General features: G+C 64.7%; 115 protein-coding genes (1 of these 115 cut by a window edge). 49 read left to right on the top strand and 66 right to left on the bottom strand.

Annotation, left to right across the window (positions count from 1 at the left end; genetic code table 11):
- The 9 genes from CH302_RS10410 to CH302_RS10370 form a co-directional block, all read right to left on the bottom strand.
- The coding region (locus tag CH302_RS10410; RefSeq protein ID WP_255137893.1) for a TerD family protein at positions 1–569 on the bottom strand (569 nt) is incomplete at its 3' end.
- 90 nt (positions 570–659) lie between these two features.
- Positions 660–887 (bottom strand): helix-turn-helix domain-containing protein, encoded by a 228-nt coding sequence (locus CH302_RS10405; protein ID WP_037195221.1) that lies wholly within the window; start codon positions 885–887, stop codon positions 660–662.
- Positions 887–1486 (bottom strand): hypothetical protein, encoded by a 600-nt coding sequence (locus CH302_RS10400; protein WP_230596482.1) that lies wholly within the window; start codon positions 1484–1486, stop codon positions 887–889. The genes CH302_RS10405 and CH302_RS10400 overlap by 1 nt, the downstream gene beginning before the upstream one ends.
- 84 nt (positions 1487–1570) lie before the next feature.
- The gene (locus CH302_RS10395; protein WP_176460682.1) at positions 1571–2302 is read right to left on the bottom strand and encodes an ESX secretion-associated protein EspG; all 732 of its coding nucleotides are present in this window, start codon (positions 2300–2302) and stop codon (positions 1571–1573) included.
- 17 nt (positions 2303–2319) lie between these two features.
- The gene (locus CH302_RS10390) at positions 2320–3696 is read right to left on the bottom strand and encodes a PPE domain-containing protein (protein ID WP_037195217.1); all 1377 of its coding nucleotides are present in this window, start codon (positions 3694–3696) and stop codon (positions 2320–2322) included.
- A 39-nt stretch (positions 3697–3735) separates the two neighbouring features.
- Positions 3736–4539 carry a hypothetical protein gene (locus CH302_RS10385; RefSeq protein WP_037195214.1) on the bottom strand — a complete coding sequence of 268 codons (804 nt, stop codon included), beginning with the start codon at positions 4537–4539 and terminating at the stop codon, positions 3736–3738.
- Positions 4536–6869, bottom strand: a complete 2334-nt coding sequence (locus CH302_RS10380) for a phosphoribosyltransferase (RefSeq protein WP_082323846.1) — start codon at positions 6867–6869, stop codon at positions 4536–4538. Before CH302_RS10380 ends, CH302_RS10385 begins: the two co-directional genes overlap by 4 nt.
- Positions 6866–8014, bottom strand: a complete 1149-nt coding sequence (locus CH302_RS10375; RefSeq protein ID WP_037195640.1) for an HpcH/HpaI aldolase/citrate lyase family protein — start codon at positions 8012–8014, stop codon at positions 6866–6868. The genes CH302_RS10380 and CH302_RS10375 overlap by 4 nt, the downstream gene beginning before the upstream one ends.
- 23 nt (positions 8015–8037) lie before the next feature.
- A complete protein-coding gene (locus tag CH302_RS10370; RefSeq protein WP_037195637.1) occupies positions 8038–9123 on the bottom strand; it encodes a hypothetical protein in 1086 nt (361 codons plus the stop codon).
- A gap of 220 nt (positions 9124–9343) precedes the next feature.
- Between CH302_RS10370 and CH302_RS10365 the strand changes: the two genes are divergently transcribed.
- Complete coding sequence (locus CH302_RS10365) at positions 9344–9919, top strand: TerD family protein (RefSeq protein ID WP_027495074.1); 576 nt, start codon at positions 9344–9346, stop codon at positions 9917–9919.
- A 92-nt stretch (positions 9920–10011) separates the two neighbouring features.
- Positions 10012–11109 (top strand): DUF475 domain-containing protein, encoded by a 1098-nt coding sequence (locus tag CH302_RS10360; RefSeq protein ID WP_037195213.1) that lies wholly within the window; start codon positions 10012–10014, stop codon positions 11107–11109.
- Between the two features lie 9 nt (positions 11110–11118).
- On the opposite strand, the gene CH302_RS10355 is transcribed toward CH302_RS10360, so the two are convergent.
- The 3 genes from CH302_RS10355 to CH302_RS10345 form a co-directional block, all read right to left on the bottom strand.
- Positions 11119–11484 carry a helix-turn-helix transcriptional regulator gene (locus tag CH302_RS10355; protein ID WP_037195211.1) on the bottom strand — a complete coding sequence of 122 codons (366 nt, stop codon included), beginning with the start codon at positions 11482–11484 and terminating at the stop codon, positions 11119–11121.
- A gap of 172 nt (positions 11485–11656) precedes the next feature.
- The gene (locus tag CH302_RS10350) at positions 11657–12355 is read right to left on the bottom strand and encodes a response regulator transcription factor (protein ID WP_037195209.1); all 699 of its coding nucleotides are present in this window, start codon (positions 12353–12355) and stop codon (positions 11657–11659) included.
- 21 nt (positions 12356–12376) lie between these two features.
- A complete protein-coding gene (locus CH302_RS10345; protein ID WP_037195634.1) occupies positions 12377–13753 on the bottom strand; it encodes a glycosyltransferase family 87 protein in 1377 nt (458 codons plus the stop codon).
- Positions 13754–13941: 188 nt separating this feature from the next.
- On the opposite strand from CH302_RS10345, the gene rpsF reads away from it, so the two are divergent.
- From rpsF to CH302_RS10310, 7 genes are all read left to right on the top strand, one after another.
- Positions 13942–14229 (top strand): 30S ribosomal protein S6, encoded by a 288-nt coding sequence (rpsF, locus tag CH302_RS10340; RefSeq protein WP_008711385.1) that lies wholly within the window; start codon positions 13942–13944, stop codon positions 14227–14229.
- Between the two features lie 60 nt (positions 14230–14289).
- A complete protein-coding gene (locus CH302_RS10335; protein ID WP_037195207.1) occupies positions 14290–14841 on the top strand; it encodes a single-stranded DNA-binding protein in 552 nt (183 codons plus the stop codon).
- Positions 14842–14883: 42 nt separating this feature from the next.
- The gene (gene rpsR / locus CH302_RS10330; RefSeq protein WP_032396926.1) at positions 14884–15126 is read left to right on the top strand and encodes a 30S ribosomal protein S18; all 243 of its coding nucleotides are present in this window, start codon (positions 14884–14886) and stop codon (positions 15124–15126) included.
- A gap of 15 nt (positions 15127–15141) precedes the next feature.
- Positions 15142–15597, top strand: a complete 456-nt coding sequence (gene rplI, locus CH302_RS10325) for a 50S ribosomal protein L9 (protein WP_032378698.1) — start codon at positions 15142–15144, stop codon at positions 15595–15597.
- Positions 15598–15828: 231 nt separating this feature from the next.
- A complete protein-coding gene (locus tag CH302_RS10320; protein WP_037195205.1) occupies positions 15829–18108 on the top strand; it encodes a SulP family inorganic anion transporter in 2280 nt (759 codons plus the stop codon).
- A gap of 616 nt (positions 18109–18724) precedes the next feature.
- Positions 18725–21271 carry a replicative DNA helicase gene (gene dnaB / locus CH302_RS10315; protein WP_371828463.1) on the top strand — a complete coding sequence of 849 codons (2547 nt, stop codon included), beginning with the start codon at positions 18725–18727 and terminating at the stop codon, positions 21269–21271.
- Positions 21272–21347: 76 nt separating this feature from the next.
- The gene (locus tag CH302_RS10310; protein WP_037195199.1) at positions 21348–21605 is read left to right on the top strand and encodes a DUF3297 family protein; all 258 of its coding nucleotides are present in this window, start codon (positions 21348–21350) and stop codon (positions 21603–21605) included.
- Here CH302_RS10310 and CH302_RS10305 read toward each other — a convergent pair.
- From CH302_RS10305 to CH302_RS10290, 4 genes are all read right to left on the bottom strand, one after another.
- Positions 21565–22104: a cysteine hydrolase family protein gene (locus tag CH302_RS10305; RefSeq protein ID WP_037195195.1), complete on the bottom strand. Its 540-nt coding sequence runs from the start codon at positions 22102–22104 to the stop codon at positions 21565–21567. The genes CH302_RS10310 and CH302_RS10305 overlap by 41 nt on opposite strands.
- Position 22105: 1 nt before the next feature.
- A complete protein-coding gene (locus tag CH302_RS10300; protein WP_037195193.1) occupies positions 22106–23098 on the bottom strand; it encodes an aldo/keto reductase in 993 nt (330 codons plus the stop codon).
- Positions 23079–23564: a MerR family transcriptional regulator gene (locus CH302_RS10295; protein WP_052048063.1), complete on the bottom strand. Its 486-nt coding sequence runs from the start codon at positions 23562–23564 to the stop codon at positions 23079–23081. Before CH302_RS10295 ends, CH302_RS10300 begins: the two co-directional genes overlap by 20 nt.
- A 117-nt stretch (positions 23565–23681) precedes the next feature.
- Positions 23682–24239 (bottom strand): TetR/AcrR family transcriptional regulator, encoded by a 558-nt coding sequence (locus tag CH302_RS10290; RefSeq protein WP_037195191.1) that lies wholly within the window; start codon positions 24237–24239, stop codon positions 23682–23684.
- Positions 24240–24270: 31 nt separating this feature from the next.
- Between CH302_RS10290 and CH302_RS10285 the strand changes: the two genes are divergently transcribed.
- Positions 24271–25521, top strand: coding sequence for a KasA/KasB family beta-ketoacyl-ACP synthase (locus CH302_RS10285; RefSeq protein WP_371828460.1), 1251 nt, complete (start codon positions 24271–24273; stop codon positions 25519–25521).
- Here CH302_RS10285 and CH302_RS10280 read toward each other — a convergent pair whose 3' ends face one another.
- The 9 genes from CH302_RS10280 to CH302_RS10240 form a co-directional block, all read right to left on the bottom strand.
- Complete coding sequence (locus tag CH302_RS10280) at positions 25522–27702, bottom strand: heavy metal translocating P-type ATPase (protein WP_052048062.1); 2181 nt, start codon at positions 27700–27702, stop codon at positions 25522–25524.
- A 19-nt stretch (positions 27703–27721) separates the two neighbouring features.
- Positions 27722–28006, bottom strand: a complete 285-nt coding sequence (locus CH302_RS10275; RefSeq protein ID WP_037195626.1) for a DUF1490 family protein — start codon at positions 28004–28006, stop codon at positions 27722–27724.
- A 90-nt stretch (positions 28007–28096) separates the two neighbouring features.
- The gene (locus tag CH302_RS10270) at positions 28097–28852 is read right to left on the bottom strand and encodes a class I SAM-dependent methyltransferase (protein ID WP_037195189.1); all 756 of its coding nucleotides are present in this window, start codon (positions 28850–28852) and stop codon (positions 28097–28099) included.
- A gap of 23 nt (positions 28853–28875) precedes the next feature.
- Positions 28876–29349, bottom strand: a complete 474-nt coding sequence (locus CH302_RS10265) for a GNAT family N-acetyltransferase (protein WP_037195188.1) — start codon at positions 29347–29349, stop codon at positions 28876–28878.
- A gap of 14 nt (positions 29350–29363) precedes the next feature.
- Positions 29364–29699: a hypothetical protein gene (locus tag CH302_RS10260; protein WP_037195187.1), complete on the bottom strand. Its 336-nt coding sequence runs from the start codon at positions 29697–29699 to the stop codon at positions 29364–29366.
- A 40-nt stretch (positions 29700–29739) separates the two neighbouring features.
- Positions 29740–30249 carry a putative immunity protein gene (locus CH302_RS10255; protein WP_037195185.1) on the bottom strand — a complete coding sequence of 170 codons (510 nt, stop codon included), beginning with the start codon at positions 30247–30249 and terminating at the stop codon, positions 29740–29742.
- A 1-nt stretch (position 30250) separates the two neighbouring features.
- Positions 30251–30571: a hypothetical protein gene (locus CH302_RS10250; protein WP_141216619.1), complete on the bottom strand. Its 321-nt coding sequence runs from the start codon at positions 30569–30571 to the stop codon at positions 30251–30253.
- A 21-nt stretch (positions 30572–30592) separates the two neighbouring features.
- The gene (locus CH302_RS10245) at positions 30593–30964 is read right to left on the bottom strand and encodes a VOC family protein (protein ID WP_037195181.1); all 372 of its coding nucleotides are present in this window, start codon (positions 30962–30964) and stop codon (positions 30593–30595) included.
- 124 nt (positions 30965–31088) lie between these two features.
- Positions 31089–32021, bottom strand: coding sequence for a helix-turn-helix transcriptional regulator (locus CH302_RS10240; protein ID WP_037195180.1), 933 nt, complete (start codon positions 32019–32021; stop codon positions 31089–31091).
- Between the two features lie 102 nt (positions 32022–32123).
- Here CH302_RS10240 and CH302_RS10235 point away from each other — a divergent pair, with 102 nt between their 5' ends.
- The 3 genes from CH302_RS10235 to CH302_RS10225 are packed head-to-tail and all read left to right on the top strand — an operon-like array spanning position 32124 to position 34342.
- Positions 32124–32717 (top strand): TIGR03086 family metal-binding protein, encoded by a 594-nt coding sequence (locus CH302_RS10235; RefSeq protein ID WP_037195178.1) that lies wholly within the window; start codon positions 32124–32126, stop codon positions 32715–32717.
- Positions 32718–32762: 45 nt separating this feature from the next.
- Positions 32763–33443: a thiamine pyrophosphate-dependent enzyme gene (locus CH302_RS10230; RefSeq protein ID WP_037195176.1), complete on the top strand. Its 681-nt coding sequence runs from the start codon at positions 32763–32765 to the stop codon at positions 33441–33443.
- On the top strand, positions 33443–34342 hold the full coding sequence (locus CH302_RS10225; protein WP_037195174.1) for a transketolase family protein: 900 nt from the start codon (positions 33443–33445) through the stop codon (positions 34340–34342). The genes CH302_RS10230 and CH302_RS10225 overlap by 1 nt, the downstream gene beginning before the upstream one ends.
- On the opposite strand, the gene CH302_RS10220 is transcribed toward CH302_RS10225, so the two are convergent.
- Entirely contained in the window at positions 34343–34801 is a 459-nt protein-coding gene (locus CH302_RS10220; RefSeq protein ID WP_037195172.1) for a DUF6194 family protein, read from the bottom strand.
- 39 nt (positions 34802–34840) lie between these two features.
- Positions 34841–35275: a PaaI family thioesterase gene (locus CH302_RS10215; protein ID WP_037195170.1), complete on the bottom strand. Its 435-nt coding sequence runs from the start codon at positions 35273–35275 to the stop codon at positions 34841–34843.
- Positions 35276–35331: 56 nt separating this feature from the next.
- Here CH302_RS10215 and CH302_RS10210 point away from each other — a divergent pair, with 56 nt between their 5' ends.
- Positions 35332–35952 carry a TetR/AcrR family transcriptional regulator gene (locus tag CH302_RS10210; RefSeq protein WP_037195168.1) on the top strand — a complete coding sequence of 207 codons (621 nt, stop codon included), beginning with the start codon at positions 35332–35334 and terminating at the stop codon, positions 35950–35952.
- 20 nt (positions 35953–35972) lie between these two features.
- Here the strand turns inward: CH302_RS10210 and CH302_RS10205 are convergent, their stop codons facing one another.
- On the bottom strand, positions 35973–36596 hold the full coding sequence (locus CH302_RS10205) for a luciferase domain-containing protein (protein WP_037195166.1): 624 nt from the start codon (positions 36594–36596) through the stop codon (positions 35973–35975).
- Positions 36597–36776: 180 nt separating this feature from the next.
- Between CH302_RS10205 and CH302_RS10200 the strand changes: the two genes are divergently transcribed.
- Positions 36777–37052, top strand: coding sequence for a PLD nuclease N-terminal domain-containing protein (locus CH302_RS10200; protein ID WP_037195164.1), 276 nt, complete (start codon positions 36777–36779; stop codon positions 37050–37052).
- Here the strand turns inward: CH302_RS10200 and CH302_RS10195 are convergent.
- Complete coding sequence (locus CH302_RS10195) at positions 37045–38439, bottom strand: aminotransferase-like domain-containing protein (protein ID WP_037195162.1); 1395 nt, start codon at positions 38437–38439, stop codon at positions 37045–37047. The genes CH302_RS10200 and CH302_RS10195 overlap by 8 nt on opposite strands.
- Here CH302_RS10195 and CH302_RS10190 point away from each other — a divergent pair.
- The 6 genes from CH302_RS10190 to CH302_RS10165 all read left to right on the top strand — a co-directional run bounded on the left by CH302_RS10190 (position 38438) and on the right by CH302_RS10165 (position 44334).
- Positions 38438–39379 (top strand): DMT family transporter, encoded by a 942-nt coding sequence (locus CH302_RS10190; RefSeq protein ID WP_037195160.1) that lies wholly within the window; start codon positions 38438–38440, stop codon positions 39377–39379. The two genes, CH302_RS10195 and CH302_RS10190, sit on opposite strands and share 2 nt — an antisense overlap.
- Positions 39376–40596, top strand: a complete 1221-nt coding sequence (locus tag CH302_RS10185) for a pyridoxal phosphate-dependent aminotransferase (RefSeq protein ID WP_037195158.1) — start codon at positions 39376–39378, stop codon at positions 40594–40596. Before CH302_RS10190 ends, CH302_RS10185 begins: the two co-directional genes overlap by 4 nt.
- A gap of 183 nt (positions 40597–40779) precedes the next feature.
- Positions 40780–41424 (top strand): ABC transporter permease, encoded by a 645-nt coding sequence (locus CH302_RS10180; RefSeq protein WP_037195156.1) that lies wholly within the window; start codon positions 40780–40782, stop codon positions 41422–41424.
- Positions 41421–42629 (top strand): ABC transporter ATP-binding protein, encoded by a 1209-nt coding sequence (locus CH302_RS10175; protein WP_037195155.1) that lies wholly within the window; start codon positions 41421–41423, stop codon positions 42627–42629. The genes CH302_RS10180 and CH302_RS10175 overlap by 4 nt, the downstream gene beginning before the upstream one ends.
- A complete protein-coding gene (locus CH302_RS10170; RefSeq protein WP_176460681.1) occupies positions 42626–43363 on the top strand; it encodes an ABC transporter permease in 738 nt (245 codons plus the stop codon). Before CH302_RS10175 ends, CH302_RS10170 begins: the two co-directional genes overlap by 4 nt.
- Positions 43360–44334, top strand: coding sequence for a glycine betaine ABC transporter substrate-binding protein (locus CH302_RS10165; RefSeq protein ID WP_037195153.1), 975 nt, complete (start codon positions 43360–43362; stop codon positions 44332–44334). Before CH302_RS10170 ends, CH302_RS10165 begins: the two co-directional genes overlap by 4 nt.
- A gap of 2 nt (positions 44335–44336) precedes the next feature.
- On the opposite strand, the gene CH302_RS10160 is transcribed toward CH302_RS10165, so the two are convergent.
- Both CH302_RS10160 and CH302_RS10155 read right to left on the bottom strand, forming a co-directional pair.
- A complete protein-coding gene (locus CH302_RS10160; protein WP_037195151.1) occupies positions 44337–44534 on the bottom strand; it encodes a helix-turn-helix transcriptional regulator in 198 nt (65 codons plus the stop codon).
- Entirely contained in the window at positions 44531–44938 is a 408-nt protein-coding gene (locus CH302_RS10155; RefSeq protein WP_037195150.1) for a hypothetical protein, read from the bottom strand. The genes CH302_RS10160 and CH302_RS10155 overlap by 4 nt, the downstream gene beginning before the upstream one ends.
- A 174-nt stretch (positions 44939–45112) precedes the next feature.
- Between CH302_RS10155 and CH302_RS10150 the strand changes: the two genes are divergently transcribed.
- Positions 45113–46276, top strand: a complete 1164-nt coding sequence (locus tag CH302_RS10150; RefSeq protein ID WP_037195622.1) for an NADH:flavin oxidoreductase/NADH oxidase — start codon at positions 45113–45115, stop codon at positions 46274–46276.
- A 111-nt stretch (positions 46277–46387) separates the two neighbouring features.
- Positions 46388–47329, top strand: coding sequence for a DUF808 domain-containing protein (locus CH302_RS10145; RefSeq protein ID WP_037195149.1), 942 nt, complete (start codon positions 46388–46390; stop codon positions 47327–47329).
- A gap of 12 nt (positions 47330–47341) precedes the next feature.
- Here the strand turns inward: CH302_RS10145 and CH302_RS10140 are convergent, their stop codons facing one another.
- Genes CH302_RS10140 through CH302_RS10130 form a run of 3 tightly spaced genes read right to left on the bottom strand, consistent with a single transcriptional unit; the run spans position 47342 to position 48570 of the window.
- Positions 47342–47554, bottom strand: a complete 213-nt coding sequence (locus CH302_RS10140) for a hypothetical protein (RefSeq protein WP_037195148.1) — start codon at positions 47552–47554, stop codon at positions 47342–47344.
- 8 nt (positions 47555–47562) lie between these two features.
- A complete protein-coding gene (locus CH302_RS10135; RefSeq protein ID WP_037195147.1) occupies positions 47563–48150 on the bottom strand; it encodes a winged helix-turn-helix domain-containing protein in 588 nt (195 codons plus the stop codon).
- A gap of 48 nt (positions 48151–48198) precedes the next feature.
- The gene (locus tag CH302_RS10130; protein WP_037195146.1) at positions 48199–48570 is read right to left on the bottom strand and encodes a VOC family protein; all 372 of its coding nucleotides are present in this window, start codon (positions 48568–48570) and stop codon (positions 48199–48201) included.
- 62 nt (positions 48571–48632) lie between these two features.
- On the opposite strand from CH302_RS10130, the gene CH302_RS10125 reads away from it, so the two are divergent.
- A complete protein-coding gene (locus CH302_RS10125; protein WP_037195145.1) occupies positions 48633–49067 on the top strand; it encodes a MarR family winged helix-turn-helix transcriptional regulator in 435 nt (144 codons plus the stop codon).
- A 2-nt stretch (positions 49068–49069) separates the two neighbouring features.
- Here the strand turns inward: CH302_RS10125 and CH302_RS10120 are convergent, their stop codons facing one another.
- The 3 genes from CH302_RS10120 to CH302_RS10110 are packed head-to-tail and all read right to left on the bottom strand — an operon-like array spanning position 49070 to position 51064.
- Positions 49070–49879 carry an alpha/beta fold hydrolase gene (locus CH302_RS10120; protein ID WP_037195144.1) on the bottom strand — a complete coding sequence of 270 codons (810 nt, stop codon included), beginning with the start codon at positions 49877–49879 and terminating at the stop codon, positions 49070–49072.
- A gap of 13 nt (positions 49880–49892) precedes the next feature.
- The gene (locus CH302_RS10115) at positions 49893–50615 is read right to left on the bottom strand and encodes a pirin family protein (protein ID WP_037195143.1); all 723 of its coding nucleotides are present in this window, start codon (positions 50613–50615) and stop codon (positions 49893–49895) included.
- A complete protein-coding gene (locus CH302_RS10110) occupies positions 50612–51064 on the bottom strand; it encodes a MarR family winged helix-turn-helix transcriptional regulator (protein ID WP_037195142.1) in 453 nt (150 codons plus the stop codon). The genes CH302_RS10115 and CH302_RS10110 overlap by 4 nt, the downstream gene beginning before the upstream one ends.
- An 85-nt stretch (positions 51065–51149) precedes the next feature.
- Here CH302_RS10110 and CH302_RS10105 point away from each other — a divergent pair, with 85 nt between their 5' ends.
- Positions 51150–51641 (top strand): VOC family protein, encoded by a 492-nt coding sequence (locus CH302_RS10105; RefSeq protein WP_037195141.1) that lies wholly within the window; start codon positions 51150–51152, stop codon positions 51639–51641.
- A 35-nt stretch (positions 51642–51676) separates the two neighbouring features.
- Positions 51677–52459 carry a pirin family protein gene (locus CH302_RS10100; protein ID WP_037195140.1) on the top strand — a complete coding sequence of 261 codons (783 nt, stop codon included), beginning with the start codon at positions 51677–51679 and terminating at the stop codon, positions 52457–52459.
- A gap of 6 nt (positions 52460–52465) precedes the next feature.
- Here the strand turns inward: CH302_RS10100 and CH302_RS10095 are convergent, their stop codons facing one another.
- Positions 52466–53269 (bottom strand): SDR family oxidoreductase, encoded by an 804-nt coding sequence (locus CH302_RS10095; protein ID WP_037195137.1) that lies wholly within the window; start codon positions 53267–53269, stop codon positions 52466–52468.
- A 35-nt stretch (positions 53270–53304) separates the two neighbouring features.
- Between CH302_RS10095 and CH302_RS10090 the strand changes: the two genes are divergently transcribed.
- Together CH302_RS10090 and CH302_RS10085 are read left to right on the top strand one after the other, a co-directional pair.
- Complete coding sequence (locus CH302_RS10090; RefSeq protein ID WP_052048061.1) at positions 53305–54105, top strand: ABC transporter ATP-binding protein; 801 nt, start codon at positions 53305–53307, stop codon at positions 54103–54105.
- On the top strand, positions 54102–55685 hold the full coding sequence (locus CH302_RS10085; RefSeq protein WP_037195128.1) for a hypothetical protein: 1584 nt from the start codon (positions 54102–54104) through the stop codon (positions 55683–55685). The genes CH302_RS10090 and CH302_RS10085 overlap by 4 nt, the downstream gene beginning before the upstream one ends.
- On the opposite strand, the gene CH302_RS10080 is transcribed toward CH302_RS10085, so the two are convergent.
- On the bottom strand, positions 55677–56237 hold the full coding sequence (locus CH302_RS10080; protein WP_037195126.1) for a sugar O-acetyltransferase: 561 nt from the start codon (positions 56235–56237) through the stop codon (positions 55677–55679). The genes CH302_RS10085 and CH302_RS10080 overlap by 9 nt on opposite strands.
- A 10-nt stretch (positions 56238–56247) precedes the next feature.
- Positions 56248–56754, bottom strand: coding sequence for a GNAT family N-acetyltransferase (locus tag CH302_RS10075; RefSeq protein ID WP_037195124.1), 507 nt, complete (start codon positions 56752–56754; stop codon positions 56248–56250).
- A gap of 32 nt (positions 56755–56786) precedes the next feature.
- Here CH302_RS10075 and CH302_RS10070 point away from each other — a divergent pair, with 32 nt between their 5' ends.
- Entirely contained in the window at positions 56787–57737 is a 951-nt protein-coding gene (locus CH302_RS10070; protein WP_141216618.1) for a D-2-hydroxyacid dehydrogenase, read from the top strand.
- A gap of 53 nt (positions 57738–57790) precedes the next feature.
- Positions 57791–58234 carry an SRPBCC family protein gene (locus CH302_RS10065; protein ID WP_037195120.1) on the top strand — a complete coding sequence of 148 codons (444 nt, stop codon included), beginning with the start codon at positions 57791–57793 and terminating at the stop codon, positions 58232–58234.
- On the opposite strand, the gene CH302_RS10060 is transcribed toward CH302_RS10065, so the two are convergent.
- The 5 genes from CH302_RS10060 to CH302_RS29570 form a co-directional block, all read right to left on the bottom strand.
- Entirely contained in the window at positions 58231–59481 is a 1251-nt protein-coding gene (locus tag CH302_RS10060) for an Nramp family divalent metal transporter (protein WP_037195119.1), read from the bottom strand. The two genes, CH302_RS10065 and CH302_RS10060, sit on opposite strands and share 4 nt — an antisense overlap.
- A gap of 87 nt (positions 59482–59568) precedes the next feature.
- Positions 59569–60195 (bottom strand): LppU family putative lipoprotein, encoded by a 627-nt coding sequence (lppU, locus tag CH302_RS10055; RefSeq protein ID WP_094649931.1) that lies wholly within the window; start codon positions 60193–60195, stop codon positions 59569–59571.
- 94 nt (positions 60196–60289) lie between these two features.
- On the bottom strand, positions 60290–61534 hold the full coding sequence (locus CH302_RS10050; protein WP_037195619.1) for a molybdopterin-dependent oxidoreductase: 1245 nt from the start codon (positions 61532–61534) through the stop codon (positions 60290–60292).
- A 311-nt stretch (positions 61535–61845) separates the two neighbouring features.
- Positions 61846–62685 (bottom strand): DUF692 domain-containing protein, encoded by an 840-nt coding sequence (locus CH302_RS10045; protein WP_052048095.1) that lies wholly within the window; start codon positions 62683–62685, stop codon positions 61846–61848.
- On the bottom strand, positions 62682–63578 hold the full coding sequence (locus tag CH302_RS29570) for a TIGR04222 domain-containing membrane protein (protein WP_037195116.1): 897 nt from the start codon (positions 63576–63578) through the stop codon (positions 62682–62684). Before CH302_RS29570 ends, CH302_RS10045 begins: the two co-directional genes overlap by 4 nt.
- A gap of 159 nt (positions 63579–63737) precedes the next feature.
- On the opposite strand from CH302_RS29570, the gene CH302_RS10035 reads away from it, so the two are divergent.
- From CH302_RS10035 to CH302_RS10025, 3 genes are read left to right on the top strand one after another with little or no spacing between them, the layout of a single operon-like run.
- A complete protein-coding gene (locus tag CH302_RS10035; RefSeq protein ID WP_037195114.1) occupies positions 63738–65033 on the top strand; it encodes an HNH endonuclease in 1296 nt (431 codons plus the stop codon).
- Positions 65034–65093: 60 nt separating this feature from the next.
- A complete protein-coding gene (locus CH302_RS10030; RefSeq protein ID WP_037195112.1) occupies positions 65094–66392 on the top strand; it encodes a lipase family protein in 1299 nt (432 codons plus the stop codon).
- A 14-nt stretch (positions 66393–66406) separates the two neighbouring features.
- Entirely contained in the window at positions 66407–67390 is a 984-nt protein-coding gene (locus CH302_RS10025) for an endonuclease/exonuclease/phosphatase family protein (protein ID WP_037195110.1), read from the top strand.
- On the opposite strand, the gene CH302_RS10020 is transcribed toward CH302_RS10025, so the two are convergent.
- From CH302_RS10020 to CH302_RS09990, 7 genes are read right to left on the bottom strand one after another with little or no spacing between them, the layout of a single operon-like run.
- Positions 67383–67961 carry a hypothetical protein gene (locus CH302_RS10020; RefSeq protein ID WP_052048059.1) on the bottom strand — a complete coding sequence of 193 codons (579 nt, stop codon included), beginning with the start codon at positions 67959–67961 and terminating at the stop codon, positions 67383–67385. The genes CH302_RS10025 and CH302_RS10020 overlap by 8 nt on opposite strands.
- On the bottom strand, positions 67958–68500 hold the full coding sequence (locus CH302_RS10015) for a DUF6286 domain-containing protein (protein ID WP_052048058.1): 543 nt from the start codon (positions 68498–68500) through the stop codon (positions 67958–67960). The genes CH302_RS10020 and CH302_RS10015 overlap by 4 nt, the downstream gene beginning before the upstream one ends.
- Positions 68497–68877, bottom strand: coding sequence for an Asp23/Gls24 family envelope stress response protein (locus CH302_RS10010; protein ID WP_037195612.1), 381 nt, complete (start codon positions 68875–68877; stop codon positions 68497–68499). Before CH302_RS10010 ends, CH302_RS10015 begins: the two co-directional genes overlap by 4 nt.
- Positions 68870–69049 (bottom strand): hypothetical protein, encoded by a 180-nt coding sequence (locus CH302_RS10005; protein ID WP_027495126.1) that lies wholly within the window; start codon positions 69047–69049, stop codon positions 68870–68872. The genes CH302_RS10010 and CH302_RS10005 overlap by 8 nt, the downstream gene beginning before the upstream one ends.
- Before the next feature lie 15 nt (positions 69050–69064).
- The gene (locus tag CH302_RS10000; protein ID WP_037195109.1) at positions 69065–69349 is read right to left on the bottom strand and encodes a hypothetical protein; all 285 of its coding nucleotides are present in this window, start codon (positions 69347–69349) and stop codon (positions 69065–69067) included.
- Positions 69350–69353: 4 nt separating this feature from the next.
- Positions 69354–69629, bottom strand: coding sequence for an Asp23/Gls24 family envelope stress response protein (locus CH302_RS09995; RefSeq protein ID WP_037195611.1), 276 nt, complete (start codon positions 69627–69629; stop codon positions 69354–69356).
- 11 nt (positions 69630–69640) lie between these two features.
- Positions 69641–70132 carry an Asp23/Gls24 family envelope stress response protein gene (locus CH302_RS09990; RefSeq protein WP_037195609.1) on the bottom strand — a complete coding sequence of 164 codons (492 nt, stop codon included), beginning with the start codon at positions 70130–70132 and terminating at the stop codon, positions 69641–69643.
- A gap of 119 nt (positions 70133–70251) precedes the next feature.
- On the opposite strand from CH302_RS09990, the gene CH302_RS09985 reads away from it, so the two are divergent.
- Genes CH302_RS09985 through CH302_RS09970 form a run of 4 tightly spaced genes read left to right on the top strand, consistent with a single transcriptional unit; the run spans position 70252 to position 74408 of the window.
- On the top strand, positions 70252–70809 hold the full coding sequence (locus CH302_RS09985; protein ID WP_052048056.1) for an RNA polymerase sigma factor: 558 nt from the start codon (positions 70252–70254) through the stop codon (positions 70807–70809).
- Positions 70794–71252, top strand: a complete 459-nt coding sequence (locus CH302_RS09980; protein ID WP_037195107.1) for a hypothetical protein — start codon at positions 70794–70796, stop codon at positions 71250–71252. Before CH302_RS09985 ends, CH302_RS09980 begins: the two co-directional genes overlap by 16 nt.
- A gap of 28 nt (positions 71253–71280) precedes the next feature.
- Positions 71281–73734 carry a sensor histidine kinase gene (locus tag CH302_RS09975; protein WP_082323843.1) on the top strand — a complete coding sequence of 818 codons (2454 nt, stop codon included), beginning with the start codon at positions 71281–71283 and terminating at the stop codon, positions 73732–73734.
- Complete coding sequence (locus tag CH302_RS09970; protein WP_082323842.1) at positions 73731–74408, top strand: response regulator; 678 nt, start codon at positions 73731–73733, stop codon at positions 74406–74408. Before CH302_RS09975 ends, CH302_RS09970 begins: the two co-directional genes overlap by 4 nt.
- A gap of 3 nt (positions 74409–74411) precedes the next feature.
- Here CH302_RS09970 and ggt read toward each other — a convergent pair whose 3' ends face one another.
- Together ggt and CH302_RS09960 are read right to left on the bottom strand one after the other, a co-directional pair.
- Positions 74412–76343, bottom strand: coding sequence for a gamma-glutamyltransferase (ggt, locus tag CH302_RS09965; RefSeq protein WP_037195105.1), 1932 nt, complete (start codon positions 76341–76343; stop codon positions 74412–74414).
- Between the two features lie 21 nt (positions 76344–76364).
- On the bottom strand, positions 76365–78596 hold the full coding sequence (locus CH302_RS09960; protein WP_037195101.1) for a putative bifunctional diguanylate cyclase/phosphodiesterase: 2232 nt from the start codon (positions 78594–78596) through the stop codon (positions 76365–76367).
- A gap of 198 nt (positions 78597–78794) precedes the next feature.
- Here CH302_RS09960 and CH302_RS09955 point away from each other — a divergent pair, with 198 nt between their 5' ends.
- On the top strand, positions 78795–79505 hold the full coding sequence (locus tag CH302_RS09955; RefSeq protein ID WP_176460680.1) for a Clp protease N-terminal domain-containing protein: 711 nt from the start codon (positions 78795–78797) through the stop codon (positions 79503–79505).
- Here the strand turns inward: CH302_RS09955 and CH302_RS09950 are convergent.
- Positions 79502–80476: an NAD(P)/FAD-dependent oxidoreductase gene (locus CH302_RS09950; protein ID WP_037195100.1), complete on the bottom strand. Its 975-nt coding sequence runs from the start codon at positions 80474–80476 to the stop codon at positions 79502–79504. The two genes, CH302_RS09955 and CH302_RS09950, sit on opposite strands and share 4 nt — an antisense overlap.
- A gap of 237 nt (positions 80477–80713) precedes the next feature.
- Between CH302_RS09950 and CH302_RS09945 the strand changes: the two genes are divergently transcribed.
- Positions 80714–80956 (top strand): hypothetical protein, encoded by a 243-nt coding sequence (locus CH302_RS09945; protein ID WP_230596480.1) that lies wholly within the window; start codon positions 80714–80716, stop codon positions 80954–80956.
- Here the strand turns inward: CH302_RS09945 and CH302_RS30000 are convergent.
- On the bottom strand, positions 80953–81120 hold the full coding sequence (locus CH302_RS30000; protein ID WP_176460679.1) for a hypothetical protein: 168 nt from the start codon (positions 81118–81120) through the stop codon (positions 80953–80955). The two genes, CH302_RS09945 and CH302_RS30000, sit on opposite strands and share 4 nt — an antisense overlap.
- Before the next feature lie 251 nt (positions 81121–81371).
- Between CH302_RS30000 and CH302_RS09940 the strand changes: the two genes are divergently transcribed.
- Both CH302_RS09940 and CH302_RS09935 read left to right on the top strand, forming a co-directional pair.
- A complete protein-coding gene (locus tag CH302_RS09940; RefSeq protein WP_230596479.1) occupies positions 81372–82262 on the top strand; it encodes an SGNH/GDSL hydrolase family protein in 891 nt (296 codons plus the stop codon).
- Between the two features lie 61 nt (positions 82263–82323).
- The gene (locus CH302_RS09935; protein WP_037195099.1) at positions 82324–82965 is read left to right on the top strand and encodes a LysE family translocator; all 642 of its coding nucleotides are present in this window, start codon (positions 82324–82326) and stop codon (positions 82963–82965) included.
- On the opposite strand, the gene atzF is transcribed toward CH302_RS09935, so the two are convergent.
- The 5 genes from atzF to CH302_RS09910 are packed head-to-tail and all read right to left on the bottom strand — an operon-like array spanning position 82915 to position 89621.
- Positions 82915–84648: an allophanate hydrolase gene (gene atzF / locus CH302_RS09930; RefSeq protein ID WP_052048055.1), complete on the bottom strand. Its 1734-nt coding sequence runs from the start codon at positions 84646–84648 to the stop codon at positions 82915–82917. The two genes, CH302_RS09935 and atzF, sit on opposite strands and share 51 nt — an antisense overlap.
- The gene (locus CH302_RS09925; RefSeq protein ID WP_037195098.1) at positions 84638–86665 is read right to left on the bottom strand and encodes a 5-oxoprolinase/urea amidolyase family protein; all 2028 of its coding nucleotides are present in this window, start codon (positions 86663–86665) and stop codon (positions 84638–84640) included. The genes atzF and CH302_RS09925 overlap by 11 nt, the downstream gene beginning before the upstream one ends.
- Entirely contained in the window at positions 86662–87306 is a 645-nt protein-coding gene (locus CH302_RS09920; RefSeq protein ID WP_037195096.1) for an urea amidolyase associated protein UAAP2, read from the bottom strand. The genes CH302_RS09925 and CH302_RS09920 overlap by 4 nt, the downstream gene beginning before the upstream one ends.
- A complete protein-coding gene (locus tag CH302_RS09915) occupies positions 87288–88070 on the bottom strand; it encodes an urea amidolyase associated protein UAAP1 (protein WP_037195094.1) in 783 nt (260 codons plus the stop codon). The genes CH302_RS09920 and CH302_RS09915 overlap by 19 nt, the downstream gene beginning before the upstream one ends.
- A gap of 3 nt (positions 88071–88073) precedes the next feature.
- Positions 88074–89621 (bottom strand): amino acid permease, encoded by a 1548-nt coding sequence (locus CH302_RS09910; RefSeq protein WP_037195092.1) that lies wholly within the window; start codon positions 89619–89621, stop codon positions 88074–88076.
- 187 nt (positions 89622–89808) lie between these two features.
- Between CH302_RS09910 and CH302_RS09905 the strand changes: the two genes are divergently transcribed.
- From CH302_RS09905 to CH302_RS09890, 4 genes are read left to right on the top strand one after another with little or no spacing between them, the layout of a single operon-like run.
- Positions 89809–90510 carry a TetR/AcrR family transcriptional regulator gene (locus CH302_RS09905; RefSeq protein ID WP_037195090.1) on the top strand — a complete coding sequence of 234 codons (702 nt, stop codon included), beginning with the start codon at positions 89809–89811 and terminating at the stop codon, positions 90508–90510.
- Positions 90507–91172, top strand: a complete 666-nt coding sequence (locus CH302_RS09900; protein WP_037195088.1) for an SDR family NAD(P)-dependent oxidoreductase — start codon at positions 90507–90509, stop codon at positions 91170–91172. Before CH302_RS09905 ends, CH302_RS09900 begins: the two co-directional genes overlap by 4 nt.
- A 14-nt stretch (positions 91173–91186) precedes the next feature.
- Entirely contained in the window at positions 91187–91627 is a 441-nt protein-coding gene (locus CH302_RS09895) for a cupin domain-containing protein (RefSeq protein WP_037195086.1), read from the top strand.
- On the top strand, positions 91620–92438 hold the full coding sequence (locus tag CH302_RS09890) for a spermidine synthase (protein WP_037195085.1): 819 nt from the start codon (positions 91620–91622) through the stop codon (positions 92436–92438). Before CH302_RS09895 ends, CH302_RS09890 begins: the two co-directional genes overlap by 8 nt.
- On the opposite strand, the gene CH302_RS09885 is transcribed toward CH302_RS09890, so the two are convergent.
- The 5 genes from CH302_RS09885 to uraD are packed head-to-tail and all read right to left on the bottom strand — an operon-like array spanning position 92435 to position 96378.
- On the bottom strand, positions 92435–93211 hold the full coding sequence (locus tag CH302_RS09885) for an IclR family transcriptional regulator (RefSeq protein WP_052048054.1): 777 nt from the start codon (positions 93209–93211) through the stop codon (positions 92435–92437). The genes CH302_RS09890 and CH302_RS09885 overlap by 4 nt on opposite strands.
- A gap of 31 nt (positions 93212–93242) precedes the next feature.
- Positions 93243–94646: a nucleobase:cation symporter-2 family protein gene (locus CH302_RS09880; RefSeq protein WP_230596477.1), complete on the bottom strand. Its 1404-nt coding sequence runs from the start codon at positions 94644–94646 to the stop codon at positions 93243–93245.
- Between the two features lie 10 nt (positions 94647–94656).
- Positions 94657–95547, bottom strand: a complete 891-nt coding sequence (pucL, locus tag CH302_RS09875; protein WP_037195082.1) for a factor-independent urate hydroxylase — start codon at positions 95545–95547, stop codon at positions 94657–94659.
- 5 nt (positions 95548–95552) lie between these two features.
- Positions 95553–95891 carry a hydroxyisourate hydrolase gene (gene uraH / locus CH302_RS09870; RefSeq protein ID WP_037195080.1) on the bottom strand — a complete coding sequence of 113 codons (339 nt, stop codon included), beginning with the start codon at positions 95889–95891 and terminating at the stop codon, positions 95553–95555.
- Entirely contained in the window at positions 95884–96378 is a 495-nt protein-coding gene (uraD, locus tag CH302_RS09865; protein ID WP_037195078.1) for a 2-oxo-4-hydroxy-4-carboxy-5-ureidoimidazoline decarboxylase, read from the bottom strand. The genes uraH and uraD overlap by 8 nt, the downstream gene beginning before the upstream one ends.
- A gap of 278 nt (positions 96379–96656) precedes the next feature.
- On the opposite strand from uraD, the gene CH302_RS09860 reads away from it, so the two are divergent.
- The 4 genes in view from CH302_RS09860 to gcl are tightly spaced (at most 12 nt apart) and all read left to right on the top strand, a layout consistent with a single transcriptional unit that may run on beyond the window.
- Positions 96657–97052: an allophanate hydrolase-related protein gene (locus CH302_RS09860; RefSeq protein ID WP_032385160.1), complete on the top strand. Its 396-nt coding sequence runs from the start codon at positions 96657–96659 to the stop codon at positions 97050–97052.
- Between the two features lie 12 nt (positions 97053–97064).
- Positions 97065–97889 (top strand): hydroxypyruvate isomerase family protein, encoded by an 825-nt coding sequence (locus tag CH302_RS09855; protein ID WP_037195077.1) that lies wholly within the window; start codon positions 97065–97067, stop codon positions 97887–97889.
- 9 nt (positions 97890–97898) lie between these two features.
- Positions 97899–98795, top strand: coding sequence for a 2-hydroxy-3-oxopropionate reductase (locus tag CH302_RS09850; protein ID WP_037195075.1), 897 nt, complete (start codon positions 97899–97901; stop codon positions 98793–98795).
- A 1-nt stretch (position 98796) separates the two neighbouring features.
- Positions 98797–99256: the 5' portion of a glyoxylate carboligase gene (gene gcl, locus CH302_RS09845; RefSeq protein ID WP_037195073.1), read on the top strand. It continues 1340 nt past the right edge of the window; 460 of the gene's 1800 nt are visible here — the first part of the coding sequence; it begins with the start codon at positions 98797–98799; its stop codon lies beyond the right edge, outside the window.

The following is a 99256-nucleotide window of genomic DNA, read 5'->3' as shown; positions in this document are numbered from 1 at the left end:
GCAGGTGGCGGTGGACTGGCGGGGGCGGGAGGAGGTGTCGGGGCAGGAGCAGGAGCGTCGTCCACGGACACACCGTGGTCGGTCACCAGCGCGGCGAACCCGCCCGCGTAACCCTGCCCGACGGCTCGCACCTTCCAGCTTCCCTGTCGGCGGTAGATCTCCAGCGCGATCACGATCGACTCCGAGCTCAAACCGTCGATCGTGTACTCGTACAGCACATTTCCGCCTGCGTCGCTCACTCGCGCGACGGGAGCGGCGGATCGACCGAAGTTGCTCGACGCGTCGTCGAGGGTGATGACGGCGCGGATCTGCTCGATGTCGGCGGGAACTGCAGCGAGCGATACGGCGAGCCGGGCCGGGCCGCCCTGGCCGGGCTCGAGGCGCACGCCGGGGCCGGTGGGCTGGTTGAAGAACACGAAATCGGCGTCGGTGCGTACTTTTCCGGCGTCGGTGACCAGCAGCGCAGACAGGTCCGCAGGTACGGCCAATGCGATGGAGACGACGACGTCACCGACGGTGAGGGGGCCGTTCTGACCCTTGGACAACGGTTGACCGGCCGGAGCAGACAATGTGGTGGACTCTCTCTCGAAGTGCTGGTTACCGTCATCCAATGTACTTGTTCGATTTGTCCGACTGGTGTGGCTGCGATTCGGTGGCGGTCAGATCCGGCGGAGCGTGAACAGGTCGCCCGGTGTGCAGCCGAGGACGCGACAGACGGCGGTGAGTGTCGAGAATCGGATGGCCTTGGCGCGGTCGTTCTTGAGCACCGACAGATTGACGACGCTGACCCCGGCGAGACGCGAGAGCTCGGCGAGCGTCATGCCGCGGGCGTCGAGAATCTCGCCCAGATGGCAGACGACGAGGTGGTCGACGAATTCCTCCGCCATCAGACCAAACCATCGGCATCGCGCGCGAGCTTGGTGCCTTGGGTGATGGCGGCGTAGACGAACTGCAGGAAGGTCGACACGGCGATTGCGATCCAGAGACCGGTGACAGGCCGCGCAGTGTCGATGGTCGTGCTCAGCTCGAGCGCACCGACGACGCTGTTGGTGCCGAGCATGTTCATGAACCCAGTGATGATGGGGTACGCGAGAATGCACACACCGATCAGCACGACGTCGGTGCGCGCGGCGTTGGTGAAGGGATTCCCCGCGATCACGCGGTTGCAGAAGCGGTAGAAGAACAGCAGACCCACCAGGATGATGACCAGACCGACGACGGTTGCGCCGTAGCGCATCACGTCGATGAAGCTCAGCAGCCGCGTGATCTCGGCCTTCGGAACACTGAGCTCGACCGAGTTTCCCGGTTGCAACTGGCCCCCGAACAACTCGACGGGCGGTGTGTTCGATTCGGGTTCGACCGTGGCGACGACGTAGTCCGAGGAGTGGTATTTCCACATTTTCCAGCCGGACCAGCCCACGGCCAGTGCCGCATAGAACACCATCGACCATTTGTTCGTCCGCATCGAGCTCAGTCCGTATGCCATCCCGCCGCCTCCATATCGATAATCGATAACAACGAATATCGATAACCTATCGCTTATCGATAGGGTGTCAAGGGCCGGCCGTGTTCACCGCCTCAGAGCAGCCGCCACATGTCGCTCGATTTCCGACGCCAGGCCGGCGGTATCGGCAGGCGCAATGTCGATCGTCTGTGCGGAGTGCACGATGTACCGGCCGTCCTGCTCGAAGTCCATCCAGAAGAACGAGACGGCATCGGTGTCGCGGCGGTTGTCGTAGGTCTTGCCACGCGCGACGATGATCTCGCCGACTGCAGACCGTGGGCGGTCGAAGAACGACCGGAACTGCTCGTCCGCCGTCGCACCCCGGGTCGCGGTGGACAGATGCGACCCGCCCGAAGTCGCTGCAGCAGTAGCGCGTTCGAGTCGCTCGGCCGGTCGGTGGCCGGCAGCAACAGTGGGTACGGATCCGAGAGCTACGGCGGGGGCATGGGCCGGGTCGGTCAGTTCGATGGTGACGGCACCGCCGGAGGAGGCGTCGGGCCCCGGCTCCTGGATGAGTACCGCGGCCGTGTCGTGACGAATCGCTGCGTGGCTGCGGACGATTCCGTAGTGGGAATCGGTTGTCTCGCCTCGACATTCGATACGAACGATCGGGTCGACGATGGTCCGAACAGCTGCGCCGAGCTTCTCGTCCATCATCGCGTCGATCCTCGCCGACGCCTCCCGCCGCAGTTGTCGGAGTTCGTCCACGGTCTCGACGTCGATGGTGACCACCAGGGGATACGGCAGTCGGTCGCGTCCGAATCGACTGCACAGCAGCATGAAGTCGATACCGGGCATGGTCCAGCTCGTCATCGTCAGCCGCCGAGTACCGGAGGTGCAACCAGAGGCAGATCGCCGATCAATTCGCTGCCGTTGCTCACGTCGACGAGGTAACCGGGAGTTGCGTGTTCGCCGTCGTTGTCGCCGGCACCGCGCGCACCGCCCATGGCACCCATTCCCGGCATGCCGTGCGCTCCCGCGCGCCCGGCCGCCGCAGCTGCGCTGCCGGGACCACCGGTACCGCCTGCCCCGCCGCCCGCCCCGCCACCGATCGGAGGGCCGAGAACCGATCCGCCGTAACCCGATCCGGCACCGGAACTGCCTCCGGATCCGACTCCGTATCCCGCACCGCCGCCGTAGCCCGAACCATTGGATCCGGCGAAGCCGCTGCCGCCCGTTCCTGTTCCGCCGTAGCCGCCGCCGGGACCCGCGCCGACCCCGGAACCCGTACCACCGCCGGAAGCACCCGGCCCGGTAGCCGCTGCGGCACGTGTTTCACCGGAGTTGTCGGCCGGAGGCAGGGAACCCGAACCGCTCGACCCGGGCTGCTCCGACGCAGCAGTACCGCTCCGACCCGCTTCGGCAGCCTCGGCGGAGCCGGCCTGCGCCTGTGTTGCAGCCGTCCGGGCCGCCGAATCTCCTCCGTCCGCGCCGGTGGTGCCGGAGGTCGAGCCGATACCTCCGCCCCCGGCGGAGGTGCCGAGTCCCCAGCCTCCACTGGAACCGCCACCGTCAGCGACCGGGTCGTGCGCTGCCGGTAGCACGGGGACCTGGGAATCGGACTGCAATACCCCTGGTACGTAGACCGAGCGCATGATTCGGCGTGCTTCTTCCTGCTGCTCCTCTCGGGCCGACACTGCGTCCTTCGCGGCGAAGGGAATGGGCAGAAGGGCATCGATCATGCTGCTTCCGGGCGCAACCACCGGTGGCATCCGCGACTGTGTCTGCGTGAAGCCGGAGTGAGCCTCGAGCAATTTGTTGCTGATCAAGCTCATCGAGGTGGACAGCGCGGTCGCGGACGAGACGTAGTTGCCCACACCGCCGCGGACGGCGTCGGCTGTCGGTCCCGACCAGCCCGACGTCATGGCCGCCTCGATGCCGGAACGGAAGCCGTCGGATCCGGTGGTTGCGGCAGCGGACAAGTCGTTCCAGTTCTTGGACGAGTTCACGATGGTGGCGGTTCCCAGCGATTCGACCATGGTCACGATCTGCTCGTGCGGCATCACCTCGAACGCCTCGGTGATGACCACTTCGGTCGGCTCGAACTCGCCGCGGTAGTCGAGGGCCACGTTCGCCTTCTCGAATGCCGCGTCCAGAACGGAGTCGAGAAATTCGGGACCCACCGGCGTCACGAACGTACTGGTGACGATCTTGTCGATCGTCGCTGCGAGTTCCTCGTACGGATCCGTCATACCCACCCCTTGCCCCGCGTCTGTCTCCCCGACGAACAGTTAGACGCGGCGCACGGCGGTTCGGTTCCGCAGCCACTCGAGGATTTCCTCGGTGGCCCGGACGCCGGAGGAGTCGGTGACGGTCAACCCGGGCCGGGTGAAGCCGAGCAGCTCCAGTTCACCGTGCCGCGGACGGATCGCGGCGTCGGCCGCGATGAGCATCTCGGCGTCGAGCGCCCCGTCACCGGCGGCGAAGACTCGGGCATCGGCGTCGAGGGTGCCGTCCTGAATCAGCCTGGCCCGAACCTCGGCCACCGCAGAGCTCTTGCACACCGCGTTGGGCATCGTGTAGATCTTGCGCCCCTGTTGCGAGACGTTCCAGTCCCGAGCGGCGCACCACTGCGACCACTCCGCGACGAAGCCCTCGGACACAGCGGCCGTGTTCACCACCAGGTAGCAGAACAGGCCGTCGGCCTCGCGGTACTTGAGGACCCAGTCCTCGGAGACCCGCGATCTCAACTCTGCACCGATGCCCGCCAGATCCAACGCGAACCCGTTGCGCCAATGCATGTCCGGCTCACCGTCGACGAGGATGTTGCCGCCGTTGCTGGTGATGGCGTATCGCCAGGGTGCGCCGGGCAGCGCGATCCGTCGAAACTGTTCGATGGTTCGCGTGGTGGTCGGCACCACGATCACGGTCTCGCTCAACTCTCGAAGGAGTGCAACCGAGCGAGAGCTCATGTAGGACAGTGGCTTTCCCTCGTACATCTCCACGCACTCGCACGAATCGTCCAGGGGGACACCGAGTGCGCCCTCGGAGAAGATCATCGTACGGTCGAGATCCACCGCGACGAGAGAGCTCACGACGCGTCCGCGTTCGAGACGTTCTTGATCAGCCCCATGCAGGAGTAGGCGAGGTCGGGAACCACGTCCACCGGTACTCCCCTGGCCGCGGCGAGCATCCGAATGTGTTCGTGCTCGGGCGCATCGGCGTCCCGCACCAGCACCCGCCACGGGACACGGCGCAGCAGCACCCGAGTGGTCTCACCGACGCCGGGTTTGACGAAATTGACGTGCGAGATGCCGTACTCCTCGCGGACCTTCTCCACCGATGCCCATCCCGTCCAGGTGGGGGTTCGGTCGGAGGCGAGCACGGCGGTCACCGAGGCGGCGACCTCCTCCCGGACGTCATCGAAACGTGCAGCGACGGTGTCGAGCAGGTGACGCGAGACGTCGTCGGGCGCGAGATCGGCGTAGTACTTCGCGCCGTGGAAGTCACCGGGGCGAATCAGTTCGTCGTTGAGCACGGTACGTGAAACCAGACCCGACACAGTCGAATTGAGGCAGGCCGACGCGATCAGGAAGTCGTCACGGGTGCCGTACGTGCGCGCACAGTTGCCCGGATCGGCGAGCACGGCGAGGTCGTCGTCGAACTCGGCTCCGGGGAAGTCGCGGAGTGCGGCGGTGAGTTCGCGGGCGATCGCACCCTTGCCGGTCCAGCCGTCGACGAACACCACCGAGCGTGAGTCGTGGTGCTCGGCAAGGTAGCGCAGTGCGACGGCGTCGATACCTCGATCGCGCACGATCGAGACGGCGTAGTGCGGAATTTCGATGCCGTGGGCTGCGAAGGCCCAGCGGCGCATCAGGATTCCGACGGGGGTGCCCGCGCGGGCCAGCGAGGCGAGTGCGATGTCGTGGCCGCGCTCGGCCAGCACGACCTCGGTGACGGTTCCGACCGCGACCGCCAGCCGCGATGCACTGTCCTGCAGCACTTTCTCGAACAGTTCGCGGTAGGCGAGATCCGGTTGGTACTCGACCGGGAGCGATTCGGCGTAGTGGGCGTCGCCGGCCTGAATGCGCTTCTCCCGCTCTTCGATTGCTGCTTCGAGCGAGACCGACGAGAGGTCCTTGAGCAGCCAGGTGACTTCGTCCGCTGCGTAGGAGCCGAACTCGGGTCCGCGGAGTGGTTGTGCCCGCCGCGAGACTTCGAGTGCCACCGGGTCGGCTCCGGTCACGACCACGAGGAGTACGTCTGTGCCCGACGCGGCGAGAGTCTCGGCGGCTGCCGCGAGGGCGTCGGTGTCGGCGGGGGCGTCGGCGACGAGCACCAGTGTCGCCTCGTGCGGCCCGGACGCGTTGTAGAGGTAGCGCAGTCCCGATTCGTCCTCGGGCGCGGCGAATTCGAAGCCGCGGCGCAGGGGGTAGTCGGGCACGTCGAGAACGTATGCCGGTGACCGGGTGGTGGTCTGGAACAGGGCACGGTGTCCCCGCTTCTGCAGTGCCGCCGCGAGTCGAAGCGGCAGATACATCAGCTCCTCGTGGCCGATGACGACCACCGGTGCCGATTCGGGGAGCGCTGCAGCGACCGTGGCCGACAGATCGTCGATCGCGGAGTCGAAACCTGCCGCGTCGGATCGGAGGAATCCGTGGCGGCCGCCGTCGGGCAGGGTCGCCGGCCAGTGGGCGTCGACTCGACGAACCGAACCGGGCTGTGCAGCAGTGGGATTGAACACCGGATCGGGTAGGTCCAGCACCGTCTCCACCAGACCCTGCTCCAGCTCGACCGATCCCTGCGCCAGGCTCACGTTGTCGATTCGAACGCCGAGTTCCGTTGCCACCGCAGCGGCAGCAGCGAGATGCTCGGCGGTGCGCATGTCCACCAGGGATGCGATGACGTAGTGCGCGCGCTCGGCCGACGCGTGAATCTGTCGCAACGCATCCAACGCGGTCGCTCCGGTCGAGATCTCGTCGTCGACGAGTATCAACGGCAGGTCGCCGGCGAGAAGGTCGGCCGAGGTGGGCATCAGCAGGTGGTCGGTGGCGTGCGAGTGACCCTCCTCGAACTCGCCGTGCACGGTCATGCCGGGAACGGGGCGACGCGTCGAGTGCAGGTAGCAGTGTGCACCCAGAGCCGTCGCAACCGTATGGCCCAATCCCGTTGCCGTTTCTGCGAATCCGAGAACGTCGACATCGGAACCGTTCACCGCGGTGCGCACCAGAGCGGCCAGTTCGTTGCCGGCGGCGATCACGACGTCCGGGTCGACGGGTATGTGTTTGCCGAGCACTGTCGAGACCAGCAGGTGGGCGCGGCGGGGGTTGCGACGCAGACCGGGACGCACCAATTGTGTTGCCGTCCAGGACGACGACGAGCCGGTGTCGGTGAGCACGATGCCGTCGGCCGGATTCGCGTTCATCGCTGTGCCAGTGCGGTCAGTAGATCCACGAACGTGATCCCCTCGTTGGTGACGCCGAACGCCTTGGCGCGCACCATCGTCTGCTTCGCCCAATTGCGGTGCGGGCCCAGTTCGTTCATCTTGTTGCGGTAGCCGGATGCCTGGACGCCGCCCTGGTCGGACGAGAGAATGTCGAGTGCGTCGTGGTACTCCTCGTGCGTCACTGCGGACAGTGCGTGCACCGCAGGCACGTGCGAGGGGTGGATGACGGTCTTGCCCTGAATGCCGTTCGCACGGTCGAGTGCCACCTCGCGCAGGAGGGCGTCGAGGTCGCTGCTGACCAATTGCTGGCGGAAGCGTACGGCCTCTTGATCGACGAACGGCGTCTGACGCAGCAGGGGACGGAACATGCGTTCGTGGTCTGCGAAGTACTCCCACACCGGTCCGGTGATGACGAATCCCGATCCGTCGTACCGGCCCAGGTGATTGACGATCGCGCTGATGACGTCGGCGACGACGCGGACGTCGTAGATCGTCAGGTCGCGGTCGCGGCGGATGCCGAAGGTGCCGCACATGTCGGTCGCGCCGATGCGCACCGCCAGCACGATGTCGCGGTAGCGGCCGAGTAGTTCGCGAATGGCAACGAGTTCCGCGTCGCGCGTCTCCCGGTGCACCACTTCCGTGGATTCGAGGACGGGCATGGCGAACAGACGGGTGCCGTGTGCCTTCGAGGCGGCGACGATCTCGTCGAGGGACTCGGCTCCGCGTGCTGCCGTGAACTTCGGTACGACGAATCCCGCGAGCCCGGCGGCACCGTGGTCGAGGCCGGCGCAGATGCTGCGGATGTGCGCGGCGGTACGAGCCCGAACGAACACGAGCGATCTCGAACCCGAGAGTTCGTTGAGAGTTCGCACGGTGTTGGCCAGCGCTTCTTCCAGATTATGGTCCGCCACAGCGTCTTCGAGATCGATGACGATGGACCGCACCCCCTCGTCGGTGCGTTTGTTCACCGTCGCGGTCAGGTCGGGACGCGTCGCCGGGATGTACAGCGTTGCGCCGAGAGCCGTTGCCACGAGGTCGTTTCCGTCGCTCGTCTCGATGTCTTCCGGCTGCAGGAAGAACACTCGGTCACGGGTGTCTGCGTCGAGATGGCGAAAGTGTTGCACCACTGTCCTTCGTGTGAATGTGATCAGTGCGAGGTACGCATGCGGTCGATCACGCCTGCGATGAAGTCCGAAATGGTATCCAGATCCTGCAGATATGACCAGTAGTCGGGATGGGTACCCGTCAGCGCCGTGCTCGCCCTGTCGATCCGGGCGAGCTGAGCATCCAACACCGAGCCCCATTCGGCAACCAGACCGCGATTGATCGCGAGTTGTTGAGCGTCACGAAGTTTGAACCGCACTTTGTTCTCGGTCTCTTTCGGATCGGCCTTGACCGCGCGCAGTAGCCGAACTCGGTCGGTGACCGCGTCGACCAGTTGTTCGGCATCGCTCAGGTGTTGGCGCGCCTGGGTCACCAGATCCAGTGCGTGTTCGGGATTGCCCGCACCGAGTGCCGAACGCGCCGCGCTCAGATCCTCGTCGGCCTGCTCGATGTGACGCGCACTCGACCGTTCGTTTCGAGACAGGTCTGCCGAGCTCTTGGCGTTGAACTCCCGAAGCAGACTCGAGAATGCCGGGGCAATGCCCTCGGATCTCGTTCGCACGGCTTCGATTCGGGTGCGCACCGAGGCCAGTGCCGTCTTGGCCTCCTGAAGGCGTCCCGGGGCCGAGTCCACGGCAGCCCGCAGCGCGGCGGCCCGGTCACGGACCAGGGCGGCATGCTCTCGGGCACGCAGGGGGTCACGCTGGTCGGCCTGCAATTGCGTTGTTGCCGAATCGAGTTCGCGCCACGCCTGCCGGAGTGATGGGTAGCCGGCAAACTGTTCGTCGACGGTGGATCGGGCTGCGTCGGCCTCGGCCAAGGCGTCCTGGACCAGGCGCGGGGTGGCGGCGAACTGAGCGGAGGCCTGCTCGAGGGTGCCTCGATGAGCGTCGTAGAACCGGTCCACGGCAGTGCTGGCATCGTGCAGAAGCGCGGTCGCTCGGTCGAAGGCCGATCTGGCGGCCGGGGTGGTGATTCCGTCGAACTGCTCGACGGCAGCGAGGTAGGCGGCTCCGGCGTCGAAACACTGCTTCTCGGTGTCGGTCCATCGGCCGGCGAGTCGATCCTGGGGGCGCAGTGCGGTGGAGGCCTCGACGCCCGCCGAGGCGATGGACTGACGCTTGTCCATGTCGAGAAACGCGGCGACAGCGTTGTCCTGGGAACGACGCGCGGCGGCGTCCGCTTCGGCACCCCGGCGGAACACCCCAGGCCAGCGACTTGTCACCTGTTCGATAGTACTGACGGGAACCCTGGCGATGTCGTACTCGTTGGCGGAGTACGTCCAAGAACCGGACATTCCCACTACGGTTGAACCCGTAACGGGAAACCAATTGCGAAAGGACCTCTCCATGGGCGTCAGCCTCAGCAAGGGTGGCAATGTCTCGCTCACCAAGGCAGCTCCGAACCTGACCGCGGTTGTGGTCGGTCTCGGATGGGACATCCGCACGACGACCGGCACCGACTTCGATCTCGACGCCAGCGCCATCGCTCTGAACTCGACGAAGAAGGCCCTGAGCGACGGGCACTTCGTGTTCTTCAACAACCTGAAGTCTCCCGACGGCTCCATCGAGCACACCGGCGACAACACCACGGGTGAGGGCGACGGAGACGACGAGCAGATCAAGGTCGATCTCGCCGCTGTGCCGCCGGAGATCGAGACCATCACTTTCCCCGTATCGATCTACGATGCGGACGCACGCTCGCAGTCGTTCGGTCAGGTGCGCAACGCGTTCATCCGCGTCATCAACCAGGCCGACAACTCCGAGCTCGCTCGCTACGACCTCAGCGAGGATGCCTCCACCGAGACCGCGATGGTCTTCGGTGAGCTGTACCGCAACGGCGCGGAGTGGAAGTTCCGCGCAGTCGGTCAGGGCTACGCGTCCGGACTCGCAGGAATCGCACGCGATTTCGGAGTAAACGTGTAGTAAAGACCCTCTCAAGATTGGGAGTACCCCCGCCTCGTCATTCATGATGGGCGGGGGTTTTTCCGTCTTTAGTCTCGAGAAGGGCCACGACTGTGGTTGTGAAGATCTTCGGATGGTCGATCGCGGTCACCATCGTGTCCGTCATCGTGGCATTCCTGTACGGCGGGATCGAGGCGATGATCCTCGTTCTCATCCTCGGTGTGCTCGAGGTGTCGCTGTCCTTCGACAATGCCGTCATCAATGCCACCGTGCTGCGACGCATGAGCGAGTTCTGGCAGAAGATCTTCCTCACCATCGGCATCATCATCGCTGTGTTCGGTATGCGGCTGCTGTTCCCGCTGGTCATCGTCTGGGCTGCGTCGGGCCTCGGTCCGGTCGCCGCCATCGATCTGGCGCTGAACCCGCCGGCAGACGGCGCCGCGACCTTCCCGGACGGTTCTCCCAGCTACGAAACACTCCTCACCGACGCGCATCCGCAGATCGCTGCATTCGGCGGCATGTTCCTGCTCATGCTCTTCCTCGGCTTCATCTTCGAGGACCGCGACATCACCTGGCTGAGCTGGCTCGAGAAGCCCCTCGCTCGCATCGGCCGCCTCGATCAGCTGTCCGTGGTCGTCGCAGGCCTGCTGCTGGTACTGAGCGCCGAATTCCTCGCCGACGACGACAAGATCTCCACCGTCATGGTCTCCGGTGTGCTCGGCATGATCACGTACATCGCGGTCAACGGACTCGGTGAGCTCTTCCACGTCGAAGAAGAGGGCGAGGAGTCCTCGAACGGTCCGAGCGAATTGGCGAAGGCGACCGGTAAGGCCGGGTTCTTCCTGTTCCTCTACCTCGAGGTTCTCGACGCGTCCTTCTCGTTCGACGGTGTCATCGGTGCCTTCGCCATCACCGCGGACCCCATCATCATCGCGCTCGGCCTCGGCTTCATCGGCGCGATGTTCGTCCGCTCGATCACGGTCTTCCTGGTTCGCAAGGGAACGTTGTCCGACTACGTGTACCTCGAGCACGGTGCGCACTGGGCGATCGGTGCGTTGTCCATCATCCTGCTGGTCTCGATCGGTGTGCACATCAACGAGCTGATCACCGGTTTCGTGGGAATCCTGTTCATCGGAGCCGCTCTGCTGAGCAGCATCCGACGGAACAAGCGTCTCGAGAAGGAAGGCGTGGAGACCGCCGTCAGCGTCTGACCGGCGGTCTCACAGCTCCGAGATATCCACCAGTCCGTCTTGGAGGGCCCGTGCCACCAGGCCTGCCTTGGTCGGTGCCGGGCGCCCGACAGAGGTGTACTTGGCCCGAATGCGGGTGAGGTGGGTGTTGACGGTGCCGAGTGAGAGAAACAGTGCTTTCGCCACTTCGGTCTTCGAATCGTGTCGAATCCAGCAGAGCAGGACCTCGATCTCGCGGTCGGTCAGATCCGGTCGGGGCGGGAACGGGCTCGCGGCGGCGGGAACGGGGTGTATCTGCATGGGGGGCGGAACCAGGCTGATGGGGCCACGTGAGCGAAGCGGTGCCGGGAGCGATGAGCCGCTCTCGGAGGGCATGGGGTCGAGCAGAGCGGACATCAGATCTCCCGGGCGCCGAAGTGGGTTGAGACCAACTAAACCAATGAGAACGATTCTCACAGGTAATGCGCAGGTTTTCTGCCCTGACTATTAGGGGCATTGAACCGTCAACCATGCGTTTCCCTCGTGCCGAGACTGTGGGATGAACCACAGCAGGGCCGCCGTCGTCGAGTCAATCCTGCGGAGGTAGCTCGGGCATCGGGAGCCAGCCGTCCTCGACCGCTCGCTTGTACAGATCGGTTTTCGTCGGTGCCGGACGCCCCGCCTCGGCGTATTTGTTGCGGATCCGAACCAGATAGTCGTTGACGGTCTGCTCGGACAGTCCGGCCAGGCGGGCGACGCGTCCGGCCTTCTCGCCCGACGCGTAGAGGGCGAGTACCTCGCGCTGACGTGGACTGAGTCCGACGTCGGGGAGCTGCGGATCGCCGTCGATCGCGGCAGCCCAGTCCGTCGTCACGACCTGCCCGCCGCTCGCTGCGCGTCGGATCGCGGAGACGATCGCCGCTGCGGGTGCGGACTTTCGGACCACGCCCAGCACGCCTGCACGGGCTGCCGAGCGAACCAGGAAGGCGTTCTCGGCACCGGTGTAGACGAGGACGCGCGCGCCTGCGGCGTGCAACTGCTCCACGTTCGAGCGGGGTGACGAACCGTCACCGAGACGAAGGTCGAGCACGACCAGATCGAATGTCTGCTGCTGGGCGAGCAACTCAGCGACCGTGGCGGCGGTGGACACCAGTTCCAGATCGGGTTCGTCCGCGAGCATTGCCTTGAGTCCGAGCGCTACCGATTCGTGGTCCTCGACGAGGCCGACGCGTCGTACTTCGGTGATCTGCTCCCCGGTGTTCCCCTGCGATCGTGACGCCTGCGTCATGTCCCCGCCCCACTGTGCGCCTTACTGCCCCGATGATGTCGTCAACGATGTCGATGCCGGCGGGCGAGACGTTACCGACTCGGAGTCGGTTTCGTCGTTCGACGGAATCCGCGCGTGCGCTCGGATGAACAAGACGAACAGCACGATCAGCAGCAGCGCTCGTCCCCACACCCCGACGAGAACGAAGAACTCCTCGTCGTTGGCATCGGCACCCGAGGCCAACGCGGCGAAGTACTTGAAGACGCCGATTCCCATCGACAGATCGACGAGCAGATACGCGGCGACGAGTCCCCACGGGACGCGAAGCAGCACCAGGAAGGGCAGCAGCCACAGCGTGTACTGCGGCGAGTGCACCTTGTGCAGCAGCATGAACCCGCACAGCATCGATCCGCTCACCGCGACCCACGGGTACGTCCCGTCGACCTTTGCGCGACGCCAGCCGAGCCACAGCGCAAGAGCGAACGCGGCGAACACCAGCAGCGGCGACGCGACGTCGACCACGTCCTGGAAGGATGCGTCGGCCTCGGCATAGGCATCGGGAGTCATCTGGTCGCTGATGTAGAAGTGGCGCAGACCCCAGTACCAGATGGAGTTGGTCGTCAGGTCTGCCTGCCGCAGCGACTGGAACGTGAAGGATGCGCGCCACCCCTCGTACCCGAGCACTGCGAACGGCAGATTCACTGCGACGACGGTGCCGATCGCAGCGCCGGCAACCATCAGGCCGCCGCGGATGTCCCAGCGACCTTCGGCGGTGCCGGCGGACTCGCGCCCGTCGATGCCGCCGGTGACCACGTACGCGATCAGGGGCAACACGAATGCTCCCGGATAGAGCTTGAGGCAGAAGCCGACGGCCAGCAGCACCGACGCGAGAATCGCTCTGCGCCGCAGTGGCATCGGCAGCGTCATGACGAAGATCGCGCCGACGGCGGTGGCCACGACGGGAAGCTCCCAGTTGTGGAAGGCGTACATCACCAGCGGCGGTCCGATCGACCACAGCAGGGCGGACCAGCCCGCCATTCGGCCGAGCATCCAGGCGGTGAGCAGACCGAACGGCGCAAGAATCAACGCCGAGGTCAACAGGAACTGTGCATCGGTGTGGGCGGGAATGGCTCCGAGCCACATCAGCAACCCGCTGAGGACGGGGTACTCCACCGTCCCGCCCGTGAGGATCCCGTCGCTGGTGATGGCCCCGTGGATGTAGGGAAAGATGTGATTGTCGATGTCTCGGCCGAGCCACAGGAACTGGATGTCGGAGTAGCAGACCGAGGAATCCTTGATGGCGTCGAACGCCGTGCTGCGACCGGAGGCGTCGAACGGCGCGACCGCGCATCGGGCCTTGTTCAGATACCCCAGAATCAATCCCACCGCAGCCATCGCGACGACCACGACGACCGTCATCGGATTGGCGCGGACCCCGGATCGCATGGTGCAAGACTATGACGCGCGAACGCCGGACCGTGCGCCCGACGCGAATTAGCAGGTCAGGGCCCTGTCGTGTATCTTCGAGGGGTTGCTGACGCAACGACCCTCCTGCCACGGATAGTCCGTGGCCGTTTTCACTAGTCCACAGGAGGTGATGAGGTCTTATGCGTCATTACGAATTGATGGTCATTCTCGACCCCAATCTGGACGAGCGCACTGTCGCTCCGTCGCTCGATACGTTCCTCAACGTCGTTCGCAAGGATGGCGGCACCGTCGACAAGGTCGATGTGTGGGGCAAGCGTCGTCTGGCCTACGAAATCCTCAAGCATGCCGAGGGCATCTACGCCGTTGTGAACCTCAACGCCGAGCCTGCCACCGTCAGCGAGCTGGATCGTCAGCTCGGACTCAACGAGTCCGTTCTGCGTACGAAGGTCCTGCGACAGGGCAAGTAATTGTCGTTGCCCGCCTCTAGGCTGGCATCTACAACGACGCTTACTACTGAAAGAGGAACCATGGCAGGCGAGACCGTCATCACCGTCATCGGAAACTTGACGGCTGATCCAGAACTTCGATTCACCCCCGCCGGTGCGGCGGTTGCCAACTTCACGGTTGCATCGACCCCGCGCACATTCGATCGTCAGACGAACGAGTGGAAAGACGGCGACGCGCTCTTCATGCGCTGCAACATCTGGCGCGAGGCAGCGGAGAACGTTGCCGAGAGCTTGACCCGAGGCTCGCGAGTGATCGTGAGCGGACGGCTGCGGCAGCGCTCGTACGAGACGCGTGAAGGTGAGAAGCGGACAGTCGTCGAGCTCGAAGTCGACGAGATCGGACCTTCACTTCGCTACGCCACCGCAAAGGTCAACAAGGCCAATCGCGGTGGAGGTGGCGGCGGAGGCGGCTTCAACTCCGGCTCCGGCTCCGGTTCCTCCGGCGGATCGGGCGGCGGCCGCTCGAACTCCTCGTCCAACTCCGGTTCCGGTGGAGACGATCCCTGGGGCAGTGCCCCGGCGGCGTCGGGCTCCTTCGGCGGACGTGGCGGAGACGAAGAGCCACCGTTCTAGATCCTTCGATCGAGAACAACCAGATGTAACGGAGAAAGACCCATGCCCAAACCGCCATTGCGCGACAAGGTGCTCAAGAAGAAAGCGTGTTCCTTCTGCAAGGAAAAGAACACGTCGATCGATTACAAGGACACGACGTTGCTGCGTAAGTACGTCAGCGATCGCGGAAAGATCCGCGCTCGCCGTGTCACCGGCAACTGCGTCCAGCATCAGCGTGACGTGGCCGTTGCCGTGAAGAACTCGCGTGAGGTAGCACTGCTGCCTTACGCCGCGACGGCTCGATAGAAAGGGGCGATTGGTATGAAACTGATCCTCACCGCTGATGTGGACAACCTCGGTGCGCCTGGCGACACCGTAGAGGTCAAGGACGGCTACGGCCGTAACTTCCTGCTGCCCCGCGGACTGGCCATCCAGGCCACCCGTGGAGCTCAGAAGCAGGTCGACGGCATCCGCCGCGCTCAGGAAGCTCGTGCCGTCCGCGGCCTCGAGCACGCCAACGAGCTCAAGCAGGCCATCGAAGGCCTCGAGGCCGTCACGCTCTCCGTGAAGACCGCGGGCGACTCGGGCAAGCTGTTCGGCTCGGTCACCGCGTCGGACGTCGCTTCTGCTCTGAAGGCTGCCGGTGGCCCGGTCGTCGACAAGCGCAGCATCGATCTGCCGAAGGCTCACGTCAAGAGCACGGGCAAGCACGACATCGTCGTGAACCTGCACCCCGACGTGACCGCCAAGTTCAAGCTGGAGGTCGTCGGAAGCTGATTTCAGCTTTCGGCCCGTTACGGCACCGGAAAGCCCCACGAACCAAGGGTTCGTGGGGCTTTTTCGTGTCTTCTCACAAAATTCAACTGCCGCAACGGTTTCCGAATTGTGAAGGATCTCTCTCTAGGAGCCTATGGGCAGAGCTTTGCGTAACCTTTGCTGAGGGGCGACACAACAGCAGGACCATCTCGACGAATCACCTGACGCCTAGACGCCCGGAGGAACGCTGCCGTGACCACGACCGTGGAACCCGATTCCGACCCCAGTCCCGAGACCCGATCCGAGCCGCAGTCTCGCTTCGGGTCGATCCTGAAATACGACGTACCGGCCTCGCTGGTCGTTTTCCTTGTTGCAGTGCCACTTTCGATCGGTATCGCCGTCGCATCGGGAGCGCCGATCATGGCCGGTCTCATTGCCGCGGTGGTCGGCGGTATCCTCGCCGGGATCCTCGGCGGATCACCGCTGCAGGTCAGCGGCCCGGCAGCAGGCCTGACCGTCGTGGTTGCCGAGCTGGTCAACCAATTCGGTTGGGGCGTAACGTGCGGCATCACGGTCCTGGCCGGTGCTGTGCAGATTCTTCTGGGAATGAGCCGGATTGCGCGCAGTGCGCTGGCCATCTCGCCAGTCGTGGTGCATGCGATGCTCGCCGGAATCGGTATAACCATTGCACTGCAACAGATTCACGTACTCCTCGGAGGAGAATCCGAAAGTTCGGCAGTCCAGAACATCCTGGCCATCCCCACGTCCGTCGCGAACGGTCAGTGGCCGTCGATCATCGTCGGCGGAATCGTCGTCGTGCTGATGTTCGCCTGGCCACGGTTGGGCGGGTTGTCCGGCGTGCTGGCCAAGGTCACCAAGGTGCCGGCCGCACTGGTCGCAGTGGTCACCGCCACCGCGGTCTCGATCTTCTTCTCCCTCGATGTCGAACGAATCGAGTTGCCCGGCAACCTGATCGAATCGCTGAGCTTCCCGATCATGCCCGACGGGCAGTGGAGTGCCTTCGCGACCGGCGTCATCACCATCGCGTTGATCGCCAGTGTCGAGAGTTTGCTCTCCGCGGTGGCCGTCGACAAGATGCACAGCGGTGAGCGCACCAACTTCGACCGGGAACTGATGGCTCAGGGCGCAGGCAACATGGCCTCCGGTGCCATCGGCGGTCTGCCGATCACCGGCGTGATCGTGCGCAGTGCCACCAACGTCAAGGTCGGTGCCAAGTCTCGTGCATCGGCGATTCTGCACGGCGTGTGGATTCTGATCTTCTCGGTACTGTTCATCTCGATCGTCGAACTGGTTCCGTTCGCCGCTCTGGCCGGACTGCTGGTGATGATCGGTGTGCAGCTGATCAAGCTGGCGGACATCAAGATTGCCAACAAGACCGGAGACATCGCGGTCTACGCGGTCACGGTCGTCGGAGTGGTGGCGCTCAACCTGCTCGAGGGTGTGTTGATCGGTTTGGCACTGTCGATCATCCTCGTGCTGCGCCGTGTCGTGTGGGCCAAGGTCAGGGCCGAGGAAACGGTCGACGGCACCTGGCGTGTCACCACCGAGGGTTCGTTGAGCTTCCTTGCGCTCCCTCGATTGACGCACGTGCTCTCCACAGTGCCCGCAGGCACCGCCGTCACCGTGCATCTGGGCGTCGACTTCCTCGATCACGCCGTGCACGACGCCCTGAACGAGTGGATGCGTCAGCACGAACTCGGCGGCGGCACCGTGAAGGTCGAAGAGGTGGGCACCGCCTCGATGGCGGCTGCTGCGGAGGGTCCGCCCAAGCGCGGATCCGCGACGGTACGCAGCTCGTTGGCGCCGTGGCGCGCATGGCAGCTCAAGAGCGATGTTGCGCAGGAAGATTCGCCTGCTGCTCTGCGGCCGGTGTTGAGTGGGGTGGCGGAGTACCACCGCACGCACGCCCCCAACATACGTCCGCACCTCGAGGGTCTGACCGACAACCAGGATCCCGACACTCTGTTTCTGTGCTGTGTGGATTCGCGCGTCATGCCGAACACGATCACCAGCAGCGGCCCAGGAGATCTGTTCACCGTCCGAAACATGGGCAACCTCGTGCCCACTCAGGGGCAGGACTGCTCGGTGGAGGCGGCGCTGGCCTTCGGTGTCGATCAGCTGGGCACCTCGTCGGTTGTGGTGTGCGGGCACTCGGGCTGCGGTGCCATGAAGGCGGTGCTGAGTGGGCCGGAGAACGCTGCGGACGCGTCCGTCGCGGAGTGGTTGGGGTACGGGGTGGCAAGCCTCGACGCGTACCGCAGCGGGCATGTGGTGGGTCGTCAGGCGGCGGAGCTCGGCTTCGGTGAGGCGGATCAACTCGCGATGGTGAACGTGGCGGTGCAGTTGCAGACGCTCACTCGTCATCGCGTCGTAGGCCGAGCCAACGCCGAGGGGCGGTTGCGAATCACCGGACTGTTCTTCGACATTCCCTCGGCACGAGTGCTTCAGATCGGTACCAAGGAGGTCACCGTGCTGGACCCGGCGAAGTGCCAACAGGAGACGGTCGGCTGAGTTTCGTCGGCAGTATCGAGGGGCCCGATTCCAAGCCCGGAATCGGGCCCCTCGGGCTTGAACGGGACGTTGGTCTGTTTCTGTGAGGCTTCCCAGTCGCTGTGACCCAGTTCACCCTCGGGTTCACCTGGTATTTACTCAACACGCCCGAGCTGTCAATTCGGCCGACACGCCGATCCAGAATCGATGCACAGGAAGAAAACTTTATGTACACGCTCTGACCTGCCGAAAAGGGAGAAACTCGGAAAGTTATACCCAGGTTATCCCCAGACGGTCAACACGGTTGTTCAACACCATCCACATTTCATGCACAGTTTCATCCACAAGCCATGTTGTGACTCCTGCCGATAGCGCTTAACGTCCGTGCAGCGTCTCTCTCGATGCCGTGCAGCGGCGACGGGACAGTGCGAATCCGGTGCCGAGAAAGCTTGTCGGTGCCCGGGGGTAGAACTTGCTACACCGCACCGCCGGGTGATATCCGACGATGCCGACGACAATGGGGAGAGGACGGCCGGTTCGCGTGGCAGTTGTGGACGATCGAGGACAGTCCGACTACTCCGGCCCCTCGTCCAGCGAGGGACCCGGCGAGGATTTCGGTCGCCAGCCCCCACAGGACATGGCCGCGGAGCAGTCCGTGCTGGGCGGCATGCTGTTGAGCAAGGACGCCATCGCCGACGTGCTCGAGGTGCTTCGTCCGGGCGATTTCTATCGGCCGGCTCACCAGAACGTGTACGACGCGATCCTCGACCTCTACAGCCGCGGTGAGCCTGCCGATCCGGTGACCGTATCGGCCGAGCTGGATCGTCGCGGTGAGCTCAAGCGCATCGGCGGCCCTCCGTACTTGATCACCCTCACGCAGACGACGCCGACGGCAGCCAATGCCGGGTACTACGCCGAGATCGTCGCAGAGAAGTCGATTCTGCGCCGCCTCGTTCAGGCCGGGACTCGCATCGTGCAGTTCGGTTACGCCGGAGCAGACGGACAGGACGTCGCCGAGGTCGTGGACCGCGCGCAGGCCGAGGTGTACGAGGTCACCGAACGCCGGACCTCCGAGGACTTCCTCCCCCTCGAGGAACTGCTGCAGCCCACGATGGACGAAATCGACTCCATCGCCAGCCGTGGCGGCATATCCCTCGGTGTACCAACAGGATTCGCCGAACTCGACGAAATCACCAACGGCCTGCACCCGGGTCAGATGATCATCGTGGCGGCTAGACCTGGCGTGGGTAAGGCGCTCGCCCTCGACACGCCGCTTCCGACGCCCGACGGCTGGACCACGATGGGCGAGGTGGCGGTGGGTGACCACCTCATCGATGCCCACGGCATGCCGACCAGAGTCGTGGCGGCCACGGACGTCATGCTCGATCGACCGTGCTACGAAGTCGAATTCTCCGACGGCACAGTCATCGTCGCCGACGCTGAGCATCAGTGGTTGACCGAGACCAGGGCGTCACGCAAGTCGGCACAAGCTGCGGCGGTCAACTACAACCGGACTCGTAATCAGAAAACCTTCGCTGCTGTGCGCACCACCGAAGAAATCGCGAACTCGGTGCGCTGTCCGACGAAAGATGCACGCATCAATCACTCGGTCACCAATACCGAGGCCGTTCAGCTGCCCGAGCGTGAGCTTCTGGTGCCGCCGTACACCATGGGTGCATGGCTGGGAGATGGAACGTCGGCCTGCGCGCAGATCACCAGCGCTGACCCTGAAATCATCGCCCGAATAGAGGGCGAAGGTCTGCACGTGGTGGCGTCGGAGAAAGCCGCACTCCGATACTCGATCAAACTTCCTGCCGAGGTCGTAGAGGCAAAGGACTGTGTCGTCTGCGGCAAGCAGTTCGTGCCGTTTCCGCTCAATGTGCGTACCTGCGGCCAATCGTGCGGAGGCAAAGCGCGCTTCATGTCCGCTCCGGTCGCTGCACCGACATGCATCGACTGCGGCAAGGTGACGACCGGTTTGCACCGCTGCCAGGCATGCCGCAGCTCGATCGGGACCGTGCAGGCGCGACTACGGACGATCGGCGTACTGGGCGACAAGCATGTACCCATCGACTACCTCCGTGGTTCCGAGGCCCAACGACGTGCGTTGTTGGCGGGACTCCTCGACACCGACGGCACGGTGACCGCGGGCGGCTCGGTTCAGTTCTCGGTGACCAGTGAGCGGCTCGTTCTCGGGGCGCGCGAGCTGATCGTCAGTTTGGGCTATCGCGTGCAATTGTCGACCAAGAGGGTCCGAGGTCGGAGCGAAGCGTCGTCGACGGCGTTCACTCTGACGTTCGCGACGGACGATGTGGTGTTCGGTCTGCACCGGAAGCAGATACTGCACAAGGAACGCCGCGCTGCCGGATCTACCGTGAGGTCGGGATCCCGATTCATCGTCGACGTTCGCCGAGTCGATTCGGTTCCGGTTCGCTGTGTCGAGGTCGACAACGCAGAGCATCTGTATCTCGCCAGCGAGTCGATGATTCCGACTCACAACTCAACGCTGTCTATGGACTTCATGCGTTCGTGCTCCATCAAGCACGGCATGCCCAGTGTCATCTTCTCTCTGGAGATGAGTCGTACCGAGATCGTTATGCGACTGTTGTCCGCCGAGGCGAAGATCAAGCTCGGCGACATGCGTTCGGGAAAGATGACCGACGACGACTGGACCAAGCTGGCCCGCCGAATGAGCGAGATCAGCGAAGCGCCGTTGTTCGTCGACGACTCTCCGAACCTGACGATGATGGAAATCCGCGCCAAGGCCCGTCGCCTCAAGCAGCGCAACGGCCTGAAACTCATTGTGGTGGACTACCTTCAGCTGATGTCGTCGGGCAAGAAGGTCGAGTCGCGTCAGCAGGAGGTCTCCGACTTCTCGCGTCAGCTCAAGCTGTTGGCGAAGGAACTCGAATGCCCGGTGGTCGCGGTCTGCCAGCTCAACCGTGGTCCGGAGCAGAGAACCGACAAGAAGCCGATGGTCTCGGATCTTCGTGAGTCCGGCTCACTGGAGCAGGACGCCGACATGGTCATTCTGCTGCACCGCCCCGACGCAATCGAGCGCGACGACCCCCGCGGCGGTGAGGCCGACTTGATTCTCGGCAAGCACCGTAACGGTCCGACCGCGACAATCACTGTGGCACACCAGCTTCACCTGTCGAGATTCGTGGACATGGCGCGGGGCTAGGGCCGACAGCGCTGGGTCGCGTATTCTCTCTGTGGATCCAACCAAGCACCCAACGCAGCAATCGACGAAAGTAATCATGCCCGAGGACCAGAACGCAGACGTTCCACCGAATCACCTCGCGATCGATCCGCGGAGCCCCTTCTACAACGAAGAGGTTCTTCGCCGGGACGTGGGTATTCGCTTCAATGGCGTCGAGAAGACCAGTGTTCGCGAGTACAACGTGACCGAGGGTTGGGTGCGAGTCGAAGTCCCCACCGCGAAGGATCGCTACGGCAATCCCATGCTCGTCAAGCTCAAGGGCACTGTCGAACCGTACTTCCGCGACGCGAAGTAGCGGGCTTCGCCGGGGTCCAGTCGAGGGTGGCCCCGGCTGCCGCTATGGATTCGAGGGCCCGCTGATGCTCGTCTTCGGTCGATCCCGCGCAGGCAGCGGAGTGCACCGTGACGCGGTAGCCCAGTGAACACGCGCGTTCTGCGGCAATGCGAACCCCAAAGTCTGTGAGGTACCCGGTGATCATCAGGTGCTGCACTCCGACCAGTCTCAGCTGAGCGTCCAGATCCGGGTTGGACCAGATGTCGCGGTCGAACTTCGTTGCGATGTGGTCTCCCGGCAGAGGCGTCATCGACGGGTGAAAGCGGGCACCGTCGCTCGCCGGGTCGGAACGCAGCGGATCGGCAGCATCGCGGCTCAGATATCGAGTACACACCACCAGTGCGCCCGCCGCTCGCTGAGCGTCACGGACCGATCCGGCGCGAGCCAAGGCGCCGGGGTCGTGTCCGAGCTCTATGATCCAGGGCTGAAAGTCGATCTCCAACAGCGCCGTTCGCGTCATGTCAGTATCGAGATCCGACTGCGGTGGGTGCATCGTCGAGCGCGATGAGATCCTGCGCGGTGAGCTGAAGCTCGAGTGCCGCGAGGTTGGCGTCGAAGTGTCCGATATCGGTGGTTCCGGGAATAGGAATCACATGGGGACCTTGGGCGAGTACCCAGGCCAATGCCACAGCGGCAGGGGTGGAGTTGTGTCTCGATGCAACCGCGGAAACCACCTGGACGATCGATAGGTTCTGTTCGGCCGCAGCTCCGGAGAATCGGGGAAGCGCCAACCGCATGTCGGTCGCCGGAAGTGCGGCGGTGTCGAGTGAACCGGTGAGGAACCCTCGCCCCAGAGGCGAGAACGGCACGAACACCGCGTCGTTCTCACCCGTCCACTCCACCATGTTTCCCGCGGGGTCACCGTCGTGTGTAGTGCCCTGCCCCAATGCGTTTCGAGTCCACAAAGATAGTTCGGACTGCACCGCAGCGACCGGATGAATACTGTGGGCCACCCGTGCTTGCTCGACGGTGACCTCGCTGAGACCGAGGGTGCGCACCTTGCCCGCCGCCACCAATTCGGACAGGGCTCCCCAGGAGTCCTCGATCGGCACCTGGTCGTCGACGCGGTGGAGGTAGTACAGATCGATGGTGTCCACACCGAGGTTCCGCAGGCTCGAGTCGCAGGCCTGCGTGAGGTGTTCCGGCGTCCCGTTTCGGGTCAGGACAGGCGCACCGCCGTCGGTGTTCCCGACCAATCCGGCTTTCGTGGCGATCACTGCATTCGTCCCGGCCAGAGCGCGGCCGACGACCCTCTCGTTGTGTCCGGCGGCGTAGGCGTCGCTGGTGTCGAAGAAGTCGATACCCGACGCGAGGGCGTGCGCCAGGATCGGTGCACCGGCAGTGTCCGAGGAGGTATCGGCACCGGTATAGGCCCAGCTGATACCCATGCAACCGAGGCCGATGGCACCGACATTGCGTCCGAGTGCCGGGACGTTACGAGTGGGAATCGACATGAATGCTCCTGTGCTCGTTGACTGATGGGGGTATGACCGCAAGACCATCACAGTCGCGACCCTGTGCGATCAGGTCCTCGTAGTGCGAGATCTTCGTTTCCAGCGCGGACCGCGCTTCGGCGAGCCGACGTTGCTTCTCGTCGACCCGTACCCGGTGCGCGCTCAGAATGTCGATCCTTTCCTGATCCGTGGACGCGCCAAGGTTCACCAGAATCACGAATCGGCGCATATCGGCCGTGGGCATCCCAGTCGACCGAAGACGAACCAGAAGTTGCACAAGTGCGACCAGTCGCGGGCTGAACGCGCGTCTACCCATCGCCGTGCGAGGAATCTCGGGTATCAGGCCCTCCCGCTCGTACCAACGCAGCGTGTCCTGCGTCAGCCCCGAGGACTCGGCCATCTCGGCGATTCCGATACTCACGTCCTCGGTATCGGTCGCGGCCGGTGAATGCGGTGCTGCGGTCATGGACCAGACGCTACGTCTTCGAGTGCACTCCAACGCAAGCCGAAATCGGCAACGATCACACACTTGTCCGGTGGATCGAGTCGTACTGCTCCCGCGCGAGAGCTGCCTCGTCCACGCTCAGGTGTGCCCGCGAAAGAGCATGGCGGCGGCCGCATCGGTGCGTTCGGAATCCCCCGTGGTGAAACGGTCGAGCAGCAGCCCTCGGAATCCGGCCCCCACGGTTGTCGCCTGCACTGAGGCCGTGGACGATTCCATCCCACAACGGGCCATCGCTGCGGCCAAAGCGTCGGTCAGTGCCCGAACGCTGTCGCGCGCGAAGTCCGCGAGTACGCCGGACTTGATGGACGCAATGCCGATGACCTGCATCAGGATTCGTGAGCTGACCTCGTCGCCACCGTCGGACATGGACTTCCACAACTCGAGCAATCGTTTCTCGAGCTGGTCGGCAGTGTCGACGTCGCCGAACATTTCGGCGAACGCCGGTCGCTGGCTGGTCAATGCCTGCACGATCAAGTTCTCACGAGAATCGAAGTAGTAGATCAGCATTCGAGAGCTGGTACCGAGTTCGGCGGCGAGCGGGCGAAGTGTCAAGTCGTCGAGACCATGGGTGCCGATGTAGTCGACGACGCGGCCGAGCAGCTCGGCACGCTTGTCATGATCGAGGGGACGGGCCATGAGTTGACTGTACCGGTCGCTACATGTATTCATGAACACCATGAGTGAACCGATCGCTACACAAACGCGGCGCAACGTAGTCATCACCGGGTACGTTGCGACGACGGCGCTGGCGGACGACGCCGACACCACCTGGGAGTGCTTGCTCGACGGTCGCAGCGGGATCGGCCCCCTCGAGAGTGCGTTCGTCTCGGATTACGACCTTCCTGTTCGCATCGGCGGGGTGTTGCAGATGGCACTGGCCGATCATCTGACCCGCGTGGAGCAGCGGAGACTGTCCTTCGTCGAGCAGCTGGCGGTAGTGCTCGGACGACGACTCTGGCGTGATGCAGGGCTGAAGGATATGGATCCGGATCGACTCGCCGTGGCAGTGGGCACCGGGTTGGGCGGCGGTGACGCGTTGATCGGGGCCGTCGATGCGATGCGGGCAGGTGGATACCGAAAGGTGTCGCCGATGTCGGTGCCGATGGTGATGCCGAATGGGCCTGCAGCTCACATCGGACTCGAGGTCGGAGCCCGTGCGGGGGTGTTCACGCCGGTATCGGCGTGTTCGTCGGGTTCGGAAGCTCTGGCTCACGCGTGGCGGTTGGTTGCAACAGGCGAAGCGGACGTCGTGATCGCGGGCGGCGTCGAGGGGAATATCGATGCCGTACCGATCGCGAGCTTTTCGATGATGCGTGCCATGAGCACTCGCAACGACGAACCGACTCGCGCGTCGAGGCCCTTCGATCGTGATCGAGACGGGTTTGTGTTCGGGGAGGCCGGAGCGCTGTTGATCGTCGAGTCGGAACAGCATGCCGTGGCTCGTGGTGCACAGATTCATGGCCGGCTGCTGGGTGCCGGCATCACCTCGGACGGGTTTCATATCGTGGCACCCGATCCGGAGGGTCGGGGAATTCGCAAGGCAATGGAAAAAGCAATCAGCGCAGCGGGTTTGAGTGCTCGGGACATCGGTCACGTGAATGCACATGCAACCGCGACTCCGATAGGTGATCTGTCGGAGGCCAAGGCCATTGCCGCCACTGTCGGCCATGCGTGTGTCTACGCACCGAAGTCCGCACTCGGTCATTCCATCGGTGCAGTCGGCGCACTGGAGGCGATTCTCACGATGCTGTCGATCCGTGATTCGGTGGCACCGCCCACGCTGAACCTCGACAATCAGGACCCTGCAATCGATCTCGATGTCGTTCGTTCGAGGCGCAGCAAGAAGATCGACTACGCGTTGAGCACGTCGATCGGGTTCGGCGGGCACAACGTCGCCCTTGCCTTCGGACGTTACTGATCAGATTCGGTATCGGATAAGTCGCGAGCTGTTGCCGACCACCGCGACCGAGGATGCGTTGTGCAGAATCGCGGCGAGTACCGGAGACAGTGCTCCACCGGCGCTGACCACGAGGCCCAGCGCGTTCACTGCGATCGACATTCCGTAGTTCTGTCGGATGACGGACACCGAGTGTCGGCCGAGATCGCGAACGTCGAGCAACCGTGTCAGATCATCGCTGGCCAAAGCTACATCGGCCGTTTCGACGGCAACATCGGTGCCCGCCAATCCCATTGCGATTCCGATGTCGGCGACGGCCAGGGCGGGAGCGTCGTTGGTGCCGTCTCCGACCATGGCGACGACGTATCCCTCTTCTTGGAGCTTGCGGACGGCGTCGAGTTTGTCATCGGGCATCACCTCGGCTCGCCACTCGGCGATGCCCAGTTCGGCGGCTACGGCCGCAGCGGTCTCGGGGTGATCTCCGGTGAGCATGACGATGCGTTCCACACCGTCGGCACGGAGCGCATTCAACACTTCCAGAGCATTCGACCGGACCTCGTCGCGCAGGCTGATCAACCCGACCAACACCCCGTCGACTGCGAGCAGCAATGGGGTCTCGGCCTGCCGCTGAAGTCGCGAGACCCAGTCGGCCGCATACTCGGACACGTCCACACTTTCGCCGCGCAGTAGAGAAGGACTGCCCAGCAGCAAGGTCCGGCCATCTGCGACCGTGCGCATCCCGAGCCCCACGAGCACCTCACACTCCTCGTGCGGAGGGATGACGATGTGGCGTTCCTCGGTACTGCGAATCACGGCCTCGGCCAGCGGATGCCGTGAGTGGATCTCGGAACTGGCGGCGTACGCCAGCACCTGTTCCGGCTCCCAGTCGTCCTGGAACGAGACGACATTGGTGACGACGGGGCGTCCGACAGTGAGGGTTCCGGTCTTGTCGAACACGAAGGCGTCGACCCTGCCTGCTTGTTCCAGATGCGATCCACCCTTGATGAGAATCCCTCGGCGAGCACCGTTTCCGATGGCGGCGCTGATGGCCGTCGGAGTCGACAGGCCTACCGCGCACGGGCATGCGACGAGCAGCATGGTCATCGCTCGTCGGACATCGCGGGTGACAAGAAGGGTGAGGGCCGACAGGATGAACGACGCGGGCACGAAGCGACGCGAGAAGTTCTCTCCTACAGTCTGAATCGGAGCGCGGTCTTCCTGTGCCTCCTCGACGCGGGAGATGATGCGGCCGATCGTCGTATCTCGGCCTACCGCAGACGCGCGGATGACTATGCGGCCCCTGACGACAACGGATCCGGCATGGATGCGGTCGCCTGCGACGATCGCCACCGGCAATGTCTCGCCGGTGATCGCCGACTGGTCGACCACCGCGTCCCCGTCGACGACGGTCCCGTCCACCGGAACGCCGACGTGATCGTGCACGACGACCTCGTCGCCGATCTCCAACCGATCGACATCGACGGAGATCTCGGAACCGTCGGGAAGCCGAATCCACGCGGTGTCCTGCGTGCCGGTCAGAAGATCCGAGATGGCGCGGCGAGTGCGCTTGAGCGTCAGCTCCTGCAGGTACTCGCCGATGTTGAGCAGCCACAGCACAGTCAAGGCAACGACATTCTCGCGGAGTACGAGACTGGCCACGGTCGCCGCACTGACGAGCGCGTCGGTGCCGGCCGATCGGTTTCCGGCCAGCGAGCGGAGTGCTCCTCTCAGGAACGGATAACCGGTGAAGATGGTGGCTCCGGTGGCCACGACACGGCTGGTGGGGCCGAGGATGGGTGGTCGCCGGAAGGCGTAGCGACGGAAGCCGAGAAGGATCAGAGCCGCGCCGCCTATGGTCATCCGTAGGACGTCGCCGCTGGTGACGTCCGCAGACCGTGGGCTACGTACGGGTACCAATCCCCAGTCGGTCGTGCGACCCGCGTTCACCGCGTCGAACAGCTCGGCCCGGTCGATGCGGGAGCGGGAGTACCAGACGACAACCGACGCGGTGCGGGGGTACGCGTGGACGGCCCGCACGCCGCGAATCTTGTCCACATGGTCTTCGACGGCGACCGCGCGGCCTGGACTCGACCTCAGCCAGTCGACGCGAATCCGCATCCGGCCGGCAGCGTCGGACAAGACTTCGATGCCGTCTGCGCGGTCGGGAGCCACACCGAGCGGGTGTTCGACGAGCGTCGTCATAGTCGGTCGACTGCCGTGGTCAGTGCGAGTGACCGTGGCCGACTTCGGTGGCCGAGGGCGGCGGTACTTCTTCGCCGAGCCGGTCGCGTGCCTCGGCGACGACATCCGACACGGCCAAACGTGCGGACTCGGCGTGGATCTCGGCCTTCCGTGCGGCGCGAAGTCCGAGTTCGGTTGCCGATACCGCAGCCTTGCGGACGGGAGTCTTCTCGTACAGCTTCTTGGCGCCGTTGTACGCGGCGACGCCGACTGCGCCTGTCACGACCGTCGATACTGCCTTCGCGACGATGATCGGAAACGCCATGTTGTAGCTCCTCGAACTCGAACCGATACCCACTTATTGGGAATCATATTCGTTTTGCTCGGCTGTGGCGACTCCGGAGTGGGGGAAGAATTATCGGATCGGCCGTGTGGCGCGGAACGCCTTTGTTGCATAGGGCAGTTCGATCGTCGTCGATCCCGTCAGTCCCACATCGTCGAACAGTGCGGTGAGATTCCGATCGATGCCGTTGCGCTCATCGGTGGTCGCGGTGATGTAGAAACTGCGCGACTTGACCAGGTCGGTCAACTGGGACCGAGTCACCGTGCGAGACCACGTCCACCGCTTTTCGTCGAGCTGATGGAACGGTTCTGCGACCGGTGGCGGACCGTCGTCGAACATGGCCAGCGCTCCACCGCGCGAGACCACCGAGTTCAGTCGCCGAACCCACGGCACCGATTCGTCTCGAATATTCCAGATCAGTCCCAGGGTGCCTCCCGGGCGGAGGACCCGGCCGATCTCGGCTGACGCGGCCACTGGCTCGACCCAGTGCCAGGCCTGTCCGAGCAGAACGGCATCGACGCTCCCGTCGTCCAGCGGGAGGGATTCGGCATTGCCGACGTGGGCGGGAACGCCGGGCACCGCGTCGCGCAAGGCGTCGAGCATGGCGGGATCAGGGTCGACGGCGACGGCATCGCACCCGGCGGCGGTGATGATGCGGGTGAGCTTGCCGGTCCCGGCTCCGACATCGGCGACAAGAGGACGCTCGCCGGCCTCGAGAACGGATTCCAGCAGCCATTCGACCGCGGCCGACGGGTAGTCGGGGCGAGCAGATTCGTACACGTCGGCGACGGTCCCGAACGACGTCGAGCTGTTATCTCGGCTAACCATATGACCAGGCTACATCTCTTGCGTCAGTCCAGTTCGAGTTCGTAGTACAGAGCCTTGGGTCCGTTGCCCTGGCCTTCGTGACAGTCGAAGCCACGCTTTTCGTACACGTGTCGCGCCGCCTCGTCGTCCTCGGAGGTGTTGAGGTCCATGTAGGTGGCACCCCTGCCGCGCGCGTGCTCGATGACGGCGTCGAGAAAGATTGTGCCGTAACCCTTCCCGCGCAGACCGGGCTGGACGTAGAACTCGGCGAGATAGGCCTCCAGGTCTGCGCTCAGCGTACCGATCCGAAATCGCAGCACGGCCACCCCGATGGCGGGAGCCCCGAATGTCAGCACGCTGGTGTCGCCGGACTTCACCAGAGTGTCGAGATGTGAGGCAAGCCAATCAGTTTCGGGCACCGGGTAGTCGTATTCACGATTGAAATCGATCAACAGACTTGCGGCCTCGATGAATTCGGCGGGATCCTGCACTGCACGTGTACCGCTGGCCGATGTCATCGCCTTGTCCTCCGTCAGTGGTCCGGTTGAACGAGATTCTTCGCATCGAGCAGACCGAGACCGGGATGCATCTCTCGCAGCGCTTTGATGGCGTGGACAGTTCTGCCGGATTCTGCGACCACTGCCTCGACATCCCCGGCGGGTACGGCCTCGGGTCCGATCTTCTCAGGAGACGTCCGGGTCCGGCTCTCTCCGTACCAGATGTACAGACCGGCGACAACCAGCACTAGCAACTTCGACCAGTTCCAGGCAGAAGGATCGGACACAAGGTCGGTGATCGTCAGGAACGCGAGCGCGGCCAGCAACGCGGCAAGCCCGTAACGCTTCCAGGGGCGTTCTTTGGCCTTCATGCCTTTCATGCTGTCACCGCACCCCGATATGGGCAACGGCTCAGCGTCGCAATTCGGTATCGAGTCGGGCCATGAGCACGCCGAACCTCGAGCGCCCGGCAAGGGGTGGCGGAAATCGTCCCAGAACCGCTCGAACGGCGTGGTCGGCGTGGTTGCGAACCCATTCGATCTGCTCCGCAGCCGCTTTCGGGTCGGCGAGCATCAGATGCACGGCAGCTCCGAGAATGTGTTTGACCTGATGGGGGCTGTAGAGCGGATGGAGAAAGGCAGCACCGGCGGCGTGCATTGCGGACAGTGCGGCGTCCGTGGCCGCAGATGCCGGCACCTCGCGGGCAGCTTTGTGCGCTGCCCAAGCGAGTTGGCGTAGTGCTGCCGTGCGCTGGCCGGTCTCGGCAAACGCCTCGGCACCGTCGATTGCCGCGCGTGGACGCACATCGTCGGGGTGGACAATCTCGTAGATCGGCAATGCCCGTCGGGCGCAGGTAGCTGCGAAGGCCGTCACGCGTCGAATGTCGTCGAGGCTCAGTTCGACTTCTGCAGTCCCGGCCACCTCATGCCTCTCGAGTTCGCCTGCGCGTGAGCACGAATCCGAACTTGCCGAGGACGAATCCGGCCAGTGCACCGAGAGCTGCGGTAGCAATGGGGACTACATACAGCCACGTGGAAGACACTCCTTGCGACCGGCAGGGGAACTGTCTATTCAACTTGTCCATGGCTTGATCGCTCATCGTGGCTCCGTACAGCGGCTCGTAGCTTCCGTAGTAAACGACGTCGCTCGGGTCCGTCGTCATTTCGCCGATCAGGTACCAGCCCAACGGCACCAATCCGACAATGAATCCGAACAGGAGCAGAACGACGACGAGATTGCGCACCATCTCAGGCTATTGCCCCCGTCAACCGTCGTACACCTCCGTGGTGATGCAGAAGGGGTGGCCGGCGGGGTCGAGGAGAACTCGCCATCGGGGGTCCGGCTGCTCTGCTGCTTCCCTGGCACCGCATTCGACCGCGTAGGCGACGGATCCGGCAAGGTCCCCTCCCGCATCCACGTCGAAATGCACGATGGAAGTCGAGGGCCATACGGGCGGGATGTAGTTCTCAACCGTCTGCGCAACGATGCACAGGCCGGATTGTGTGCGAAGCCCAACGCTCTCGGAGTTCTCCCACAACAACTCACCGCCGAGTAGCGCGAGATAGAAGTGCGCGAGTTGCACCGGATCGGCGCAGTCGATGGACGTCCCCGCTACAGCGAGGTGTGTTCGCGGCATGTCATGAGAATACGGTCGGCGGTGACCTCAGTGTCCACAACTCGGCTCAGAATCGGAAAAGCGTATCGGCGTAGAAATAGTGGACACTGATCGCACATACCGAGAAGAGCCCGGCCGCGAAATGTCAGCAGTACAACTGCGCAGTAGCCCTCGCGCGTTGGGCCAGTTCGTCTCGAAGTGAATTCGGCTGCAACACAGTGACGCCGGGCCCGCAGTGCCACAGCGCTCCCGTGGCGTGATCGTGTCCGGAGAACTCGATGACTGCGAGGTGCCGTCCGTCGTCCTGCATGTCGTCGCTGATCACTCGAACTACGTTCTTCGTCAACGATATCCACTCCGAATCGTCCACGAGGCAGGTGATTTCGATGTGGGCCAAACTCGCGCGAAAGGATTTCCAGTGTGCCGTGAACGCCGCTTCCAGATCCACGACATCACTGCGGTCAGCGGACTCGTCGAGCATGTCCAGACTGTCCATTCGTGATACTCGATAGACACGTTCGGTGCCGTCGCGCGCGGCGAGCAGGTACCAGTGATCACCGGCGTACACGAGTCCGATGGGGTCCAGGATTCTCTCGGCTACCGCACCGACACGATTGCGATACGACACGCGTATCCGCTTACCGTCGACGACGACACGCTGCAACTCCGGCAGATGGTCCTCGGGTTCGTGGGGATAGGCAAACCCGTCGGGCCGGACCAGAATCCGTTGTGATGCAGTGCTTGCCGCTGCTCGGTGCGCCTCGGGTATCGCGGCGGCGACTTTGCGCATCGCGCGCGCGAACGCCGGGGTCGCGACTCGTCCGGAGCCGGAGGCCAGCAATGCCGTTGCCTCCTCGGCGGTCAGTCCGGTCAGCTCGGTCCGGTAGCCGGGCAGCAGACTGATGCCGCCACCGCGACCGCGATCGGTGTAGACCGGGATGCCCGCCGAGGACAACGCTTCGATGTCGCGCAATACGGTCCGCGTCGATACTTCGAGCTCCGCTGCGATGTCGGCAGCATTCAGTCTGCCCCGGTGTTGGAGCAGCATGACGATGGACAACAAGCGGTCTGCGCGCACCCGAAAAGTCTCTCACCAAAACATGACAGAAGGTGTCATGTTCACCCGATTTACTTCTGTCCAGGAGGCCGCAACGGCGGCCGCGGAACGGAAGGCCGAACAATGAACACCATCGAGACCACGCAACAGACAGATCCGCGCGAGGTGTATTTCACGTCCGCCGCATGGGTGAGCGGGCTACTCGGTGCGGTGCGAACCGAACAGCTCGACCTTCCCACCCCGTGCGACGAGTTCGACGTCCGGACGCTGGCAGGTCACCTCGTCGCGACGGTGGCGAGGCTGATCGCGATCGCCGAACTGGGTAGCCCGGACTCGGTGTCGCCGTACTCCGCCGATCACGATGTGGCAGCGTTCGACCGGCTTGTGGTCGAGGCGCGCGCGGCGTGGGCCGACGACGCAAGGCTCGACGCCCCCGTCGTGGTTCCGTGGGGCGCGGTGCCGGGTCGATCTGCGGTGTGGGGGTACGCCCGGGAGCTGTTGCTGCACGGATGGGATCTCGCGGTGGCAACAGGCCAGTCGGCCCGAGTCGATGCCGCTCTCGTTTATCCGGTGGCCGAAGAATTCCGAACGATGCTGCCGGCGGAGGCCCGGGTTCCGGGAGTGCCGTTCGGACCTATCGTGGAGTCGCGCCCGGACGCAGGGCCTTTGGAGCGCCTTGCGAACTTCTCGGGCCGCTCCTCGGACGGTTGGGTGTAGCCGAAAGCTTGACCTCGAGTGCGCTCGAGGTTGCAGGGTGGGGTCATGCAGATGACTTTCGACGAGTTGCCGCAACTCATGACACTGATGACTGGCGACGAGAAGCACAGCACCAGTGCCACTTCGACACTGGATGTGCTGTGGGTGCTGTACTCCGACGTTCTGCGGCTCGACCCAGCGAATCCCGACGACCCGGACCGTGATCGGTTCTATTTGTCCAAAGGGCATGGTCCGATGGCGTACTACGCCGTGCTTGCGGCGCGCGGATTCTTGACGCCGAACGAGCTCGCGTCGTTCGGCAGCTATCACTCTCCGCTGGGCAATCATCCGGATCGCACGTTGGTTCGCGGGGCCGATATCGGTTCGGGATCGCTCGGACACGGTTTGGCGCTGGCCGCAGGAACTGCTGTCGCGCTGCGTATTCAGAAGAGAAGGGCTCGGGTCTTCGTACTGATCGGAGACGCGGAACTCGACGAGGGCAGCAACATGGAGGCCATTCAATTCGCGGCGCGCTCGAACTTGGGCAATCTGACGGCCGTGGTGATCGACAACGACTCTGCCGGGCTGGGGTGGCCCGGCGGCATCGCGTCGCGGCTCGCGGTCGAGGAGTGGTCCACATCCGACGTCGACGGTCGAGATCACGATGCTCTCCGCGAGGACTTTCGCACCGATCACACAGACCGGCCGCACGTGATGGTCGCTCACGTCGAAAAGAAGGAGAGCTGATGAGCGCATCGCTGGACCAACGTGAGTACTTCTACCGTCTGCTGCCCCCACTGTTGGCGCAGAACGAGCGAACAGCGTTGGTGTTGGCCGAGATCGGGGTCGGATATCTCGAACCGCACCTCACTCCCGATATCCGATCGCGGGTGATCAACGTCGGGATTCGAGAGCAGGCGATGATCGGTGTTGCGGGTGGTCTGGCCCTGGCCGGAATGCGTCCTATAGTGCACACCTTCCCGCCGTTCCTGATCGAGCGGCCCTTCGAACAGGTGAAACTCGATCTGGGGCATCAAGACGTCGGAGCGATCCTGGTGAGCTCCGGCGGGTCCTACGGGTGGCCGCAGGGCGGCGAGACTCATTTCGGTCAGCGAGATGTCGCTCTCCTCGACACCTTGGGCGGGTGGACGGTCCACGTTCCTGGGCACGTAGACGAGGTCGAGTGGATGATGAGCAGTGCGGCGTCCACCGACGATCGCGTCTACATCAGGCTGGACGGGGTGTCCAACGATCGTCCGTACGGACAGCCCGATTGGACGTTCACCGTTCTGCAGCGGGGACATTCGGGAACGGTGATCTCCGTCGGTCCGATGACGGACCGGGTTCTGGCCGCAGCCTCGGGGCGCGACGTGACGGTGCTGCATGCGTCGACGATCAGGCCGTTCGACAGCGCCACACTACGAGAGACGCTGACTGCGCCGGACATCATGATCGTCGAGCCGTATCTCGCGGGAACGTCAGTGCTGCAGGTCGATCGGGCACTGGCCGATATGCGGCATCGCGTGCTGGGAATCGGGGTGGAGGGGGGAGAGCGTCGCAAGTACGGCACAGTGGCCGAACACGATCGGGCCAACGGCCTGGATGTCGATGGGCTGTCCCGATCGATGGACGACTTCTTCGCCTGATCAGCCTCGGCGTCGCTCGTATCTGCTCTTGGCAACGTTGTAGGCGGAGTCCAGTAGTTCTCGAACATGTGTCTCGGTCTGCGAAGACGGGTTGACCACCGACAGCCAGCCGGCAGTGCCGTACTGAGGGTGGGCGGCAATGGCGTCGTCGCGGTCTGCCTGGGGTGCGTCGGCCGCCTCGCGGGGCGTCACTCCCAGGATCTCCTCGAATTCCTGCTTTCCTGCAACGATATTGACACGGAACGCGCCTGGCCTGTTCAGTTGGGACATCTCGTCACCCGGGTAGTTCTTGGTCACGATCGTTGCGAACGGCTGAGTGGTCGGGATCGTCCCGTCGGGTGAGTAGTAGAAGAACGCATCGCCCCAAGCGAGTTCGGGAGTTCCATCACCCTCTCGAGGGCGCTGCGTCACGGTGCCCTCGAAGCTGCCGACCAAGTTCACGATGTCGTCGAGTGTCATTCATCGATCGTCACATGTTCGGCAGCTTCTGCCCAGAGTTCAGCCCACTTTGTAGGTTCCCGTACCGGTTGCGACGAGGCGGCCGGATTCGGTCCCGACGATGTCGACTCGACACGTCTTCAGGCTCCGGCCCGCGTGTATCCGAGTACCGACGATGTCGACACCCTCGGCATACACCGGCTCCATGAACTGCACAGACATGGAGACCGTGACGCCCCGAAGCTTTTCGGGCACTGCGGATCCGGCCCATGCGGCGGTCATGATCCCGATATCGATGCAGCCGGCGATCACGCCACCGTGCAGCATCCGGCCGACGGTGGACAGCTCGTCGCGGTACGGCAGCCGCAGTCGAGCTGTGCCCTCGTCGATGTCGACCAGCTCGATGCCCAGTTGCTGCACGAACGGTGACTGCGGGAGGAACATGGTCATCGCCGCGCTGCCGCTGTCCGGTGCCTGTACTTCGTTGGCTGTCATCGCTACCCCTCTATCGTAATTGGATTCCGATATCAGAATCAGAGTACGATAAAGTTATGGTCTTGGATACCCCCACCGACAAGCGGAAGCGTCGAACGCACAACGCTGTGCTCGACGCCGGTCGGACGCTCTTCCTTCGGCACGGCTATCGCGGAACGACGATCGAGATGCTCACTGCAACAGCAGATGTGGCAGTCAGTTCGATCTACGCCAACTTCGGGGCAGGCAAGGTCGACGTCTACGCGGCTTTGGCGTGGCGAACGGCGCTCACTCACGTCGAGCAGATGTCTGCACCCGTCGACGCGGTCGACCCCGTCCGTGTGGTTGCCGAGTTCCTCGATCGGTACATCGCGTTCCACCGCGAGAATCCACTGGCGCTGCGACTGCTGGCGCTGACGGATGTGGACAAGTCCGAGTCCGCATCGGTCGGCGAGGCGAAGAACAGGATCGACACAGCACTCGGAGAACTCATCGATTCGGTGACGCGAGCGGTGGAGGACGCCGGTACCGACGTCGTCCCCCGGGCATTGGTTCTGAATGCCTGGGCGGCGATGAACGGCGCTGTGTCACTGCGACAGCGACGCATCGTCGATCAACCGATGCTCGACGCGATGCTCGCCATCACGCGGGCAGATATGCTCCGTCACCTGACAGGCGCGTCCGATGAAAACCGGTGACCGCCCGCCCGGGCGGAGAGTCAGGCCCTCGCGGTGGAGACCGCGCGTCGGATGATCTGTTCGATTCCGTGGACGTCGTCGGAATCTCGTGGTGCATAGAGGAAGACATAGGTCTCGGGCAATCCGAGGACCGGGCGTCCGGCCAAGGGGTGCAATTCGCCCCATCCCGCGGAGATGACGGTCTGGGCGTCGTCCGGCTGCATCACCACGTGCATCGAGCCTTCGCTGTCGTGCACGTGCAGGATCTCCCCCTTGGTTCGGGCGATCCAGGGTGCGGCGCTATCGGTGTTCGATAGATACAGCGCGTCGCCTCGTCGCTCGAATCGACTGCGCTCCAAATGAAACGGCGATTCCGATCCGGCTTCCTCGGTGACGGCGGCAGTCAACCGCTCGATCAGGGCAGGGGTACCCCGATCGGTGAGTTGGCGATGGGGTATCGGGTACGGCGCGATCGACGGCCGTGGTCCGGATCGGGGCTCCAGATGCCAGTGCAGACCAGGACTCGATGTGCCGGCGACCGTCAGAGGATCGCGTCGAGCAAGTGGCCTCAGGGCAGTGGTGATCAGCCAGCCACCGACGTTGGCGGGAAGTCCGCCCGGCCCCAGTTCCATCCACGCGGCGTAGTCGTTCTTGACGTTCTGCACAGTCCCCCCCCCGGGTCACGTAAGTCTGCACCAACGTAACCCACTGTGGCGCGGCCCTGACTCCGACCACGTGTACATCTCGAGATGTACGAGGAGATACTCACGCAGACCGATGTGGCGCGACCTGCTGATTCGTAACGTTGTTCAGGTCAACGACACAGCGATATCGGAGGAACCGTCATGCACGCCGCAACACTTCTGTCTCAGCAACCGTCCACCACCGAACAGGTGCTGGGGTGGGGTTTGGGAACCGTCGTTCTGCTGGCGGTGCTCGGCGCGGTCGTACTGTTCGTTGCTGCGCTGGTCAGCATCATCGGCTCGCCCAACTACACGGTCGCAGGCCGGGCCGTGTGGATCTTCGTCGTACTGGCGTTCCCGTTCCTCGGTCCCCTGGTCTGGTTCGTGTGGGGTCGGAAGTCGACGTTTGCCGTCGATGCCTCGAACGCTCTCAGATGATCGACCCGATCGTGCGTGCCGCATCGGCGAACTCTCCGGGGTCGGGGCCCGCGTAGTTGAGTCGAAGGTATTTTCCGGCGGGTTCGGCGGGAAAGTAGTCGTCGCCGGCCCCGACGATCACACCCGCCGACTTGCATTCCTGCACAACATGTTCCAGATCGGAGTCGTCGCGCAGGCGCATCCAGAGATTGAGTCCACCGCGCGGCACCGCATCGAGATGCCCTCGGGGTGCGAACTCGATGAGGCTGTTCGCCAACAGGTCTCGACGTGAAGCCAACTGAGTGCGCAGCCGCCGCAGATGAGTTCGCCAAGCGGGTTGAGTGACGACGTCCAAGGCGACGGACTGCAGAATCCCGCTGACATACATCGATTCGGCTCCCGTATCGGCGAGGATGCGCTCGTGTGCGGGCCCGCGAGCGATCAGGCCTGCCAGGCGAACCGAGGGCGACACCGTCTTGGTGAGTGAGCGAAGGTACACGACATGCCCGGCGTCGTCTCGTGCAGCCAGCGGACTCGGCTCCGAGGTGATGCCGAAATCGTGGGCCGAGTCGTCCTCGATCAGAAACGCGCCGTGGTGTCGAACAGTGGCGAGGACCTGCTCGGACAATGCGGGCGACCACTGTGCACCGGTGGGGCTGGCGAATGTCGGTTGGGCATAGAACGCCCGAGCTCCGGTGTGCGCGAATGCCCGGGCGAGCGCGTCGGGGTCCGGACCGTCGACGCCGCTGGGTATCGGTACGACGCGGACACCTGCCTGGGTGGCGGCAAGGATCGCGCCCCAGTACGTCGGGGACTCCATGAGCAACGGCCGACCGGCACCGACAAGCGCCCGAAATGCAGTGCTGAGTCCGGTCTGGCTGCCGGGAATGATGACGACGTCACTGGCCGACGGTGGCGTGATACCCAACGGTGTCGACGCCCCCAACTCGGCTGCGAACCATGCCCGCAATTCCGGCAGTCCGGCGGTGGGTGGCCGAGCGATCACCGCGTCGGTGCGGGACGCCCGAGTGAAGGCCGCGTGAACGAGACGCTCCGGCAACAACTCCCGAGCCGGATAGCCCGAGTGCAGTGCAATCACGTCGCTCGATGTCGACTGCAGAGCCGCCGGAAGTTGCAGGCGATTGTCCGGCGCTCCCAGCGCTGCAGTCTGCCACCCGTAATCGTTGGGGCGGGCCGTACGCACCGTCCTGACGAATGTGCCGACGCCAGGCCTGCTTTCGATGACGCCTTGCGCGATGAGCGTGCGGAGAGCCTTCTGTACCGTGACCGGGCTTGCCGAATGCTCGGCGACCAGGGCGCGGGTGGACGGCAGCCGGGCTTCCGGTGGCGCGGTCGCAATCCAGGTTCTCAGTGCAGACACGATCCGGGAACTGCTATCGTCGGACATGACACAGCATAGTAGCGCTACTCGGTCTGGGACGGGTCTGCTATCCCGCGCCGGACTGCTCTGGGGCCTGGCGGGCGTCACGGCGTTCTCGTTCACGGTGCCGCTGACCCGCGTCGCCGTCACCGGTGGCCTGTCCCCGCTCTTCGTCGGCTGCGGTCGCGCTGTGGTCGCCGCCGCACTGGCTGCGGTAGCGCTCGCCGCCACCGGGCAACGACTCCCGAAGGGGCGGCAGTGGATTCGGCTCGCGGTGATCGCAGCCGGTGTTGTCATCGGCTTCCCGGTGCTCACCTCGTACGCCCTCACCACTGCATCGGCGGGACACAGCGCCGTCGTCATCGCGTTGCTCCCGGCCGCCACCGCCGCCACTGCGATCATCCGCGAACGGCAACCGGTCCGGCCGATGTTCTGGGTGGTCGCAGGCGTGGGTGCCGCCGTCGCGGTCGGGTTCGCCGCCGTACAAGGCGGACAGTCGACGGGGTTGCAGTGGTCGGACCTGTTGCTGCTCGGCGCAGTGGTCGCCGCAGCGGTGGGATACGCCGAGGGCGGCCTGTTGTCGCGAGAACTCGGTGCGTGGCAGACGGTGTCGTGGGCGCTGGTCGTGTCCGTACCGGTCACCGGCGCGTTGGCAGCGTTCGCGTGGTGGCAGCAGCCGTCGACAGCAGGGGCATCCGAGTGGGTGGCCTTCGGCTACCTGGCGGTGGTGAGCATGTACCTCGGGTTCTTCGCCTGGTACCGGGGACTGGCGATCGGTCCGATGTCCAGCGTCAGCCAGGTCCAGTTGATCCAACCTGTGCTGACCATCTGCTGGGCCGCGATCATCCTGCGCGAGGGCTTGACGTGGCCGGTGCTCGTGGGTGGAGCGGCGGTCATCGTGTGTGCAACAGTGGCGGTCCGGACCCGGATGTCGCCGACCGTTCGGCGGGAGGAGTTTTCGAAATGACGAAATCGATCGATCAGGCGCGCAAGCTCGAGAACGTGCGCTACGACATTCGTGGACGCATTCTGGACAAGACCGAAGAACTCGAGGAGCAGGGGCACACGATCCTGCGGCTGAACGTCGGCAATCCTGCCCCGTTCGGTTTCGAGGCACCGGACGAGATCATGATGGCGATGATCCGCAACCTTCCCACCGCACAGGGCTATTCGGACTCCCGGGGCCTGTTCTCCGCCCGCACAGCGGTGGTCCAGTATTACCAGACCAAAGGCCTGACCGATCTCGATGTCGGTGACGTCTACCTCGGCAACGGGGTATCGGAATTGATCACCATGACGATGCAGGCCCTGTGCAACCAGGAAGACGAAATATTGATCCCGTCGCCCGACTATCCGCTGTGGACCGGCTCGGTGGCCCTGGCCGGAGGCATACCCGTCCATTATCTGGCCGACGAAAGCCAGGATTGGGCCCCGGACTTCGAGGACCTCGAAGCCAAGATCACACCCCGCACCCGCGCGATCGTGGTGATCAATCCCAACAACCCGACGGGGGCTGTGTATCCACGCGAGGCACTGCAGCGATTCGTCGATCTGGCCCGCAAGCACGATCTGATTCTGCTGGCCGACGAGATCTACGAGAAGATCGTCTACGACGGTGCGGAGATGATCAATCTCGCGACACTGACGGGCAAAGATGTTCTGTGCCTGACCTACTCGGGCCTCTCGAAGGCGTACCGGGTATGCGGATTTCGGGCGGGATGGCTGGCGATCACCGGTCCGCGTCGACGCGCGGCGAGCTTCATCGAGGGCATCACCCTGCTGTCCAACATGCGGATGTGCGCGAATGTGCCGGCGCAACACGCGATACAGACTGCGCTCGGCGGCAGGCAGTCGATCGAAGATCTCCTTCTTCCGGCGGGCAGGCTGACCGCGCAACGTGACCTCGCGCATCGCATGCTCAACTCGATCGACGGAATCAGCTGCGTGCAGGCAGCGGGTGCGCTGTACATGTTCCCCAAGCTCGACACCGACCGCTTCGGGATCGTCGACGACGAGAAATTCGTACTCGACCTCCTCGAATCCGAGAAGATCCTCGTCAGCCACGGCCGCGCCTTCAATTGGGATGTGCCCGATCACTTCCGGCTCGTGACCTTGCCCAACGTGGACGATCTCGCAACGGCGCTGGAGCGGCTCGGTAACTTCATGAGCTCGTATTCGCAGTAAGACTTCTGCTCGAGCTGATTTTAAGTCGATGCCGGGTCGTGGGTGGGCTCGTTCACGCAGATAAGGCCACTGATCGCTGTCCTACAAGCCCTTTGGTGCCCGGTGGCCCGGTGCTATTTCCCGACTCGGCCCGGGAAATGCGGGTTACGCTCGTCGTCCGATCTGCCGGGCGAGAGGGAATTCGTGGATCTATGGGGCTACATACAGGGGCGAGGTGAAACCCTTGCGTTCCTGACTTATCAACATGCGTCGCTGGCTTTTCAGACGGTCTTGGTGGGTACAGTCGTCGCGGTGGCTGTGGCCATCGCCGTGCATCGGCTACCGCTGTTCTCGGCATTGACGCTCACGACCAGCCGAGTGGCGTTGACCATTCCCTCTCTGGCGTTACTGGCGCTGCTCATCGTGCCGTTCGGACTGGGAGTGGTGCCGTCGTTCATCATGCTCGCGTTCTTTGCAGCCATGCCCGTCATCGGAAACGCCATCGTCGGACTGCGCGGTGTCCCCGACACCGTGATCGAATCGGCCAGGGGAATCGGGTTGTCCCGTAGCAGGATTCTGGTGTCGGTCTCGTTGCCCATGGCATGGCCCGTCATCCTCACCGGTATACGAGTCTCCACGCAGATGGTGGTCGGTGTCGCCGCAATCGTCGCGTACGTGCTCGGTCCCGGACTCGGCTCACTGATCTTCAACGGACTGTCGAGACTCGGCGGAACCAATTCCGTCGAGATGGCAGTGACCGGAACTGTTCTCATCGTCGTCATCGCCTTGTTGTTCGACGCCCTGCTCGTCCTCCTCGGGCGCCTCACCATCTCGAAGGGATTGTCATGACGGACAACACGACCGGCGGACCGACGGTCACCGGTGCATCCATCCGCCTCGACGGTGTGGTCAAGCAGTACAAGGGTCAGAACAAGCCGGCGGTGCAGAAGATCGACCTCGAGATCGAGGCCGGCCATATCGTGGCGTTCGTGGGACCGTCCGGCTGCGGCAAGACGACGACGCTGAAGATGATCAACCGACTGATCGAACCGACCGAGGGCCGTATCTTCATCGGTGACCGTGACGTGACGGGCGAGGATCCGGACAAGCTTCGCCAGTCCATCGGGTACGTCATTCAATCCGGCGGACTCTTCCCACACTGGTCGGTCGCCAAGAACGTCGGAGCCATTCCGCGCGTCCTGGGTTGGGACGCGAAGAAGATCGAGGAGAGAACCGACTACCTGCTCGATCTGGTCGGGCTCGACGTCCCCGACTTCCGTGATCGCCTACCCAAGGACATGTCGGGCGGGCAGCAGCAGCGAGTGGGTGTGGCGCGAGCGCTCGCTGCCGATCCGCCGGTTCTGTTGATGGACGAGCCCTTCGGCGCAGTGGATCCGATCACCAGGGTTCGGCTGCAGGACAGCCTCATTGCCATCCAGCACGAGCTCGCGAAGACCATCGTCATCGTCACTCACGACTTCGAGGAAGCGACGAAGCTGGGCGACAAGGTGTTGATTCTGTCCGAGGGCGGTCGTATCGAGCAGTACGCGACGCCTGAAGAGATCCTGGCCAAGCCGGCCAGTCCGTTCGTCGAGGAATTCATCGGCTCCGGGGCCACGCTTGCGCACCTGACTTTGTCCCGGGTCAAAGATGTCGAACACGATTCGGTGGTCACGGCCAAGGTCGGCGACAGCTCGCAGGAAGTCATCGCGCGCGCACGAGCGCAGGGGGCCACCTGGATTGTCGTCATCGACGAGCACGGTCGGCCGCGAGCATGGCCGTCACTGGAAGAAGTTGCCACCAAGGACCGCATCACCGACTACGTCGACGCGCGGCTGCCCAGCGTCGCGCCGTCGTCGACGCTCAACGACGCCCTGGATTCGATGTTGGCCGCCAGTCAGGGTGGCGTTCTTGTCACCGACGGCCGAGGTGCCGTGACCGGCGCGTTGACCATTGCCACCGTCATGGTCGTCATTCGGGGCCAGCTCTCGGACGCTCGATCCGGCGACGGTCACGTCACGTACTCGGCCCATACAGAGGGCACAGCAACATGAATCGACTGCGCCGTGCCCCGTTGGATGTGTGGTTCGAGCCGCTCCTCATCGTGATACTCGGACTCGGCTACATACTGTGGTACCGATCGACGTCGCTGACCACCACGGAACAGGCGTCGCTCGGCTGGGACAACCTGAAGACGACGATCGTCGATCACATCGTCCTGACCTTGACGGCCACGGTGATCGTCGTTGTGATCGCAATTCCGTTGGGCATCCTGCTCACTCGGGACAGGGCACGGAAGTTCCGGCCTGTTGCGGTCAACTTCGCCAATATCGGCCAAGCAGCACCGGCGGTGGGCCTGATCGTGCTGCTCACGATGTGGCTCGGTACCGGGTTCCGTACCGCGGTAGTGGGATTGGTCGTCTACGCAATTCTGCCGATCCTTCAGAACACCATCGTCGGGATACAGCAGGTCGATCAGCGAACGATCGAGGCGGCCCGCGGGATCGGGTTCTCCGGGATCCGCACCCTGGTGCAGGTGGAACTTCCCCTGGCGGTGCCGGTGATCCTCAACGGCGTGCGCACCGCGCTGGTCATCCTGGTCGGAACTGCCACGCTGAGCACGTTCGTCGGAGCGTCCAGCCTCGGCACGCTCATCACGACGGGCACAACGCTCTTCTTGCCGAAGTTGCTCATATCCGGTGCTGTTCTCGTTGCACTGCTGGCACTGATCATCGACTGGCTCGGCCGTGTGGTCGAATTGTTCGCGACCCCAAGAGGAGTGGCATGATTCGCCGTCTGTTCGCCGCCGCTGGAGTTGTGGCGCTTGCCGGCTCGATAGCGAGCTGCGGTTTGGTGAGCTCGTCGGGAACGTTCGAGAGCACTACGCTTGCGGACGGCACGAGGCCGCTCGACGGCGCGTCTCTGGTGGTAACGAGCAAGAGTTTCACGGAGGGCGTGCTCCTCGGGAAGATCACGGCCACATACCTTGCCGCTGCGGGCGCGAAGGTTACCGACCTGACCGGTGCACCGGGGTCGGCGTCGTCGAGACAGGCGCAGCTCAACGGCGACGCCGACATCCTCTGGGAGTACACCGGCACCGGCTGGGTCAACTATCACAGCCAGACCGAGACGATCAGTGATCCGCAGGAGCTGTGGGAGCGCGTTCGTGACATCGAGAAGAGTGAGTACGACCTCGACTGGCTACCTCCGGCCAACTTCAACGACACGTACGCCTTCGCGGCATCTGCTGCGACCGCCGAGCGACTCGGCGTCACCACGCTGTCCGATGTCGCGAAGCTTCCGGAAGCCGACCGAACCTTCTGCGTCGATGACGAATTCTTTTCTCGTTCGGACGGTTTCGGTCCGATGCTCGATACATACGGGATCGGGCTGAACGCGCCGGGCGGGGTACCGTCGAGCAATGTCACCCGCATGGACGCCGGTGTCGTCTACACCTCGACCGCAGACAGTTCGCCCTGCAATTTCGGTATGGTCTATACCACCGACGGCCGGATCAAGAACCTGAATCTGACTGTGCTGCAGGACGATCGTGCATTCTTCTTGCCGTACAGCGGCACCGCTGTAGTACGCAACGTGGTGCTGGAGCAGCATCCCGAGATCGCCGACCTGCTGGCGGTGGTATCGGGGCGTTTGACCGACGACCTGATGCAGGAGCTGAACGGGCGAGTCGATATCGAAGGTGAGGATCCGTCGGATGTCGCATACGAGTGGCTGCAGAGCGAGGGCCTCGTGAACTGACCTCAGGTCGGATCCGGTACGAAGAGCTCCTCGATGGTGCAGTCGAATGCCGCGGCGAGGCGGAAGGCGACGGGCAGGCTCGGGTCGAATCGCTCCTTCTCGATGGAGATGATCGTCAGACGGGTGACGTCGATCCGTTCGGCCAGTTCGCTCTGCGACCATCCCTTTTCGGTGCGACGCCGTCGAACACTGTTCTTCACACGGACAGGGCTCGGTGTCGCGCGAGGGCATACCGCGCGGTGAACGACGCGAACGCAGCCAACAACAGGCCCGTCAGCAGCAGGGTCGCCGGGGGGTCGACGCGGGTGATGGCTACCACGGCCAGAGTCAGGCCGAGGACGGTCACGAGATCGGTGGCGGTACCGCTGGACGCCGATGTCGTCCAATGGCTCTCGACGCTGTCACCCGAAGTGTAGGTCTGGTCGGCAGTGACCGGTGCGATGATCAGTATCCAGCCCAGCATCGCCCCGAACGGGAGGGCGGTGAACCCGAACACCACCGCCGCGATCCCCGGTGCGACGGGCGATACCAGCCAGGCCAGCAATGCCGTTGCCGACGCGGTTGCGAGGCCGATTGCGGCGACCGATACCCATCTGAGTGCCATGTGAATGCTCCGATTCTAGGTATAGCTCACTATACGTATAGAAAACCATACATCGGGCCTCACACTCGGGTCGGATGGACGGTGAGAAAACTGTCACCGATGTGCAGCATCGATGTAGTCGGTCGAAACGTGCCAGGTGATGAGGTGGTTCTACCCAGGGAAAGGACCATTGTCATGCCGGATCTCTTCAGCCCGTTCACGCTCAAAGGTGTAACGCTTCGAAACCGCATCGCCATGTCGCCGATGACGATGTACCGCGCCGTCGACGGAAAGATGAACGACTTTCACCTCATGTATCTGGGTGCGCGCGCAGCCGGTGGTTTCGGGATGGTGTTCCCGGAACAGGTTGCGATCACGCCCGACGGACGCACCACTCCCGGGTGCGCCGGAATCTACGACGACGATCAGATCGAGGGTCACGCTCGCGTGACGGCGATGATCAAGCAGATGGGTTCGGTCCCGGCGATTCAGTTGGGTCACACCGGACGCAAAGGCAGTGAAGTGCCACCGTGGCAGGGCGGACACCAGCTTCCGGCAGACCATCCCGACGGTTGGGAATGTGTTGCGCCGTCGGCGATTCCCTACGGCGGCGACCACTCGTTCCCCGTCCACGAACTCACCGTGCCCGAGATCAAGGCCATCCACCAGAGCTACGCCGACGCAGCCGTCCGAGCGGCGGAGGCGGGGTACGAGTGGCTCGAGATGCATTACGCCCATGGCTATCTCGGTGCCAGCTTCTTCTCCCCGCTGGCCAATCAGCGCACCGATCAGTACGGCGGCAGCCTGGAGAACCGGGCCCGGTTCCACCTCGAGGCACTCGACGCGGTGCGCGAGGTGTGGCCCGAGAAGTTCCCGCTCACCATGCGATTGGGCTCGGACGACCACCACCCCGACGGGGTTCAGTTCGACGAATCCATGGTCGCGATCGGGTGGATGAAGGAACACGGCCTGGACATGGCCGATGTCAGCCTCGGCTTCAACACCGACGACATGGTGGACCCGCCGTTCGGCGACATGGGGTTCATGGTCGAGCGGGCTGCACGGGTCAAGCGTGAGCTGGATATCCCGGTGACCTGCAGCTGGAATCTGGGCGTTCCGGAAAATGCGGACGCCGTGATCCGCGAGGGCAAGATCGACGTGGTGTTGCTCGGTCGTCCGGCGTTGGCCAACCCGCACTGGCCGGTGTGGGCTGCACGCGAGCTCGGCCATGGTGACCCGTTCTCGCTGGTGCCCGAGGATTGGAGCTGGTGGCTGAAGAATTTCCGAGGACACGACCCGAGCATCGGATTGCCGCCCGCGAAGGTCGTCGAGGCCGAGCAGGAGCGCAAGATCGCGTAGCAACCAGGAGGGGCCGGACGGCGATCACAGACCACCTGCGGACGGTAGGGTTCCAAGGGCTCGCATCATGAGGAGCCCAGCGGTGTTCTCGTATCGAAGCGGAGGTTTGTGATGGCCGGCGGACTCGTAGCCCTGCTCGACGACGTGGCAGCGCTGGCTCGTCTGGCAGCTGCATCCATCGATGATGTCGGTGCAGCGACCGGTAAGGCGACGGCGAAGGCAGCGGGTGTCGTGATCGACGACGCCGCGGTGACGCCGCAATACGTCCGCGGACTCGCGGCGGAGCGCGAACTGCCGATCATCAAACGCATCGCCGTGGGTTCGCTGCGGAACAAGCTGCTGATCATCCTGCCGATCGCGTTGCTTCTCAGTCAGTTCGTGCCGTGGCTGTTGACGCCCATTCTGATGCTCGGCGGCTGCTACCTCAGCTACGAGGCGGCGCACAAGATCTGGGGCGCACTGTTCGGCCACGGCGACCATCACGCCGCCGCCGAGGACGAGCCACGCGACGAGGACACCGTGGTCTCCGGCGCAGTGCGTACCGACCTCATTCTGTCCGCCGAGATCATGGTCATCGCGTTGGACACCATTGCCGGTGAGGGCTTCTGGAGTCGATTGATCATCCTCGCGGTCGTCGCCGTGGTAATCACGATCGTGGTCTACGGAGTCGTCGCGCTGATCGTCAAGATGGACGACATCGGTCTGAAACTGGCCGAGGGGTCCACCGGGTTCGTCGAGAAGTTCGGCCGTGGTCTGGTCAAGGCGATGCCCAAGGTCATGTCGGTGCTCTCGGTCGTCGGCACCGCAGCGATGCTGTGGGTCGGTGGACACATCCTGCTCGTCGGCATCGACGAGCTCGGATTCCATCCCATCTACGAACTCGTCCACCACGGCGAAGAAGCGGTGCGCGGCGTCGCCGGCATCGGCGGAGTGCTGGCGTGGATCGTCAACACGCTCGCGTCGGCGGTCATCGGCGCGATCGTCGGTTGCATCATCGTGGTTGCGCAGCTGGGGATCTCGAAGACGCTCGCCAAGCGGGCTGCCGCGAAGTAGTGGCAGCTCTCGTCACCGACGAGCCAGCTCTAGTACCCGTCGCTCGGACATGGAGACATCGGCGAGCGATGCCGTCAATTCGTCCCACGCCCTCTGAACGCGGAGTTCGTCTCGGCGGAGGCGTTTTTGCGCAGCAGCGAGTCTGCGGCGCTCGGCCAGAAGCAGATGTCGATCGCGATCCTGCTTGACCATGAAGAGATACGTGTGCGGATCGATCGGATACATGCCAACTCCTATGGTGTCGTGGGGAATCCGTGCATCAGGACCATGACGTGCTCACGCTCCCCCGAGGTCGCGTTCTCTCCGTGTCGACGCCACTTGTCCACGACGGCACGTAATTCCACGTCCATCTCGGCGGTTTCGCTCGCTGTCAGTCGCACGACGTTGTCGGTGCTGAAGGCAGCCGATACCCACTCCGGCCCCCAGGACTCGGATGTTCGATCGAAGTTGCGCAACCGAGACCACTGGTGCGCCAACCAGGATTCTTTGGACGCCTTGGCAACCGACAACGACTCGGGTGAGTCCGAGAAGTCGTTCTCCGACCAGCTGAACCCGTTCTCGTTGGCCTCCGACCACCAGCGCTGACGCTTGTCCGATCCGTTCTCGATTTCCTTGACGAACCCGTGCTCGGCGAGTTTGCGCAGGTGATAGCTCATCGAGGCGGGTGACTCGTCCACCAGATCGCCCAGCTGGGTTGCCGTCATCGACTTGTTGGCCCGCAACGCGTACAGCATGCGCAGTCGAATGGGATGCGTCAGCGCCTTGAGCTCGGACATGTCCGTCAGCTTCCGGGGCATCCGGTCGGGAGGTGGTGGGCTCATGCGACAACCATAACCCGAAAGAAATATTTCGCAATAGTTCTTTCGGAACTAGCTGCTATGCACGGTCACGGCATATCCGTCCGGGTCTTGCAGGACGAAGGTCTTTCCGAAGGGGCCGTCGAAAGGTGCGGTCAGGATGGTCACGCCGGCGGCGACCAGTGACTCGTGCAGCGCCTCGGCGTCGTCGCAGACGAGCCACAGTGCGACTCCGAGTCCCGCCTGTCCGCTGTCGAGATCGGTTCCGGGAGCTGGGTTTCGGACGGCGAACGGGATGGGCGAGGTTGTGAACACCACCGCTCCGGGGGGTGTCTGGGGTGCGCGGACCAGGCCGAGCCGGCTTTCGTAGAAGTCTGCGCTGGCGGCGAGGTCGCGTACTTGCAAGGAGAGGAAGCTCGGTCCGGAGACGGTAGCGGTGGTCATGGTGGATCCTTTCGTCGGGTTGTCAAGAACTTGACGAGACAAAGGTATGTCAAGATGTTGACATGAGTCAAGTGGACCTCGACACCTCGATCGGCTACGCCCTCAAGCGGGCCACATCCGCCCTGCGTTCGGCGATGGACGATCGCCTACGCGAACTCGACATCACCGTCTCGCAGTACTCCAGCCTCGAACTCCTCGCGCACAAGCCGGGATTGTCCAACGCCGAGCTCGCTCGCGCGGTGTTCGTCAGCAGGCAGGCCACCCATCAGCTGCTGGCCGGGCTCACGCGAGACGGCCTGGTGGAGATCGAGGGCACCGGTCGAGATCAACGCCTGCACGTGACGGCACGGGGAATCGAACGACTGCGGCAAGCGTCGGCCGCCGTGGCCGACGTCGAACGTGACATGATCGCATCGCTCTCCACTCAGGAGCGAGAAGTGTTGCATCGCAATCTGGTTGCCTGCGCGCAGGCGTTGGATGGGCACAGGCAGCCGTGACCTCACTCGATCGAGTCGAGGAACTCCAGCATCGCCGCGTTGAACTCTTTCGGCCGGTCCATGTTCGCGGCGTGACCGCACTTGTCCAGCACTACCGATCGACCGTGTGAATTGCCTGAGACGCTCTCGGAAGCGTGTGCCGCAGGCCAGAACTGGCTGTCGCGCCCGGCGACCATCAGGTACGGCTTGTCGGTGCCCGCGATGGTCGAGCGCCAGTCCTGCGCAGCATGATCGGCCAGCAGAGCCTTCATCGGCGGGGTGTCGGGCGATGCAATCTTCGGAATCGCACGTAGTTCGAGCACGAGCTTCAGCAGCGACGGCACGGACTTCCACTTGGGCAGGCCGTGTCCGGTATCGGGTATCCCGTTGTCGAAGAATGTCGTTCGGTTCACTTCGGTGAGACCGTAGAAGCCGTTCTTCCAGTCGGAGCTGTTCACCATCTTCGGAGTCTGATCGACCGACACGATGGCTCGCACGTGCTCGGTGCCGAATTGCGAGATGTACGACCAGACGGTGCTCGCCCCCATCGAACCGCCGATCAGGACGACGTCCGTGACGCCCACGGCCGCCAGGAAGTTGGCCACATCGCGTCCGTGCCGTTCCATGGACGCCCCGTGTGTCGGTGCCTCCGAGGCACCGTGTCCTCGTCGATCGAGCGCCAGAACGCGATATCCGGCATTCACCAACGCTTTCTGCTGCAGCACCCAGGTGGTCGCCGGCGCGCAGAACCCGGCGATGAGGACCACGACAGGGCCTGCGCCCTCGTCGAGGTAGTTCAGGGTGACGGCATCGTCGGTGGCGATGGTCGGCATGGTCGAAACTCCCTCAGGCGAAGGTGGCGTGCATTTCCCAGATCATGATTTCGCTCGCGGTCGATGCTGTCACACGGTGTCCGCCGGTGGAGGTCAGTCGCACCGCGTCACCTTGGGCGAGATCGCCGATGTCCTCGAACGTCGCCGAACCGTCGGCAACGAAGACGTGACCGAACGGCGCGTCGGGAACGGTGATCGACTGTCCCGGCTGGAGTCGCGCAACATGCAGTGCCGCAAAGCGATTGCCGATGCGTATTCCGTTTCGGTCGGGCATTCCCGATGCCACACAGACCAGCTCGCCGGATGCCAACTCGTCGCGCACGTCCAGTTCGTCGTACGAGGGCACCCGTCCGTCGGCATCCGGCGGAATCCACATCTGCACGACGCGGAGCTTGTCGCGGCTGGTCAGGCTCGACGCGTTGCGTTCGGTGTGGCGAATGCCGGTGCCCGCACTCATGCGTTGGATCAGCCCGGGGCGGATCAGCCCGCTGTTGCCCTCGGAATCGGTGTGTTCGAGCGTGCCGTCGAGCACCCAGGTGAGGATCTCCATGTTCCGGTGCTCGTGCGAGTCGAACCCTTCACCGGGAAAGACGGTGTCCTCGTTGTGCACCATCAGCAGCCCGTGCGCGTTCGCCGCCAGGTCGTAGTTGCCGGTGGCGGGGAAGGACTGTTTGGAGTCGAGCCATTCGTTCCACCAGTGGTGCCGCTGCTCGCCGGGAATGTACGTGAGGGTCACGACGCGTGGTTCCGCATTGCCGAGAAGGTGCGGGTGAGGGCCGCGAGATCCTTCGGGTCCACCAGGTCGAACATGTTCTCCCGTACCGCTGCGGCGTGCCCTGGACTGGCCTCGGCGAGCGTGCTGAGGCCGGCCTCGGTGAGTTCGGCGGACATGCCCCGTTTGTCGTCGTCGCATTTGACGCGCCGAACCCAACCGCACTCGACCAACCGGCTGATGGCCCTCGTCACGCCGCTGCGCGTCGTGGTGACGGCGTCGGCGAGTTCGCTCATGCGGCGTCGGCGATCGGGCGCTTCGGAGAGCACCACCAGCAGCTCGAAGTCGGTGAACGAGATACCGGAGTCACGCGTGAGCTGGTTGTCGAGATCTCGAAGCAGCAGCCGCGTCGCGTCGAGGTATGCGCGCCAGGCCAGCTGTTCGTCCTGGCCGAGCCACCGTGGGGATTCCATGAACCCATAGTAGTTGACAACGCAACTACTCGGTGTACTGTTCTTGGTAGTTGACGAAGCAACTACTTGACCGAAGGGTAGAGCAATGACCGAGGCAGATCAGCACACCATCGAGCGTGACCGCATCCGCGCCCAGCACCTGAAGCCGGCAGGCGAGCGGCCTGCTTCCTCGGCCCGCGGACTCCATCACACCGCGTTGGTCAGCAGCGACGTCGAAGCGACGGTTCGCTTCTATCAGGACGTACTCGAGTTCCCGCTCACCGAGCTCATCGAGAACCGTGACTACCCAGGCTCTTCGCACTTCTTCTTCGATATCGGCAACAGCAACCTGTTGGCATTCTTCGACTTTCCCGGACTCGACGTCGGACCGTATGCAGAGGTGCTCGGCGGCCTCCATCACGTGGCGATCAGTGTCGAGCCCACCAGGTGGGAACACCTGCGTACCAAGCTGATCGACGCCGGAGTCGAACTGATCGAGCACAGCGAGGTCTCGCTGTACTTCCGTGACCCCGATGGTGCGCGCCTCGAGCTGATCGCCGATCCACTCGGTGAGATGTACGGCACGCACGTTCTGTAGTCATCCACTCACTCGAAGATTCGAGGGCACACGTAATGACCTCTGCAGCAGCTCAACTCGACGTCCGGCGAGCCGACGACCGTTTCAAGACGCGGATCGGCTGGCTCGACTCCAAGCACTCCTTCTCTTTCGGCAACCACTTCGATCGTGCCAACACCCACCACGGCGTCCTGATGGTCAACAACGACGACATCGTCACCCCCGGGCAGGGATTCGACACCCACCCACACCGTGACATGGAAATCGTGACCTGGGTTCTGCAGGGTTCACTGGTGCACCAGGATTCGATGGGCCATTCCGGCGTCATCTACCCCGGTCTCGCGCAGCGCATGAGCGCAGGCACGGGAATCCTGCACTCGGAGAAGAACGACTCGTGGCGACTCGGTGAGACCGCCGGCACGTACTCGGGCAAGCACGGAGATCCGGTTCGATTCGTCCAGATGTGGGTCGTCCCGGACGAACAGGGCATCACCCCGGGCTACGAACAGCTCGAGATCGACAGCGAATTGCTCAGTGGTGGCTTGGTTCCCGTGGCATCAGGGATGGCTCGTCACGCCGACCACGCGGCGGTCCGAATCAAGAACAAGTACGCCGCCATGCACGCCGCACGCCTGCAACCCGGTCAAGCCGCAGTCGATGTTCCCGACGCGCCGTTCGTGCACATCTTCGTCGCCGAGGGGGAAGCGATGCTAGAAGGTGTCGGTGTACTCGCCGAGGGTGATGCCGTACGGATCTCCGGAGGCGGCGGGCAGAAGCTGAGCACCGCCACCGGAGCCGAAGTGATCGTGTGGGAGATGCACGCCGCGATCGCCGGGTGACCTCGGCTACCGCTTCAGGCCGAACATCTTCGCAATTGTCTTCTCCATGAAGGTCGCCGGGAGCAACCGCCGCGCCATGAACACGACCGGCGCGTTGCTTCCCCTGGCGTACAACGGTTTCGGCTCGTCGGCCTCGATGGCCTTCAGCACCACCTCCGCAACTTCCTCGGCGGAGATGCCGTTTCCTTCCTTGCGATCCAGGGACGAGATCGCGGTGTGGAAGTCGTCTCGGTGTACCGAATCCGCCGCGATGTACTTGGTTCGGCGCTCGCTGATCCCGGTGTTGATCGATCCCGGCTCGACGGTGGTCATCCACACGCCGAAGGGTGAGAGTTCCAGGCGCGCCGCGTCGGAGAAGCCCTTGATGGCGGCCTTCGTCGAGGCGTAGGACGAGCGGTAGGCGAGCGGGAAGCTCGCCAGCATCGATCCGACCATCACGATGCGCCCGTATCCACGCTCGCGCATACCGGGAATGACGCCCTGCGACAGCGTCACTGCGCCGAAGACGTTCAACTGGAAGAGCCGCTCGATGGCATCGGTCGGCAGCTCCTCGAACGGCCCGGACTGACTCTCACCGGCATTGTTGACCAGGACGTCGACGTCACCGAGATCGGTGACGAAGGTGCGGATCGAGTCGGCATCGGTGAGGTCGAGGGCGCGATACTCGACGCCGGTGGCGCGTTGCGCGTCGGTCATCGAGGCCGGATTGCGGGAGGTGCCGATCACTCGATAGCCCCGGGCGACGAGCGCCTGCGCAACTGCGCGTCCGATACCCGACGAAGCTCCGGTGACCACTGCCGTGCGATTCATGCCCAGATGGTACCGGGACGGGCGATTCGTACCGGATGACGAACCCGCCCATACCGGTTAGTCTGTTACCCGTGCAAACGAATTCTGCTGCCCTGCTGATCGAGCACCTCTGCATGGCCTTCGGCCCCAAGGTTGCAGTCGACGACCTGTCGCTGATGGTTCCACCCGGGTCGATGTTCGGCCTCGTCGGCCCGAACGGCGCAGGAAAGACGACGTGTCTGTCCATGGCGGTCGGTCTGCTCAGGCCACAGTACGGACGAAGTCTGGTGTTCGGACGAGACGTCTGGGCCGATCCCATCGCCGCGAAAGAGCTACTCGGAGTACTGCCCGACGGGCTGGCTCTGCCATCCCAGTTCACCGGCCACGAGCTCCTGACGTATTTCGGACGACTGCGCGCGATGCCCGAGGACGTCATCGCGCAGCGTCGAGACGAGCTGTTGAACGCGTTGGATCTCGCCGACGCCGGGGGAACCGTCATCGCCGACTACTCCGCGGGCATGACCAAGAAGATCGGACTGGCCTCGGCGCTGCTGCACGGACCCCGACTGCTGGTGCTGGACGAGCCCTTCGAGGCGGTCGACCCCATCTCCTCCACCACCATTCGCAACATTCTGGTCCAGTTCGTCAGGTCCGGCGGGTCCGTGATTCTGTCGAGCCACGTGATGGCGCTCGTCGAGCAACTCTGCACCCACGTCGGCGTCATCACCGGCGGTCGGGTCGTGGCGGTGGGAACGGTGGACGAGGTCCGCGCCGGCGGAAGCCTCGACGACGCCTTCGTTCGCCTCGTCGGTACTCGCGAGCAGAACCCCGACGGTCTGTCCTGGATGCGCTCGTGACGTCCCTCGGTCGCACCGCGCTGCAGATGCGAATCACGCTCTACCGCAGACAGTTCAAGGGTGGGCAAGCAGTGGTCAAGACCGTGTTCGGGTTGTTGGGACTGGTCTTCGCCGTCGTGGCATGTGTGTTGTCTGCGCGCAGTGGAGCCTCGCAGGTGTTGGTCGGTGGCACCGTGAGCCTCGGGCTGACACTGATGGGTCTGAGCTGGGTACTGTTTCCGGTGCTCTCGGGGATCTCCGACGACAACATCCAGCCCCGCCACTTCCAGATGCTGTCGGTGGAACCCGCACGCCTGGCGCGGGCGTTGTTGACCACGTCGGCGTACGGCATGGTGGTGCCGTTGACGGCCATCGCAACCGCGTCGATTCCGATCTATGCCGTGTCCCGTTCTCTTGCAACGCTTCCGCTTGCCCTGGTGGCCTGGCCTGCGACCGTCGTTCTCTTCGTGACGCTGTCCAGGGTGGTCACCGTGGCGATGTCTCAGCTGTTGAAGAGTCGGCGCAGTCGAGAGTTCGCTCTGCTCGCGTTCGGTGCGGTGTTCGGCGGCCTGTACTTCCTGCAGTTCCCCATCACCCAGAACTTCTCTCGGGTGCTGTCGGGTGAAGTGACATGGCCGTTGACGCTGGCACATTCGATTCCGTTCAGCTGGGGAATCACCGGAGTCGATGCTGCGCTCGACGGTAATTGGCCGACGGCGATCGGCGCGGTGGCGGGACTGCTGCTGCTCGATGCCGTCTTGGTGTGGTCGTGGCAGCGACTTGTGCTGCGGCTCTTCGAGGGACGGGTGTCCGCCTCGTACGGCGCGTCGCGCAAGCAGATGGCAGCGAACGGCCGCAACGGCGATACCGGCTGGCGTGCAACCCGTGTCGGCGCGGTGGTGACGCGCGAGCTGTCCCTGTGGCGCGGCGATATGCGTCGTCGAAGTCAGTTGCTGTCGGTCCTGATCTTCACGGTGCTCGGAGGCGTCGGTCCGTTGGTGACCGACTCGATTCCGTTCAGTGCCGCATGGGGTGCCTGGATGGTGATCTTCATGGCGATGGGCGCGGGCTCGAACCTGTACGGCCTCGACGGTGGTTCGATGTGGCACCTGGTGATGATTCCGCAGGCTCTGCGCGACGACGTTCGCGGTCGACAGATCGCATGGCTGATGGTCGCTGCACCGTTTGCGATCGTGTCCACGGCGGTCGTCCGAGTGTTCGGCGATCTCGGACTCGACCGGCTGGCGGTCCCCGTCTCGGTGACGTTGTCGATGCTCGGCGTCAGCGCTGGGCTCATCGTCGTGATCTCGGTTCGTGCCGCCTATCCGGTCCCCGAACCCACCAAGGCCTTCTCGCTGAACACCCGAGGGTCGTTCAACGGAGGGTCGTTCGCGTTGGTCCTGCTGTCGATGGTCGTGCTCGCAGTATCGGTGGTGCCCGGTCTGCTGCTGGCACTACTGCTCCCCGGTGCTTTCGCGTATCTGTCCGTTCCCGTGGCCGCGGCGATCGGGTGGCTGGGGATGTGGTGGGGTGCGAGGATTGCCGTCGACACGCTCGTCGGTGACTCCGACAAGATCTTGCACGACGTGATCTCACGGTAGAGCGCGGATTGCCCGACACGGGTTACCGGCTGCGAAGGTGTGCGACGGCACGTCGCGGGTGACGACGCTGCCTGCACCGATCACCGAGTTGTCGCCGATCGTGACTCCCGGGCAGACGATGACCCCGCCGCCCAGCCACACGTTGTTCCCTATGGTGATGGGAAGCGCGCTCTCCCACCGTGTTCGGCGTGCCTCGTGATCCTCCATGGGGTGCAGCGCCGTCAGCAGTTGTGCTCGTGGCCCGATCGATACATCGTCACCGATGGTGATGGGGGCGCAGTCCAGCAGGATTGCGTCGTAGTTGAGGAAAGTATTCGACCCGATGGAAATGTATGTGCCGTAATCGCATTGGAACCTGGGCATGATCCACGAATCCTCTCCGATGGATCCGAGCAGCTCGCTGAGCAGTTCACGCCTTTCTGCGTTCCGGTCTGCCGCGGTCGCGTTGAACCGGTCGAGCAGCTTCCCGCACGACACCCGGGACGCCACCAGGTCGGGGTCACTGTCTCGGTAGAGTTCGCCGCGCAGCATACGATCTCGGTTCTCGCCCATGGACGAGAGACTACCGATCGGTCGACTTCTCGAACAGGGCCACGCTGAACCACGCACTGCCGTCGGCGAACTCGCGGCGGCCGACGTAGCGGAACCCCTGGTTCAGGTAATAACTGCGCAACGCACCGTTGGTCTCGGCGCAGTCCAGACGCAGCAGCGAGCGTCCTGCCCGACGAGTCTGCTCCGACGCCCAGTCGAGCAGCAACGTACCGAGGCCGGTGCCCGCCTCGCTTCTGTCGATCACCAATCCGTGTACGTAGCAGGCCGGTTCGTCGCGCTCGGTCCAGATGATCGGATCGGATCCGATCAAGCGTAGTGCTGCGACTATCGGGCCGCGGGGATCGCGTCGGGCGACGTGGAACTCTCCTGCCTCGATCTGCGCAGCGACCGTGGTGAGGGGCACCTCGCGTGGCGTCCACTGATCGATGCCGCGAGCGAACAGCCAGTCCTCGGCTGCGTGCCGGAGGCCGAGTATCGTTGCCGCGTCGGCGGCAGATGCGAGTTCTACGGTGAGCACGGTGTCATGGTACGGAGGTGGCGAGTCCTGTGGTGAACGTGCTTGTGGTCGAGAGTGGTTCGGACCGAAGGTCCTTTCCCACGATCGATGGAGTCGACTTCCGACGCTGCTCGACGGATGAACTCGCCGATGTCGTGTCGTGGGCCGAGGTGCTGCTGTTTCGGACCTTCGAGACCGCCGATCTGCGGTCCGTCTGGCCCGATGCCGAGAACCTTCGCTGGATCCACGCGTCGAGCGCCGGCGTCGATCGACTGCTGGATCCGGTTCTGCGCGAGGGCCCGTGGATGCTGACGAACTCCGGCGGAATCCTCGACCGGGCCATCGCCGAGTATGTCGCAGCCGGCATTCTGGCGTCGGTCAAGAAGCTGCCCCGCGCGCTTGCTCGGCAGCGCGATCGAGTCTGGGAGCACAGAGTCACCAGCGGAATTCATGGTCGCGCCGCTCTCGTCGTCGGTCCCGGTTCCATCGGACGCGAGATTGCCCGGGTACTCGGCGCGCTCGGGATGCGTGTCGACGCCGCCGCAACGTCCGAGCGGGCGGGCGATGCGGAGTTCTCGCGAATCCGAAACGTCCGACAATTGCCGACGTATGCAGGCGAATACGACGTGATCGTGCTGGCGACACCGTTGACCGATGCCACGCGCGGACTCGTCGATGCGGAGGTGCTGGCGGCCATGCGGTCCGATTCGGGCCTGGTCAACGTCGCCCGCGGACCCGTCGTCGACGAACACGCCCTGTGTGACGCCCTGGGATCCGGCAGCATCGGGTGGGCGGTGTTGGACGTGTTCGAGGTCGAACCACTGCCGGAAACGAGCCCACTCTGGGGCATGGACAATGTCATCCTGACCGCGCATCTGGCGGGCGACGCCGACGACTTCGCCGAGCGTCTGTGGGCGCTGTTCGAGGACAACCTGCAGCGATATGTCCGCGGTTCGGCACTGGTCAACGTCGTGGACATGCGGTTGGGTTACGTACGCCGCTGATACGGACCGGGAAAGTATGCGTAACACTGCGTAGCGTGTACTAGGCTGCACCGGTGCGTGAAATAAATCGTTCGGCCGTGGCATCGACCAGTCGCGACGCGGCGTTCGCCTACATGGACGACTTCAGGAACGTCCCGCAGTGGATGTTCGGCATCACCCGGTTCGAGCCGAAGAGCGACATCCTGTCCGGTCTCGGTGCCACGTACGACGCGACGATGCAGATCGGCCCGAAGGCCCTCACCTCCGTTGTGCACGTGACCGAATGGGTCCACAACGAGAGGCTCACACTCGAATCGGTCGAGGGCCTGTCCAACTCGTCCACGTGGTCGTTCTCCGATACAGCAGACGGCGGTACCCGTCTGGACGTGGTGTTCCGCTACAGCCTGCCCGGCGGCATCGCGGGCAAGGTGCTCGGCGCTGTGGTCGAACCCGTTGTGGGTCAAGCGATCAAGCACACGGAGTCGACACTGCGGTCCCGCCTGGAAGCGGCCGACTAGTACACGTACTTGTCGAGTGCATCCAGTACCTGGTCGACGGCGAGCCACGCGAACAGGAATGCGCAGACACCGAGCGTGAGGTTGGTGAACCAGCCGTTGCGCCACTGCCGCGGCACACGGTCGCTGTTGAGCAGAATCAACAGCGTCACCGCCAGGAACGGCATGAACACCGCCCCGAGGACGCCGTACGTGAGCACGAGCCCGATCGGTTGGTCCAGCCACAGCAGCGCCATGGGCGGGAACGTCAGCCACGCGACGTACCAGCGGAAGTACTTGCCGCCCACTCGCGTTTCCGGGTGACCCTGTTCGAGGCCCTTCAGATTGCCGACGAAGTCCGCGAACATCAGGCTCACGCCGTTCCACACCCCGATCAGCGACGAGAACGACGCCGACCAGAATCCGATGAGGAACACGTAGCCGAACACCGTGCCGTAGCGGTCGGCGAGTACGTCGGAGAGTTGGATCAACCCTTGATCGCCGGTGGAGATCGCGATCTGCGACGAGTACAGCAGTTCGGCACCGACGATGAGCATCGCGAGGACGAAGATGCCGGAGATTACGTAGGCCATCGAATTGTCGATGCGCATGACACGCATGAATCTCGGTGTGATCCAGCCCTTCTCGCGCAGCCAGTAGCCGTATGCGGCGAGCGTGATGGTGCCACCGACGCCACCGGCGAGGCCGAGGACGTACACGATCGAGCCGTCGGGAATGGTGGGGACGATGCCCTTGACGATCGCGGGAACGTTCGGAACCGCCACCACTGCAGCGCCGATCACGGTGACGAACATGATCCCGACGAAGACGGTGATGATCTTCTCGAAGAATCCGTAGCTGCCCAGCCAGATCAACGCGAACCCGAGGAGCCCGGATGCGATGGCGACGACCTTGAGATCCAGTGCCGGGAACAGTGCGACGATCGGTAACGCGCTCGACGACATCGCCGCCGCACCGTAGACGAATCCCCAGATCACGATGTACGGCGCGAAGTACACCGTCGTCCATCTACCCAGCGAACGCCAGCCCTGGAAGATCGTGTTGCCCGACGCCAACGTGTAGCGGCCGGCACCTTCCACCAGAACGACTTTCATGACGACGCCGACGATGATGACCCAGAGCAGTGCGTAGCCGTAGCGCGAGCCGGCCACCAACGTGGCGACGAGGTCGGCGGCGCCGATGCCGGTTGCGGCGACCACCAGTCCGGGGCCGACCACCTTCCATTTCGGAGGTGCAGTGGTCTCGGTCATCGGTTCTCCTCGCGTGCCGGCGGGTGCTCAGTGACCTGTCTCACTCTTTACGAAACGCATGGTCTCTGGCAAGTCGGCTAGGCGCGACTAGGAGATCGTCGTGGTGCAGACGACGAATTGCCTTGATTCGTAGGCGAATCCACCTTCGGGGCATTCGTTGGGATCGGCGGTACCGGTTTTGATCTCGGTGACCTGTTCGACGTCGGTCGCACTGGGGTCGCTGCAGTCGACTCGTGATGGCTCGTCCATACCCATGGTGGGGACGCTCATGCAGCCGTCGACAACCCAGTCGACGTCGAGGCACAGAGCGCCCTGCTCGACCCCGTCGAGCGTCTCGTAGTAGGTCTGATTCACGTCGGTGGGGCACTGCTCGTTCTGCTCGGCCTTGGCGATGACCTTGTAGTTCGACTCCATGCTGCCGCATTCGGCGTTCTCGATGGTGGCGGCCGTCATCGTCCCGCCGAGCTGGACGCATTGACCGATCTCGACATCGATGTCGGTGGAGCCGCCGGCGTCGATGCCCTCTTGGCCCGAGACGTCGTCGGTCGTGCTGGGAGCGGTGGACGTCGAGGCGGTTGTGGTGGCATCTGCGGCGACCGCGTTGCCGGCTTCGGACGACGAACAGCCTGCGGCGAACAGCAGAGTGAGAGCTGCACCTGCGGCGAGGAGGCCTCTGGACAAAGCAAGCATGGCGACATGACCTTCGGAACTCATCCAGGCGAGGGCATACCCTCGTCGGCAGCCCCGCGGGCCACCGAAGAAAGATTCTTTACCATTCGCGGGGGTTTGAAAAGCGCACAGCTGGAAGTCACGAACGGAACACGATGCCGGCGACCCATTTGGTGTTGTGGACGCCCGGGAGGGCAGGAACGATCACGCGCGCGGGAAATCCGTGATCGAGCGAGAGATCGACACCGTTGACCTTCAATGCCAGCAACGAGTCCGGATGCGCCGCTTGATTTCCCTGCAGCACCGCACGGGTGAAGGCTCCGTTCTGCTCCAGCGAGCTCACCTCGGCCGAGCGCGGTGCGGGGACGCCTGCCAGCGCGGCGAGTTCGGCCAACGGGACGCCGGTCCACGTCTGCGTGGTGGACCATCCTTCGACGCACGCGATCGGAAGTTCGGCAGTGCGCTGCGGCATCGACAGCAGCCTGCCTCGGGTCAACACGATCGGCACGGCGTCCTCGGCTGCGCTGCTGATCGTCAGTTGCCAGTCGGCTCCGGTCTGCGCCTCGGTGATCCCCGCGGCTTCGGCCGTTCGGTTGATCTGGAAGTCGTTGGGGCCATCACCGTAGGAGCGTCCGCGGGGTAGCAGAATCGCTGCCTTGCGCAGCACTCCCCCGAGCGTCTGTCCCACCGTCAGCACGGCGATGAAACCCATTCCGGCAGCGACCAATCCGATGGCACCGCGTCGACTCATGGTCGACGGAGGGTTGTCGTCGGTCTGCTGGTCCGGCGCTTCGTTGCGGGCGCGCAGAACGTCCATCAGCGACTCGGACCGCAGGGTGCGCCACATCAGCGGGACCTTGAGACCCAGGTGGACGAGAAATCCTGAGATGAACACCCAGGCACCGAAGTAGTGAGCGGCGTAGAAGTCGAAACCGAACACGTAGTCGTACTGGATGTTGAGAACACCAGTGACGATCTCGAACAGCAATCCACCGACCAGTGCCAACAGCGACAGTCGTTCGAGCGCATGTGCAGGCGATCGAACCGGCGGCAGTTCGACGAGCTTGGGCATCACCGACCACAGTTTCGCGATGACGAGCGGCACGATGATCAGCCCGAGCCCGACGTGCAGGCCCTGCGTGAGTTGGTACAACCAGGCAGGGTCGGTGGGCCAGTCGAAGTACGGCAACCGCAGCCACCCCACGGCACCGGGTTTGGCCTGGCCGAACTGCGGCCCGTAGGCGCTGTACGAGAGCAACCCCGTCACCGTGACGATCGGCAGCGCGACGAGAAGCACCGCACCGAACAGCGACGTCAACCACGTCCCGCGCAGCGGACTGCGAAAGCGCACGAGAGAGTTGCGGGCTTCGGCCATGTAGGGCATTCGCTGCCCAGGCAGTCCCGGATGTGTCGCGTCCAATTCCCCTGCCCGACGCATCGCCTCGTAGAAGGCTTTCGCATCGGCGGCGGTGGACGTCTTGGGTCGGTCGGACGCCCATCGGTCGAACAGCTCGTCGTACCTCTCCCCCAGCGCCGACGGCACCGCCGGGTACCGAGCCGCGATCTCGGCTGCCCGCTTGCGCAGCAGAGCTGTTCGCGTGGCGTCGATTGTGGCCGAATCGAACCCCGGGGGCAGCGGGTCTCCCGCGACGAGTGCGCGGATCAGCTCCTTCTGTCGTCGCGCCAAGTTCTCGTTCACGTGGTCCGGCCCAGCAGCCGGTTCGGGGTGATTCGTGGCAGACCGGCGGAATCGGAGATCGCATCGAGTTCGTCGAACAGCTTGTGTTCGGGCGGGTAATGGCCGTCGCGTTCGAGCATCAACGGCGGGCGGTGCCCTGCCGCGGTGAACGTGCGGAGCAGCTCGAGCACTTCCTCAGGTACGGATGCAGTGTGCGTGTCGTGGTAGAAGCCGTCGCGAACGGTGCCACCGGCGATGTGGCAGTACGCAATTCGTTCCAGGGGCAGTCGTGTCAGTTCGATCCAGGGGTCACAGCGTCGGTTCCGTGCGTTGGCATGGACGTTGGCGATGTCCAAGACCAGACACACGCCCGTGCGTTCGACCAGCTCGGTGAGAAACTCGCTCTCGGTGAGCTCGTCGTCCGGCCAATCGAACAGTGCCGCAATGTTTTCCACGGCCAGCGGGACGGAGAGGCCGTCCTGGGTCCGCGTGATGTTGCGAGCCAGCACCGTCAGCGCTTCACGAGTCCGCGGCACCGGTAGCAAGTGACCGGCCTCGATTCCGTCGGCGCGGACGAAGGCGACGTGCTCGCTGACGATCGGTGAGCCGAGCATCGACGCCACCCGTTCCAGGTGCGCAATTCGGTGCGGCTCGACCGGCTCGGCACCGCCCAGGGACAGGGCGATTCCATGAGTGACGACGGGGACGCCCAACGCGGTGAGGCGCTCCGGTGCGTGGTCCCCGATCGATTCGGCGATCACCTCGCAGAACGCGAGACCCGGCAATTGCGAGATGATCCCCGAAATCTCGGAGCGCCAACCGATTCCGAGGCCCGCAGGCAGGGCATCGATGCTCACCCGCCGCACCCGCCGCCGCAGCCACCACCGCCACCGCCGTCACCGCCGCCGCTGTCGCCACTGCTTCCGCTGTCGCCGCCGAATCCGAACGATGCAGCTCCGCCGGCGTGAGCGGATCCGTAGCTCAGCGCGCCCGCCATCGTCGGATCGAGCAGCATCAGTGCTCCCGCTCCGAAGAGCGCGGCCGACATGCCAGCGCGCGACGGACCGTAGGCGGTGAAGGACGGGCGAGAGCGTGGCGAGAGATAGTCGTTCTCGGTGCGGAGGCGTCGAAGTTCGGCATCGCCGAGTGCGGTTCGACGTCGTCGGCGAACTGCGAACGGAAGTGCCACGAGCAGCAGGACGACGATGCCGACGAGGAAGCCGACCGGCTTACCGTTCGCGATGCCTGCAACGATGCGTGCGACCCCGAGGGCTGCGACGAAGAGGATGGGGAACGTTCGGGGCAGCATGGGCTGCGCGGCGGCGCCGTGCATCAAGCCTTCGTCGACGAGCGCGTTGCGCAGCTGCGCACACGAACCGGACATGTTCGTCACCAGCCGGGATCGAACCAGGGGTGCCTTTCCGCTGCCGAGTCGTTCGAGGACGGCGCGCGTGAACCAATCCAGCTGCATGCGCTCGGAATCGGTCAGGGTGCGCCGCCGACTTCCCCGCGAATCGATCACGTCGGCACCGCGCAGGATTGCCAACGACGCCATCACCGCCTGGTCGTCGCTGGTGAGCGCCCCGACCTCGGGTGGGGTGAGGACTCGTCCGGTCGGCGATGCCGAAGCGGACCGATGTGCAGCGAGCCGGTTACTCACCAGCGTCAGGGCCACTGCGAGGACGGCTGCGAGTAGATACCACCGCAGGAACTCCGCGCCGGCAATGCCCCAGGTGTCGGTACTCTCCACGGCTGCACCACCCTTCGGTCGGAACCAGCATCTGGTGTCAGTATCGGGCCCACCGGCCAGAAAGCAAGCCCGAGACGTCCCCGCGGGGACGCGTCGATCCCCGTCGAGAAGTTCTTGTCGGTGCCCCACCGTACGGTTCGTCGAACATGTATTCGATGAATGGGGGCGTTCGTGATCGACATGGCCGAGACGGGATCCGAGGCGGGACGGATCGAGACGAGAGAGATCGAAACCGAGATATGCGCTCTGGCCGGTCAGATCGCTGCGGCGTCGGCGCAGTATCTGATCTTGGTGGGTGAGTTCGACGTGCGACGCGGATGGGCGGGCTGGGAAGTGCGGTCGTGTGCGCACTGGTTGTCCTGGCGTGCGGGAGTCGACCTGCACACGGCCCGTGAGCAGGTGCGGGTTGCCAAAGCGATGCGAGAGCTGCCGCTGATCACCTCGGCGTACCTGAGCGGCACGGTCTCGTACTCGAAGGTACGGGCGATGACGCGGGTGGCGACGGCCGAGAACGAGGCGTCGCTGCTGCAGAAGGCGCTCGATGCTCCCGCCGCACATATCGAACGGCTCTGCCGTGGTCTGAAGAAGGCGATGCGTCCCACTCGGCAGAACGGTGTGGACCGAGATCCGTGCGTCGGACGGTGGCGCTGGGACGAGGACGACGGCTCGCTCGTGCTGACGGCGCGCTTTCGGCCCGAGGACGGTAAACGGATCATGGCTGCATTGACCAGGGCGGAGTACGAACGCACCCGCACGGAGGAGGAACGCGGCGCAGATCGGGCCGCCCCCGCTCCCATCGATCCGGTGCCGGCGATGATCGCCATGGCCGAGATGGTCTGCGCTGCGCTGGATTCGCCGGTTGTCTCACCGGCAGCGGAAGTGTTGGTCCACATCGGCAACAGTGCCGAAGCCGGATGCGATCACGCCCATTTCGACGACGGCCCGGGTTTGGACGACGAAACGTTGGCTCAGGTGCTGTGCTCCGCAGTCATGCGGACGGTCGGTCACGGCCGCCTCGGCAAGACCGTGCGTTGGAGTGCCACTGCCAAGGCTCCGAGCCGAACCCAGTTGCGTCAGTTGATCATTCGCGACCGATGCTGCGCGGTGCCGGGATGCGGCCGTACCCGCTTCATGCATGCGCATCATGTCACCTATCGGTCACGCGGTGGTGAGACCACACTCGACAACCTGGTCCTGCTGTGCGGCGAACACCATCGAGCGCTGCACGACGGTTACTTCTTCATCGAAGCCCGTGGAGATCAACGCTTCTCGTTTCGTCATCCGTCGGGAACCGAGGTCATCCACGCTCCCGCGATGTCGGGAGACGCCGACGAGATGAGGCGACGGTACGGCGGCATCGCGCCCGACGCCATCGTCCCGAACTGGGGTGGTGAAGGCCTCGACCTCAGCTACGCGACCGATGTCCTGATCACCAATTGGCAGCAGGCTGCATGAAATGGGGTCGTCGAGGGCAAGTTAGTGTGACGGCGAGACTCGGACAAGAAGCGGTGGCACATGAGCGTCGACAGATCATTGGGGGACGAACAGCCCTGGCCGGTGGAACGAGCACCGAGCCGGAGCGACGCGACCAGGCCCGAGGACGACCCTTTCTACACTGCGCCCGAGGGGTACGAAGCAGCTCTACCGGGCACGATTCTCAAGGTGCGGCCGGTCGAGGTCGCGATGTTCGGTCGCGTGCGCCAGCGAGTCGACGCCTGGCAGCTGCTCTATCGCACCGCTGATCTCGGTGGTTTTCCGCAGGCCAGCGTTACGACTGTGCTGCGCCCGCGGGATGCCCAGCCGGTGCTGCTGTCGTATCAGTGTGCGATCGACGGCGTCGCATCCTCGTGTTTCCCGTCCTACGCGCTTCGGCGTGGCTCGCGGGCGTTCGGTGCCGTTCCGCAGTTCGAGTTCCTGCTGGTACTGCACGCCCTGCGCCGTGGTTGGACCATCTCGATCCCGGACCACGAGGGTCCCGACGGTCATTGGGGTTCGCCGCAGGAACCCGGGTTCTGCACGCTCGACGCCGTTCGCGCGGCGCTGTCGTTCGAGCCGCTGGAACTGCATTCGAGCACGCCGGTAGCGCTGTGGGGCTACTCGGGCGGCGGGCTCGCGACATCCTGGGCGGCGGAGATGGCGCCGGAATACGCTCCGGAGATCGAAGTGGTCGGTGCCGCCCTCGGCTCGCCCGTCGGAGATCCCGGTTCGGCGTTCACCAGGCTTAACGCAACGTTCCATTCGGCGTTGCCGACACTGGTGGTTGCGGGTCTGCGACGCACCTATCCCGAGCTGGACCGGGTCATTCGCCAGTACGTCGACGAGGACGGAATGCGCATTCTCGATTCCGTCGAGAACATGACGACCGTCCGCGCTGTCACCCGCCTCGCGCGGCACGATCTGGACCGCTACATCGACGTTCCGTTGGCAGACTTGCTGGCTCTGCCCGAGATCGTGCAGGTGTTCCAGGACATTCAGCCGGGCCGAACGGCTCCGACGGCACCGCTTCTGGTCGTTCAGTCGGTGCACGATCAGATCATTGCCGTCGACGACGTGGACGGGCAGGTGGATCGGTACATCGAGGCCGGTGCCCACGTGACCTATCTACGAGATCGGCTGAGCGAACACCTGTCGCTGCACCCGCTCAGCGCGCCGCTGACACTGGACTGGCTGGCCGATCGATTCGCCGGCCTGCCGGTCGAGGAACCGTCGACGCGAACGGTGTGGTCCACAGCGTTCTCGCTCTCGGCGGTGCGCGGGTTGTTGTCGCTGACCTGGACAACCATCACAGCGTTGGTCGTCGGCATCCGGGCGTAGCTACTCTCGGGCTGATGCGACGAACCTGGATACGAATACTCACCGGCACGATCGCCATTCTGGGCATCGCCACCGGGCTCGTGGCGATGGGCGTCTACTACACCGACACCCGGGTCAACGTGCTGATCGCGCTCGCGTCGTTCGCTCCGTTGATGTTCGTCGCCGTCGTCGTCGGTGCCCTGGTGGCGTTGATCGGTCGACGCTGGGTTCTGGCGGGAGTCTCCGCGCTGGTGCTCGCTGCAGGCGCATTCGCGTACGCACCGCTCTACGTTGCGGACGCGGCACCCGAGGACGGGACGAGCTCCGACGGCGTACGACTGCGCGTGATGCAGGCGAATCTGATGATCGGGCTGGCCGATCCGACTGTCGTGGTCGGGCAGGCCCGCGACAGCGCCGTCGATGTCGTCACGATTCAGGAATTGACCGACGCATCGGTCATCGGTCTGCGTGACGCCGGCATGGAAGAGCTCTTTCCCTACAGCTACCTCCGGCCGTACGTGACAGGCGGCGGTGGGGCCGGAATCTACAGCCGATTCCCGATCTCGGACAACCGTGAGCTCGACGGGTACGGCCCGGTGAATCTCGCCACCGAGGTCGAGATCCCCGGTTCCGAGCCGGTCACGCTGCTGGCCGTGCATCCCGGTCCCGCCTACATCACCCCGGCCGATATCTGGACCGCCGAATTGGACACGCTCCGAGACGATTTGGAGGCAGCGGCGGGCAGCGGTCCGGTGATCGTCAGCGGCGACTTCAACACGACGTATTCACACAAGAAGTTCCGCAACCTGCTCGATGCCGGATATTCCGACGCCGCAGCGCAATTGGGGAAGGGACTGATTCCCACGTATCCGACGGACAAGGGCACACCGGCCGTCGTCGGGATCGACCACATCCTCACCAACACCGGTCACGCTCGGTCCTTGGAGCGAATCGATCTCCCCGGATCGGACCACCATGGGTTGATCGGGGAGATCGAGTTCTCCTCGAGCGTCAGCTGACGCGAACGACCTGCTTCCGAGACTTGCCGCATTGCAAGAGGATTCGCACCGCGGCGGGAGTGCCGTCCAGCGACGTCACGATGTCGTTGCGGGTCTGTGCCGCCGCGCTTGCCACCTTGTCGAGCGACGTGACTGCGGGGTCGAGCGTCGCGGTGATCTCGACGACTCTCTGACCACGGTCTGACACCGAACGACCGGTCGCCGAGACGACACCTTCGTGCGCGGCAAGTGACTTCGCGGCGCTTCGAGCAGCGGTTCCCAGGTCGACACTGAGCCGGCCGTCGACATCTGCATCCGCAGTGGACGCGAAAGCGACGGTGCCGACCGAGCGGCGCGGCAAGTGGGCGAGTAGCCACCACAGACCGAGCAGAACGAGGACGATGGCTGCTGCTCCGAGAGCCCAGGGCCACCAGCCTGCGTCGACGGCGGTGTCGACGAAGGCCGCGTCGAGACGTTCTCGGCCGGGAAACTGTCCGCGCTCCCAGGCGATTGCTCCGCCGCCCAGAGCGATCAGGGCAAGGCCGACGACGGCGGTGCTGGTTCGGTCGACCGAAGCGGTGGCGCGTTTCACGATGGTTGTCCTGTCGTTCGCACTCGGGTGCGGACCTTGGGAGCCGACGCGAGTGGGCGGAGGGCGTCGTCCACGGAGGTGACGACGGAGGACTTCAGCTGCGAGGTGTCAGTGCCTGCGACGGTGGACACGGCGACGGTAACCTTCTTGTTGCCGGCCTTGGCGGTCGCAGAATCGACTCCGATGCTGTCGAGAGCGGCGGTGCGGGCAACGGCTGCGACGTCGCCCTTGCGGAGCCAGACGTCCTGCTCGGAGAGGGCGCGGTGGGTGCGCCGACGGGGGCGGATCGCGGCGAAAACCAGAAGGAAGCCCACGACGACTGCGGCGATGCCTGCGGGCAGCATCCACTGCTGCGCGGTGAGTCCGTCCAGGTTCGTGGCGGCGGGGCCGACCCACTCGGGGCCGTCGATGGCACCCAGGGCGAGCAGTGCCTCGCGGCCGAGGACCACTCCGGCACCGATGAGGACGAGTGCGAACAGGATTGCGGGTACGGCTGCGGTGGGGTTCGCCACCGGCTTCTTGCCTGCCTTCTCGATCACTGCACTCTCCCTTCTTCATGGGTGGCCTCGGCGGGTACGCATTGGACGGTGACGTCGACACGGTCGACGGTGTAGATGCCCAGCTCGGACAGATCCCGTGCCACTGCGGCACGAACGTCGGCGGCGACCTTCGCCAGCGGCGAGGGCCACGTGACCGCCACCGCTACCTGCGCGCGGACACGGGAGCCGTTGACCGTCACGTCGGCCTTGGGCAGATCGCGCCCACCGAGGACGCGTAGACCCGGCTGAGGTCGGGCGACCGCGTCGGTGCTGCGGGCAGCGAGGACGGCGAGACGCTCGACGGCCTTGTGCTTGATCTCCAGCGATCCGCGTTGGCCGGCGTCCCCGAGCGTGTCGGTCGTCACTGTCTCAGTCACGACCGCGACCACGCATGATCGAGTTCAGGTCCAGCTCGCCGTCGATGTAGCGGCCGACGAAGAAGCCGAGGCCGCCGAGAACGATGGCGATGAGGAAGCCGGTGAAGCCGCCTGCCGCTGCGGCGATGGCCAGCAGAAGTCCCACGAACAAACCGATGGTCGCTGTGGTCATGGTCTTGATCTCCACTCAGAGTTCGAAGTAGTTGCGCCTGGTGACGCGTTTGCGGATGCGAGCGATCCGCTTGGGAAGTGTGCGTATCGGGGACGGAATCGAGGACGCGCGGAACGCCGTCGGCGCATTCGCTGCGTTGGCAGGGGCCGAGGGCAGCACAGCGAACCGTCGGTCGACGGCGGCGAGTTCGGCCATGTACTGCGCCGGATCCCCACCGATGTCGGGGTGGTGTTCGCGTGCCACAGCGCGCCGAGCCGCCTTGTACGCGGCGGCTCGGTCGTGCGCTGCATGCTCGTTCACCTGGTCAGACTCGCACAATGTCCTCGACGGTGACGTGCACGGGCCCGTCGACCATCGTCGCTACTGTGCGCCGCACGGCGTCGGCGGTCTCACGTACCGCAACCCCGAATTCGAGAGTGACGTGAACCTCGGTTCCGTCCTCCCCGATTCGAATGCCGGCGATCCGGCGTCCGGGCAGGTACGTAGCGGCTTCGCCGAACATGCCTCCGTGCAGGCCGACGACACCGTCGATCGCCAGAACGGCGTCGGCGATGTCCTCGGACCTGTCACGTTCCGTCATGTGCGGATCGGTCACTGCACTCGGGTGGTGGCGGGCTCGGTGGCGGTGTCGTCGTCGTCCGAGCCGTCGTCGAGGTAGATGTCGTGGACGACGATGTTGACCTCGGTGACCTCGAGACCGGTCATGCGCTCGACGGCGTTGATGACGTTGCGACGGATGCCTGCCGCGAGGTCTGCGATCGAGACGCCGTAGTCGGCGACGATGTCGATGTCGACGGCTGCCTGACGCTCGCCGACCTCCACCGAAACGCCCTGCGACTGGTTGACGCGTGCGCCGGGGATGCGCTCACGGAGTGCGCCGATTGCGCGGCTCGCTCCGCCGCCGACGGCATGCACTCCCTGAACCTCACGGGTGGCGATACCGGCGATCTTGGAGACGACGGTGTCGGCAATGGTGGTGCGGCCCTGCGAACTGACGAGCACGGAATCCGACTTGGTGGTGATGTCGGTCTTGCCTTCGCCGGTTGCGGATACGGTTGCCTTGGTGTCCGTCGTGGAGCTCATGAATGCCTCTCTTCGTTGAGTGTCGTGCAGAGTGTGTGTCAGGAGTTGGTCGTAGCTCGATCGCCGAAACGCACGTACCAATAAAGTGAGCTACGTCATAGATTACGTCTGGGGGCTCGATGGAGTGGGTTGATGCATCGGACCGCGTACTCGTCGGCGCAGCCGCGCTCGGCGAGACGGATGCGTTCGAGGAGATCGTTCGGCGCTACGGCCCGGAGATGTTCCGGTACGCGCGGAACATGTTGTCCGATCAAGGTGCAGCCGAGGAGGTGGTGCAGGACGCCTTCGTGGCAGCGTGGAAGGGCCTCGACAACTTTCGAGGTGACTCGGCTCTGCGAACATGGTTGTTCTCGTTGGTCTCGCACAAGGTGATCGATCATCGACGCCGTCGCAGCGTTCCGCCCGCGGAAGATTGGGTATTCGAGCGAAAGAGCACCGGCGCGGGCAGTGATCCCGAGGCGGATGTCGAAGCCGAAAGCTTCATGACCGAGCTGGGCACAGCGCTCGCCGAGCTGCCCTACCGGCAGCGGGCCTGCTGGCTGCTTCGCGAGGTGGAAGGCCTGACGCACCCCGAGATCGGGGCGATCATGACCCTGTCCGCCGGAGCAGTACGTGGTCAGTTGACCAGAGCGCGAGCAACATTGAGCGAAAGGTTGGCAACATGGCGAACCCACTAGAGCCGGACTCGGTTCTCGCGCGTGCTGCCACCGAACTTCGGGACGCACCGCAGGAACCCAATTGGGTGGACATCAGCGCGTCCATCATCTCGAAGGTACGCAACACCACCAGACGCACGTGGCCGATCGACAGCGCGTTCCCCTCCGGCTCCACGGCCGGACCGGAGGACTCGCTGCGGGTCAGCGACCACATCGTCAAGACGACGCTTCGCCGTGCGCTGGCAGGCGTGCACGGCGCACAGCCGACCGAGATCGACCTCGATCTCGACGACCACGCCTGCATCGGTCTGTTCGTCGCGGTGATCGGGGTGTACGGCGACGACCTGCAGGCCGCCGGAGACGAGCTGGCGACCATCGCGATCGGTACCGTGTCGGACCTGTTGGGCGTCACCCTCGGGCGCGACGTCGTCGAGATACGCGTCGACGACATCGAGGAGCGCTAGCTGTACCGGCCGGGTGAGGAGACAGGCTGTGGCGGACAGGGGTGAGCTGAGGATCTACCTCGGCGCAGCACCCGGCGTCGGCAAGACCTTCGCCATGCTCGGCGAGGCGCACCGATTGCGCAGCCGGGGCTGCGACGTCGTGGCCGCGGTGGTCGAGACACACGGCCGAGCGCGGACGATCGACGCACTCGACGGCATCGAAGTGCTGCCGATGGCGACCGTGAACTATCGCGGGTCCTCGGCGCAGGAACTCGATCTCGACGCCGTCCTGGCCCGAAAGCCGCAGGTGGTGCTCGTCGACGAACTGGCGCACACCAACACCCCGGGGAGCGTGCACGGCAAGCGGTGGCAGGACGTCGAGGTGCTCCTCGACGCGGGTATCGACGTCATCTCCACCCTCAACGTGCAGCACCTCGAATCGCTCAACGACGTGGTGCAGCAGATCACCGGAGTGCCGCAACGGGAGACGGTGCCCGACAGCGTCGTTCGAGCCGCCGACGAGGTCGAGTTGGTCGACATCACCCCCGAGGCGTTGCGCAGTAGGTTGCGGCACGGCAACGTCTACGCCGCCGAGAAGGTCGACGCGGCACTGAGCAACTACTTCCGCGGCGGCAACCTCACCGCTCTGCGCGAGCTCGCGCTGCTGTGGATCGCCGATCAGGTCGACGCGGCACTGGTGAAGTACCGCAAGGACAATCGCATCACCGACACGTGGGAGGCCCGCGAGCGCGTGGTGGTGGCAGTGACCGGCGGCCCGGAATCGGAAACCCTGCTCCGCCGAGCGAGTCGGATCGCCTCGAAGTCCAGTGCAGAGCTGATGGTGCTGCACATCGTCCGCGGTGACGGGCTCATCGGCGTCTCGGCACCGCAGATGGGCTCGGTCCGCACGCTCGCCGCCGGCCTCGGTGCCAGCGTGCACAGCGTCGTCGGTGACGACGTGCCGTCGACCCTGCTCGACTTCGCCCGCGGGGTGAACGCGACCCAGCTGGTGATCGGCACCTCGAGAAGGTCCCGCGCGGCGCGAATCCTGGACGAGGGAATCGGCGCGGCAGTGGTGCAGAACTCGGGAAAGATCGACGTGCACATGGTCACTCACGCCGAGCAGGCTCGGCGACGGGGAGTGCAGGTCGACTCGGGGCGGCGCCGCATTCTTGCGTGGGTTGCCGCTGTACTGGTGCCCTGCCTGGCCGCGGCAGTGCTGAGCACGGTCGGGCCCGACTTCGACTCGAGCGGCGAGAGCGCCCTGTTCTTCATGGTGGTGCTGTGCGTCGCGCTGCTGGGAGGGGTTGCGCCGGCGGCACTCTCGGCGTTGATCGCGGGCTTCCTGCTGAACTACTTCTTCACCACCCCCAGATACAGCCTCACTATCGCCGAGCCCGACAACTTCGTCGTCACCGTCGTACTGCTCCTCGTCGCCGTCGCCGTCGCAGCCCTCGTCGACGCTGCCGCCCGGCGGACGCGTCAGGCACGCCGGGCGACGCAGGAGGCCGAACTGTTGACGCTGTTCGCCGGCTCGGTGTTGCGCGGCGCGGACCTGACCGCACTGCTCGAACGCGCCCGCGAAACGTACCGACAGAGCGGGGTAGCGCTGTGGGACAACCAGTCCGGATCGATCGTGGGTAGCGCGGGTGCGCAGGCTCCTGGCGATCGAGCCGGGGCGGACACCGAGGTCGACGCAGGCGACTTCACGTTGTTGCTCGTCGGCGAACGCACACACGCGCACGATCGGCGGGTACTCGCTGCAGTGGCCAATCAGGCCGCCGGCATGGTCCGGCAGGCGCGCCTCGCCGAGGAAGCCAGCCGCGCCAACGCTCTCGCCGAGGCCGACGCGTTGCGTCGAGCATTGCTCTCGGCCGTCAGCCACGACCTGCGGACGCCGTTGTCCGCGGTCAAAGCGGCATCCTCGTCGTTGCGCAGCACCGACGTTCAGTTCTCGCCCGAGGACACCGACGAGTTGCTGGCCACCATCGACGAGTCTGCCGATCAGCTGACCGCTCTGGTGAGCAATCTGCTCGACTCCTCGCGGTTGCAGGCCGGTGTGGTGCAGCCGAGCCTGCGGCCTGTGTTCGTCGACGACGTGCTCAGGGGCGCGTTGGTCGGAGCGGACGACCGAGTACGCGTCGAGGTAGGCGATGTCGAGGTACTGGCCGACCCGGGTCTGCTCGAACGGGTGCTCGCGAATCTGGTGAACAACAGTGCCCGCTACGCCCCCGTCGGCGACATCACCGTCAGTGCCGTCGCGCACGGCGAATGGGCGAGTATCTCCGTCGCCGACCACGGACCAGGCATCACCGAGGGAGCCGAGGAGACCATGTTCGACGCGTTCCAGCGCCTCGGTGACCGCGACAATTCGGTGGGCGTCGGGCTCGGGTTGTCGGTGGTGCGGGGATTCGTGCGGGCGATGGGCGGTACCGTCACGGCATCGAACACCGTCGGCGGCGGGCTGACGATGACGGTCGAGTTGAAGGCGGCGAGCAGGTGAAGGTGCGGGTGCTCGTCGTCGACGACGAGCCGCAGATCGTGCGAGCGTTGAGGATCAACCTCAACGTGCGTGGGTTCGAAGTGGTCAGTGCGGCGAGCGGCGGCGAGGCGCTGCGGGTGGCTGCGAACTTCCACCCGGACATCGTGATTCTCGACCTCGGCCTGCCCGACATCGACGGAATCGACGTCATCGCCGGTCTGCGCGGCTGGACCGACGTACCGATCCTCGTGCTCTCGGCGCGAACCGATTCCGCCGACACCGTCGAAGCACTCGACGCCGGTGCCGACGACTTCGTCACCAAGCCGTTCGGCATGGACGAGCTGCTGGCCCGATTGCGCGCAGCCCTGCGCCGTGGACCGCACACCGTCGCCGACCCCGTTGTTGTCACCGAGGACTTCACCGTCGACCTCGCCACAAAAACCGTTGTGCGAGGCGGTGCGAGCGTGCACCTGACCCGTACCGAGTGGGGTGTGCTCGAACTACTGGTACGCAACGAGGGCAAGCTGGTGTCGCAGAAGGACATACTGCGCACCGTCTGGGGGCCCGGCCATGAGCGCGAAACACATTATCTACGAATCTATCTCGGCCAACTGAGGCAGAAGCTCGAACGAGACCCGGCCTCCCCGGTGCATCTGATCACCGAAACCGGTATGGGTTACCGATTCGTGAGTTGACCCCTATCCACCCAGTACCTCACCCTCACGGCGCGGGTCCGCTCCGCCGATCCAGCCGCCGTCGGTGCGCTGCAGCGCGCTCAGTCCGCTGGACTGATCTGCGACCGACACCTCGTGGCCCATCTCGCGGAGCGCCGCGACCACCGGATCGTCCTCGCCCGAGACGTTCGGGTGTTCACCGCCGTAGTTGGTCGACGGCGTGTTGGCCGCTCCGAAGTCGACCATCGACACCGCCTGCTGCGGATCCATGCCCCAATCGAGCAGTCCCACCATCGTTTTGACGACGAACTGGATGATCACCGAGCCGCCGGGAGAGCCGGCGACGAGCACGAGGTCTCCGCGCTCGCCGTCGTCGTTGCGGTCGAAGACCAACGTCGGGGCCATCGAACTGCGCGGACGCTTCCCCGGCTCGACGCGATTGGCCATCGGAGTTCCGTCCTCGGCCACGGGAGCCGCGGAGAAATCGGTGAGCTGATTGTTGAGCAGGAAGCCGTCGACCATGTGGAACGAGCCGAAGGCCGACTCGACGGTCGTCGTCATCGAGGCCGCATTGCCCTGACTGTCGACGACCGAGATGTGGCTGGTACCGAACTCTGGATCGGTGGACGAGGCGAACTGCACCGGGCCGAAGTCGCCGGGCTGCGCGGTACCCATCGACTTGCCCTCGTCGATCAGTCCGGCTCGCTCGCTGAGGTATTCGGGATCGAGCAGCGCATCGGGTGAACCGCCGGGCAGGGGAACGAAGTCCGGATCTGCGACGTACTTGTCACGATCGGCGTAGGCCAGGCGCTCGGCCTCGGCGATCAGGTGTACACCCTCGGCCGTCGGGGTTCCGCCGTTGGCGTCCATCCCCGTCGGCGCGTACTGCGCAAGGTCGAAGTTCGACAGAATCCCCATCGCCGACGCCACCGCGATACCGCCCGAGGACGGGCCTGGCATACCGCAGATGTCGTGGTCGCGGTACTCGGTGCACACGGCCGTGCGGGTCTTGGGTTCGTACGCGGCGAGATCCTCCAGCGTGATCTGCCCGGGAGTGCGGCCTGCAGTGGTGTCGGCGGTGGCGTCGACGATGGCCTGTGCGATGTCACCGGTGTAGAAGGCGTCTGCCCCGTCGGTTGCGATGGCGGACAGCGTCTTCGACATCGCCGGGTTGTTCAGCACCGTCCCGGCCGGCTTGCCGGTGCCGTCGGGCTGCAGGAAGTAGTCCTTGGACGCTGGGTCGAGGGCGAGCTTCGGTGCCGAGTCGGCGATGGACGAGGCCATCCGTGGGCTGATCTCGATTCCGTTGTCGGCGAGATCGATTGCGGGTTGGAAGAGCTCACCCCATTGCTCGGTGCCGTGATCGTCGTGGGCCTGTTCGAGCATCCGCAGCACCCCCGGGACGCCGATCGAGCGACCGCTGGACCGGGCATCGGGTTGCGGCAGAGTGCGATTCACGTCGTCGATGTACCGCAGGTAGTCCCCGGTGGCGCTCATCGGGGCGGTCTCGCGGCCGTCGTAGCTCTGCACTTCACCGGTCGCTGCGTCGTAGTACATCAGGAATGCACCGCCGCCGATGCCGGAGGACTGCGGCTCGACGAGGCCGAGCACCGTCTGCGCCACGATCAGCGCGTCGGCCGCGGTGCCCCCGTCCCGCAGGACCGCGCACGCGGCCTCGGTGGAGACCGGATTGGCCGTCGAGACGGAGTACGAAGCCGTCTCCACCGGGGTCATGTTCGATCGATACCCGGTCGCCACTTCGGGATTGGTGGAGATGTCGCCCGAATTCGCACTCGGTGTCGCTCCTACCGGGGTGCCGCCACTGGCACCGAGGACACAGCTGTTCTCGGCCGCGGAGTCGGGATCGGTGCTCTCGCTGCTACTGCACGCGGCGAGCGGCACCAGCAGCAGGGCACATGCAAGGACAGTCGAGCGGTGCACTCCGATTACAGACACCGACCGACGCTAACATCCGGCTCACCTGCCGGCACGGGTCTCGGCAGATTCGAGAAGCCAGTGTGCGACGGGTGCGGGTCTACCGAACAGAAAGCCCTGCGCGAAGCGGCATTCGAGAGCCTCGATGATCTCGGCCTGTTCCTCGGTCTCGACGCCCTCGGCCACCGTCGCCACCGGCAGCGCCGACGCCATGGCGACGATCGCGCGAATCAGCTGAGTATCGGATTCCGAACTGCCGATCTGGTGGACGAAGGACTTGTCGATCTTGAGCAGCGCGATCGGCATCGCGCGCAACCTGCTCAGCGAGGAGTAGCCGATGCCGAAGTCGTCGAGAACGATGAGCACACCCATCGCGGCGAGTCGGTCGAGAACGCTTTTCGCCGTGCCCATGTCGTCGATCAGGACGCTCTCGGTGATCTCGAGGGCCAGATCCGCTCCGTCGAGGTCGTACGTGTCGAGCAGTCGCCCGACGATGACCGGCAACGAATCGTCCCGCAATTGCATCGGGGACACGTTCACCGACATGGTGACGTCCTGTCCGTTGGACCGCAGTGTCACCAGGTCCGACATCGCGGTGCGCAGCACCCATTCGCCGATTTCCTTGATGAGATTGGTCGATTCGGCAATCGAGATGAACTCGTTGGGGGTACGCACTCGCCCCTGCCAGTTCCAGCGCACGAGCGCCTCGTAGACGACGGTGGTGCGCGAGACGGTCTCGATGATCGGCTGGTAGTACACCTCGAGTTCGCCGCGTCTGATCGCGCCGCGCAGCGCGGTGGCGGTCTCGATCGCGGATGTCGCTCGCGCACGCAGGGACTCGTCGAAGAATGCGTAGCGCGCCGCGCCGAGAGACTTGGCGTGATACATCGCGGTGTCGGCCTCGCGGATGGCGTCGTGCAATCGGTCCGCGTCGGCGATTCCCACCGAGGCCGTGACGTATGCCGTTGCGGCGCTCAGGGGGAACGGTTCGTTGGTCCGATCGATGATGCGGCGGGCCAACGCCTCTGCTCCGCCGCGATCGCGGCGGGTCAGCACGACGAACTCGTCACCGGCGTACCTGACCACGGTGTCGGCGGCGCCGAGTGCGGCGCGGATGCGTCGCGCCGCGGCCACGATGAGTTCGTCACCGACGCGGTGACCGTACGAGTCGTTGACCATCTTGAAGTTGTCGAGGTCGACGAACAGAACGCATGTGCGTCCCGGAGTCTGGCTGCGCTCGAGCCGGGTGAATTCCTCGTCGAGCATCGTGCGGTTCGGTAGGCCGGTCAACAGATCGTGAGCGGCCAGGTATTTCGCGTGCTCCTCGCCGACCTGCACTCGGGTCAGCGCGCGTTCGCCGCGCAGGAAGGCACCCACCAGGATCGACGCGAGCAACAGGGACCGGACGATCAGATCTCCGGTGGACACGGCCGAGCCCAGCAGTGGCACCGTGGCGCAGACGACGAGCAGCGTCACCACGAACACGACGCGGCGGCTGCTGTGCGCCGGTGCAGGAGTCTGCCGTTGGGAGACGGTGCGCATCGACGGATCGAGGGCCGCCATCGCCAGGGAGAGATACGCGAACAGGTAGATGCCGTCGAGCAATCCCGAGGACGGCGCGTCGTCGGTGGTGGCAGCGAATGCGTACGAGATGTCGCCGACGAGTGTTGCGACGAGTGCGATCAAGGCCCACTGCAGCGCTGGGGTACGGGGCTTGGACGAGAACAGTAGGTAGGTGGTCAGGGTGATCAGTGCTGCGTCTATCGCCGGATACAGTCCGTTGACCACTGTCGATGCCGAGGAACGAGGAGATTCGAGGGCCGGTGAGATGAACAGCAACCACGACAGGAAGAGGGTGCCGAGGAAGATCAGTCCGGCGTCGACGAGTGGAGTGATGTCGTCGATCGACTGCCGATCTCGGATCCACCGCGAGAGTGCGTACCCGACGAGTGCGTACCCGGTCAGTGTGAACAGATCCGGCAGCAGCGGGAACGAGTGATTCAGTGCGGTGGGATCGCTGCGGAGCGAGACCCCGAACATGAACAGCACCGAGGCACCGAACAGTGCCCACCAGCATCGAGAGTCGTCGGGGCGGTATCTACGGATCGCGGCGCTGATGGTGAGTACCGATCCGACGGCAACGGTGGCGAGGACACCGGCCCGCACTCCGGCGTCGCCGAGAACGAAGACGGTGCTCGCGACGACGACCACTGCCACCAGACCCGCGGTTCGTCTGGTGTGCATGGGGAAGGGCGCAGCGACCTTCGTGTTCATCGAAGGACCTACTTCCTTCTCGCTCGTGGCGTTCGCATGGCTGTTCGCGACGCCTCCATGGGTGAATATACGTCTTTGCGCAGCGCACACGGGGCCGAAGTTCGCCGCCGCCGGTGAAGAAGTTCAACAGATGTTGCAACGGCACAGTGTCGTCAACCGAGGGTTGACGACTACGCATCGTCAACCTACAGTTGACGCATGACGAAACCACTGAAGATGACGAACCCCGTCCGTCTCGACGATCTCATCGACGCCATCGAGAAAGTGCACACCGATGCGCTCGACCAACTCTCGGGTGCGGTGATCGCGGCCGATTCCCTCGGCGAGGTCGCCGACCATCTGATCGGGCATTTCGTCGATCGAGCCCGCCGCTCAGGGGCGTCCTGGACTGCGATCGGAGCATCCATGGGAGTCAGCAAGCAGGCGGTGCAGAAGCGCTTCGTTGCGAAGGGCGGCGACGATCCCGCCGATCTCGATGCCAGTCAGGGCTTCTCGCGCTTCACCCCACGGGCGCGCAACGTGGTGGTCGGAGCGCAGAACGAGGCTCGGGCCACTGCCAACGACTGCATCACCACCGGGCATCTGATCCTCGGTCTGCTCGGCGAACCCGAGGGATTCGCAGCGAAACTGCTGGGCGCGCAGGGCCTCACGCCCGAGCAGATCCGTTCTGCGGTGACGGCGACGCTGCCGGAACCGACCGACCCCGTACCCGATCTCGTGCCGTTCGACGCCGGTGCCAAGAAGGTGCTGGAACTGACTTTCCGTGAGGCGCTTCGGCTGGGGCACAACTACGTCGGTACCGAGCACATTCTGCTGGCACTGTTGGAGAACGAGGACGCCACGCTCGCCTCGCTCGGCGTCCGCAAGGACACCGTCGAAGAGGGGCTGGCGGCGGCGCTCGGTATCTAGGAAGCGATGGCCTTCGCTCGTTCGAGAGCGATGCGGACGTCCTCCTCGATCAGGTCACCGTTGATCGCAGCGCCGGCCTTGACTCCAGCCGCGGACGCCGCCACCACGGTGTCCATCGGTGCAGACACGTTGCCTGCAACCCATACTCCGGGAACGGATGTTGCACCGACGGGATCGGCCTCGACGTACGTGCCGAGGACGTGGTCGTTCATGACCATCTCGGTCGTGGCCATCCCCAGCGACATCAGGATGTCCGCGCGCGAGGTGAAGTTGGGTCCTACGACCAACGCGTCGAGCGGGATCTGCGTGCCGCTCGCGAGTGTCACTCCCACGATCGCGTCGCTGTCGACATCGACCCGAGCGATCTCCTCGCCGACGACCTCGATGCCACGTGCGGTGAGTCGCTCGAGGTCCTCTTCGGCCAGTGTCGGTGCCGTGTGCGCGAACACCGTGACGTGCTCGGTGAGCTGACGCCACATCTGTGCCTGGTGTCCGACCATGGCGCTGCCGATGATTCCGATCCTGCGATCGCGTACCTCCCAGCCATGGCAGTACGGGCAGTGCAATACATCGCGCCCCCACCGATCGGCGAGGCCGGGGATGTCCGGCAGAACATCGGTGAGGCCGGTGGTGACCAGGAGGCGGCGGCCGCCGACGACGGAACCGTCGGCGAGAGTCACCTCGAACCCGGTGTCGGTTCGACTCGCGGATGCGGCGACGCCCTCGACGATGCGTACGCCGTAGTGCCGCGCCTCGTCTCGGCCGAGTCGAACCAGCTCGAGAGGCGACTCCCCGTCGCGGGTGAGGTAGTTGTGGGAATGCGCTGCCGGTGCGTTGCGGGGATCGCCCGCGTCGATGATCGCGACGGATCGTCGGGAACGGCCGAGGGCCACGGCGGCGCTGAGTCCGGCGACTCCGCCGCCAACGATGATCGCGTCGACCGGAGTGTGTCGATCGGTGTCTGTAGTCATGTGGAGAGTGTCCGGCAAAGGGCAGGTATTGGCAATAAATCTTGCCATTGCAGCAAATGGTCGAAGCAAAAAATACCGCGTGTCGGGGTTGAAGGCGCAGATTCGGCCATTCGCCGAATTGTGATCGTGCCGACTGGCGTCGAGGCTGCCAGAGGTCGATGTAAGCGCGGATCTACCGCTTGAACAGGGCGTTCACTCGAGGTCTACTGGTCGGTAAGAATCGAGCCGGGGGGGCATGTGGGGCACTTCGAGATCGGCGAGACCGTGATCACGGTCCGCAACCTGGGACATGTGCGATGGCGCAGCGGAATTCCCAAAGGGACCGTGGGAATCGTCGTCGGAATCGATTGGCTCGGTGACGCTCGCGTGAACTTCACCGTCGACGAGTCGATGCTCACCCGAGGTGAGACGGTGGAACACATCGTCGCCGACGGCGACGTCCGCACGCTGCGGGCCGCTCCCCGCCGTCTGATCGGCTAGTTGCTGTCGGTTCGCTCGTCGTCGGTCGCGGGACCGGTTTCGATCGCTCCGCCTTCGCTCGACCAATCGTTGTCTTCCGCCGCTGCGGCCGGATCAGATGTCACGTCTTCCTTGGCGGCGGGAGCAGTGTCGTCGTTCTTCGAGTCGTTGTCGTTGGTAGTCATGACTCCGGGGTACCCGCGCGGAACCGAAGCAATCGTCGGCCCCGCGCGGGCGGGCGTTCCGGCGGTCTACAGCCCGAAGGGCAGCGTTCCCGGTGCCAGCTCGAAGCCGCTGCTGCCAGCGGAAATGGAGCCGAAGCCGCTGAGGATCTGGTTGATGAACGCGGTGATCATGTAATTCCTCTGTTCGATGCGATGGACGTTCTGTCCTGGACAACCAGGTCGAGGCTACCGGCAGCTGTAGCGTCGAAGCTGTGAGGAGCCAGGGAATTCTCGTCGGTCTTGCTGTGTCCGCCTGTGTACTGGCGGGCTGTTCGTCGGACTCGTCGGTGCCGGAATCGCCTGCTCGGCCGTCGGAAGCCCCGGCTTCGGCGAACTACGTCGCGTTGGGTGACTCGGCCGCATCGGGCCCGCGAATCCCCAACCAGGTCGGCGCACCGGGATGCCAGCAGTCCGACGCCAACTACCCGCACGTACTCGCCGAGGATCTGGCCGTCGGTTCTTTCGTCGACGTCACCTGCTCGGGTGCCGTCACCGAGAACATCGTCTCCACTCCGCAGGGAACGTCCAGTGGCGAGGTTCCGCTGCAACTCGACGCAGTGACCCCCGAGACCGATCTGGTGACCGTCACGATCGGCGGCAACGACATCGGGCTGGTCTCGACGGCCGTGCAGTGCCTCACCTTCGCGGACACCTCCGCCACCAACGTCTGCAAGGACCGCCTCACCGCAGGTGGCGTGGACACCGTCGCCGCTGCCATTGCAGACAAGGCCCCCAGCTGGGGTGCGATGCTCGACGCGGTGGCCGAGCGTGCGCCCGACGCGCGGATCCTGGTTGTCGGCTACGGCACCTATCTGCCGAGCGGTGGCTGCTTCCCCACTCAACCCATGCTGCCCGAGGACGCCGACTACATCCAGGGCAGCATCACCGCCATGAACGAGGCCCTGCGGACGCAGGCGAACGAGCACGGAGCGGAGTTCGTCGACACCGAGCCGTCGAGTGTCGGCCACGATGTGTGCGTGGCTCCGGACCAGCGGTATTTCGAGGGCGTCGTCCCGCAGAATCCCGCTGCGCCGCTGCACCCGACGGCGGCGGGGATGGCAGCCATCGCCGATGCGGTGGCCTCTGCAGTGCGTGCCGGATAGGAACCACAAAACCGTAACTGGCTCTTCTCAGGCGGGCCGGTCGACGTGAAGTCTTGACCGCATGGTCTCGTATTCCGCAGTTCTCGGAGTGTTCGCAGTGGCTCTCGCGTTGGTGCTGACGCCGGGGCCGAACATGATCTACCTTGTCTCGCGCAGCATTTCGCAGGGCCGACGAGCGGGAATGGTGTCGCTTTCCGGAGTCGCGATCGGCTTCCTGATCTATCTGACGGCCACCAATCTCGGCTTGGCCGCGGTGTTCACCGCCGTGCCCGCGCTGTACACGGCGGTCAAGCTCGCCGGCGCGGCCTACCTCGCCTGGTTGGCGGTGCAGGCCTTGCGCGGCACGGTGTCGGCCTTCGAACCGACCGAGCTGCAACAGGATTCGACGGGGCGGCTGTTCACGATGGGATTGGTGACCAACCTGCTGAACCCGAAGATCGCGATCATGTACATCTCGGTCATCCCGCAGTTCGTCGATCCCACGGCCGGACACCTTCTGCTGCAGGGATTCACGCTCGGCGGCGTGCAGATCGCGGTGGCGGTGGCGGTCAACCTGGCGATCGTGGTGCTCGCCGGTTCGATCGCGCAGTTCCTGGCCGTTCGCCCGACGTGGCTGAGAGTGCAGCGCTATCTCATGGGTACGGTGCTCGGACTACTTGCGGTGCGTGTCGCCACCGACGGCAGCAGGCCCGTCTCCGCGTGAGCGGTAGGCCCGCCAGCCGCCGAATTCGGTGATGTCGGTTCCGTTCTCGGCCGCGTCGTGTGCGCAGCAGAACCCGGTGACCCAGCGACCGTCCGACAACTCGACCGGACCCAGACCCATCGGTGACGGTAGCCCGGCGAGGAACGTGCCGAGAGCCGCAGCGGACATGCGGTAGAGCTCCCCGGAGATGGCAGCGCCGTCCCCTTCCCGCCGCACCAAACCCGGCTTTGGCGGTGTGGTGTGCAGATCCACCAGTCGGTAGTCCGCAGAAGTGGTCACCTCGCCGCTGAATCGCGCGCCGCGATCGGTCAATTGGTGATGCACCGGAAAACCGCGCAGATGGGCACCGACGGCCAACACCTCGATGCCGTCGTCGATCAACGACGGTGAGGCTGTGCCTGCCAGTCGAGCAGCGAGGTCGATCGCGACCTGATCCTCGAATGCGGGCACGACGAACATGACGCCGAACGGGGTGCCCTCGTGCGTCGGGGCACCGGGAACCGCCACCGCGGCCATGTCGAGCAGGTTGCAGAAGTTGGTGAACGTGCCGAGGCGTCGATTGATGCTCATCGGATCCGACTGCACCGCAGCGATAGTGGGATGTTCGGTGGTGGTGGGCAACAGTAGGCCGTCGAACTCGCTCAGGAGCGTACGGACCGCTGTCTTCGCTCGCGCGAGGGCATCGAGATCGTCGACGTATCGGTGGGCGGACGGCTCGGCAGCCGAGCCGACGATCGCGGCCACCGTGGGATCGGCACCGGCAGGAGCGGTGTCGAGAAACTTTCCGACGGCCGAATAGCGCTGCGCCACGATCGCTCCGTCGTACAGCAGTGTTGCAGCGTCGAGCAGGGCGGAGATGTCGACCTCGACGTGGGTGAACCCCTTGTCGGCCAGTCCCGCGACCGTGTCCTCGAATGCCCGACGGTATGCCGGGCTCAGCGACGCCAAGTCCTCTCCTCGCGGGATGGCAACGCGGGGATCCGGTGACGCGGCGAGCCGGACGTCGGCAGGCCAGGCCCGGCTGCGTGGATCGGTTGCGGTGGGCCCGGCCATGACGTTCATCGCGGCCGTGGCAGTGTCGAGAGCGTGAGCCAGTACGGTGACGCAGTCGTAGTCGGCGCACGCGGGAACGACGCCGGTGTTCGGTACGATTCCCAGTGAGGCCTTGATACCCACCAGACCGTGGAAGGCTGCGGGAACTCGTCCCGATCCTGCTGTGTCGGTGCCGATTCCGATGTCCGCGATACCCAGTGCCACCGCGACGGCGGAGCCGGAACTCGAGCCTCCCGAGATCAGCGTGGGGTCCCAGGCGCAGCGCACCGCGCCGTAGGGGCTGCGGGTGCCGACCAGTCCGGTGGCGAACTGGTCGAGATTGGTCTTGCCCAGGATCAGTGCGCCCTGGCTTGTCAGTCGCTCGACGGCGACGGCGGATACCTCGGGTGTGTAGGCGAACTCGGGACATGCTGCGGTGGTGGGTAGACCGGCCACGTCGATGTTGTCCTTGACGGCGACCAGTGTGCCCGCGAGCGGCAGATCCGCACCGGCCGCGAGTGCCTCGTCGAGTGCGACGGCATCGGCCAGCACGTCGTCCTCGTCGCGCAGGGAGATCCACACCTCGGGCCGATCGACCTCGGCGATCCGCTTGTAGGCCTGCAGAACTCGTTCTCGTACCTCAGGCTGCATCGGTTCTGCCCTTCGTCGTATCGAATTCGCCTGCTGCCGACCACGCGTCGCGCTCGGCACCGAAGGCGACGGCTTGTCTCGCGCGGAACTCGGCGATGGAGTCCGCGTTGGTCTCCAGGAAGTTCTCGTGCTCGGCGAGGGAGAACTCACCGTCGGTGATGTCCACTCCGCCGCCGCGGCCGGCCGCCAGATCGGCGCGCAGGTCCATCAGCTCCTCGGGTTCGACCGAGTACCAGGAGATTCGGTCGAAGAACCGGAGCAACCACGGGGTGCCCTCCTCGAACGGACCACCGCTGTAGGCGGCGCTGTGGTTCCACACCTGCGTGGTTCGACCCACGAACTGGTATCCGCCGGGGCCTTCCATGCCGTAGATGCACAGGTACGCCCCGCCGATGCCGACGGCGTTCTCCGGCGTCCACGTTCGTGCCGGGTTGTATTTGGTCGTCACCAGGCGGTGTCGCGGGTCGAGCGGTGTCGCCACCGGAGCGCCCAAGTACACATCACCGAGTCCGAGCACCATGTAGTCGGCGGCGAAGACGGTGTCGAACACGTCGGCCACCGAGTCGAGTCCGTTCATGCGTCGGATGAACTCGATGTTCCAGGGACACCATGGCGCATCGGCACGCACGCCGTGCATGTACCGCTGGATGGCTTCCCGGGTCGAGGGGTCGTCCCACGACAGCGGGAGCCGAACCTGGCGGCTGGGAACCACGAGTTCCGAGGCTGCGGGAAGATCGTCCTCGACCTCGGACAGCAGGCCCATCAACGAATCGATGGACAGCACATCGGGATTCACCTTCACCTGCAACGAGCGGATGCCGGGGGTCAGGTCCACCAGACCGCGCGGCGCGAGGGCCTCGACCCGCTGGTGCAGTGCGTGCACCCGAGCTCGTAGGGCCAGGTCGAGCTTCATGTCGCCGTATTCGACGAGTACGTTGTCGTCGCCCGAGCGGCGGTACGTGACGCACGTGTCGGCGTCGCGTCGGGCGATCACGCCGTCGTCACCGTCTCCGCCTGCGGAGAACACTGCGGGCAGCGATGCGCGGCGAGCGAGCCCGAGTGATCCCAGCGGCGCGGTGGCCGCGGCCTTCACGGGAACGAAGCGGATGGTGTCCCCCGGTCGCAGTTGGCCGAGCTTCCACCGTTCGGCTGCGACCACGGTGACGGGACAGACAAATCCGCCGAGGCTCGGGCCGTCGGGTCCGAGCAGGATCGGGGTGTCGCCGGTGAAGTCCAATGCGCCGACGCTGTAGGCGTTGTCGTGAATGTTGGACGGGTGCAGTCCGGCCTCGCCGCCGTCGGCTCTGGCCCACTGCGGCTTGGGCCCGATGAGCCGGACTCCGGTGCGATCGGAGTTGAAGTGCACCTCGTAGCGGGTGGCGTAGAGGGTGTCGATGTCGTCGCGGGTGAAGAACTCCGGTGCGCCGTGTGGGCCTTCGGTGACGGCGATGTCCCAGTTGGACGTCAGCACCGGCAGGTGTTCCATGGGGATGGGACCGAGGACGGCGGAATTGTCGGAGCGTCCGGCCAGGCCGATGACGTCGCCCTCACCGAGGGTGCCGCCTCGATGTCCGCCGAACTTGCCGAGCGTGAAAGTCGCTGCGCTGCCGAGATAGTCGTCGACGTCGAGGCTGCCCTGGATCAGCACGTACACCCGTAGACCCGACCCGGTGGTGGTGCCGACATCGAGGGTCGACCCGGCGGGTACCAGAACCGGCTTCCACTGCGGGACCGGTGTGCCGTCGATGTGTACCGGTACCGCAGCACCGGTGACGCAGACGTAGGTGTCGGCGTCGAACGTCAATGCAGGCCCGGCCATGGTGGATTCGAGGCCGGGTGCGCCCTCGGGATTGCCGAGCGCGGTGTTGCCGAGCCGGAACGACAAATCGTCCATCGGCCCCGACGGCGGCACGCCCACCTTCCAGTAGCCGATGCGTCCTGGCCAGTCCTGCACCGTGGTGAGCATCCCGGGCCGGTGCACGGTCATCTTGGCGGCCGTACTGTTCACAGCGTTCATGCTCCAGCCGACTCTCGCGTCACGATCATCCGCACCGCGGTGGGGTCGAATCCGTTGCAGGGGTTGTTGATCTGCGGGCAGTTGGACACCAGCACCAGCGTGTCGATCTCGGCACGCAACGACAGCTTCTTGCCGGGAGCCGACAGACCGTCGACGATGCCGAGGGTGCCGTCGGCGTCGACGGGGACGTTCATGAAGAAGTTGATGTTGGGCACCAGGTCTCGCTTGCCGAGTCCCCACTTGGATCCCTCGATGAGGAAGTTCTCGACACACGCGTGTTGATGCTGGGTGTGGTGGCCGTAGCGGAGGGTGTTCGATTCCTTTGAGCACGCTCCGCCGACGGTGTCGTGGTTGCCGACCTCGTCCTCGACGATCGTCATGATCGGCGTCGAATCATCGCTGCGTAGAACGGTTCCGGTGGTCAGGAACAGGTTCCGCTGCGCGGCGACGGTGGCGGGGGCAGAGTATCGGATCGAGTGATCGTGTGCGCCGTACATCAGTGTGTCGACGGCCTGATTGCCGTACAGATCGACGATCGTCAGGATGTCACCGGCCTCGACGACGGCGGACCAGGGGCCGAATGCGGGGGCGATCTCGTCTTTCACAATCACTGCACTGGTAGTCACTGTGCTGCCTTCCATGCGTCCTCGGTGTTCTGCACTGCGCGCTGGTATTCCGGTTCGGTGTTGTCGAGAGCGAGTAGCTCTTCCGGGGCACGCCACGCCAGCACGTCGAGGGTGGTGGTGGGGTACTCGGTGCTGGGGTCCAGTGGGTGAGCGGTGTTGGCCAGCAACACGATCACCGGCAGGTGGATGAGCAGGTCCACCGAGCGGCCCGGTCCGGCCGAGCCGGTGCTGACGAGGCCCCCGTCCGCGGCGACGGTGACGCCGTGGAAGAACGACAGGGACGGCGCGACGTCGCGTGGTTCGAGCCCGTGCTTGGCTGCGGCGAGGGTGAACAGTTCGCGTCCGGCCGGAGCCGACGAATGTGGTCCGCTGACTCCGTATTTCGCGGTGTTGGTCGCCGAGGACGTCGTGCCGCACAGTGCGTCGTGGCGACCGGAGGTGTCGTCGACGATGGTCGCCAGCACGCGGCCCTGGTCCGAGAGCAGGGGGTGGCCTGCACTCAGGTAGGCCTGCCACGGAACCTTGACGGTGTCGGCGGTGTTGAGTCGCTCCCACGGGGCGTCGGCGCGGTAGAGCAGCAGATTGGCGCAGGCGGCACCGTCGACATCGACGAGGCGTAGCCGGGTTCCGCGAGCGAGCACCTTGGTGGTGTAGCTGCCGCCGGGTACCGACTCGGCCCACGTGAGCTCCGAGATGCCCGCCGGTGCAGTGGGTGCCGGCGCGACGGTCGCTTGAGATCGTGCGTGTTCCTTGGCGGAATACGTTGTTGCGGTGCTCATGGTTCAGGCTCCGATCGTCACGGGCTTGGGGTGGACTTTGCCGCGGGGAAGGCAGGCGATGCCGACCACGATCACGGCGAGGACGGTCAGTGGTGCGGCCCATCGCAGCAGTGGGAATTCGCCGGTGGGGTCGAAGATCTCGGCCCGCGGCCACGACAGGTTGATCACCATCAGGCCGCCGTAGAGAACAGCGGCGATGTTGACGGGCAGGCCGAGGCGTCCGAGGGTGAAGAGCTTCTCGCCGTCGCTGTCCTTCTGCACTCCGCCGTGCGGCCAGCCCTTGAGTCGCTGGATCAGCAGTGGGACGGTCACCATCATGTAGGCGAGGTAGATCAACACGATGCAGACGCTGGAGAGCGTGGTGAAGATCGCGGAGTTGCCGACGTTGACGGCCAGGATCGCCACGCAGGCCAGACCGATGAGCACCGACGGTGCGATGGGAGTTCCGGTGCGCGAGTTGACCTTCGCCAGCGCTGTCGAGGCGGGCAGGCGCCCGTCGCGGGCCATGGAGAACATCAACCGAGATGCCGCGGTCTGGATCGCGAGGGTGCAGATGAACACGGCGATCGCAACGTCGATGAGCAGGACCTTGCCCCACGGCGAGGTGAGGATCGAGTCGATGACGTACGGAAGTCCCTGCGTCGCAAGCTGACCGTCGGTGAGGCTGGGTGCGGCCATCAGAGCGCCGACGATCATCAGGCCACCGCCGAGTGCCGATGCCGAGAGGGCCAGGCGGATGGTGCGCGGCGCGACGCGTCGGGGATTGCGGGTCTCCTCGGCGAGTTCGCCTGCCGAGCCGAAGCCGACCATGACGTAGGCGGCCATCAGGCCCGAGACGATCCAGGCACCGATGTAGCCGGGATCTGCTCCGGCACTTCCGGTATCGAAGACGACCTGCGGTCCGCGCTCGGCGTGGGTGAAGAACACCAGCACGAGGGCGATGACGCCGACGATCTCGCAGGTCACGCCGATGCTGTTGATGCGCGACATCCAGTTGACGCCGATGCAGTTGATGGTGGTGGTGAGTACCAGCAGGATCGATCCGAGCACAACGGCATTCGCAGCTCCGCTCGACGAGGTGAGCGCGGTGTCCTCACCGATGAACTGGAATCCGCCCCAGATGCTGGGGAGTACGACCTGCAGTGCGATGGCGGCGGCGGAGGCGGTGACGATCTGCGCGATGATCATGAACCAGCCGGCGAACCACCCGACCAATTCTCCGCCCATACGCCGCGACCAGTGGTAGATCGCGCCCGAGATGGGATAGCGGGCAGCGAGTTCGGCGAAGTTGAGGGCCACCATGAACTGACCGAGAAACACCAGCGGCCAGGTGAGGAAGAAGGCCGGGCCGCCGAAGCTGAAGCCGAGGCCGAAGAGCTGGAAGATGGTGGTGAGGATCGAGACGAACGAGAAGCCGGCGGCGAACGACGCGTACTTGCCGAGGCTGCGGTGCAGTTGCTGGTCGTAGCCGAGGGCCGCGAGATCCGAATGGTCGGTGGTGGACGACGGTTCCGAACCCGCGCCGGGGGCCGGCAGTGTTGTCGAGCTCATGTTCTCTCCTACAGGCGAGGTGGGTGGTGAGTGACCGCCCGCTGCATCGCCGAGGCGGGTTTCTGTCAGTTGATAGTTTTCGGCACCGCCGTTCCCGGGCGGTGACCGTCGTGCAACAAGCTCGTTTCGTCTATTTCGATCAGATGACAGAAATCTCACCGACACGTCGACCTGACAAGATGAGGCCATGACCGGCGCAGGCAGACCCAGGCTGAGCACAAAGAAACGGCCCGGCGACACCGCTCGCGAGGAAATTCTGGACGCCTCGGCCGAGCTCTTCACCACCCGCGGCTTCACCAGTACGTCGACTCGCGTCATCGCCGACGCCGTCGGACTGCGTCAGGCCTCGCTCTATCACCACTTCGCCACCAAGGACGACATCCTCGACGCGCTCCTCAGCGGCACCGTCGATGCACCGCTGGCCGTCGCGCAGCGCATCCGCAGCGCCTCGGCCGATGCCGCAACCCAGATGTACGCGCTCGCCTTCTTCGACGCCGAGCAACTCGCCGCGTCCACCTGGAATCTGGGAGCGCTGTATCTACTGCCCGAGCTGCGCAGCGAGCGATTCGAGACTTTTCGCGACCATCGGTACACGCTGATGAGCCTGTATGCGGCTATCGCGTCGGACACTCTCGTTCAACTCGGTTCCGAGTGCCGACCTGGCACCGAGGACCTACCGTTTCGCCTGGTGGAGACCGTGGTGAATGCGCGGGCCGATCGTGAGAACGGGCGCGGTGACCCCACCGCCGACGCCGCGGGGATCGCCGCAGCCGCCGTGCGCGTGCTCGGTTGGGCCGGAGATGTCACTGCGCTGCACCGGAGTGCGGAGGCCCTGCTCGAGACGGTCGTCGGAATAGTCTTCGATCGTCGGTCCTTGCACGGGACATGACTTCCATAGCAATTGTCGGAGCAGGTGCAGGTCTCGGAGCGGCAGTGGCGCGCAAGTTCGGCGCGCAGGGCTTCTCGGTCGGCCTGATCTCCCGCAACCAGGCTCGTGTCGACGTCCTCGCAGATCAGCTCGCTGCCGACGGTATCTCCGCGAAGGGCTTCGTCGCCGATGTGCGCGACCCGGCCTCGATCGCCGCGGCCTTGGAGCAGGTCACCGAAACGCTCGGTCCCATCGAGGTGCTGCAGTACAGCCCGCTTCCGCAGAAGGACTTCATGCGGCCCGTGCTCCAGACCACCCCGGCAGACATGGTCGGCCCGGTCGAGTTCTCGATCTACGGACCCATCGCTGCCGTCCATCAGGTGCTACCGGGAATGAGATTCCTCGGCGAGAACAAAGGCACGATCCTGTTCGTCAACGGCGGCTCTGCCGTGAAGCCCGGTCGTACCGTCACCGGTACGTCCATCGCGTTCGCAGGCCAGGCAGCATATGCGCAGCTCCTCAACGAGGAGTTGGCCGAGGAGGGAATCCAGGTGTCGCAGTTGATCATCGGTGGTGCCATCGACGGCAAGGACCCGAAGAAGAGCCCCGAGGCTCTCGCCGAGCAGCTCTGGAGCCTGCACACCGAGCGCGACAGGTTCCGGGTTCAGGTCTCCACGGACTGACTAGGGTTGCGTGCATGACGTCGCTGCCCGACTGGGCTCTGAGCCTGGACCTTGCACCCCATCCCGAGGGTGGGTGGTTCCGCGAGACCTGGCGCAGCGAGGTCACGATTCCACAGACATCTCTGCCCGACGGTTATCCCGGTCCTCGGGCGGCAGGCACGGCGATCCTGTTCCTGCTCATGCCCGGTCAACAATCGGCGTGGCACACCGTCCGTGGCACCGAGATGTGGCTGTATCACCGCGGTAGTCCGGTGCAGCTCGACCTCGGTGGGGCCGGGGACGAGCCGGGCACCGTGACCTCGCTGCTGGTCGGACCGCAGTCGCCGCAGCAGATCGTGCCACCGTCGGTGTGGCAGCGGGCGCGTCCGATGGGCGACGAGCCGAGTCTGGTCAGCTGCACCGTCACCCCGGGATTCGATTTCGAGGACTTCCGGCTCGAGGACTCCCATGGGTAGGAAGCGGGAGTCCGCCGGGGGACTGAAGCCCGGTCTGTTCGAAATCGATTCGGGCACCTGTGAATTGGTCCGTGACACATTCTCCGACGACGGCTGGGTCGTCAACGTCAACGACGTCCCCAGTTCGCACATCGACATGAACGACCCCACCGTGCTCGAGTTCGAGTACATGCGGTGGATCTCGGGACTGGTTCGGGCGCAGTGGGATTCGAATTTTCCGCTGCGGGCGCTGCATCTCGGGGGCGGGGCCTGCACGCTGGCCCGCTCGTTCACCGCCGAATTCCCCGGTGCGCGTCAGGTGGTGGTGGAGCTCGACGGCAAGCTCTCGGAGCTGGTGCGCGAGTGGTTCGACCTACCACGTGCACCGTTGCTGCGCATCCGCGTCGGTGAGGCACGGGCCGTCACCGAGACGCTCAACGAGAACAGTCGGGACCTGATCGTGCGAGATGTGTTCGCGGGAGCGGTCACTCCGGAGCCGCTACTGACGGCCGAGTTCACCGCGCATGTTCGACGCGTCCTCTCGCCCGGCGGCATGTACGTCGTCAATTGCGGTGACCGACGCGATCTCTCGCTCGCGAAGCAGGAGGCGGCGACTCTTCGCAGTGTCTTCCCGCATCTGGCGATCGTCGCCGATCCGGCGATGCTCAAGGGCAGGCGCTACGGCAACATCATCATCGCCGGCAGCGACGTGCCGATCGGGGATTCCCCGTCGTTGGCCCGCGAGCTACTCGGCGGAGCGGTTCCGGCGCACGTGTGGTTGACCGAGCAGGTCGAGTCCTTCGCTCGCGACGCGCGAGTATTGAAGGATTAGGGCGCTGGAACGTTGCCCGCCAGGTCTTTCGCCAGTCGCTCGGCGGCCGAGATCAGCAGGGGTACGAACTGCTCGGCCGATTCCAGCGTGACCCGGGCGGTGGGCCCGGCGATGGACATCGCTGTGAGCGTCGGCGCACCGAGCACCGGTACGGCGAAGCAGCGCACTCCCACCTCCTGCTCACCGTCGTCGATGGCGTAGCCGCGTTCGCGGATCGTCGCGAGGTCCGCCAGCAGCGCGTCGAGGGTAGTGATGGTGTTGACGGTACGAGGGGCCATGCCGAGCCTGCCGACTATGGCGCGGACGGCGTCGTCGTCCAACTGCGACAGCAGTGCCTTGCCGACGCCGGTGGAATGCGGCAGGACGCGCTGGCCCACCTCGTTGAACATCCGCATCGCGTGTTCGGACGGCACCTGCGCGACGTAGACCGCCATGTCGTCCTCGAGGAAGGCCATGTTCGACGTCTCGTGGGTTATCCGGACCAGCTCGGCGAGGTACGGCTTCGCCCATCCGCCGATCAGCTTGCTTGCGCTGTCACCCAGGCGAATGAGTTTGGTGCCCAATGCGTATCGACGGGACGGCAGTCGCCTGACGTAGCCGAGAGACACCAGGGTCCCGATCAGTCGGTGCACTGTCGGCATCGGCAGATCGGTACCCTCGGCCAGTTCGCTGATCCCGATGGATCCTCCCGAGGCGGCCATGATGTCGAGCAGCTCGAACGCGCGCTCCACGGACTGCACCCCGCCACCTGCCGCCACAGTCCCACCTCGCATGCTCGTAGCTCCTACCGATCTCGATAGAACACTACTGGTGATGCCGCGTCGCCACCGGTGGTGCAGCGGTCACCACCGAGGGCGAGGGTTTCTGGCCGATCGTGACGACGTTGAACAGGATGTTCAGTACGACGGCAACGATGCTCGCGGCACTGATGCCCGAGTCGAGCACCACGTGTACCCAGTCGGGGAACGCGGCGTAGAAGCCCGGCACCGCGATGGGAATGACACCGAACCCGATCGCCACCGCCACGATGACGAGGTTGAGGTTGCCGTCGAACTCCACCTTGGAGAGCGTCCTGATGCCGCTGGCGGCCACCGAGCCGAACAGCACGATGCCTGCCCCGCCGAGCACCGGCAGCGGAACCGACGCCACCACCAGCCCGAGGATGGGAAAGAGGCCGAGGAACAGCAGCACCGAGCCGCCGGCCGCGACGACGTAGCGACTCTTGATTCCGGTGACGGCCACCAGGCCGACGTTCTGGGCGAACGCACTGGCCGGGAAGGTGCCGAACACGGGAGCGATGGTGGTGGCCACCATGTCTGCGCGCAGCCCGTCGCCGACGCGTCGCGCATCGACGTCGGTGCCGACGATCTCGCCGACGGCCAGGATGTCCGCGGTGGTCTCGGTCATGATCACCAGGATGACAACGACCATCGACATGATGGCCGCCACCTGGAACGTCGGCGCTCCGAATGCGAACGGCTCGGGGAAGCTGAAGATGGCACCGTCGCTCACACCGGAGAAGTCGGCCTTGCCGACGAGGACCGCGAACAGGGTTCCGACAATGATGCCGATCAGAATGGACAGGCGCGAGAGCGTGCCCTGCACCAGTCGACTGACGAGCAGCACCACCACGAGGCTGAACGCCGCGAGCCCGATGTTGGACATCGAGCCCCAGTCGGTGGCCTGCTGATCACCGCCCATCGCCCACCGAACCGCAACGGGCAGTAGCGAGATGCCGATGACGGTGATGATCGTGCCGGTAACCACCGGTGGGAAGAAGCGCACGATCTTGCTGAAGAACGGGGTGATGAGGATGCCGATGGCACCGGCGGCGATGATGGCACCGAACACCGAGTTCAGTCCACCCGGCCCGCTCGCGATGGCCACCATCGTCGACACCGACGCGAACGAAATACCCTGTACCAAGGGAAGTTTTGCACCGAAATACGGCACTCCCAACGTCTGCAGCAGGGTGGCCGCTCCACTGACGAACAATGCGGCCGAGACCAACAGGGCGATCTCGGTTCCGGTCAGTCCCGCTGCGCCACCGACGATCAGGGGTGGTGCGATGACGCCGCCGTACATCGTCAGGATGTGCTGCAATCCATAGAGATACGACCTGCCGATCGACAACCGCTCGTCCTCGGGACGGGCGGGATCGTGCGGCGCATGAGTGCGTTTCGTCAGCTTCGGGGTCGTCAGTTTCACGGCGGCGCTCCTAGCAGAATCCGGGAACGGTATCCCAGGCGCGGCCTGCGTCCGGGGCATCGTCGCGCTGCACCGTGGCCTCGATCAGACCGTAGGGACGATCCGCGACGTAGAAGACCTCACCGGGGTTGTCGAGTCCGAACGGCTCGAGGTCGACGAGGAAGTGGTGGATGTTGGGCATCGAGAACTTGATCTCGCCGATCTCCGGGTGCGCTTCGAGAACCTGCTTGCCCATCTGGAACAGACTCTGCTGCAACGCAAGAGAATGCGTGGAGGCGAACGCGTCGAGCATGATGGAGCGGACGTCGTCGAAGGTCTTGTCGAAATCCAGCTCGGTGGTGAGGTACCGCCAGCGGGCGCTGACCGAGGTGGCGAGGATTCGGTCGGTGGTCTCCTTCAGCGTGGTGTACCGGTCCTTCGGGTATCCCCAGAACTCCGACGCCGTCGAATTGAGGACCACGAGGTCGCTGATTCCGGAGACGATGGAGATGTTCTCGCCGTCGACGGTGACGATGGTGTTCCGCTTCTCGTCACTCGCCTTGACGAACGAGTGGTCGTAGCCGTCCTGACCGTTCGCGATCCGCGACCACTGGTACTGCTCGATTTCCCAGCGTCCGCCGGTGATCCAGTCGAAGTTGCCGGTGAAGTGCGCCCCGAGACGAAGTGCGAAGCTCTCGATCGCGCCGATACCGTCCCGCGCGAACGCGTACACGGTGTTCTTCTGAGTGTCGGTCGCGACGACGTGGGCGTTGTCGCCCTCGGTGTGGACGGCCTCGAGGTCGCCGCGCAGCTGCGAGGTGACGCTGACGTCGGTGATGCGGTGGCGAGGAGTCTCGCGGTCGATGCGGACGAGTCTGCATTCGGCTTTGCCGTACTGGTTTGCTCCGAGCACGATGGTCATGGGTTCTAGCTCCCTCGATAGGTGGTGAAAGCGAACGGGCTCAACAGAAGTGGGATGTGGTAGTGCTGGTCGGGTGCGGTGATCTCGAAGGTGACGACGACCTCGGGGTGAAAGCATTCGGTGTGCTGGGCCGCGAAGTAAGCACCGGTTGCGAAGGTGAGGCGGTAGGTGCCCGGTTCCAGTTCGGTGGGGCCGAGCGCTCCGACCCTGCCCTGCTCATCGGTGACGGCGTTGGCAACGTGGATACCGTGGTGATCGGCGAGGACGATCGAGACACCCTGCGCAGGAACGCCTCTCGCCGCATCGAGTACGTGGGCGGTCACATGGCTCCTTGGGTCAGACATCGCCGAGAGTTCCTGTTGCGCGAATCTCGGCGATCTCTCGCAGTTCGTGTTCGACGACGACGGCCTCGGTCTCGGCGTCGTTGGCGAGCCTGCTGTGCAGAGCATCGAGAACTGCGTGGGCATCCCGGCCGGCGGCCCTGATCAGAAACACCTGCCCGAACCGGTTCTCGTAGGCCAGATTTCCTGCCCTCAGCCGCTGTTCGACGGTCGTGTCGGAGATGTCGACGCCGGATTGCTCGTTGCTCGCGTGCCGAGCGCTTGCGTCGTCGCCGTCTGGTCTCTCGCCGATGCGCGGATGCACGGCAAGTGCGCGGTGCACTTCATCGGTTGTCAATGGTGCGGCAGCGCGATGAATGGCGTGGCGCAGAGCCTGCACGTCGGTGAACGGCCGGGCGCTCAGGACTCCCTCGACCCAGCGAGGCACGTCGAGGCAGAGCGAGAGCGTGCGTGCCGCTTCGGTCTCGGAGGCCGTGTTCAGATCGGCCACGACCCCGGCTGTCCCTAATTCCGCAATACGAAATGATAATTCCACCAAATGAGCGTGACACCGATCACATCCACTGTCAAGGGTTGATCCGAGGCTGCTCGCTTCGACCCCTGCGGCGTTGCTGCACTGCGATATTGGGCGTTCCGCTCGAGCGGTCCGGGTGCCCGGGTCTTGACAGACCCGCGTGGCGCACGCCACACTCGAACCACAAAACGGAATCGCAATTCCGTATGGCGGACTTTCAGTCCGGACCGTTCGAGCCCGAGAGGAACGACTTCATGACGGAGCTTTTCTGCAACGGTGGTGCGATGCGCGGCGGCAGCCTGCACCACAACGTCTCGTCCCACCCGTTCGTGGGGACAGTGCGCACCACCCCGAACTACCGCTTCTTCTCGGTGCGTGACGAGTTCCCGGCACTGTTGCTCGACCACACCGCAGGAGCGGCCATCGAGGGCGAGCTGTACGACATTCCTCTCGACGACATCCGAACCGCATTCCTGCCGGACGAACCGCCGGAACTCGAACTCACCGTGGTGGCGCTCGAGGATGGGCGCTCGGTCCTGGGCGTCGGCCTGCGCCCCGGGGTGCTCGATGCGCAACCGGACGAGCTGACCGACATCACCTACGCAGGCAGCTGGCGTAGATACCGCGGACTGCCGCAACCTCAGAACTGAAAGGCACTGTGCATGAATATCTTTGCTGATTCTCGACTCCGATACACCGTCAACTGTTCCATCCTCTTCACCGACGTGCCTCTGCTCGATCGACCGCAGCGCGCGCGAGATGCCGGATTCGACGCCGTCGAATTCTGGTGGCCGTTCGGGGGCCCGGTGCCCTCGGACGCCGATGTCACCGCATTCGTGTCCGCCATTCGCGATGCCGGGGTACAGCTGACCGGACTGAACTTCGCGGCCGGCGACATGCCCGCAGGCGATCGTGGGATTCTGTCCGATCCAGCGCAGAAGCGGGCCTTCCGAGACAACATCGCCGCCACCGTCGGCATCGGCGAACAACTCGGCACCACAGCGTTCAACGCCCTGTACGGAAACCGCATCGACGGCGTCGATCCGCTCGACCAGGACGAGGTCGCGATCGAGAACTTGGCCGCCGCCGGGAAGGCCGCGGCGAAAATCGGTGCGGTCGTGTTGATCGAGCCCGTGAGCGGCGCACCCGCCTACCCGTTGAAGTCTGCCGCCGGAGCCGTCGCGACCATTCGCCGCGTGGCCCGTGAACAGGACGTACACAACCTCCGCCTGCTCGCCGACCTCTACCACCTCGCCGTCAACGGAGAGGACGTTCCCGCAGCGCTCGAGGCACACCACGACCTGATCGCGCACGTACAGATCGCCGATTCCCCCGGCCGCGGAGAACCGGGCACCGGATCGCTCGACCTCGGCGGACAACTCGCCGGCCTCGCAGCGCGGGGTTACGACGGCTACGTCGGACTCGAATACAAAGCCACCCAGCCGGATCCGTTCGCGTGGCTCGAACTGGCCACCACTACCAAGTAGGGATTTCTCATGAGCACCATTGCATTCATCGGCCTCGGGATCATGGGCAGTCCCATGTCCGTTCATCTCGCCAAGGCAGGCCACCAGGTGGTCGGCTACAACCTGACGCCCGACCGCACCGGTCCCCTCGTCGACGCCGGCGGCACCGCAGCCGACTCGATCGCCAAGGCCGTCCACGACGCCGACATCGTCGCGATCATGGTCCCCGACTCCCCGGATGTGCAGGACGTTCTCGCCGGTGAAGGCGGTGTGTTCGACAATGCTCGACGCGACGCGCTGATCATCGACTTCTCCAGCATCCGCCCCGACGTCACCGCCACGTTGGCTGCCGACGCGTCCTCACGCGGATTCCGGATCCTCGACGCCCCGGTCTCCGGTGGCCAGGCCGGTGCCGAGAACGCGACTCTGTCGATCATGGTCGGTGGCAGCGCGGACGACTTCGCCACGGCCAAGCCGATTCTCGACGTCGTCGGCAAGACCGTCGTGCACGTGGGTCCGAGCGGATCCGGGCAGACGGTCAAGGCGGCCAACCAGTTGATCGTGGCCGGCAACATCCAGGTGCTCGCCGAGGCGATCGCGTTCCTCGAAGCCTACGGCGTCGATCTGGCCGCGTCGGTCGAGGTTCTCGGCGGAGGCCTCGCCGGTTCGGCCGTGCTGAACCAGAAGGCCCAGAAGATGCTCGACCGCTCGTTCGAGCCCGGGTTCCGCATCGACCTGCACCACAAGGATCTCGGCATCGTCACCTCGGCCGCTCGCGAGGCGGGCGTCGTAATTCCCATGGGCGCTGTGCTGGCGCAGCTGATGGCCTCGGCCCGAGCCAACGGCGATGGCGGCCTGGATCATTCGGCGCTGTACCGCGGTGTCGCTCGGCTCTCGGGATCCCCGATCACAAGCAAGGACAACTGACATGGCCAGGATGCGTGCGGCCGATGCCGCAGTGAAGATCCTCGAACTCGAAGGTGCAACAACCGCATTCGGTCTCCCCGGTGCGGCCATCAATCCCTTCTACGCGTCGATGCGCAGTCACGGTGGCATCCGCCACGTGCTGGCCCGCCACGTCGAAGGTGCCTCGCACATGGCGGAGGGCTTCACCCGGGCCGCACCGGGCAACATCGGCATCTGCATCGGTACCTCCGGTCCGGCCGGCACCGACATGATCACCGGGCTGTATTCGGCCATGGCCGACTCGATTCCGATCCTCGCCATCACCGGCCAGGCCCCGGTGGCGCGGCTGCACAAGGAGGACTTCCAGGCCGTCGACATCGCGTCGATCGCGGCACCCGTCACCAAGATGGCGATGACGGTGCTCGAGCCGGCTCAGGTTCCCGGTGCCTTCGCGCAGGCGTTCCATCTGATGCGCTCCGGTC

The sequence above is a fragment of the Rhodococcus sp. 15-2388-1-1a genome (genome assembly GCF_002259145.1).
Taxonomy (GTDB): Bacteria; Actinomycetota; Actinomycetes; order Mycobacteriales; family Mycobacteriaceae; genus Rhodococcoides.
Note: the sequence above shows the minus strand (reverse complement) of the source record. Positions and strands in the feature narration are given on the sequence as shown.

Bases quoted from the DNA above. Each gene is read 5' to 3' on its own strand.
- CH302_RS09960 (WP_037195101.1), bottom strand. From the start codon at position 78,596: ATGAACACGAAGGTCGCTGCGCCCTTCCCCATGCACACCAGACGAACC.
- CH302_RS10355 (WP_037195211.1), bottom strand. From the start codon at position 11,484: ATGTCCGCTCTGCTCGACCCCATGCCCTCCGAGAGCGGCTCATCGCTC.
- CH302_RS10215 (WP_037195170.1), bottom strand. From the start codon at position 35,275: ATGACAGCCAACGAAGTACAGGCACCGGACAGCGGCAGCGCGGCGATG.
- CH302_RS10405 (WP_037195221.1), bottom strand. From the start codon at position 887: ATGGCGGAGGAATTCGTCGACCACCTCGTCGTCTGCCATCTGGGCGAG.
- CH302_RS10005 (WP_027495126.1), bottom strand. From the start codon at position 69,049: ATGACCACAGCGACCATCGGTTTGTTCGTGGGACTTCTGCTGGCCATC.
- CH302_RS10400 (WP_230596482.1), bottom strand. From the start codon at position 1,486: ATGGCATACGGACTGAGCTCGATGCGGACGAACAAATGGTCGATGGTG.
- CH302_RS09905 (WP_037195090.1), top strand. From the start codon at position 89,809: ATGACCGGCGCAGGCAGACCCAGGCTGAGCACAAAGAAACGGCCCGGC.
- CH302_RS09920 (WP_037195096.1), bottom strand. From the start codon at position 87,306: ATGGAAGGCAGCACAGTGACTACCAGTGCAGTGATTGTGAAAGACGAG.
- CH302_RS10225 (WP_037195174.1), top strand. From the start codon at position 33,443: ATGAGCGCATCGCTGGACCAACGTGAGTACTTCTACCGTCTGCTGCCC.
- rpsF (WP_008711385.1), top strand. From the start codon at position 13,942: ATGCGTCATTACGAATTGATGGTCATTCTCGACCCCAATCTGGACGAG.
- CH302_RS09850 (WP_037195075.1), top strand. From the start codon at position 97,899: ATGAGCACCATTGCATTCATCGGCCTCGGGATCATGGGCAGTCCCATG.
- CH302_RS09990 (WP_037195609.1), bottom strand. From the start codon at position 70,132: ATGAGCTCCACGACGGACACCAAGGCAACCGTATCCGCAACCGGCGAA.
- CH302_RS10185 (WP_037195158.1), top strand. From the start codon at position 39,376: ATGACGAAATCGATCGATCAGGCGCGCAAGCTCGAGAACGTGCGCTAC.
- CH302_RS10210 (WP_037195168.1), top strand. From the start codon at position 35,332: ATGGTCTTGGATACCCCCACCGACAAGCGGAAGCGTCGAACGCACAAC.
- CH302_RS10125 (WP_037195145.1), top strand. From the start codon at position 48,633: ATGAGTCAAGTGGACCTCGACACCTCGATCGGCTACGCCCTCAAGCGG.
- CH302_RS10280 (WP_052048062.1), bottom strand. From the start codon at position 27,702: ATGACGACGCTCGTCGAACACCCGCTCGGTGTGGCTCCCGACCGCGCA.
- CH302_RS10300 (WP_037195193.1), bottom strand. From the start codon at position 23,098: ATGTCGATTCCCACTCGTAACGTCCCGGCACTCGGACGCAATGTCGGT.
- CH302_RS10380 (WP_082323846.1), bottom strand. From the start codon at position 6,869: ATGAACGCGAATCCGGCCGACGGCATCGTGCTCACCGACACCGGCTCG.
- CH302_RS10170 (WP_176460681.1), top strand. From the start codon at position 42,626: ATGAATCGACTGCGCCGTGCCCCGTTGGATGTGTGGTTCGAGCCGCTC.
- CH302_RS10135 (WP_037195147.1), bottom strand. From the start codon at position 48,150: ATGAGCCCACCACCTCCCGACCGGATGCCCCGGAAGCTGACGGACATG.
- CH302_RS10150 (WP_037195622.1), top strand. From the start codon at position 45,113: ATGCCGGATCTCTTCAGCCCGTTCACGCTCAAAGGTGTAACGCTTCGA.
- CH302_RS10235 (WP_037195178.1), top strand. From the start codon at position 32,124: ATGAACACCATCGAGACCACGCAACAGACAGATCCGCGCGAGGTGTAT.
- CH302_RS10335 (WP_037195207.1), top strand. From the start codon at position 14,290: ATGGCAGGCGAGACCGTCATCACCGTCATCGGAAACTTGACGGCTGAT.
- CH302_RS10175 (WP_037195155.1), top strand. From the start codon at position 41,421: ATGACGGACAACACGACCGGCGGACCGACGGTCACCGGTGCATCCATC.
- CH302_RS10305 (WP_037195195.1), bottom strand. From the start codon at position 22,104: ATGACGCGAACGGCGCTGTTGGAGATCGACTTTCAGCCCTGGATCATA.
- CH302_RS09935 (WP_037195099.1), top strand. From the start codon at position 82,324: ATGGTCTCGTATTCCGCAGTTCTCGGAGTGTTCGCAGTGGCTCTCGCG.
- CH302_RS10290 (WP_037195191.1), bottom strand. From the start codon at position 24,239: ATGGCCCGTCCCCTCGATCATGACAAGCGTGCCGAGCTGCTCGGCCGC.
- CH302_RS09995 (WP_037195611.1), bottom strand. From the start codon at position 69,629: ATGACGGAACGTGACAGGTCCGAGGACATCGCCGACGCCGTTCTGGCG.
- CH302_RS09925 (WP_037195098.1), bottom strand. From the start codon at position 86,665: ATGAACGCTGTGAACAGTACGGCCGCCAAGATGACCGTGCACCGGCCC.
- rpsR (WP_032396926.1), top strand. From the start codon at position 14,884: ATGCCCAAACCGCCATTGCGCGACAAGGTGCTCAAGAAGAAAGCGTGT.
- CH302_RS10310 (WP_037195199.1), top strand. From the start codon at position 21,348: ATGCCCGAGGACCAGAACGCAGACGTTCCACCGAATCACCTCGCGATC.
- CH302_RS10090 (WP_052048061.1), top strand. From the start codon at position 53,305: ATGACGAACCCGCCCATACCGGTTAGTCTGTTACCCGTGCAAACGAAT.
- CH302_RS10140 (WP_037195148.1), bottom strand. From the start codon at position 47,554: ATGTATCCGATCGATCCGCACACGTATCTCTTCATGGTCAAGCAGGAT.
- CH302_RS09890 (WP_037195085.1), top strand. From the start codon at position 91,620: ATGGGTAGGAAGCGGGAGTCCGCCGGGGGACTGAAGCCCGGTCTGTTC.
- CH302_RS10110 (WP_037195142.1), bottom strand. From the start codon at position 51,064: ATGGAATCCCCACGGTGGCTCGGCCAGGACGAACAGCTGGCCTGGCGC.
- CH302_RS09950 (WP_037195100.1), bottom strand. From the start codon at position 80,476: ATGACTACAGACACCGATCGACACACTCCGGTCGACGCGATCATCGTT.
- CH302_RS09855 (WP_037195077.1), top strand. From the start codon at position 97,065: ATGAATATCTTTGCTGATTCTCGACTCCGATACACCGTCAACTGTTCC.
- CH302_RS10050 (WP_037195619.1), bottom strand. From the start codon at position 61,534: ATGCCCTACATGGCCGAAGCCCGCAACTCTCTCGTGCGCTTTCGCAGT.
- CH302_RS10165 (WP_037195153.1), top strand. From the start codon at position 43,360: ATGATTCGCCGTCTGTTCGCCGCCGCTGGAGTTGTGGCGCTTGCCGGC.
- CH302_RS10230 (WP_037195176.1), top strand. From the start codon at position 32,763: ATGCAGATGACTTTCGACGAGTTGCCGCAACTCATGACACTGATGACT.
- CH302_RS10030 (WP_037195112.1), top strand. From the start codon at position 65,094: ATGAGCGTCGACAGATCATTGGGGGACGAACAGCCCTGGCCGGTGGAA.
- dnaB (WP_371828463.1), top strand. From the start codon at position 18,725: ATGGCCGCGGAGCAGTCCGTGCTGGGCGGCATGCTGTTGAGCAAGGAC.
- CH302_RS10270 (WP_037195189.1), bottom strand. From the start codon at position 28,852: ATGGTTAGCCGAGATAACAGCTCGACGTCGTTCGGGACCGTCGCCGAC.
- CH302_RS10130 (WP_037195146.1), bottom strand. From the start codon at position 48,570: ATGACCACCGCTACCGTCTCCGGACCGAGCTTCCTCTCCTTGCAAGTA.
- CH302_RS10295 (WP_052048063.1), bottom strand. From the start codon at position 23,564: ATGACCGCAGCACCGCATTCACCGGCCGCGACCGATACCGAGGACGTG.
- lppU (WP_094649931.1), bottom strand. From the start codon at position 60,195: ATGAGTTCCGAAGGTCATGTCGCCATGCTTGCTTTGTCCAGAGGCCTC.
- CH302_RS10035 (WP_037195114.1), top strand. From the start codon at position 63,738: ATGGGGGCGTTCGTGATCGACATGGCCGAGACGGGATCCGAGGCGGGA.
- CH302_RS09915 (WP_037195094.1), bottom strand. From the start codon at position 88,070: ATGAGCACCGCAACAACGTATTCCGCCAAGGAACACGCACGATCTCAA.
- CH302_RS10395 (WP_176460682.1), bottom strand. From the start codon at position 2,302: ATGCCCGGTATCGACTTCATGCTGCTGTGCAGTCGATTCGGACGCGAC.
- CH302_RS10095 (WP_037195137.1), bottom strand. From the start codon at position 53,269: ATGAATCGCACGGCAGTGGTCACCGGAGCTTCGTCGGGTATCGGACGC.
- CH302_RS10350 (WP_037195209.1), bottom strand. From the start codon at position 12,355: ATGACGCAGGCGTCACGATCGCAGGGGAACACCGGGGAGCAGATCACC.
- CH302_RS09885 (WP_052048054.1), bottom strand. From the start codon at position 93,211: ATGCGAGGTGGGACTGTGGCGGCAGGTGGCGGGGTGCAGTCCGTGGAG.
- CH302_RS09985 (WP_052048056.1), top strand. From the start codon at position 70,252: ATGGAGTGGGTTGATGCATCGGACCGCGTACTCGTCGGCGCAGCCGCG.
- CH302_RS10105 (WP_037195141.1), top strand. From the start codon at position 51,150: ATGACCGAGGCAGATCAGCACACCATCGAGCGTGACCGCATCCGCGCC.
- rplI (WP_032378698.1), top strand. From the start codon at position 15,142: ATGAAACTGATCCTCACCGCTGATGTGGACAACCTCGGTGCGCCTGGC.
- CH302_RS10245 (WP_037195181.1), bottom strand. From the start codon at position 30,964: ATGCCGCGAACACACCTCGCTGTAGCGGGGACGTCCATCGACTGCGCC.
- CH302_RS10345 (WP_037195634.1), bottom strand. From the start codon at position 13,753: ATGACGGTCGTCGTGGTCGTCGCGATGGCTGCGGTGGGATTGATTCTG.
- CH302_RS09910 (WP_037195092.1), bottom strand. From the start codon at position 89,621: ATGAGCTCGACAACACTGCCGGCCCCCGGCGCGGGTTCGGAACCGTCG.
- uraH (WP_037195080.1), bottom strand. From the start codon at position 95,891: ATGTCTGACCCAAGGAGCCATGTGACCGCCCACGTACTCGATGCGGCG.
- CH302_RS09860 (WP_032385160.1), top strand. From the start codon at position 96,657: ATGACGGAGCTTTTCTGCAACGGTGGTGCGATGCGCGGCGGCAGCCTG.
- CH302_RS10145 (WP_037195149.1), top strand. From the start codon at position 46,388: ATGGCCGGCGGACTCGTAGCCCTGCTCGACGACGTGGCAGCGCTGGCT.
- CH302_RS09955 (WP_176460680.1), top strand. From the start codon at position 78,795: ATGACGAAACCACTGAAGATGACGAACCCCGTCCGTCTCGACGATCTC.
- CH302_RS09895 (WP_037195086.1), top strand. From the start codon at position 91,187: ATGACGTCGCTGCCCGACTGGGCTCTGAGCCTGGACCTTGCACCCCAT.
- CH302_RS10275 (WP_037195626.1), bottom strand. From the start codon at position 28,006: ATGGCGTTTCCGATCATCGTCGCGAAGGCAGTATCGACGGTCGTGACA.
- CH302_RS30000 (WP_176460679.1), bottom strand. From the start codon at position 81,120: ATGACTACCAACGACAACGACTCGAAGAACGACGACACTGCTCCCGCC.
- CH302_RS10260 (WP_037195187.1), bottom strand. From the start codon at position 29,699: ATGAAGGCCAAAGAACGCCCCTGGAAGCGTTACGGGCTTGCCGCGTTG.
- CH302_RS09900 (WP_037195088.1), top strand. From the start codon at position 90,507: ATGACTTCCATAGCAATTGTCGGAGCAGGTGCAGGTCTCGGAGCGGCA.
- CH302_RS10220 (WP_037195172.1), bottom strand. From the start codon at position 34,801: ATGACACTCGACGACATCGTGAACTTGGTCGGCAGCTTCGAGGGCACC.
- CH302_RS10195 (WP_037195162.1), bottom strand. From the start codon at position 38,439: ATGTCCGACGATAGCAGTTCCCGGATCGTGTCTGCACTGAGAACCTGG.
- CH302_RS10285 (WP_371828460.1), top strand. From the start codon at position 24,271: ATGAACACCATGAGTGAACCGATCGCTACACAAACGCGGCGCAACGTA.
- CH302_RS10390 (WP_037195217.1), bottom strand. From the start codon at position 3,696: ATGACGGATCCGTACGAGGAACTCGCAGCGACGATCGACAAGATCGTC.
- CH302_RS10080 (WP_037195126.1), bottom strand. From the start codon at position 56,237: ATGGGCGAGAACCGAGATCGTATGCTGCGCGGCGAACTCTACCGAGAC.
- CH302_RS10370 (WP_037195637.1), bottom strand. From the start codon at position 9,123: ATGGACAAGCGTCAGTCCATCGCCTCGGCGGGCGTCGAGGCCTCCACC.
- CH302_RS10265 (WP_037195188.1), bottom strand. From the start codon at position 29,349: ATGACATCGGCCAGCGGTACACGTGCAGTGCAGGATCCCGCCGAATTC.
- CH302_RS10025 (WP_037195110.1), top strand. From the start codon at position 66,407: ATGCGACGAACCTGGATACGAATACTCACCGGCACGATCGCCATTCTG.
- CH302_RS10365 (WP_027495074.1), top strand. From the start codon at position 9,344: ATGGGCGTCAGCCTCAGCAAGGGTGGCAATGTCTCGCTCACCAAGGCA.
- CH302_RS09980 (WP_037195107.1), top strand. From the start codon at position 70,794: ATGGCGAACCCACTAGAGCCGGACTCGGTTCTCGCGCGTGCTGCCACC.
- CH302_RS10060 (WP_037195119.1), bottom strand. From the start codon at position 59,481: ATGACCGAGACCACTGCACCTCCGAAATGGAAGGTGGTCGGCCCCGGA.
- CH302_RS10200 (WP_037195164.1), top strand. From the start codon at position 36,777: ATGCACGCCGCAACACTTCTGTCTCAGCAACCGTCCACCACCGAACAG.
- atzF (WP_052048055.1), bottom strand. From the start codon at position 84,648: ATGCAGCCTGAGGTACGAGAACGAGTTCTGCAGGCCTACAAGCGGATC.
- CH302_RS10190 (WP_037195160.1), top strand. From the start codon at position 38,438: ATGACACAGCATAGTAGCGCTACTCGGTCTGGGACGGGTCTGCTATCC.
- pucL (WP_037195082.1), bottom strand. From the start codon at position 95,547: ATGACCATCGTGCTCGGAGCAAACCAGTACGGCAAAGCCGAATGCAGA.
- CH302_RS10120 (WP_037195144.1), bottom strand. From the start codon at position 49,879: ATGCCGACCATCGCCACCGACGATGCCGTCACCCTGAACTACCTCGAC.
- CH302_RS10100 (WP_037195140.1), top strand. From the start codon at position 51,677: ATGACCTCTGCAGCAGCTCAACTCGACGTCCGGCGAGCCGACGACCGT.
- CH302_RS10155 (WP_037195150.1), bottom strand. From the start codon at position 44,938: ATGGCACTCAGATGGGTATCGGTCGCCGCAATCGGCCTCGCAACCGCG.